Annotated in this window: 93 protein-coding genes and 1 tRNA gene (1 of these 94 cut by a window edge); 46 read left to right on the top strand and 48 right to left on the bottom strand. The window is 72.0% G+C overall.

Annotated elements, in window-relative coordinates:
• Positions 1 to 107: 107 nt before the first annotated feature.
• The 3 genes from ABD944_RS13660 to ABD944_RS13650 all read right to left on the bottom strand — a co-directional run bounded on the left by ABD944_RS13660 (position 108) and on the right by ABD944_RS13650 (position 3,277).
• Positions 108 to 593 carry an Asp23/Gls24 family envelope stress response protein gene (locus ABD944_RS13660; protein WP_378190710.1) on the bottom strand — a complete coding sequence of 162 codons (486 nt, stop codon included), beginning with the start codon at positions 591 to 593 and terminating at the stop codon, positions 108 to 110.
• 144 nt (positions 594 to 737) lie between these two features.
• Positions 738 to 1,913: an FxsB family cyclophane-forming radical SAM/SPASM peptide maturase gene (locus tag ABD944_RS13655; RefSeq protein ID WP_345175959.1), complete on the bottom strand. Its 1,176-nt coding sequence runs from the start codon at positions 1,911 to 1,913 to the stop codon at positions 738 to 740.
• Positions 1,910 to 3,277, bottom strand: a complete 1,368-nt coding sequence (locus ABD944_RS13650; protein WP_345175956.1) for an HEXXH motif domain-containing protein — start codon at positions 3,275 to 3,277, stop codon at positions 1,910 to 1,912. Before ABD944_RS13650 ends, ABD944_RS13655 begins: the two co-directional genes overlap by 4 nt.
• A gap of 197 nt (positions 3,278 to 3,474) precedes the next feature.
• Between ABD944_RS13650 and ABD944_RS13645 the strand changes: the two genes are divergently transcribed.
• From ABD944_RS13645 to ABD944_RS13635, 3 genes are all read left to right on the top strand, one after another.
• The gene (locus ABD944_RS13645; RefSeq protein ID WP_345175955.1) at positions 3,475 to 4,407 is read left to right on the top strand and encodes a hypothetical protein; all 933 of its coding nucleotides are present in this window, start codon (positions 3,475 to 3,477) and stop codon (positions 4,405 to 4,407) included.
• The gene (locus ABD944_RS13640; protein WP_345175954.1) at positions 4,404 to 5,411 is read left to right on the top strand and encodes a P-loop NTPase family protein; all 1,008 of its coding nucleotides are present in this window, start codon (positions 4,404 to 4,406) and stop codon (positions 5,409 to 5,411) included. Before ABD944_RS13645 ends, ABD944_RS13640 begins: the two co-directional genes overlap by 4 nt.
• Positions 5,412 to 5,473: 62 nt before the next feature.
• Positions 5,474 to 7,867, top strand: a complete 2,394-nt coding sequence (locus tag ABD944_RS13635; protein ID WP_345175952.1) for a hypothetical protein — start codon at positions 5,474 to 5,476, stop codon at positions 7,865 to 7,867.
• Between the two features lie 22 nt (positions 7,868 to 7,889).
• Here ABD944_RS13635 and ABD944_RS13630 read toward each other — a convergent pair whose 3' ends face one another.
• The 5 genes from ABD944_RS13630 to ABD944_RS13610 form a co-directional block, all read right to left on the bottom strand.
• Entirely contained in the window at positions 7,890 to 8,828 is a 939-nt protein-coding gene (locus tag ABD944_RS13630) for a hypothetical protein (protein ID WP_345175951.1), read from the bottom strand.
• 28 nt (positions 8,829 to 8,856) lie between these two features.
• Positions 8,857 to 12,774: an FxSxx-COOH system tetratricopeptide repeat protein gene (fxsT, locus tag ABD944_RS13625; RefSeq protein ID WP_345175949.1), complete on the bottom strand. Its 3,918-nt coding sequence runs from the start codon at positions 12,772 to 12,774 to the stop codon at positions 8,857 to 8,859.
• Positions 12,775 to 12,872: 98 nt separating this feature from the next.
• Positions 12,873 to 13,043: a hypothetical protein gene (locus ABD944_RS13620; RefSeq protein ID WP_345175947.1), complete on the bottom strand. Its 171-nt coding sequence runs from the start codon at positions 13,041 to 13,043 to the stop codon at positions 12,873 to 12,875.
• A gap of 199 nt (positions 13,044 to 13,242) precedes the next feature.
• Positions 13,243 to 14,514, bottom strand: coding sequence for a hypothetical protein (locus ABD944_RS13615; RefSeq protein WP_345175944.1), 1,272 nt, complete (start codon positions 14,512 to 14,514; stop codon positions 13,243 to 13,245).
• Positions 14,515 to 14,745: 231 nt separating this feature from the next.
• On the bottom strand, positions 14,746 to 16,746 hold the full coding sequence (locus tag ABD944_RS13610) for an ABC transporter ATP-binding protein (protein WP_345175942.1): 2,001 nt from the start codon (positions 16,744 to 16,746) through the stop codon (positions 14,746 to 14,748).
• Positions 16,747 to 17,012: 266 nt separating this feature from the next.
• On the opposite strand from ABD944_RS13610, the gene ABD944_RS13605 reads away from it, so the two are divergent.
• A complete protein-coding gene (locus ABD944_RS13605; protein ID WP_345175940.1) occupies positions 17,013 to 19,217 on the top strand; it encodes a hypothetical protein in 2,205 nt (734 codons plus the stop codon).
• On the opposite strand, the gene ABD944_RS13600 is transcribed toward ABD944_RS13605, so the two are convergent.
• Positions 19,190 to 19,996: an SAM-dependent methyltransferase gene (locus tag ABD944_RS13600; protein ID WP_345175939.1), complete on the bottom strand. Its 807-nt coding sequence runs from the start codon at positions 19,994 to 19,996 to the stop codon at positions 19,190 to 19,192. The two genes, ABD944_RS13605 and ABD944_RS13600, sit on opposite strands and share 28 nt — an antisense overlap.
• A 142-nt stretch (positions 19,997 to 20,138) precedes the next feature.
• Positions 20,139 to 21,008, bottom strand: a complete 870-nt coding sequence (locus ABD944_RS13595) for a hypothetical protein (protein WP_345175937.1) — start codon at positions 21,006 to 21,008, stop codon at positions 20,139 to 20,141.
• Positions 21,009 to 21,198: 190 nt separating this feature from the next.
• Between ABD944_RS13595 and ABD944_RS13590 the strand changes: the two genes are divergently transcribed.
• Positions 21,199 to 21,564 carry a hypothetical protein gene (locus tag ABD944_RS13590; RefSeq protein ID WP_345175935.1) on the top strand — a complete coding sequence of 122 codons (366 nt, stop codon included), beginning with the start codon at positions 21,199 to 21,201 and terminating at the stop codon, positions 21,562 to 21,564.
• Positions 21,565 to 21,602: 38 nt separating this feature from the next.
• Entirely contained in the window at positions 21,603 to 21,968 is a 366-nt protein-coding gene (locus tag ABD944_RS13585) for a roadblock/LC7 domain-containing protein (RefSeq protein ID WP_345175933.1), read from the top strand.
• A 113-nt stretch (positions 21,969 to 22,081) separates the two neighbouring features.
• Here the strand turns inward: ABD944_RS13585 and ABD944_RS13580 are convergent, their stop codons facing one another.
• Positions 22,082 to 22,759 (bottom strand): DUF4386 domain-containing protein, encoded by a 678-nt coding sequence (locus tag ABD944_RS13580; protein ID WP_345175932.1) that lies wholly within the window; start codon positions 22,757 to 22,759, stop codon positions 22,082 to 22,084.
• A 230-nt stretch (positions 22,760 to 22,989) separates the two neighbouring features.
• On the opposite strand from ABD944_RS13580, the gene ABD944_RS13575 reads away from it, so the two are divergent.
• On the top strand, positions 22,990 to 23,430 hold the full coding sequence (locus ABD944_RS13575) for an SRPBCC family protein (protein WP_345175930.1): 441 nt from the start codon (positions 22,990 to 22,992) through the stop codon (positions 23,428 to 23,430).
• A complete protein-coding gene (locus ABD944_RS13570; protein ID WP_345175927.1) occupies positions 23,427 to 23,939 on the top strand; it encodes an NUDIX hydrolase in 513 nt (170 codons plus the stop codon). Before ABD944_RS13575 ends, ABD944_RS13570 begins: the two co-directional genes overlap by 4 nt.
• 24 nt (positions 23,940 to 23,963) lie before the next feature.
• Here ABD944_RS13570 and ABD944_RS13565 read toward each other — a convergent pair whose 3' ends face one another.
• Both ABD944_RS13565 and ABD944_RS13560 read right to left on the bottom strand, forming a co-directional pair.
• Positions 23,964 to 24,452 carry a hypothetical protein gene (locus tag ABD944_RS13565; protein WP_345175926.1) on the bottom strand — a complete coding sequence of 163 codons (489 nt, stop codon included), beginning with the start codon at positions 24,450 to 24,452 and terminating at the stop codon, positions 23,964 to 23,966.
• Positions 24,449 to 26,260 (bottom strand): glycoside hydrolase family 15 protein, encoded by a 1,812-nt coding sequence (locus ABD944_RS13560; protein ID WP_345175924.1) that lies wholly within the window; start codon positions 26,258 to 26,260, stop codon positions 24,449 to 24,451. Before ABD944_RS13560 ends, ABD944_RS13565 begins: the two co-directional genes overlap by 4 nt.
• 215 nt (positions 26,261 to 26,475) lie before the next feature.
• On the opposite strand from ABD944_RS13560, the gene ABD944_RS13555 reads away from it, so the two are divergent.
• Complete coding sequence (locus ABD944_RS13555; RefSeq protein WP_345175922.1) at positions 26,476 to 27,720, top strand: PAS domain-containing sensor histidine kinase; 1,245 nt, start codon at positions 26,476 to 26,478, stop codon at positions 27,718 to 27,720.
• Positions 27,721 to 27,821: 101 nt separating this feature from the next.
• Here ABD944_RS13555 and ABD944_RS13550 read toward each other — a convergent pair whose 3' ends face one another.
• A complete protein-coding gene (locus ABD944_RS13550) occupies positions 27,822 to 28,445 on the bottom strand; it encodes a VOC family protein (RefSeq protein WP_345175919.1) in 624 nt (207 codons plus the stop codon).
• 49 nt (positions 28,446 to 28,494) lie between these two features.
• Positions 28,495 to 28,851, bottom strand: a complete 357-nt coding sequence (locus ABD944_RS13545; RefSeq protein ID WP_345175917.1) for a VOC family protein — start codon at positions 28,849 to 28,851, stop codon at positions 28,495 to 28,497.
• 207 nt (positions 28,852 to 29,058) lie between these two features.
• Between ABD944_RS13545 and ABD944_RS13540 the strand changes: the two genes are divergently transcribed.
• The gene (locus tag ABD944_RS13540) at positions 29,059 to 31,836 is read left to right on the top strand and encodes an ATP-binding protein (RefSeq protein WP_345175916.1); all 2,778 of its coding nucleotides are present in this window, start codon (positions 29,059 to 29,061) and stop codon (positions 31,834 to 31,836) included.
• Between the two features lie 114 nt (positions 31,837 to 31,950).
• On the opposite strand, the gene hisD (ABD944_RS13535) is transcribed toward ABD944_RS13540, so the two are convergent.
• A complete protein-coding gene (hisD, locus tag ABD944_RS13535; protein WP_345175913.1) occupies positions 31,951 to 33,258 on the bottom strand; it encodes a histidinol dehydrogenase in 1,308 nt (435 codons plus the stop codon).
• 272 nt (positions 33,259 to 33,530) lie between these two features.
• Between hisD (ABD944_RS13535) and ABD944_RS13530 the strand changes: the two genes are divergently transcribed.
• From ABD944_RS13530 to ABD944_RS13505, 6 genes are all read left to right on the top strand, one after another.
• Positions 33,531 to 34,457 (top strand): LysR family transcriptional regulator, encoded by a 927-nt coding sequence (locus tag ABD944_RS13530; protein ID WP_345175910.1) that lies wholly within the window; start codon positions 33,531 to 33,533, stop codon positions 34,455 to 34,457.
• 268 nt (positions 34,458 to 34,725) lie between these two features.
• Complete coding sequence (locus tag ABD944_RS13525; protein ID WP_345175908.1) at positions 34,726 to 35,499, top strand: ATP-binding cassette domain-containing protein; 774 nt, start codon at positions 34,726 to 34,728, stop codon at positions 35,497 to 35,499.
• On the top strand, positions 35,496 to 36,587 hold the full coding sequence (locus ABD944_RS13520; protein ID WP_345175905.1) for an ABC transporter permease: 1,092 nt from the start codon (positions 35,496 to 35,498) through the stop codon (positions 36,585 to 36,587). Before ABD944_RS13525 ends, ABD944_RS13520 begins: the two co-directional genes overlap by 4 nt.
• Positions 36,588 to 36,595: 8 nt before the next feature.
• Positions 36,596 to 37,573, top strand: coding sequence for an ABC transporter substrate-binding protein (locus ABD944_RS13515; protein WP_345175904.1), 978 nt, complete (start codon positions 36,596 to 36,598; stop codon positions 37,571 to 37,573).
• Positions 37,570 to 38,760, top strand: coding sequence for an ester cyclase (locus tag ABD944_RS13510; protein WP_345175903.1), 1,191 nt, complete (start codon positions 37,570 to 37,572; stop codon positions 38,758 to 38,760). Before ABD944_RS13515 ends, ABD944_RS13510 begins: the two co-directional genes overlap by 4 nt.
• 23 nt (positions 38,761 to 38,783) lie before the next feature.
• Positions 38,784 to 39,650 carry a nitrilase-related carbon-nitrogen hydrolase gene (locus ABD944_RS13505; RefSeq protein ID WP_345175901.1) on the top strand — a complete coding sequence of 289 codons (867 nt, stop codon included), beginning with the start codon at positions 38,784 to 38,786 and terminating at the stop codon, positions 39,648 to 39,650.
• Here the strand turns inward: ABD944_RS13505 and ABD944_RS13500 are convergent.
• Positions 39,643 to 40,605: a LysR family transcriptional regulator gene (locus tag ABD944_RS13500; protein WP_345175900.1), complete on the bottom strand. Its 963-nt coding sequence runs from the start codon at positions 40,603 to 40,605 to the stop codon at positions 39,643 to 39,645. The two genes, ABD944_RS13505 and ABD944_RS13500, sit on opposite strands and share 8 nt — an antisense overlap.
• A gap of 143 nt (positions 40,606 to 40,748) precedes the next feature.
• Here ABD944_RS13500 and hisD (ABD944_RS13495) point away from each other — a divergent pair, with 143 nt between their 5' ends.
• Genes hisD (ABD944_RS13495) through ABD944_RS13485 form a run of 3 tightly spaced genes read left to right on the top strand, consistent with a single transcriptional unit; the run spans position 40,749 to position 43,565 of the window.
• The gene (gene hisD / locus ABD944_RS13495) at positions 40,749 to 42,077 is read left to right on the top strand and encodes a histidinol dehydrogenase (RefSeq protein ID WP_345175897.1); all 1,329 of its coding nucleotides are present in this window, start codon (positions 40,749 to 40,751) and stop codon (positions 42,075 to 42,077) included.
• Positions 42,070 to 42,864: an SDR family NAD(P)-dependent oxidoreductase gene (locus ABD944_RS13490; RefSeq protein WP_345175895.1), complete on the top strand. Its 795-nt coding sequence runs from the start codon at positions 42,070 to 42,072 to the stop codon at positions 42,862 to 42,864. The genes hisD (ABD944_RS13495) and ABD944_RS13490 overlap by 8 nt, the downstream gene beginning before the upstream one ends.
• Complete coding sequence (locus ABD944_RS13485) at positions 42,861 to 43,565, top strand: alpha/beta fold hydrolase (RefSeq protein WP_345175893.1); 705 nt, start codon at positions 42,861 to 42,863, stop codon at positions 43,563 to 43,565. The genes ABD944_RS13490 and ABD944_RS13485 overlap by 4 nt, the downstream gene beginning before the upstream one ends.
• Positions 43,566 to 43,582: 17 nt before the next feature.
• On the opposite strand, the gene ABD944_RS13480 is transcribed toward ABD944_RS13485, so the two are convergent.
• Positions 43,583 to 44,572, bottom strand: coding sequence for a LacI family DNA-binding transcriptional regulator (locus tag ABD944_RS13480; protein ID WP_345175891.1), 990 nt, complete (start codon positions 44,570 to 44,572; stop codon positions 43,583 to 43,585).
• A 27-nt stretch (positions 44,573 to 44,599) separates the two neighbouring features.
• Entirely contained in the window at positions 44,600 to 45,391 is a 792-nt protein-coding gene (locus ABD944_RS13475; RefSeq protein WP_345175888.1) for an HpcH/HpaI aldolase family protein, read from the bottom strand.
• Between the two features lie 112 nt (positions 45,392 to 45,503).
• Between ABD944_RS13475 and ABD944_RS13470 the strand changes: the two genes are divergently transcribed.
• From ABD944_RS13470 to ABD944_RS13435, 8 genes are all read left to right on the top strand, one after another.
• A complete protein-coding gene (locus tag ABD944_RS13470; protein WP_345175887.1) occupies positions 45,504 to 46,622 on the top strand; it encodes a cupin domain-containing protein in 1,119 nt (372 codons plus the stop codon).
• Between the two features lie 130 nt (positions 46,623 to 46,752).
• Complete coding sequence (locus ABD944_RS13465) at positions 46,753 to 47,937, top strand: VWA domain-containing protein (protein ID WP_345175886.1); 1,185 nt, start codon at positions 46,753 to 46,755, stop codon at positions 47,935 to 47,937.
• Positions 47,938 to 48,470: 533 nt separating this feature from the next.
• The gene (locus tag ABD944_RS13460; RefSeq protein ID WP_345175884.1) at positions 48,471 to 52,478 is read left to right on the top strand and encodes a LamG-like jellyroll fold domain-containing protein; all 4,008 of its coding nucleotides are present in this window, start codon (positions 48,471 to 48,473) and stop codon (positions 52,476 to 52,478) included.
• Between the two features lie 120 nt (positions 52,479 to 52,598).
• Positions 52,599 to 59,720 (top strand): RHS repeat-associated core domain-containing protein, encoded by a 7,122-nt coding sequence (locus ABD944_RS13455; RefSeq protein WP_345175881.1) that lies wholly within the window; start codon positions 52,599 to 52,601, stop codon positions 59,718 to 59,720.
• Positions 59,721 to 59,752: 32 nt separating this feature from the next.
• Positions 59,753 to 60,220, top strand: a complete 468-nt coding sequence (locus tag ABD944_RS13450; protein WP_345175879.1) for a hypothetical protein — start codon at positions 59,753 to 59,755, stop codon at positions 60,218 to 60,220.
• 17 nt (positions 60,221 to 60,237) lie between these two features.
• Complete coding sequence (locus ABD944_RS13445; RefSeq protein ID WP_345175877.1) at positions 60,238 to 60,519, top strand: hypothetical protein; 282 nt, start codon at positions 60,238 to 60,240, stop codon at positions 60,517 to 60,519.
• 577 nt (positions 60,520 to 61,096) lie between these two features.
• A complete protein-coding gene (trpA, locus tag ABD944_RS13440; protein WP_345175876.1) occupies positions 61,097 to 62,029 on the top strand; it encodes a tryptophan synthase subunit alpha in 933 nt (310 codons plus the stop codon).
• A 102-nt stretch (positions 62,030 to 62,131) separates the two neighbouring features.
• A complete protein-coding gene (locus ABD944_RS13435; RefSeq protein ID WP_345175875.1) occupies positions 62,132 to 62,629 on the top strand; it encodes a beta-class carbonic anhydrase in 498 nt (165 codons plus the stop codon).
• Positions 62,630 to 62,667: 38 nt separating this feature from the next.
• On the opposite strand, the gene ABD944_RS13430 is transcribed toward ABD944_RS13435, so the two are convergent.
• From ABD944_RS13430 to ABD944_RS13370, 13 genes are all read right to left on the bottom strand, one after another.
• Positions 62,668 to 63,771, bottom strand: coding sequence for an LLM class flavin-dependent oxidoreductase (locus ABD944_RS13430; protein WP_345175874.1), 1,104 nt, complete (start codon positions 63,769 to 63,771; stop codon positions 62,668 to 62,670).
• Positions 63,772 to 63,803: 32 nt separating this feature from the next.
• Positions 63,804 to 64,592: an ABC transporter ATP-binding protein gene (locus ABD944_RS13425; protein WP_345175873.1), complete on the bottom strand. Its 789-nt coding sequence runs from the start codon at positions 64,590 to 64,592 to the stop codon at positions 63,804 to 63,806.
• On the bottom strand, positions 64,576 to 65,619 hold the full coding sequence (locus ABD944_RS13420; RefSeq protein ID WP_345175871.1) for a taurine ABC transporter substrate-binding protein: 1,044 nt from the start codon (positions 65,617 to 65,619) through the stop codon (positions 64,576 to 64,578). The genes ABD944_RS13425 and ABD944_RS13420 overlap by 17 nt, the downstream gene beginning before the upstream one ends.
• Before the next feature lie 36 nt (positions 65,620 to 65,655).
• Positions 65,656 to 66,435, bottom strand: a complete 780-nt coding sequence (locus ABD944_RS13415) for an ABC transporter permease (protein WP_345175869.1) — start codon at positions 66,433 to 66,435, stop codon at positions 65,656 to 65,658.
• Positions 66,436 to 66,527: 92 nt separating this feature from the next.
• On the bottom strand, positions 66,528 to 67,955 hold the full coding sequence (gene pdxR / locus ABD944_RS13410) for a MocR-like pyridoxine biosynthesis transcription factor PdxR (protein ID WP_345175867.1): 1,428 nt from the start codon (positions 67,953 to 67,955) through the stop codon (positions 66,528 to 66,530).
• A 178-nt stretch (positions 67,956 to 68,133) separates the two neighbouring features.
• Positions 68,134 to 68,355, bottom strand: coding sequence for a DUF397 domain-containing protein (locus ABD944_RS13405; RefSeq protein WP_345175865.1), 222 nt, complete (start codon positions 68,353 to 68,355; stop codon positions 68,134 to 68,136).
• Positions 68,356 to 68,390: 35 nt separating this feature from the next.
• Positions 68,391 to 69,398 (bottom strand): hypothetical protein, encoded by a 1,008-nt coding sequence (locus tag ABD944_RS13400; protein ID WP_345175862.1) that lies wholly within the window; start codon positions 69,396 to 69,398, stop codon positions 68,391 to 68,393.
• A gap of 1 nt (position 69,399) precedes the next feature.
• Positions 69,400 to 69,963: an RNA polymerase sigma factor gene (locus ABD944_RS13395; RefSeq protein WP_345175860.1), complete on the bottom strand. Its 564-nt coding sequence runs from the start codon at positions 69,961 to 69,963 to the stop codon at positions 69,400 to 69,402.
• A gap of 646 nt (positions 69,964 to 70,609) precedes the next feature.
• The gene (locus ABD944_RS13390; RefSeq protein WP_345175858.1) at positions 70,610 to 71,353 is read right to left on the bottom strand and encodes a sulfotransferase family protein; all 744 of its coding nucleotides are present in this window, start codon (positions 71,351 to 71,353) and stop codon (positions 70,610 to 70,612) included.
• 42 nt (positions 71,354 to 71,395) lie between these two features.
• On the bottom strand, positions 71,396 to 72,169 hold the full coding sequence (locus ABD944_RS13385; RefSeq protein WP_345175856.1) for a class I SAM-dependent methyltransferase: 774 nt from the start codon (positions 72,167 to 72,169) through the stop codon (positions 71,396 to 71,398).
• 5 nt (positions 72,170 to 72,174) lie between these two features.
• Positions 72,175 to 73,251 carry an aspartyl/asparaginyl beta-hydroxylase domain-containing protein gene (locus tag ABD944_RS13380; protein ID WP_345175854.1) on the bottom strand — a complete coding sequence of 359 codons (1,077 nt, stop codon included), beginning with the start codon at positions 73,249 to 73,251 and terminating at the stop codon, positions 72,175 to 72,177.
• Positions 73,248 to 74,741 carry a M28 family peptidase gene (locus ABD944_RS13375; RefSeq protein WP_345175852.1) on the bottom strand — a complete coding sequence of 498 codons (1,494 nt, stop codon included), beginning with the start codon at positions 74,739 to 74,741 and terminating at the stop codon, positions 73,248 to 73,250. Before ABD944_RS13375 ends, ABD944_RS13380 begins: the two co-directional genes overlap by 4 nt.
• 265 nt (positions 74,742 to 75,006) lie before the next feature.
• A complete protein-coding gene (locus ABD944_RS13370) occupies positions 75,007 to 76,173 on the bottom strand; it encodes a cytochrome P450 (protein WP_345175850.1) in 1,167 nt (388 codons plus the stop codon).
• A 255-nt stretch (positions 76,174 to 76,428) separates the two neighbouring features.
• On the opposite strand from ABD944_RS13370, the gene ABD944_RS13365 reads away from it, so the two are divergent.
• Positions 76,429 to 77,688 (top strand): MFS transporter, encoded by a 1,260-nt coding sequence (locus tag ABD944_RS13365; protein WP_345175847.1) that lies wholly within the window; start codon positions 76,429 to 76,431, stop codon positions 77,686 to 77,688.
• A 68-nt stretch (positions 77,689 to 77,756) separates the two neighbouring features.
• On the opposite strand, the gene ABD944_RS13360 is transcribed toward ABD944_RS13365, so the two are convergent.
• Positions 77,757 to 77,833: transfer RNA gene (locus tag ABD944_RS13360), tRNA-Arg, on the bottom strand.
• 105 nt (positions 77,834 to 77,938) lie between these two features.
• Here ABD944_RS13360 and ABD944_RS13355 point away from each other — a divergent pair.
• From ABD944_RS13355 to ABD944_RS13335, 5 genes are read left to right on the top strand one after another with little or no spacing between them, the layout of a single operon-like run.
• A complete protein-coding gene (locus ABD944_RS13355; protein WP_345175846.1) occupies positions 77,939 to 78,727 on the top strand; it encodes a phosphotransferase enzyme family protein in 789 nt (262 codons plus the stop codon).
• Entirely contained in the window at positions 78,702 to 79,607 is a 906-nt protein-coding gene (locus ABD944_RS13350; protein WP_345175844.1) for a cobalamin biosynthesis protein, read from the top strand. The genes ABD944_RS13355 and ABD944_RS13350 overlap by 26 nt, the downstream gene beginning before the upstream one ends.
• Positions 79,604 to 81,115, top strand: a complete 1,512-nt coding sequence (locus ABD944_RS13345) for a cobyric acid synthase (RefSeq protein ID WP_345175841.1) — start codon at positions 79,604 to 79,606, stop codon at positions 81,113 to 81,115. The genes ABD944_RS13350 and ABD944_RS13345 overlap by 4 nt, the downstream gene beginning before the upstream one ends.
• Positions 81,116 to 81,166: 51 nt before the next feature.
• Entirely contained in the window at positions 81,167 to 81,799 is a 633-nt protein-coding gene (locus ABD944_RS13340; protein ID WP_345175839.1) for a DUF1444 domain-containing protein, read from the top strand.
• A 52-nt stretch (positions 81,800 to 81,851) separates the two neighbouring features.
• Positions 81,852 to 82,490, top strand: a complete 639-nt coding sequence (locus ABD944_RS13335) for a LysE family translocator (protein ID WP_345175837.1) — start codon at positions 81,852 to 81,854, stop codon at positions 82,488 to 82,490.
• Position 82,491: 1 nt separating this feature from the next.
• Here the strand turns inward: ABD944_RS13335 and ABD944_RS13330 are convergent, their stop codons facing one another.
• Both ABD944_RS13330 and ABD944_RS13325 read right to left on the bottom strand, forming a co-directional pair.
• A complete protein-coding gene (locus ABD944_RS13330) occupies positions 82,492 to 83,895 on the bottom strand; it encodes an amino acid permease (RefSeq protein WP_345175835.1) in 1,404 nt (467 codons plus the stop codon).
• Positions 83,896 to 83,938: 43 nt separating this feature from the next.
• Positions 83,939 to 85,627, bottom strand: coding sequence for a serine/threonine-protein kinase (locus tag ABD944_RS13325; protein ID WP_345175832.1), 1,689 nt, complete (start codon positions 85,625 to 85,627; stop codon positions 83,939 to 83,941).
• Between the two features lie 112 nt (positions 85,628 to 85,739).
• On the opposite strand from ABD944_RS13325, the gene ABD944_RS13320 reads away from it, so the two are divergent.
• Positions 85,740 to 86,705, top strand: coding sequence for an alpha/beta hydrolase (locus tag ABD944_RS13320; protein ID WP_345175831.1), 966 nt, complete (start codon positions 85,740 to 85,742; stop codon positions 86,703 to 86,705).
• Here ABD944_RS13320 and ABD944_RS13315 read toward each other — a convergent pair.
• The 4 genes from ABD944_RS13315 to ABD944_RS13300 form a co-directional block, all read right to left on the bottom strand.
• Positions 86,702 to 88,399, bottom strand: coding sequence for a serine/threonine-protein kinase (locus tag ABD944_RS13315; protein WP_345175830.1), 1,698 nt, complete (start codon positions 88,397 to 88,399; stop codon positions 86,702 to 86,704). The genes ABD944_RS13320 and ABD944_RS13315 overlap by 4 nt on opposite strands.
• Before the next feature lie 85 nt (positions 88,400 to 88,484).
• Positions 88,485 to 89,798 carry a DUF4389 domain-containing protein gene (locus tag ABD944_RS13310; RefSeq protein WP_345175828.1) on the bottom strand — a complete coding sequence of 438 codons (1,314 nt, stop codon included), beginning with the start codon at positions 89,796 to 89,798 and terminating at the stop codon, positions 88,485 to 88,487.
• Positions 89,799 to 89,871: 73 nt separating this feature from the next.
• Positions 89,872 to 90,834, bottom strand: a complete 963-nt coding sequence (locus ABD944_RS13305) for a quinone oxidoreductase family protein (protein ID WP_345175825.1) — start codon at positions 90,832 to 90,834, stop codon at positions 89,872 to 89,874.
• Positions 90,835 to 90,916: 82 nt separating this feature from the next.
• Positions 90,917 to 91,609, bottom strand: coding sequence for a TetR family transcriptional regulator (locus ABD944_RS13300; RefSeq protein ID WP_345175824.1), 693 nt, complete (start codon positions 91,607 to 91,609; stop codon positions 90,917 to 90,919).
• A gap of 315 nt (positions 91,610 to 91,924) precedes the next feature.
• Between ABD944_RS13300 and ABD944_RS13295 the strand changes: the two genes are divergently transcribed.
• The 3 genes from ABD944_RS13295 (at position 91,925) to ABD944_RS13285 (ending at position 95,948) form a co-directional block, all read left to right on the top strand.
• A complete protein-coding gene (locus ABD944_RS13295) occupies positions 91,925 to 92,197 on the top strand; it encodes a hypothetical protein (RefSeq protein ID WP_345175823.1) in 273 nt (90 codons plus the stop codon).
• Positions 92,198 to 92,308: 111 nt separating this feature from the next.
• The gene (locus ABD944_RS13290) at positions 92,309 to 92,584 is read left to right on the top strand and encodes a DUF6504 family protein (protein ID WP_345175822.1); all 276 of its coding nucleotides are present in this window, start codon (positions 92,309 to 92,311) and stop codon (positions 92,582 to 92,584) included.
• 1 nt (position 92,585) lies between these two features.
• Entirely contained in the window at positions 92,586 to 95,948 is a 3,363-nt protein-coding gene (locus ABD944_RS13285; RefSeq protein ID WP_345175820.1) for a DNA polymerase III subunit alpha, read from the top strand.
• Between the two features lie 24 nt (positions 95,949 to 95,972).
• On the opposite strand, the gene ABD944_RS13280 is transcribed toward ABD944_RS13285, so the two are convergent.
• The 4 genes from ABD944_RS13280 to ABD944_RS13265 form a co-directional block, all read right to left on the bottom strand.
• Positions 95,973 to 96,647, bottom strand: a complete 675-nt coding sequence (locus ABD944_RS13280) for a DUF4328 domain-containing protein (RefSeq protein WP_345175819.1) — start codon at positions 96,645 to 96,647, stop codon at positions 95,973 to 95,975.
• Positions 96,648 to 96,743: 96 nt separating this feature from the next.
• Positions 96,744 to 97,091 (bottom strand): hypothetical protein, encoded by a 348-nt coding sequence (locus tag ABD944_RS13275; RefSeq protein WP_345175818.1) that lies wholly within the window; start codon positions 97,089 to 97,091, stop codon positions 96,744 to 96,746.
• Between the two features lie 72 nt (positions 97,092 to 97,163).
• Entirely contained in the window at positions 97,164 to 97,811 is a 648-nt protein-coding gene (locus ABD944_RS13270) for a response regulator (RefSeq protein ID WP_345175817.1), read from the bottom strand.
• Between the two features lie 26 nt (positions 97,812 to 97,837).
• Positions 97,838 to 99,031: a sensor histidine kinase gene (locus ABD944_RS13265; protein ID WP_345175815.1), complete on the bottom strand. Its 1,194-nt coding sequence runs from the start codon at positions 99,029 to 99,031 to the stop codon at positions 97,838 to 97,840.
• Between the two features lie 119 nt (positions 99,032 to 99,150).
• Here ABD944_RS13265 and ABD944_RS13260 point away from each other — a divergent pair, with 119 nt between their 5' ends.
• From ABD944_RS13260 to ABD944_RS13240, 5 genes are all read left to right on the top strand, one after another.
• Entirely contained in the window at positions 99,151 to 99,342 is a 192-nt protein-coding gene (locus tag ABD944_RS13260; RefSeq protein ID WP_345175814.1) for a hypothetical protein, read from the top strand.
• The gene (locus ABD944_RS13255) at positions 99,339 to 100,022 is read left to right on the top strand and encodes an ABC transporter ATP-binding protein (protein WP_345175812.1); all 684 of its coding nucleotides are present in this window, start codon (positions 99,339 to 99,341) and stop codon (positions 100,020 to 100,022) included. Before ABD944_RS13260 ends, ABD944_RS13255 begins: the two co-directional genes overlap by 4 nt.
• Positions 100,022 to 102,019, top strand: coding sequence for an ABC transporter permease family protein (locus ABD944_RS13250; RefSeq protein WP_345175810.1), 1,998 nt, complete (start codon positions 100,022 to 100,024; stop codon positions 102,017 to 102,019). The genes ABD944_RS13255 and ABD944_RS13250 overlap by 1 nt, the downstream gene beginning before the upstream one ends.
• Before the next feature lie 176 nt (positions 102,020 to 102,195).
• The gene (locus tag ABD944_RS13245; RefSeq protein WP_345175807.1) at positions 102,196 to 102,402 is read left to right on the top strand and encodes a hypothetical protein; all 207 of its coding nucleotides are present in this window, start codon (positions 102,196 to 102,198) and stop codon (positions 102,400 to 102,402) included.
• 145 nt (positions 102,403 to 102,547) lie between these two features.
• Positions 102,548 to 103,348 carry a methyltransferase domain-containing protein gene (locus ABD944_RS13240; RefSeq protein WP_345175805.1) on the top strand — a complete coding sequence of 267 codons (801 nt, stop codon included), beginning with the start codon at positions 102,548 to 102,550 and terminating at the stop codon, positions 103,346 to 103,348.
• 19 nt (positions 103,349 to 103,367) lie between these two features.
• On the opposite strand, the gene ABD944_RS13235 is transcribed toward ABD944_RS13240, so the two are convergent.
• The 4 genes from ABD944_RS13235 to ABD944_RS13220 form a co-directional block, all read right to left on the bottom strand.
• Positions 103,368 to 105,128 carry an acetolactate synthase large subunit gene (locus ABD944_RS13235; protein ID WP_345175803.1) on the bottom strand — a complete coding sequence of 587 codons (1,761 nt, stop codon included), beginning with the start codon at positions 105,126 to 105,128 and terminating at the stop codon, positions 103,368 to 103,370.
• 97 nt (positions 105,129 to 105,225) lie between these two features.
• A complete protein-coding gene (locus ABD944_RS13230; protein ID WP_345175801.1) occupies positions 105,226 to 106,245 on the bottom strand; it encodes an LLM class F420-dependent oxidoreductase in 1,020 nt (339 codons plus the stop codon).
• A 143-nt stretch (positions 106,246 to 106,388) separates the two neighbouring features.
• Positions 106,389 to 106,589 (bottom strand): DUF397 domain-containing protein, encoded by a 201-nt coding sequence (locus tag ABD944_RS13225; protein ID WP_089309643.1) that lies wholly within the window; start codon positions 106,587 to 106,589, stop codon positions 106,389 to 106,391.
• The gene (locus ABD944_RS13220; protein WP_345175797.1) at positions 106,586 to 107,431 is read right to left on the bottom strand and encodes a helix-turn-helix domain-containing protein; all 846 of its coding nucleotides are present in this window, start codon (positions 107,429 to 107,431) and stop codon (positions 106,586 to 106,588) included. The genes ABD944_RS13225 and ABD944_RS13220 overlap by 4 nt, the downstream gene beginning before the upstream one ends.
• 202 nt (positions 107,432 to 107,633) lie before the next feature.
• On the opposite strand from ABD944_RS13220, the gene ABD944_RS13215 reads away from it, so the two are divergent.
• Positions 107,634 to 108,146 carry an ATP-binding protein gene (locus tag ABD944_RS13215; RefSeq protein ID WP_345175795.1) on the top strand — a complete coding sequence of 171 codons (513 nt, stop codon included), beginning with the start codon at positions 107,634 to 107,636 and terminating at the stop codon, positions 108,144 to 108,146.
• Here ABD944_RS13215 and ABD944_RS13210 read toward each other — a convergent pair.
• Positions 108,143 to 108,769 carry a TetR/AcrR family transcriptional regulator gene (locus ABD944_RS13210; RefSeq protein ID WP_345175792.1) on the bottom strand — a complete coding sequence of 209 codons (627 nt, stop codon included), beginning with the start codon at positions 108,767 to 108,769 and terminating at the stop codon, positions 108,143 to 108,145. The two genes, ABD944_RS13215 and ABD944_RS13210, sit on opposite strands and share 4 nt — an antisense overlap.
• A gap of 132 nt (positions 108,770 to 108,901) precedes the next feature.
• Between ABD944_RS13210 and ABD944_RS13205 the strand changes: the two genes are divergently transcribed.
• The 3 genes in view from ABD944_RS13205 to ABD944_RS13195 are tightly spaced (at most 2 nt apart) and all read left to right on the top strand, a layout consistent with a single transcriptional unit that may run on beyond the window.
• The gene (locus tag ABD944_RS13205) at positions 108,902 to 109,381 is read left to right on the top strand and encodes a hypothetical protein (RefSeq protein ID WP_345175790.1); all 480 of its coding nucleotides are present in this window, start codon (positions 108,902 to 108,904) and stop codon (positions 109,379 to 109,381) included.
• Between the two features lie 2 nt (positions 109,382 to 109,383).
• Positions 109,384 to 110,631 carry a precorrin-6y C5,15-methyltransferase (decarboxylating) subunit CbiE gene (gene cbiE, locus ABD944_RS13200; RefSeq protein ID WP_345175788.1) on the top strand — a complete coding sequence of 416 codons (1,248 nt, stop codon included), beginning with the start codon at positions 109,384 to 109,386 and terminating at the stop codon, positions 110,629 to 110,631.
• Positions 110,628 to 110,844 carry the start of a precorrin-8X methylmutase gene (locus ABD944_RS13195; RefSeq protein WP_345175786.1) on the top strand. 380 nt of this gene lie beyond the right edge of the window, so only the first 217 of its 597 coding nucleotides appear in the window; its start codon is at positions 110,628 to 110,630; its stop codon lies off the right edge, out of view. Before cbiE ends, ABD944_RS13195 begins: the two co-directional genes overlap by 4 nt.

Genomic DNA, 110,844 nt, shown 5'->3' with positions numbered 1-110,844 from the left:
GGACGCGAACGCGGGCCCGCCCGGCCCCGTGCCGCCCGGCCCGCCCGGCCGACCGGCGGGGGCGGGTCCGGGCCGGCAGGACGCGCCCGCCACGTCCGTCCAGGAGATCATCGGACCCGGGACTCCTCGCGCCGCGGCTCCGGAGGCTCCTCGTCGGCCACGTGGACGTCGTCCACGGTGATGTTCACCTCGACGACCTCCAGGCCGCACATGTGCTCGATCTCGTTGGCGACGTTGGTGCGCACGGCGGCGGCCAGGTCCGGGATGGACAGGCCGTACTCCACGACGAGATCGATGTCGACGGCCGCCTGGCGCTCGCCGACCTGGACGGCCACGCCCTGCGTGCTGTCGGACGTGACGCCCGGGATGCGCTCCCGGACCGACCCGATCGTCCGGGACATGCCCGCGCCCATCTCGTGCACGCCGCCGACCTGCCGGGCGGCCATCGTGGCGATCTTCGCCACGACGTCGTCGGCGATCCGGGTGCTGCCGCCGGACGTGATCAGTTCGCTCGACCCCCCGTCGGCGCCCCGCTTGCGCCTCGCTCCGACCGCGGCCTGCTCGGCTCCTCGCCTGTCGTCCTGACTCACGATGCCCCCCATGCCATGCGTCGGCTGACCTGCGGATGATGCTCACGCAGCGTTACCCAAAACGGCTATAGGGCCAAAGAGTGGGTCAATGCCGAACTAAGTTCGGTGAACGGGCGAGGCCGGGCCCGCCGGGCGGCGGAGGCTCCCTCAGGCCGCGGGACCGCGCCCGGCGGGCCGGGTCGCGGCCGCCAGGTCCGCGGCGACCCGGCCGCGCACGTGCTCGATGAGACGGATCATGTCCGGGCAGTAGACCGTGGGGTTGTCGAAGCCCGTCCTGTGCCGGTAGCGATGAGCCTGGAGACCCGCTCCGCACACGGCGACGAGCGGGCACGCCCGGCACCGCTCGCACAGGCCCGCCGCGCCGAGCTGCCGCTCGACCGCGGCCGGGAGGGCGCGCGCCGCGTCCAGGGAGTCGCGCAGGACGTTCAGGCCGGTGCCGGCGGAGGCGGCGGTCATGGGCTTGAGCAGGTCGGAGTGCTCGATCGCGCCGTCGGTCTCGATGACGGCGTACCGCACGGGCGCGAGCCCGAGCCCCTCGTTGCCGACGCTCCCGCCGAGCAGCAGCGTGAGCAGGTCGCTGAACGTCCGGACGTCCGCCGGCGGCTCCGCCGCGCCGTACCAGCGGTCGAAGATCTCGATGAGCCAGTCGGCGTACGGGGTGGCGGGCGACCCCTCGGCGCGTCCCGGGGGAGGCGCCGACCAGTTCCCGTGGGGGAGGAGGAAGTCCACGCGGGGCGGACGGTGGCGCAGCAGCGCCTCGTAGGTCGCGACCGGGTCGTTGCGGAGATCGATCGTGCAGAGGATGCCCGAGAACAGGTGCCGGTACGGGCCGGTGGACAGGGCGTCGAGCGCGGCCGCCACCGCGGCGTGGCTTCCCCGGCCGTCCGGCAGGCGGCGGTGCCGGTCCTGCGCGGAGGCGTCGCCGTCCATGCTCACGCCGATCCGGACGCCGAGCCGGTCGAGCTGGGCGAGGCGGGCCCCGGTCAGGCGGGTGCCGTTCGTCTGCACGAAGAACGACGCGGCCACGCCCTCGGCGCGCACGGAACCGACGACCCGCTCGATGAGGGGCGGCGCCGCCAGCAGCGGCTCGCCCCCGTGCAGCACGACCTCGACCGAGGGGAGCGCGTGCTGGCGGACGTGGTCCCCGATGCGCCGGGCGGCCGCGTCGACCACCTCGGCCGGCATCGCGACCGGGCGGTCGCGCCAGCTCTGGTCGCCCATCTCGTAGACGTAGCAGTAGTCGCAGGCCAGGTTGCAGCGGCTGTGGATCTTGAGGATGAACTCCCGGAAGGGCAGCGCCTCCCGCGGCGCGGGCGGGCTCACGCGACCGGATCCGGCAGGTCGCGGACCGCCCGCAGGCAGCCGGGCAGCGGCCCGTTGGCGGCGATCCAGCGCGCGCGGTGCGCGGCGGACCGCTCCGCCGCCAGCGCGGCGGCCGGCCCCGGGACCGGCTCGGCGCTCCACTGGTCCAGCACGTGCCGCATCCCCCGCACGAACCGCACGGTGAGCGCGGGCAGGCGGTCGTGCGAGCAGAGCTGGACGAGCCCGAGCCGCACCGCCTCCCGCCATTGCGCGTACTCCAGATGCGCCGCCAGCGCCTGTTCGCCCCGCTCCAGCCAGCGCTGCCGCCGCCAGAACCGCGCGACGCCGAGGAAGGCGTACGTGCCGTGCAGCAGGCCGGAGAACGGCCTCGGGTCGGGGCGCCAGGGCGCGTAGTAGCGGCGGGCGTCGTCGCCGGGCAGCAGCCTCACCGCGTCCATGATCGCCGCCAGCTTGCCGTGCTGGGCCTCGTGGACGAGCGTGACCGCGAGCTGGGTCGGGTCCACCGGCAGGGACAGCGCGACGCAGCCGAAGTGCTCCCGCGAGGTGGCGCTGCGGAAATCGTCGCCGGAGGACCGCAGGGGCGTGAGCGTGGACACCGTGCCGGAGAGCTCGCGCGCGCTGGAGCGGTGGTGGCGCGACAGCAGGTCCCAGCTCTCGCCGAGCGTGCGCTCCAGCTCGGCCGCGGCCGCCTCGGAGAGGCGCTCGGCTGCGGCGGACGACGCGCGGGGGAAGCGGAACGGGTCCACATCGTCGAGGAGGAGCGCGAACTCGGTTCTCCCGCCGGACCGGGCGCGGAGGGTGCGCAGCCCCCGCCAGCCCGGCGCGTCAGGGGCGCCGTCGATGGGGATCGGTGAGCTCGTCCGCCCGGCGGTGGCGACCGCCTTCCGGCCGTCGTGGACGATCCGCACGGTATCGGCGCCTTCCGGGGCGGTGAGGACGCCCACCGACGGCAGGGTGACCACGCCGCGGGAGACGGGAACGGTGAACGTCCCCGCACAGCGTCCGCGCACCGCCACCGCCGCGGCCAGCCCCGCGAGCTGCGCGGGGCGCACGCCGGGCGGGTCGCCGGGCGGGGCGCCGCCCAGGACGCGCAGCGCGTGCAGGCCCCAGCCGCCGGTCGAGGGGTGCGTGATGACGGCCGCGGCGGCGTCGGGGGCGCGCCGCTTCAGCTCCATCAGCTGCTCGAAGCCGTGCCGGGCCGCCGCGGCCTCCGGGTGGCCGGTCCGCCGGGCGGCGTCCACCACCGAGCGCAGCAGCAGCAGGTTCCGGCTGTGCTGGATCGCTCCCAGCGATTCGATCGCACCGGACGTGGCCATTCCTGCGGCGAGCGAGTCGAAATCGGCGCCGGAAAAGGAGTGATTCATCAATGTCATAAAGCCCGGCCTTCCGCCGAACGTCCAATCACCAGCATTTTAGGCCGCATACCGTGATCGTTAAACGTCGCCGCCGATCTCGCGTCGGCCGGTCGCGGGCCGGGGCCCCTCGTCGTCCGGTGGCCGGTCCGTGACTCGTCCCCCGGCGGGCGGCGGACGCGCGCTATTCTGACCGCGGAGGACGATCCATGAGCGTTCGCAGGCTGTTCTTCTGCATAGTCGGTCTGCTGATCATCGGATGCGTGAGCCGCCCCTTCGGCGCGGCCGCCGAAATTACGGCCTCGTTATCGGACGCTCCGCCTCTTCGGTCCGCGGCGTCTCCCGGCACGGACGACCGGCGGGAGGCCGCCACCGTGTACTGCCTGTCCCGTCCCGGCCGGATGGTCACGGCCCTCCTGGCGCTCGGGCTCCCCGTCCCCGGCGCCGCACCCGCACCGGCGCCCACCGCGTCACCTGCCCCCCGGACCCCGTCCGGGGCGTCCCCGCGGCCGGCTGCGGCCGCTCGCACTCCGGGCCCCGCCGAACTCCAGGCCTGGGCCGTGCACAACAGAAAGGACTTCGACCGCGCCTGCGATGCCCTGATCGGGGCGCAGACCGTTTCGGGGGAGAAGAAGAAACCGTCGGTCTGGGTGTCCGCCGCAAAGGTTTTCGGTCCGCTCCTGCTGGGCGCTCTGCTCACCCTCTTCACCACCGAATGGAGAGCGTCCGTTGACCGCGGCCGGAAAGAGGGCCTCGAACTCCGGAGGCTGGGCAGGACATTCCTCACCGCGGCGAGCGAATACGCCGAAGGGCGCGGGGACGCCAAGCAGCCGTCCGGCCAGCCGGTGCACGATGCCGCGCGGGAACTGGCGCTCCGACTGGAGGAGATCAAGGCCCGCCGCCCCTGGTGGCGAACGCTCTCCCCGGTGCTCGCCGCACTCGACCCGGAAAGGCCGGGCGCCGCCGTCACCGACGGGTGGCAGGGGCTGACCGAGCAGGGCAGAAAGACCAGGCGCGCGGCGGTCATGGAGGTCGTCCACCGGGTCGACACCCAGGTCGGCAGCACCGCGCGCGCCCTGGAGCACCCGTGGCGTCCGCCGGTCCTCCGCTGGTTCGTGTTCTGGCAGAAGGTGCCCTCGTGACCGGCGATCCTCGGCCGGCGAGCGGGCGCCTCTCGCCGGGGAACCCGCTCCGTCTGGTGCGTTACGCCGACAGGCCGCCCCTGGCCCTGGAGCCTCACCGGGTCGGCAAGCATGCGGACCACTACGTGGACACCAGTTCGTTCACCGAGTGTTTCGAAGGCTTCCAAAGCGAGATGGACGATATCGAGGCGATCCGCGACAGGGGCCATCTCGTCTTCGTCCACGGACTGGAGGGCACCGGAAAGACGTCCCTGATCTGCAGGTGCGTCCATTTCCTCAAGGAGATCGCCGGGCAGACCGACCTGCAGGTCGTCGACGCCAGGACGCTGAGCGGACCGGTCGGGACGCCGGAACGGCGGATGCTGGGACTCGTCTTCAAGATCTGCTCGCAGCTGATGGAGAGCGCCTATTTCTCGGGCTCGCCGTCCCGCCTGGCGCGCCTGCGCAGCGTGATCAGGGACGTCGACCGGCTCAAGGCGCGGGAGGGCCTCGCCGCGGACCGCGTGCGGGGCGAGGTCGCCACCATGCTCTGGGAGATCGGGCTGGGCTCCGCCGACGACGGGCCGCTGGTCGTCGTCATCCTCCCGCGCTCCGCGAACCTGCTCGACGTGCGGTTCTACGCCGAGATCGCCCAGCCCTGCATGATGTTCTTCGCGGAGCTCGAGGACGAGGACACCGGTCAGGAGCACCCGCCGTTCGGCGGCACCATCTCCGTCATCCCGCTGCGCCCCCGGCCGCTGGCCGCCGAGGACGGCTGGGCATTCGTCGAGCGGCGCCTCTACCGGGAAACGGACCGCCGCGAATCAATGAATATTCAGGAAGGCCATATCAAGGCGATTATGGCCGCATATGACGGGCGCATGACGATAAGGCTTCTGGTGGACGGCTTGGCGGAGGTCTTCGAACAGATCATTAGGGCTGACAGTCCGCGGGATGTGAGTTACAGTGATCTGGCGTCCCAGTTCATCCTGGCTCCGCCGAGCGAAGAAACGGGCTCCTCATGACTGCTGATCATGAGCCGTCACCGGCGGCACGGCGCAATCCCTTCCCTCCCGGGGCGTCCGCCATGCTGGGCGAACTGCCGGGCGAGGTGGTCAGCCTCGACACCCCCGCCATCCTCACCGTGCGGCGCGTGGTCGACGACTACCTCGCGCGGAGCCTCATCCTCTGGCGCGACGTGCGCTCCCAGCAGGGCTCCGGCCCGCGCGGCGGCGAGGCCGGCGCGGCGGACCCGCGGGAACTGACCGACGACGAGGCGGTGCGGGCCTCCTCCACCGGCGCGAACGGCGAGGTCATCGCCGTCTCCGGGGAGGCGGGCACCGGCAAGACGCACCTGCTCAACACCCTGATCCACCGGTTACGCCATCCCCCGCCCGGCGCCGCGATCCCACGCAAGATCATCTCCCTGTCGGCGCAGGCGTCCGACTTCGGGACGCTGTACCGGGCCTCCTTCATCACCAGGTTCCACCCCGACGAGCTCAAGGACGTCGCCCTCGGCTACTACGCCGACGTGGTCGCCGAGCGGCTCCGGATCGACTTCCCCCACCTGGCCGAACAGGCGGCGGCGCTGGAGCGGCGCGACCCCGGGCTCGACCCCCGCGTCCTCGCGCGGCAGGCCGGGCTGGCGGCCAGGGTGCCGAGGCAGCTCCAGGAGCGGCTCTGGCAGGTCACCGGGAACAAGCAGTTCGGCACCGCCTTCGCCCTGCTGGCCGACGTGCAGCTCGCCCTCGCGGTGATGGACTGGCTGGCGAGCGGCGCGCCTCCCGACGCCCGCCTCCAGGAGCAGGGGATCACCGGAGCCCTGGCGTCCAACGCCCAGATGCTGGACTGCATGGGAGCGCTCACGAGCCTCTACGGACGGCAGGGGCTGCACTTCGCGCTCGTCATCGACGACATCGAGAAGCTGCTCGGCCGCCCCGACCCGCTCCTGCCGGACATGACGAACACGGCCGACACCCTGAAGTCGTTCCACAAGCTGCTGCGCACGTTCGTGGAGAGCGGCGGCCTGCTCGTCCTCGGCGGCCTGCCGGAGTACCTCGACCAGCTCCCCGAGGACGCCAAGTCCCGCATACGCACCCGCATCTCGCCGTCGCCCCTGGACGGCGCGCAGATCGCCGAGTACGTCCGGCTCCGCCAGGGCGGCGTGCTCGAACCGTTCGAGCAGTCGGCCTGCGACGCGATCCACCGGCTCACCGGCGGCAGCCCCCGGCAGGTCGTCCGGCTCTGCTACCGCAGCTTCCAGCTCACCGTGCCGCCCGCGCGGGTGGACGCGCCCGCCGTCCACACGGCGGCGCGGCAGGAGAACCTCGGCTACGTGGTGCCGCTGGACGACCTCCTGTCGAACGTCTCGGAGATCCTCAACGCCCGGGGCTGGATGGCCGAGACCAGCTACCCCCTGCTGCCGGAACGCGAGCGGCCCGACTTCTGGATCCCGATGCCCCCCGGGCAGGACCGCGCGGGCTGCGCGATCGTGGTGAGCTCGCCGCTGGTCCAGGCCGACGAGGCCGAGCCGCTGATCCGCCGCGTCCAGGCCATCCGCCGCGACAGCCCGAAGCGCCGCGTCGTCGTGGTGACGGGCTTCCTGAGCGAGGAGATCCGCCCCTCCCTGACCCAGGCGTGCGGAGCGCCGCCGATCGTGTACCTCGCCGACCGGTTCCACGACGTCCTCACCGCCCGCCTGGACGACCTGAACCGGGAGGTCATCGGCCACCGCGCCGGCCCCGCGGCCTCCGACAACGACATCGCGATGATGCACGACTCGATGGAGCGGATCAGGCGGCAGGTGACCGCCTCGCACGACCACCTGCTCAACCTGCAGAGCCAGGTCGAGCAGATCCGCCAGCAGGCCGACCGGCAGCTCCAGGCGATCAGGAGGGACCTGACGCGCCCGCCCCCGGGGCCCGCCGGAGCCGCCGCCGGGCCGGAGCGCCCCGGCCGCGACCTGCCGGACGCCGTGGCCCGGCCCTTCACCCTCGCGCTCGAATCCCTCGCCGCGATCGACGAGGTCGACGCCTACATCGGGCGCTCCTTCGACCTGTCCCGCGACGACGCGGCCACCGCCGGCGCCATGCTGAGCTACCGGCTGCGCCGCTACGAGGTCTTCGAGGCGATCGGGGTGAGCATCGTGCTGCGCCGGCTCGTGACCTCGTTCGAGGAGTCCGTCGCGGGCTGGCTCGCCGGCGTGCGGTCCCGGCCGGGCCCCACCGCCGAGGACCGGGCCCGGCTGGACCGGCTCTGCGAGGCGTTCGACGCCAGCTACGACGCCGTCCCGCTGTCGGCGCTGAGCCAGCTCGGCAGCCTGTCCGAGGACGCGGTCCCCGGCCTGAGCGGCTCGGTCGCCCAGGTCGCGATCGTCGACAGCCTGGACGGGCTGAGCGGTCACGTCAAGAGCACCGTCCTGCGCGCCGCCGAGGACGCGGACGGCGGTTCCGGCCCGCCGCTCGGACCCGCGCCCGTCTGAGACCTCCGCCGTCGGCCGCCCCTCACGGAGCGGAACCGCCGCCGAGGTAGTCGTCGATGATCGACTCCAGGCGCCGGTCGGCGTCCCACACGTTCTTCTGCCGCAGGGTGACGCCGAAGAGCGCCAGGTCGTCGGGCAGGCACCGGTAGTACAGCGCCCCCTGCTCGACGTCCATGACGAGCCGGGACGGCCGCCCGCGCAGCGCGGGTCCGAGCCGGTACGCCAGGGACCGTACGAGCTGCCGCGAGGCGAGGTAGATCTCCTCGTAGCGCTTCCTGTGCTCGGCGACCGACACCTTGCGGAAGTACGTGCCGAGGCTCTCGTCGGCGAGGACGTCGGTGCTGAAGAGGTGGTCGCCGCCGCGATGGCCCGAGAGGTAGTGCAGGTCGAGCGGGGAGACGCGCCGCCGGCCGAGTTCCACCAGGCGGGGGTCGGCGCCCGGGGCCTCGAACTGGACGGGCGCCGGTTCGGGCACGTCCGGGAGCGCCGGGGCGGACGTGCTGTAGCCGCCGAGGTTCTCGGGGCCCAGCGAGTAGAGCTCGCGCACCCGGTCGGAGATCTTCGCCATCTGCCGGTCGCCGCTCTCGACCGCCGCGCCCTCCCGCGCGATGCCGAACTGGGTCTCCCCGGGACGGAGCGAGATGTAGTAGACGCCGCCGGTGGGGCAGGACAGGACCAGGCGGATGAGCCGCCCGCTGTCCAGCGACGACGTCCACGAGTCGATCTTGGCGAAGGTGGGGCCGAGCCTGCCGCCGACCTGGGCGTGGAGCCTCGCGTCCTCCGGCGTCAGATCCGCGTCCTCCACCGCGAACCGGAACATGCCGTCGATGAAGTTCGCGGTGTGCGCCAGCCCGTCGGCGCCCTCGAAGACCTCCCTGACCGTGTCCTCCAGCAGCAGCGTTCCGGCGTTCGCGTCGATGTGCCCCGCACGCCGCGTGATGGTCATCGGGGTCTGGCTCACTCGGTCTCCTTTCCGGGTCGGGCCGGTCTCAGATCTGCGGCGCGTCCCACTGGAACGCTCGGCGCTCGGTGCCCGGCGCCTCGTTCCGCAGCCGCGCCCGGGTGTGGGCGAGGTTGCCGCGCACGGCGACGGCCCAGGGATGCTCGTCGTCGGGATGGCCGGACGGGAGACGCTCCTCGGCCTGCTCGTCGAGGTCGAGGGCCTCGTCGTAGCGGCCGAGGGCCATCAGCGCGTTGGCGTGGTCGACCAGCGCCCCCACCACGTACGGGTGGTCGTCGTCCAGCCTCTCGCGCAGCAGGTCCAGGGCGGTGGCGCTCTGCTCCCCGGCGAGGTCGGCGTCGCCGAGGGCGAGGGTGTAGACCGACAGGTTGCAGCGGGCGAGCTGGACGAACGGATGCCTGTCGTCGTACAGGGCGAGGTAGCCCATGACGGCCCGCCCCGCCTCGTCGCGCGCGGCCTCGTACGCGCCGCAGGCGTGCTCGGCCGCGGCGACGGCCAGCCGGCAGGCGAGCGTCTCGTAGTTCTCGCCCGGATGGAAGTCCAGGTGGATCTTCAGCAGCCGGCGCAGCTCGTCCCGGTCGTCGGCGCGCGCCCCGGGGTCGCCGGGCCGGTGCCGGCGGGTGATGCGCTGGTGGCGCTGGGCGCACAGCAGATGCAGGTTGGCGGGGTCGTCCCGGTGCAGCTCGCGGAGGATGACGACCGAGTGGGTCAGCTCCCGCGCCGAGTCGTCGTACCGGCCGAGCCGGCGCAGGAGCGCGCCGATCTTGTAGGCGGAGATCGCGAGCGACTGCCGGTCGCCGGGCTCCACCCGCCGCTGCCGCTCCCGGTTGTCCCGTTCGATCGCCAGCGCCTCCCGGACGGAGGCGTCCTGCCCGTCCAGGCTCAGCGACAGCGTGAGGTTCATGGCGGCGCTCCGGGTCAGCTCGTGGTCGCCGCCCAGCTCGCGGCGCAACCCGATGAGCGTCGCGCGGTCGCGGACCAGCGCGGTGCCGAAGTCGCCGGCCTGCCGCAGGTCGGCGGCGTACCCCCGCGCGGCCATCAGCGTCCGGATGTCGGCGTACCCGAGGCGCATCTGCCGGTTCAGCGCGTCCTCGGAGATGCGCGCCGCCTCCTCCAGACGGCCGAGCGCTCTCAGGAGGTTGGCGCGCTGCACCTCGACGCGCAGCAGCAGCGGGTCGTCGGCGCCCAGGCGTGCGCGCCAGTCGGCCGACAGCCGCTCGGCGACGCCGAGGCCGATCGCGCGGTCGCTCTTGTCGCCGGCCAGGTACAGGTGGCGCACGTGGCAGGCCAGCCAGCGGCGGACGGGCCGCTCCCCGCTCGCGAGCGCCTCGCTGACGAACAGGTGCCGCCGCAGCTCGGCGAACGTCGCGGCGTGGTAGGGCCTGTCGACCTCGGCGTCGGCGGGCGCGAACGCGGCGAGGACGCGGTGGACCTCGGCGGTCACCCGCTCCCGCTCGCCGTCCCGCAGCGAATCCCGGATGATCTTCTGGACCATCCGGTGGACGCGCAGTTCCCCGCCGAGCTCGTAGTCCACCTCGGCCAGGCCGTACCGGGTCAGCCGGACGAGCAGCGCCTCCAGGCGCACGGAGTCTTCGGCGAGGTCGGGCCAGTGCGCCTCCAGCGCGGCGAGCATGGCGGGGGAGAACAGCAGCCGGCGCCCCACGCCGTCGGGCGACAGGAAGGCCGCCATCCGCATCAGGTGCACGGCGGCCTCGCCGGAGTCGATCTGGCGCAGGGCGTCGAGGGTCAGCCCGAGGACGATCCGGGCGGTCAGCAGGTCCGCCTCTTCCCGGCGGGCCGCGTCGTCGCGCGCGCCCGCCCCGTCCTCCGGAGCCCCGGGAGCGCGCTGCGCGGCCGCGACGCCCTCGGCGAAGAGGCCGGTGAACGTCTCGACCGCGTCCTCGACCGCCTCCATCTCGCGGAAGGCGCCCGCGGACTCCGCCGCCCCGGCTCCGGGCGCCGCGGGACCGGCGGCGCCGCGCTGCCTCCAGTCGGCGTGGCGTTCCACCCACGCCGCGGCCAGCGCCACGTTCAGGGGGAGGTCGCGCATGTGGCGCGAGAGCCGGTCGACGTGCTCGTCGGAGAGCGCGGGGACCCTCCTGCGGAACAGCTCGCGGCTCTCGTCCCTGGTGAACGGCCCCGCCCGGGTGGACTTCTCGACCCGTCGGACCAGCGTCCCGCTCCTGAGGGCCCCGACGTCCGCGCCCGTGATGACGACGTGGTTCCCGCGGGTGGTCTCGGGCACGAGGTCGGTCAGGTCCTCGGCCCGCTCGACGTTGTCGTAGATCAGCAGCCAGGTTCCGGTGCGGTTCACCTCCTCCCGGACGAACTGCGCGACGGGGTCGCCCGCGGCGGTCGCGGGCCGGTGCCCGCCGCCGCGGGCCTCGACCGCCTCGTGCATGGCGGTGAGGCCGGCCCGCACGCTCCCGGCCGACGCCGCGGTGATCCACCAGATCGCGTCGTAGTCGCCCGAGAACCGGAGGGCGTACTCCAGGGCGAGCCTGCTCTTCCCGGTGCCCGCCGCGCCGTTGATCGAGTAGATGCCGTCGCGGTCCGAGCCGAGCAGCGCGTCGCGCATCCGCTCGATCTCCGCGCCCCGCTCGACGAAGGCGCCCGCGGACGGGGGCAGCCGGCGGAACTCGGGCGTCCGGCCCGGGAAGCGCGGGTCGCCCGGGGCGCTCCTGGGGGCGGGCGCCGTGCGCGAGGGCATCAGCCGCTGGAACAGCTCGTCGCGGGCGGCCTGCTCGTTCATGGCGAACAGGTCGATCCGGGTGGACGGCGGAACGCCCGGGGCCGGGTCCTCGGGGGACAGCCGGAGGTACCAGTGGGCGCCGGGCACGGGCGTCCCGGACGGGGCGGACCTCACCGCCTCGGGGCCGACGACGATGACGACGTCGTCGTCGCGGACCGGGCCCTCCCCGGCGGGACGCAGGTGCGTCGAGCGCAGCTGGACGCCGAGCCAGTCGGCCCACGCGCGCTGGGCGGGCTCGTAGACCACCCGGTAGTGGCGCGTCCGCGGCACGTCGTCCGCGCCGATGCGCATCCGGTACGCGTCGACCGCCTCGGCCGTGGCCCGCGGCGGATCGAACCCCTCGTCGTCGAGGATCGTGCGGAGCACGTCCCGGTAGGCCGTGAGGAGCCCGGAGGCGGCCCGGTCCCCGGCGAACACGGCGATCCTCTCGGCGACGGCCGCGTCGGCGACCTTGGGAATCGCCATCCGCCGCCAGTACGCGTCCCGCGCCGAGGGCGGCGTCGTGCCGGGGAAGAGCCAGGCGAACGCCACGCCCGCCCTGCCGCGCACGCTGAGGGACGACGCGTCCTCCACCTGCATGAGCACCGGCAGGAGCCGGGGGAGCGCCGTCGCCTTCAGCTCCCGGGCGAGCGCCTCCGCGGCCGCGATGCCGCCGGCGTCGGCCCGGACCCCGACGGCCACGGTGTCGGCGAGCCTCGCCAGGGCCTCCGCCGGGAGGCCGGCGGCGTCGACGAGCACATGGTCGTAGGAGGTGCGGCGCAGCGCGTCGCGGAGGGCGGCGGCGAAGCGGTGGAGGTCGGGGGTCTCCAGCTCGGTCCAGTGGCCGCGGGCGCCGCCGGAGCCCTGCGCGGGGAGGAGGTCCACCCGTCCGGAGATCGGCGGGCCGGGGGGCTCCCGGTGCCGCAGGAGGGGCGGCAGGTCGAAGCCGTGGGGAGCGCTCCGGCCTCCGGAGCCGAAGCCGCGCACGAGGTCGAGGAGGCCGGCCTCATCGGAGCCGTCGCCGGCGAACCTCTTCGCGTGGTCCTCCAGGGCGGGCGACGCGAGGTCGCCGTCGATCAGCAGCACGGCGCGGCCCGCGAGGGCCAGCATCCAGGCGAGGTCGGCGAGGGCGGTGGTGCAGCCCGCGCCGCGCTCCGGCGAAGTGAGGGCGATGACGTTCGGCGGGCCGCTGCGCGGCGGAACGTGGGGGACCAACGCGGCTCCTTCGGGACCTCGCGTCCGGCGGCGGGCCGTCGCCGGCGCCGCGGACGCCGCTCACAACTGCAACATTCGCGACCGTTCGCACAACCCTTTCATATTCGCGCATTGAACGTGAGATACAAGGCCGATTCCCGGAGGTTCTCGTAATAGATGCGGTTGACGGCTCTGCGGAGGGCCTCGCTCGGCAGGGCGTCCATTTGATCGAGATCGAAGTCGGTCACGTCGATGATGGTGGTGGGGAGTTCCTCACTCGCATCTTCCATCGATCACTCTATTCGGCTGGTCCGACCGTTTTTGGGGCTGACCGAATTCGGCGCACGGAGCAAGGCCACTTCCGTCATCCCGCATGGGCATGGTCGAGGCTAGCCTCATCCCGCAATGACGACTATGTCCCATGGCGCGTTTTCCGTGTTCGGCCAGAACCGAATCATGGGGCTGCCGCGCGCGGCGTCCCGGCGGGGGTCACTTTTCCGAGTCGGCGGCGCACGCGTCGGTCTCGGGGGACGGCCCGGGAACCGGCGGGCCGGACGGCGCGGCGCCGGACAGCGCACCGGGCCGAAGCGGGACCGTCCCGGACGGGCCCGGCTCGTCGGGATGCGGCGGATCGCCGGCGAACCTGTTCAGCATCCCGTTGGAGGCGTAGTGCAGGACGTTCACGACCAGGATCGCCGGCGCGACGATCCCGACGGTGCCGCGGAAGTCGGGTTCCAGCGCCAGCGCCAGAATGATCGCGGTGATCCCGTTCTGCTGGCCGAGGGCCAGGTGGACGCGGTCGCGACCGCTCAGCCCGCGCTCCAGCACGGGCACCACGAGCAGCGAGATCAGCGCCTGGGCGCCGAACGCCGCGACGCCCAGCACCACCGCGGGAAGCAGGTCGGCGCCGTTCACCAGCAGCAGGCCGAGGGCGAAGGAGGCGATCAAAAAGGCGGTCGCCACGGCGCGGTCGATCACCTTCGCGTACGTCCCGAGTCTGAGGAAGAGACCGATCACCGCCACGGCGAGCATCAGCATCCAGTGGGCCGCGACGAGGAAGACGCCCAGGAGCACCGCCATGGAGAGCAGATCGGCGAACCGCCCGCCCGTCTTCGCTCGCCGCCGCCCGGAGGCGGGGCCCTCGGGCTTCCGCAGGCCCCGCAGCGCGACGAAGACCAGATAGGCCGCGGCCGCCAGCGCGAGGTTCAGCCCCAGGTCGGCCAGATAGGCGCCGAGCCCGTCCCCCGAGGGGCCGGCCTGCGGCGATCCGTCCCGCCCCGACAGCCGGAAAGCGAGGATCGAGAAGTAGAGGGAGAGGAGCACCGTCACGGGGTCGTCGAACGAGGCCCAGGCGAACAGGAGCGCTTTCGCCCGCGACGACATCCGGCTGTTGGCCCGCATCGCGGCCACCGAGAGGGGGTCGATCTGCGCGACGGCGATGCCGAGGACCAGGTAGCGGGCGTCGTGGAACACCAGCAGCATCACGCCGGCGATCAGGACCGCCTTGATGACCACGCCCAGCGTGACGGCGACCAGCACGCCCCGGGCGTCCTGCCGGAGCGCCTTGAGATCGATCTCGTGCGTGCTCCCGTACAGGCCGATGGCCAGCAGGAACCCGGCGAGGAAGGAGTACCAGGCCGACCCCGCGAGATCACCCGGATGGACGAGGGCGCCCACCCCGAGCCCCGCCGCCGTGGCGAGCAGTGCCCCCACGACGATGAGGGGAACGATCCGCGACAGCCGCGATACGCGCGCACCCAAAAGGCGTTCTCCGTTCCATGGGCCGGTCGCGCCTCTCGACGGAGCACCGGCGTCCGATCGACGGACCCCCTCAGCCAAGAACATCATAAAAAAAGATCAGGTGCCGCCGAAAGCCCGACCCGATATCCGCCGACTTACCGCCTGACCGAATCCGGCAACCATGGTAAGGCCGGATATGGTCATGGCGTCGAGACGATGGCCCGCTCGAAGTCAATCGGTGGACTCAAAGCGTCAGAAGGCCGGGCCGTGGGGGGAGGGGGCTGCCGGATTGGCGGCGAAAGCGTCTTCCTCGTCGCCTTGGCGGTAGGCGGATGCCTGTAGTTCGTACAGTTCGGCGTAGAGGCCGTTCAGGGTCATGAGGTCGTGGTGGGTGCCGTGCTCGGTGACGCGGCCGCCGTCGAGGACGTAGATGCGGTCGGCGTGGCGGACGCTCGCGAGGCGGTGGGTGATCAGCAGGACGGTGCGGCCGTGCTGGGCGGCGTGCCGGCGGATCTGGTCGAACAGGTGGTGTTCGGCCCGGGCGTCGAGCGCGGCGGTGGGCTCGTCGCAGATCAGCAGGGGGGCGTCCCGGTAGAAGCCGCGCGCGGCCGCCAGCCGCTGCCACTGGCCGCCCGACAGCTCGCACCCGTTGGCGAAGCGCTTGTCCAGGAGGGTGTCGAGACCGAGGGGGAGGGCGGCGATGACCTGGTCGGCGCCCGCGTGGGCCGCGGCCTCGTCGACGTTCGCCCGGACGCCGGCGGCGGACAGGTCGTCGCCCATGGTGATGTTGTCGGCCGCGGTCATCGGCCAGTGGGTGTGGTCCTGGGCGACCACCGCGATGGCCCGCCGCAGGGCCTCGGGATCCAGGTCGCTCGCGCGGGTGTCGTCCCAGCGGACCACGCCGTCCTGCGGGGCGTAGAGGCCGGCGAGGATCTTGGCGAGGGTCGTCTTTCCCGATCCGTTCTCCCCGACCAGCGCGACGATCTCCCCGCGGCCGAGCCGCACCGACACCTCGCGCAGGGAGGGCTTGTCGCTGTCGGGGTAGGTGAAGGTCACCTTCTCGGCATGAATGTCCTGGAACCCGCGCAGCGCAGCGAGCTGCTTCTCGATGTCGCCCGGTTCGCCGGTGCGAGCCCGCTGGACACGCTGCTCGGCGTCCTGGCAGTAGGCCATGTAGTCGCTGAAGTACAGGCCGTCCTCGTAGCAGCGGTTCAGGGCGTAGACGAGGTTGACGAGGGACGTCTGCCCGGCGCGGATCGCCAGGACGGCCGTCCCCGCCACCGCGAGCGGCATCACGCCCCGCCACAGGAGCAGCCCCAGCGCCGTGTACATCAGCGCGGTCGCGACACCTTTGAGGACGTCGCCCCAGACCTGGGACATCGTCTGCCGGCGCGCCAGGTCGAGCAGGACGCGACGGACGTGGGCGGCCAGTGCGGAGTACTGGCGCAGCAGGAAGGCGCGGACGGTGAAGGAGCGGACCTCGGCGGCGTGGCGCCGCTCGGTCATCAGGTCCGACATGATCCAGCTCCGCCGCCGCACTTCCACCAGGTCCAGCTGGGTCAGGTATCCCAGTCGGGCCGCGCGGACCGCCGCCCACCCCTCGGGCAGGGCCGTCAGCAGCAGCAGCGGCAGCAGCACCGGGTGCAGCACGCCGAGCGCGCCGGCCGCCGCCGCGACGCCGACGGCGGCGGTGAACAGGTCCACCGCGTTGTCGACCATGGACGGGGCCGAGTCCATGCCCCGCATCCGGGCCCGGTGCAGGTCGTCCTGGAACTCGGCGTCGTCGAACGCCGCCAGCTCGATCGCGGTCGTCAGCTCGTACAACCGCTGCTCGACGATCTGCTCGACCTGCGGGCGCAGCCGGGCCTGCGCCCACTGCGCCGCCGCCGCGAACGCCGCGCGGATCGTGACCGCGGCCCCGACCAGCGCCAGCTGCGGCGCGGCGGCCCGCACCCGGTCCGGGGTCGGGCCCACCGAGAACAGCGCGGTCAGCACTCCGGTGGTGGCCAGCAGGCCGAACGCGGTGAACACGCCCGCGGCCACGTTGAACGCGATGGTCGCGGCCAGGTCCCGAGGGTTCGCCCGCCACGCGAGCCGCATCACCTGCCCGATCAGGGTCGGCAGCCGCCGAGCCATGGTGAGGGTCCCGGTGCCCGACAGCTCGGCGGCCTTGCGGTACCACTTGTGCTCGCTCAAAGCCGGTCCCATGGGCGCCTCGACCGGCGCGGCGGCGCGGCGACGACGCAGCCTCATCGGCCCACCTCCGGGGTCGGCGACGTCTCGCGATCACCAGAGCGGGCGACACTGGTCATGGAACCGGCCTCCAGGCAGGGGACGGGCACCACCCTCTGCGCCGCGCCCGGGTGCGAGGAAGGGGTGCGGCGGTCTCTGGCCCCGCGCTCCCACGGCACAGTTCTCCACCCGTCGGGTAAGCCTCCGATGCCGCGCATAATGTGATCGTTCACTGTGGGAGCGTGCCGTGCGGCTCGTGCCGGACGGCGGTCGGGACTCGGGACGGGATGAGCGGGAGACGCGAGGTCGACTCGGCGGCGGCGGACTACGTGCGCGGCGGTTCCGGGCCCTTCTCCGTTTTCCATCTGCTCCTGGGCATCGCCGTGCTGGTGTCCGGGACCTTCGCCTTCAACGCCATGGTGGACGAGATCGGGGCCACCCGGCGTGCCGCCAGAGGTGACGGAGTCCAGGGCGTCTTCACGGCGGAGACGAAGGTGTGCCCGCGAGGCGGATGCCTCTGGTACGGCCCCTTCCGGGACGGTCGCGACGGGCACGTGGTCATCGACCGGGTCGAGCTGCGGGGCGATGACGACCGTGCCGTCTCCGCCGGCGACGCCGTCCCCGCCCTCGACGTCGGTTCGCCGGACTTCGTCCAGGCGGTCGGCGGAGCCCCGAAGTGGGGCGAGGCGTTCGGCGCGGGAGTCCTCGCCGTCATCGCCGCAGGCTTCGGCGCGTGCTCGATCGCCTGGGCGCTGCGGGGCGTGTACTGGTCGCGGCCTCCGCGCGCGTCGCGCAGAGCGGAGGCGCGACGCCGCGGCCGTTCCGTGCTGCGCGACCTCGCCGGCCGGGACCGCTGGGGGTGGACGGCCCGGCCTGGACGGTCCCTGGTCCGGGTGAAGGTGGCCAGGTCATGGGGGAGGACCGTAGCGGCGGCGGTCGTCCTCGTCCCGGCGGGTGCGGCGGCGCCGCTTCTCCTCGCCGGGTGGTTCGCCCGCCAGGAGGGGGCCACGTTGAGCGAGTCGATCGCCGGCCCGTGGGGGCCGGTCCTCACGGCCGTGACGGTGACCGTGGCGATCCAGGCGCTGAGGCTCGTCCTGGTGCGCCCCCGGATGTGGGTGAGCGAAGAAGAGATCGTCATCTGGGACGGGCCGCTGCTGTGGAAGGCGCTGCGGATTCCGCGCTCCGCGATCGTGGCGGTCCGCCAGGGCACCGAGCCGGATCGGCGCCGTGAGAAGGAATCTGCGCTTATGACGCCGTTCAGGGAGGAGGTGAATCTCCTCCTGCGGACGCGGGACGCCATCCGCCTCCCCGCCCGGCGTCTGCGGTGGGGAAACTGGTTGTGGGTCATGCTGACCTCGGACGACGGCCCGTCGCGTCCGACGATCCCTCAGCGAGGACGTCCGGTCCGCTCCCTGTGGCTGCGGGTCGAGGAGCCCCGCAGGGTCGCCACCGACCTCGACCGCTGGCTGGCGACAGAGGAGGCGGACCGGCCGGTACCTCCATCGGCCGATCACGCCTATCAGGGCAGGCATCGGACGCATCGCGGAGCCGGTGCCACACGCCTCAAGATCAACGGACGGCTTCCCCAGCCGCTGCTCGCCGAGTTCGTCAACGAGGGGCCCGGGGCGCTGGAGGCCTCCCTGCGGCGCACCGAGTTCGGCCGGGGGATCCCGGTGGTGTCGTGCGGGCCCGGCGCTCCGCCCGCCACCACCGTCCTGGACGACCTCTGGGTGGCACAGGAAGAGCTCACCCGCCGCTTTCTGCACATCGAGGCGGCAGGGGTCTGGACCGTGACCATCAGCGGACCGGAGCGGTCACGCTCGTTCGCCGGCTCGGCCACGGGGCACGGAGCTGAGGTGCTCACATACGAAGGACCGCCCGGAGTCGCCGTCCTGTCGTGCCCGGACGGGGCGTTCTACGAGGTCCATCTGCGCGGCCCCGACCTGACCGGGCTCTACGGCCGCAGGGCCGTGGCATCCGCGGGCGCGCCCGGGCCGGGGACGGCGGACGGGTTCTCAGGACCGAGCCGGAGCACATTCGCCGTTCCTTCTGGAGCCGTACTCCAAGTGCGAACCGACAGCACCGAATGGCGCATCGACGTGACTCCGCTGGAGCAGGCCGATGTGGATTCCGCGGTGGGAGACAGCGGCGCCGTGCCGCCCACCGGCCATGTCAGGCCGTTCGAAAACCTCATCGCGGGCGATCGAGCCGCAGTCGTGCGCTATCTGGGACCGCCGGGGCGCGTGCTGTTCCGAGGCGAGGGCGACTTCGGCCTCGTGCAGCTCGGTGACACCCTTGCCCCGTTGCGGACGCTCGTGCCCCCGGCCGGCGAACAAGCGCTGGAACTCCGGGCGCACACGCTCCTCCAGGTCACCGGCGGCTCCGGGACCTGGTCCATGGAAGAGGCGGCGCGACCGCAGGCCCCCACGCCTCGACTCCCGCGCCTGCCCCGTCAGGGCCGGCGTCAGCCTATGCGGCCGACGCCCCCGTAAAGCCATTTGCCGACTTCGGCGGCCGGTTCATCCGTCTTGTCGTTTTCTGGATTCCACGCGTCGATGGTGACCAGACCGGGATCGACGAACTCGAAGCCGTCGAAGAAGAGCTCGATGTCCGACTTGTTGCGGAAATAGATGGGGGTGGGAGTGGCCGCGTAGGCCCCCTCGATCTGCTCGACGGCCTCCGCGGAGTGCCCTTCCGTCGTCACATGCGTCGCGGCGAGGTGGCTGCCCGGCGCGAGGGCCTCCCGCAGGGGCGCCATGACGTCCTCCCGCTCCTCCAGGGTGAGGAAGTGCGTCATGGCGATCATCAGGACGCCGACCGGAGCGGAGAAGTCGATCAGCCCGGTGCTCCGGGCGTGGTCGAGGACCTCGGCGGGTCGGCGCATGTCGGCCTGCGCGACGGTGGTGAACTCGTTGGTGGCGAGCAGGGCGCGCCCGTGCACCAGGACCACAGGATCGCTGTCGACGTACACGACGCGGGCGTCCGGGACGATCTCATGGGCTATCTCGTGCGTGTTGCCGACGGTCGGCAGCCCGGAGCCGATGTCGAGGAACTGCCGGATTCCCCGGCGCGCCATGTAACGCACGGAGCGGCGCAGGAACGAGCGGTTCTCCAGGGCGAGCTCGCCGATCTCCGGCATGGCCTGCGCGACCCGGTCCGCCGCGTCCCGGTCCACCTGGAAGTTGTCTTTTCCATGCAGGTAGTAGTCGTACATGCGGGCGACGCTCGGTCGGGTGAGATCGATTTCCGGGGACAGGCCATCCTCGGCCACGTACGACCTCCACCCAAGATCAAGTTATTGCCGGAGTAAGACTAGCCCGACCGGGACACGGTGGCCAAGTTCGGCCGGATGATCGGGTTGACTTCTTTTTCCCGGCATTGCGCGAGGCGGCGTCGCCGGAAAAGGCGCGGAGTCAGGCGGGCGGCTTCCGCTGGAATCGCGGTTCGTGGCCGGTGCTCCGGTGCCTGCGCCGAGGCAGCCCGGCCGGCTCCCCGGAGGGAGCGTTCGGGGGCGGGGGAGGCGCGGCCGTCCGCGATCGGATGCCTTCGCCCGGGGGTTCCGGCGTCCGGGCGACGGGCTCGCTCCGCGGCGCCGGAGGAAGGACGGGCTCGGTCCGTTCGATGAGGGGCGGTTCGAAGGTGGCCAGCCCGTCGGCGATGAGGGTGGCGAGGTCGCTCATGACCGGGAAGAGGCCGCGTCCGAGGGCGAAGGCGATGTCGCGGGGCGTCCGGCGGCCGTTGATCTTGGCGAGCAGTTCCCGCCGCTGGGCGTTGACGGGCACGGACTCCGGGGGCCGGCCGCTCCGCGGCCTCGACCGCACGGTCAGGCCGAGCACGGCCCAGGACTGGGCGAGGTCGAGCCGGCGGCGGATCTCGCGGGTGGCCCGTTCGGCGTCCAGGCCGGGATCGGACGCGAGCAGCGGGACGGCGTCGTCGGGGTCGGCGGTGCAGGTGCGGACCCCGCACAGGGCCATGGCGAACAGCGCGTCGGCGACCGCGGCGCGGGTGATGACCTGCACGCCGGCGTCGCCGAGGAGCCCGCGCACCACCAGTTCGCGCTCCAGCCGGCCCTCGGGGGCGCCGGCGGTGAAGGCGGCGGTCCAGTCGGCTTCGCTGATCCGCCCCGACCGCAGCAGCAGCGGCTCGGGTCCCGGCGCGGCAGGGGTGGAGGCGGCCACCACCAGGCCGTCGCGCATGCTCACCGAGCCTCCCGGGGACCCGTCCATCCGCAGGGTCCCGGTGAACCGCTGCCGGCCGCGCCGGGTCAGTGCCGAGATCAGCACGCCCGCGTGGTCACGCCCACGTTCTGCCGGAAGCTGCGCTTCTGATGCCATCTGTCCCTTCTCGCCTTCTCTGATGCCCCTTTGAGTGTGGCCACGGCGCCGCTTCGGCGTAATCCGAGGGCTTCCCGGTTGTGGAAGCCCGTTCGCGGGATATATTAGCGTCCGAAATAAGCAATTCGTCGGGAGTGGTATGAACATCGAAACGGCGCTCAAGGAAGCCATGGCGATCGAGGGCGCTATGGGCGCGGCCCTGGTCGACTATGACAGCGGCATGTCCCTCGGGTCGCTCGGAGGCGGCCCCGATCTCGACCTGGAGATCGCGGCCGCCGGCAGCACGGAGGTCGTGCGCGCCGAGGTCCGGACCCTGGAATCGCTGGCCATCGACGACTCCGTCGAGGACATCCTGATCACCTTGAACCGGCAGTACAATTTGATCCGCGTCCTCGGGCGAGGTCATGGTCGCCTGTTCCTCTACCTCGCTCTCAACCGGGAACGCGCCAACCTGGCGCTCGCCAGGCACCACCTGCGGCGCATCGAAGCCGAACTCAGCGTCTGACCGCGTCTCCGTCTCGGGGCGAATTGGGGGGAACGGGTATGCGCGAAGCCGTGCTGGCGGAACTGCAGGCACTCCGTGGCCAGGTCGTGGGCGTCACGGACGCCGCCGTGGCGTCGGTCGACGGGATGCTGGTGGCCTCCGACACCGACGAGGTCCGGCCCGACGTCCTGGCGGCGCTCGCCGCCGCCTCGCTGGGCCTCGGCCGAAGCGCGGGGAACGAGGTCGGCATGGGCGAGCTGCGCGAGGTGGTGACCCGCTGCCAGAGCGGTCACATCGTGGTCTACGCCGTCCAGCGCACAGGACTGCTCGTCGTGCTGGGCGACGAGGGACTGGACGTCGCCGACCTGCACCTGCAGTCCCGGGCCACCGTCGACCGCCTCGGCGCCATTCTCGCCCAGAACTGACCGCCGAACGTGCTTCGCGGCGCGGGGACGTCTTCTGCGAGCGGCGAGCGCGAACGCCGCCCGCAATGGCGGGAGAAGGCTCTGACTAATGGCGAATACGAGGATGTCCCACCTCAATTGATGAGGGGGCAGGGGCGGAATCCCTTGGTGACGAGCCAGATCCCCAGTGACGCTTCCCAGACGATCTCCGGCGCCGTGAACAGGAAGTTCACAGGGGACTGCTGCTCGTAGGCGCCGAACAGGACGGCGGTCGCGGTGGCGCAGGCGATGGGGCCCCCGATGAGCCCGATGAGCGCCATGGGGCGCGGCACCAGGCCCGACCGGTACATCAGGTGGCCCAGCAGCAGTCCGTTGCCGAAGCCCGCGCAGAAGGCGGGGCCGAGCAGGAACGTCTGATCCTTCAACGTCACCAGTGACCGGCCGACCAGAGCGGCGTCGGCGCCGCCTCCGCCCGACAGGTCCTGCCGCAACGCCACGACGGCGAGCACGCAGACGACCCCCACCACGATGACGGTCGATTCGAGGATCCGCGAGCCGACGTAGCCGAGGGAGACGCTCTCGCTCTGCCGCTTCAGGATCGGGAACAGCACGACCGCCGTCGCGATGTTCGCGACGGCGGTCAGGATCTCCAGGAGTGCTCCGACCCGCACCTGCGTGTCCGCGCCTGCTCCCACGATGTAGTCCGCGTCGTTGAGGACCGGGTCGTACAGCAGCACCGCCGGGATCGACAGGACGAAGGTGAGGATGAACCAGACACCGGCGATTCTGGCTCTTCGCTGAACGGCGTCCACCGAGGTTTCCGGAGTCCGAGATGTGCTCGTGTCCACGCGACTCTCCAAGACGTGCGCCGGTCCGCGTCCGGTTGCCGGGATAGTCGTAGGGAACCACGGCGAACGGCCCTTGTCCCCACCCTCCGGTGGCCGGATCCGGAGCACCGGGCGGTACCGGGTCGTAGTCTCGGAAGGGGCGTGAAAGCCCGGCGATGCGCTCGTCAGTCCGGTGCGGTGAAAGGATGATCGGCATGGGACAAGTCGTGGTTGACGCGGAGAGCACGTTGCAGGCGAGCCCGGACCAGGTCCTCGGAGCGCTCAGCGACTACACGGGGGTCCGTTCCCGCATGCTGACGGAGCACTTCAGCGAGTACGAGGTGCGGGAAGGCGGCCAGGGCGAGGGCACGGTGGTGCACTGGAAGCTGGCGGCCACCAGCAAGCGGGTGCGCGACTGCCTCTTCACCGTGAGCGCCCCCGCGGGCGACCGGTTGGTGGAGCGGGACGCCAACTCCTCGATGGTCACCACGTGGACGGTCACCCCCGCCGACGGAGGCGCGCGCGTCCACGTCACCACCACCTGGGACGGAGCGGGCGGCATCGGAGGCTTCTTCGAGCGGACGTTCGCTCCCAAGGGCCTGCAGCGCATCTACGACGCCCAGCTGGCCAAGCTGGCCTCCGTGCTGGGCACGTGACCGCCCCGCCCGACGAGGTCTACCGGCGGCGCTCCGCCCGCGTGCTGCTGGTGGACGACACCGACCGCGTCCTGCTGTTCCGCTGGCCGAAGGCCGCCGGCGACCCCGAGGCGGGCCACTGCTGGATCACTCCGGGCGGAGGCGTCGAGCAGGGCGAGACCCTGCGCGTGGCCGCCGCCCGCGAGCTGCGCGAGGAGACCGGCCTGATCGTCTCCCCGGAGGAGCTCGGCCCGCAGGTCGCCCTGGCCTCCGGCTACGCCGATCTCGGCTGGGCCCGAGGCGTGTTCCGGGACGACTTCTTCCTGTTCCGCACGCGGGCCCTCGACATCGACACCACCGGCTTCACCCGGATCGAGCGCGAGCACGTCAGCGCCCACCGCTGGTGGCGGATCGAGGAGCTGGCGAGCGTGGAAGAGCCGGTCTACCCCCTCATGCTCGCGGAACTCCTCACCGACCTCCTGGCGGGCCGCACCCCCACCGAGCCGATCCGCCTCCCCTGGCACCACTGAACAACCCACCGAACGTTGGCGGGGTCATCCGTGGGGGGTGAGGGAGGTGAAGCCTCCGACTATGGCTCCGTAGCCGACGTGGGCGAGGACGGTGACCAGTGGTGTGCTGGGTCCGTAGTTGAGCATCAGGAACCCGGGGGGTTCCAGGAGGGCGACCTTGGGGGCGCTGGTCAACGGGCTGCCCATTCGGGGGTGGACCAGCGGCAGCAGGATGTTGACCAGCGCGGTGCCGGCGAACATCCCGTGCACCAGACCGAAGAGAGCCCCGAGCCCCCAGCCGGCGTGGCCGATGGCGAGGAAGACGGCGTAGTAGACGAACGCGAACACCTCGCCGCTGACGAAGTGCAGGAGGTAGCCGATCGCCTTGGCGCGGGCCCGGTTGGCGGTCAGGGCGGTGCCGAGCAGGAACGGCAGGTCCGCGCGGGTGAGCTTGAACTCGCTGGCGGCCCGCAGGACGGTGGTCAGGACCAGGGTGGCGACGAAGGCGCCCGCGGCGGTTCCCCAGGCGCTCACCCGACCGCCTCCCCGGCGACCGAGCCGATGGCGCACGCGGCGTTGATCAACGCCAGGTGGCTCAGGCCCTGGGGCAGGTTCCCGAGGAAGGCGCCGGTGTCCGGATCGATCTCCTCGCCGTAGAGGCCGACATCGTTGGCCAGGCCGACCAGGTCGTCCATGAGGGCGACGGCCTGGTCGAGGCGCCCGGTTCGGGCGAGGCACTCGGCCAGCCAGAACGAGCACGCGAGGAACGCGCCTTCGGTACCGCTCAACCCGTCCTCGCCGGAGTACCGGTCGACGAACGGTCCGTGCCGCAGCTCGCGGCCCACGGCGTCGACCGTGGCGCGCATGCGCGGATCGTCGGGCGGTGCGTAGCCGTGGAGGAGACCGAGCAGCACGGCGGCGTCCAGCTCCGAACTATCGGCGGAGCGCGTGTAGCAGCGGCGGCGGGGCGAGAAGCAACGCGTCTCGACGAAGTCGCGCACCTGGGTGCGGGCGAGGCGCCAGCGGGCCGAACCGCGGTCCTGGATCAGTCCGCGCTCGCTCAGGTCGACGGCCCGGTCGAGCGCGACCCAGCACATCATCTTCGAGTGCGTGAAGTGCAGGGGCTCGCTGCGGACCTCCCAGATCCCCGAGTCGGGACGCCGCCAGGCGGCGCAGACGAAGTCGGCCAGCTCGGCCAGGCGCCGGGCGAGGTCCGCGTCCAGCCGTCCGGCGGCGCCTGCGTACAGCCAGCCGGTCTGCAGCAGCTCACCGTAGGTGTCCAGCTGGACTTGGGCGCCCGCCGCGTTGCCGATCCGAACCGGCCTGGAGCCCCGGTAGCCCGCCAGGGGGAGCGTCCGTTCCGGGGCGTGGCCGCCCCCGTCCAGGCGGTAGAGCACCCGCAGCCGCGGATGTGTGAGCTGGGTGGCGTGCATGAGCCACCAGAAGTAGGCGTCCGCCTCGGCGGGGCACCCCAGCCGGAGAAGCGCGTCGAGGGTGAACACCGAGTCGCGGACCCAGGAGAAGCGGTAGTCCCAGTTGCGTCCGCCTCCGACCTGCTCCGGCAGCGAGGAGGTGACCGCGGCCGCGATCGCCCCCGAGGGAGCGAAGATCAGGAGCTTGAGCGCCAGCGCGCTGCGCAGCACGGCGTCCCGCCACATGCCTTCGTACGAACGTTCCCGCGTCCAGCCGCGCCAGGCCGCGATGGTGTGCTCCATACGGGCGTCGCATTCGGACCGGGTCGGCAGGACGAGCGGTTCCTGGTGCGCGAACGGCATCGTCACCAGGGCCTGCCGCCCCGCCGCCAGTTCGAGGCGGCCACTGATCGCCCGGTCGGAGCACACCGGCTCGCCCGCGTCCCAGGCGCAGACCGCGAGCGCGTCCCCGCCGGCCACCACCACCGGAACACCGGCGCGCCGTGTGATCCGCGGACGGCGGGCACCGTAACCGAACCGCGGCTGCACGCTCCACCGCAACGGCACGACGCCGGTCACGCCGTCGAGGCGCCGTTGCAACTCCCGCATCGGCCCCAGCGTTTCGCCGCCTTCCAGCGTCATGGAGTCGGTGACCCGCACACTGCCGCGGCCGGTGGTGAACGTGGTCTCCAGCACGTTGGTGCCTGGAAGGTACCGCCGGACGACTGTGAACGGTTCCTCCGGCTCCAGCAGGAAACGGCCGCCTCGCACGGGATCCAGGACGGCGGCGAACACCGAGGGGGAGTCCAGGTACGGCAGCCCCAGCCAGTCCACCGACCCGTCGACGGCGACCAGCGCGGCGCTGCGCCCGTCCCCGATCACCGCGTAGTCGCGCAGCGGGACGTGGCCGTCGCTCCGCCCGATCGCCATGAGTCAGGGCCTCACTCGGTCACGGCCCATCGCTTCCTCCCTATGACTCCAGGAATTCCCGCAGTTCACCGCCCTGAAGCGCTCAGACGGCGAGTCGCTCGGCGCCGCGGCTTTGAGGCGTGTGGGAGGCGACCTGGATTCTCCCCAACCGGTGTTAGAGGCAAATTGACCCTCTATTGAGTGCTAAATACTGGTTTGAGACGTATGTGTGGGAGATGGCCGATGTGGACTTCTCGGCGCTGTTCCAGGCGTTGCCCGTAGCGTGCTCGATCCTGTCGCGGGAGTGGGAGTACGTGACGGTCAACTGCGCGTACGAGCGGGCGTCGGGGCGGTCGCGCGAGCAGTTGATCGGCCGGTACGTGTTCCACGTGTTCCCCGGCGGGCCGGAGGGGGACAGCGCCCGCCGGCTGAAGGACTCGCTGGAACGGGTGGTGAACGAGGGCGAGGCCGACCGGATGGGCCTGCAACGCTACGACGTCGAGGAACCGGCGGGGTCGGGGGTGTTCCAGGAGCGTCACTGGACCATCGTCAACACGCCGCTGCTGGGGCCGGACGGGCGGGTGGCGTGGGTGGTCAACCAGGTGGAGGACGTCACCGGGTTCGTCCAGCGACTGCGTGAGGCCGACGCCAGTGCCGAGCCGGTCCGGCAGGCGCTGGCGGCCGGGACGAAGGCGGTGGAGGCCGAGCTGTTCGCGCGGGCCCGTGAGCTGCAGGAGGTCAACCAGCGGCTGCGGCGCGCCCAGGCGCGAGAGCGCCACGCCGCGGAGGCGGCGCGCCGGGCCCTGGAGATCCAGCAGCAGGCCATCGCCGACACCTCGCATGACCTGCGCGGCCCCGTCTCCGGCCTGCGAACCCGTCTGGAGGTCGCGCTGAGCGACCCCGAGGCAGACTCCCGCCTGGTCCTGGACGCCGCGCTGCACGACGCCGAACGCATCGGCGACATCGTCGCCGACCTGCTGGAGCTGGCCCGGCTGGAGGCCCGCACCCCGCTGGACACCAGGTCGGTCGACCTTGCGCGCCTGGTGCGGGCCGAAGTGGACCGCCGAGACGAAGCACACCGGACGCCGGGCGTGCGGGTCACCGTCGACGCCGAGCCGGGCGTCATCGTGGACGTCTCGCCCGTCCGGCTGACACGCCTGCTGAACAACCTGCTCGACAACGCCGAACGCCACGCCCGAAGCCGCATCGAGGTGACGGTCGCCCGCGAGCGAGGGGAGGCGGTCCTGAACGTCACCGACGACGGGCCCGGCATCCCCGCCGACGAGCGCGAGAGCGTCTTCCGCCGCTTCTTCCGGCGCGCCGACGCCCGCCGGTTCGATCCCGAGGGCAGCGGACTGGGCCTGCCCATAGCCCGCCAGATCGCCCAGGCCCACGACGGCAGCCTGCACATCGCCGACCACTCGCCCGGCACTCGCTTCACGCTGCGACTGCCCCTCCAGGAGCCTCACGACGGCTTCTAGGCTCGCTGTACGGTGCTCCGGCAGCACCGCCACCGAGGCGCCGGGCCTGGCCGGCCTCGGCTCAGCCCGAGCCTGGGCGGAGCGGCGAGGTCCACGCGGCTTCAGGCCAGGGTCCGGGCGGGCGCGGCCTCCCAGGTGAAGCCGTCCGGGTCGGTGAAGGCCTCGTCGCCGCCGGCGAGCACGAGCCGGTGCGAGCCGGTGCCGTCCTGGGGGACTCCGATGTCCTTGGCCAGGGCGCGGAGCGGGTAGAGCGCCAGCGTGACGGCCGAGGACGGGGTGTCGAACTCGGCGTACTTGCCCCCGAAGCTCTTGGCGACGGCCAGACCGCGGTCGACGTAGAACCGCTTGCTCGCCTTGACGTCCGCGACCCCCAGCAGCAACGCGATCTGGTCGAACTCCCGGGCGGGGGGCGCGGAGTCCTTCTTCTTGGAGGACGCGACCTTGCAGATCGTCCCGTCCGGGGCCTGGACGACGCCGCCGTAGCCCCAGAAGGACTTCGTGGCGGGCTTCAGCGTCGTGGCGCCGGCGTCGACGGCGGCGCCGATGAGGGCGTCGACGTTGCCGGGCTGGGACGCGACGAGCGACAGCGCGAAGCCGCGGAATCCCATGGCCGGCTCGTCCGAGGCGCGGACGTTCACGCGGTCGGCGATGCCGAAGGCCTCGTAGAAGGCCTCCGCGGCCGCGGGGTCGGAGACTTCCAGGGTGACGGATGCGAAGGAAATCATGATGCTTCTTTCTCGGTAGGTGGTTCTCGTCCGGTGGCGACGGTCGTGCTCAGCGGTCCTGGATCAGCCCGAGGACGTTGCCGTCCTGGTCGGTGACGGTGGCGACCAGCCGTCCGGCGCCGACGTCGTGCGCGGCCTCCTTCACGGCCGCGCCGGCGGCGGTCAGCTCGGCGAGCTTCGCCTCGATGTCCGGCACGTGCCAGTAGGCCACCGGCGAGGTCATGCCCTGCGGGCCGCCGTCCGGGACCAGCCCGATGTGCTGGCCCCCGACCTCGAATCCGACGTAGTAGGACGAGTCCGTCTGCGGGGCCTGGCCGAGAAGGGCGGTGTACACCGCCTTGGCCTTGGTCAGGTCGCTCACGGGATGCAGCACGGTCCTGATCCCGCGGACGGGGGAGCCGTTCATGGTCACTCCTGGAGTCGGGGGCCGCGTCGGCCCGCTGTTCAACTGCACCCAGCCTCGCGCCGAGGCCGCCCCGGCCACATCCGTGGCGGCTACGGAACCGGCTACGCACCCGCCCCTACGCACCCGCCTACGCACTCGCCCTGACGCAACGCGGGCACGGAACGGGGAGCGGGGCGCTTGCGACAGAATGGGACAGTGGTAGCGACAGTGGATATCTCGCCCCGGGAAGCCGAGGTGCTGGAGCTGGTCGGGGAGCATCTCAGCAACGCCGAGATCGCGGCGCGGCTGTTCATCTCCGTCCGCACCGCCGAGAGCCACGTCTCCGCCCTGCTGCGGAAGCTGGACGTCCCGGACCGGCCGGGGCCCGCCGGGCGGGCCGCCGCGGGCGGCCGCGCCGCCGGCGCGTCGCGGCCGGCGCCCGTCCCGCCGGCCCCGCTCACCTCGTTCGTCGGGCGGGCGAGCGAGCGCGCCGAGCTGGCCGAGGTGATCGGGAAGGATCGGCAGGTGACCGCGGTGGGACCGGGAGGCGTGGGCAAGACCCGGCTCGCACTGGCCGTCGCGGCGGACGCCGCGGGCGCGTTCGCGGACGGGGTCTGGTTCGTCGATCTGGTGCCCGTCACCGACCCGGGCATGGTCGCGGACGCGGTCGCCGGCGCCCTCGGTCTCGGCGAGCAGCCCGGCCGCGGCATGACCGAGTCGGTGGCCGCCGCGCTGGCCGACCGGCGCGCCCTGCTCGTCCTGGACAACTGCGAGCAGGTGCGGGACGGCGTGGCGCTGTTCCTGGAGCGGCTGCTCGCGGCGTGCCCCCAGGTGACGGTGCTGGCGACGAGCCGGGCCCGGCTGATGGTGCCGTTCGAGCGGGTGTACGCCGTCCCGCCGCTGTCGCTGTCCGACGGGGAGTCGGACGCGGTCGCGCTGTTCAAGGAGCGGGCGACGGCGATCGGCTGGCCGCTGGATCCTCCGCTGCACGAGCACATCCGCTCGATCTGCGAGCGGCTCGACGGCATGGCGCTGTCGATCGAGCTGGCCGCCGCCCGGTACCCCACGCTCGGGCTGGACGGTCTCACCGCGGCCCTGTCCCACCCCCTGCGGACGCTCGCCGGCGGCCCCCGCGCCGACGACCGGCACCGCTCGGTGCGGGCGGCGGTGGACTGGAGCCACACCCTGCTCGAACCGGCCGACCGGGAGCTCCTGCGCCGGGTGTCGGTGTTCGTCGCGCCGTTCACCGCCGCGGCGGCGGCGGAAGTGGCCGGGGCCGAGCAGGGGGTGGTGGTCGAAGGGCTGGCCCGCCTGGCGGAACAGAGCCTGCTGCTGGTGCGGGCGTCCGCGGGCGCGACCGAGTACCGGGCGCTGGAGACGATCCGCCAGTACGGGGTCGAGCGGCTCACCGAAGCCGGTGAGCTGGACGGCGTCCGCGCCCGGCACCTCCGCTGGTGCCTGGCGACGGCCGCGAGCCTCACCGGCGCCGCCGGAACGGACTGGCGGCCCCGCTTCGACGCCGCCGCCGACGACCTCCGCTCCGCCCTCGCCTGGGCGGCCGAACAGCCGGACCACCGCGCGGACGCGCACGATCTCGCGCTCCGCCTGGCGGAACTCGCCTTCACCCGCAACCTGGTCGGGGAGTCCCAGCAGCGGTACGAGCAGGCCGCCGCGCTGGCCGGGGAACCGGCCGGGGCCGCGGCGGCGCTCCGGCACGCCGCCGCCGTCGCCGGGTGCCGCATGCACGGAGACGACATGTACCGGCTGCACCGGGCCGCCGCGGACGCCGCCCGCCGGTCCGGAGACACCGCCCGCGCCGCCGCCGACCTGGCGACCGCCGCGACCACCGTGTTCCGCTTCTCGGGCACGTTCGTCCGGACGCCGCCCCCGGAGGAGACGCTCGCGCTGATCGCCGAGGCGCGCGAGCACGCCGGAGACGACCCCGTCGCGCGGGCGGCCGTCGCGCTGGCCGAGGCCGCGTCGGTCGCCGACGCGTTCGGCGCCGACCAGGATCCGCACGACGACGCCGTCGCGCGGACGCTCGCGCGCGCCGAGGACGCGGTCGGGCTCGCCCACCGCACCGGCGTCCCGTCCGCCGAGTCCGCCGCGCTCGACGCGCTCTCCGCCGTCCAGAGCTGGGTCGGCGACGCGTTCGCCGCCGCGGCCACGGCCCGCCGCCGCGTCACCCTCCTGTCGTCCGCGCGGACCACGCCCGCTGTCGCCCACGAGCTCGTCCAGGCCCTCGGCGAGGCCGCCCAGACCGGCATCGGCGTCGGGGACCTGCCCGACGCCCGGCACTGGGCGAGACTCCTCGCGGATCACCCGTCGCTCGCCGAGGTGGGACACCGCGCGACGAGCTGGCAGCTGGTCGCCGACGCGCTGGCGGGCGACGCCGAGGGCGTGCTCACCGGCGCCGTCCGGTTCCTGGACGGGTGGCGGCGGAGCGGCAGCCCCGTGTGGCCGGAACTCGAACCGGCGGTGACCGCCGTCGCGATGATCCACGGCCTCCGCGGAGATCAGGACGCCCGGAACGAGTGGAGCACGATCCTGGGGCGGTTCGGCACGTCACCGAACCGGACCCATGGCCACGGCGCGGTGTTCGACGCGATGCTGCTGCTCCACAACGGGCAGGCGCCGGAGGCGATGGAGCGGCTGGCTCCCGGCCCCGGCGAGGTGTGGAGGTGGGTCACCTGGATCTGGCTCCACTGGTACGTGGCCCTGCGCGCGGAGGCCACGGTCCTCGCGGGAGGACCCGACGCACGCGAACGCCTGGCCGACGCCCGCGAGATCACCGCCGGTGACCCGGTCGCCGGGGCGATCGTGGAACGCGCCGGGGCGCTCCTCGACGGCGCCCGGGAGCGGTTGCTCGCCACGGTGGACGCCTTCGACGCCGCGGGCTGCCGCTACCAGTCGGCCCGCACCCTGCTGCTCGCGGGCGGCGACCACGCCGTCCAGGGAACGCGCGCCCTCACCGCTCTCGGCCTCGCCCCCACGGCCGTCCGCTGACCGGACGGAACACGGGCGCCGCAGCTCTTCCCCGTCCGGCCAGGCGGGGTGGTTCTGCCCGGTGCAGAACCACCCCTCCATGTGGATCCGGCCTCGTCCGGGCCTGCGGCGGCCTCAGTCGCGGGGCAGGCGCTCCAGCCGCTTGGCGGCGGTGGCCTCGTGCGCGGGCATGAGGTCGGCCTGCGAGATGGTGACGACGTGCGGCGCGACCGTGCGGACCCCCTCGTCGGTGTCGATCCGCTGCCAGGTCACCGTCTTCAGGAAGGACGCGACGGACAGGCCGCCCGTGTAGCGGCCCGCGCCGGCGGTGGGGAGCACGTGGTTCGTGCCGATCACCTTGTCGCTGAAGGCGACGGTCGCGCGCTGCCCGACGAACAGCGAACCGTAGTTGCGCAGGTTCTTCAGGTACCAGTCGTCGCGGTCGGTGTGCACCTCCAGATGCTCGGCCGCGAGGAGGTCGCTCAGCCGGACGGCGTCCTCGTGGTCGGCGGCGAGCAGCACGAAGCCGTAGTCGCGCCAGGCCGCGCCCGGAACCTCCGCCCCTCCGGCCTTCTCCAGGTCGACGAGCTGGCGGTCGATCTCGGCGACGACCGCCTCCGCCATGGCGCGGCTGGTCGTGATCAGGGCGGCGGGCGAGGTCGGGCCGTGCTCGGCCTGGCCGAGCAGGTCCGCGGCGACCAGTTCGGGGTCGGCCGAGTCGTCGGCGATCACCGCGACCTCGGACGGTCCGGCGATCATGTCGATGCCGACCTGGCCGTACAGCTGCCGCTTGGCCTCGGCGACGAAGGCGTTGCCGGGGCCGACGAGCTTGTCCACCGGGCCGGCGCCGTCCAGCAGGCCGAACGCCATCGCCGCGACGGCCTGGACCCCGCCGAGGCAGTAGACGGCGTCCGCGCCGGACGCGGTGAGGCTGTACAGCGTCGGCGCGTGCACGCCGCGGCCGGCGCGCGGCGGGGTGCACGCGATGACACGGTCCACTCCGGCGACCTTGGGAACCTTCACCGTCATGAACGGGCTGGCCAGCATCGGGACCCGCCCGGCGGGCGCGTAGGCGCCGACGTGGGCGAGCGGGATCTGCCGCTGCCCGAGAACCACCCCGGGCAGCGTCTCGGCCTCGAAGTCGGTGAGGGTGGCGAGCTGGCGGGCCGCGAACCCGGCGACCTGCTCGATGCCGAAGTCGATGCTCTCCCGCAGCTTCGGGTCGAGGTCGGCCCTCGCCCGGGCCTCGTCGGCGGTGACCTCGAAGGATCCGGGGTCCCAGTCGTCCAGTTCGCGGGAGTACCGGCGGACGGCGTCCATGCCGTCCCTCTCGATCGTCGACAGCATCTCGCTCACCCGGTCGCGGACCTGCGGGTCGACGGCGCTGGAGGCGACCTTCAGCGGCTTCTTGATCAGGGTCACGTCGCCGGCGGGAACACGCACGGTGGAACTCCTTAAACGAGAGGGTCGGAGGGGAAGGCTGGCGGCCCGCCCGTCATGGGCCGGACTTTCACGCGGGGCGGACGGCCCTCGCGCGAAGCCGGGGCGGGTCGAAGGGCGTGGTCGGCCCCGGTGGTCCAGGCGAGGAGCGGGGGGCGGGGACGCCGAGCCGAGCACGGCCGCCGCACGCGACTGCCCGGTTGCCGCGAGGTTAGCCGACCTGCTTTGCGAAGGGGTAGCCTCTCTTTCCTTAGGAAGCGGAAGGCAATTCCTTAATGACGCTGATCCAGTTGCTGTACTTCGTCTCCGCGGTGGAAGCGGGCTCGTTCTCCGCCGCGGCCGAGCGGCTGCGCCTGGCGACGCCGTCGGTCTCGGAGCAGATCCGGCGCCTGGAGCGGCATGTGGGCACGGCCCTGTTCGAGCGCGGGCGCGTGCTGCAGCTCACCGACGCCGGCCGGGCGCTGCTGCCCCAGGCCCGCGCGACCCTGCGGGCGGCCGAGGAGGCGGAGCGGGCGGTGGCCGACGTCCGCGGCCTCAGGGGCGGGCTCGCGAGCTTCGGCCTGTTCCGCAACGCGGACTACTACCTGGTGGGCCCCCTGGTCGAGACCTTCCTGCGGGAGCATCCGCGGGTGCGCCTCCGTCTCCCGGGGCAGAACAGCGCCGAGGTCGCCGACGCCGTCCGGGCCGGACGGCTGGAGGCGGGACTGGTCGTCCTGCCGGTCGACGACGAGAGCCTGACCGTCGAGTCGATCCTGCGGGACGAGGTGCGCTACGTCAGCGCCGACCCGCGGCGGGCGGGCGGTCCGGTGCCGCTGGAACGGCTGGCCCGGGAGCGGTTGATCCTCTACGACGCCGCATGGGCCGCGGTGGACCCGACCCGGCGCCAGCTCGCGACGCGGATGCAGGCGCGCGGGTTGACCATGGCGCCGTACGTCGAGGTCGAGCGGGTGGAGGGCGCGCTGGAGCTCGTCCGGCGGGGGCTCGGGGACACCATCGCGGCGAGCACCGTCCTGCGCACGCTCGATCCCGGCCTCCACAGCGCTTCGCTGGAGGAGCCGCTGCACGACGAGATCGCGGTGATCCAGCGGCGCGGCGCGCGCCTGTCGGCGGCGACCGCCGAGTTCATCCGGCTCGCGCGCGCCCACCTGCACCGTCTCGCGCAGGACGGCCCGCACGCCCGGATCCTCGGCCCGCGGGACTGACCGGGGGCGCGGCAGCCCTTACGCCACAGGGCTTTTCGAGGACGCACAGGATAGTCCTGTGGAAGGTAGAGGATCATTCGGCGTTGTCCTTCGGATCCGGCGGCTCGTAGATTTCGCGCCAAGCCACTCGATGTGGGCCGGCGCACACGCCGGCCCTCCCCGCCGGCTCGGCGACCCGCCGGCGGCGACCGGGTCGGCGCGGCGCGACCGCCGCCCCGCCGAGGGGGAGCGGAGGTCGGTCCGCGGCCCCGGACCGAAGGAAAGGTCGGTGAGATCACAGATGGCGGACCCGCTACTCCAGGCCCGCGGCATCGGCAAGAGCTACGGGCACGTGGAGGTGCTCCGGGGAGTCGACTTCACCGTCGCCCGCGGTGAGGTGACGGCCCTGATCGGGGACAACGGAGCCGGCAAGAGCACCCTGGTCAAGATCCTCTCAGGCGCGCTCGGCCCGGACGCGGGGGAGATCCTGCTGGACGGCGAGCGGGTGACCTTCAGCTCGCCGGAGAGCGCCCACGACATGGGCATCGAGACCGTCTACCAGGACCTCGCCCTCGCTCCGGAACTCGGCTCGGCCGAGAACGTCTTCGCCGGGCGGGAGCTGCTCAGACCCGGCCTCCTCGGACGGCTCGGCGTTCTCGACCGCAGGACCATGCGGGACCGGGCCCGCCAGGCGTTCGTCGACATGGGCACCGACGTCAAGGACATCGAGGCCCCGGTCGCCGCGCTGTCGGGCGGCCAGCGGCAGAGCGTCGCGATCTGCCGGTCGGTGATGTGGGCCGACAAGGTGATCTTCATGGACGAGCCGACCGCGGCCCTCGGCGTCCGGCAGACCGGCAAGGTCCTGGAGCTGATCCGGCGGGTCGCGGACAAGGGGATCGCGGTCGTGCTGATCAGCCACAACATGCCCGAGGTGCTCCAGGTCGCCGACAGCGTCCAGGTGCTGCGGCTCGGCCGGCGCGTCGCCGAGTACCGGGCGGCGGAGACGACCGTGGAACAGCTGGTCGGCGCGATGACCGGCGCTCTGGAAGGGAAGGCCGCATGACCGAGACCCCCGCGCCGGCCACCCCGGCGGAAGCCGCCGACGAGACGGCCCTGGACCCCTCGAACGGCACGGACGCGACCGGCACGGACGACGCGAGCGGCGCTCTGAAGATCGCTCACCGCTCTCCGCTGCGCAGGTTCCTGTCCACCTCCCCGGCCTACATGGGCCTGGTGCTGGCGCTGCTCGTGCTGCTGTTCTCCATGCTGCGACCGGAGGCGTTCCCCACCGCCGCGACGGGCCGCAACGTCTCGCTGGACATCTCGGTGCTGCTGGTCATGGCCGTCGGCATGACGTACGTGATGGTGGCGGGCGGCTTCGACCTGTCGATCGGGTCGGTGCTGGTGTTCTCCGGCGTGGTGATGGCCAAGACGATGTCCGCGATCGGCGGCGACGGCGCCCTCGTCGTGGTCGCCGGGATGGCGGCGGCGGTGCTCGCCGGCATCGCCTGGGGCGTGCTGAACGGCGCGTGCATCGCGCTGCTGAAGGTCCCCGCCCTGATCACCACGCTCGGCACGATGGGCGCCGCGCTCGGCGCGTCCCAGATCATGACGGGCGGCAACGACGTCACCACCGTCCCGGACGCGCTGCTGAAGATCACCACGTCCCGGCCGCTCGGCTTCAGCTGGCTGGTCTACGTCGCCGCGATCACCGCACTGGTCGGCGGCCTGATCCTCGCCTACACCCGGTTCGGCCGCCACACCTACCTCGTCGGCTCCAACGCGGAGTCGGCCCGCCGCGCCGGCATCAACGTGAACCGGCACCTGATCAAGCTGTACGCCGTCAGCGGCGGCCTCGCCGGGGTGGCGGGCGCGATGTCGCTCACCCGCTTCGCCACCACCACGATCTCCGGCCACGCCACCGACGCGCTGCAGGTCATCACCGGGGTCGTGCTCGGCGGGACGAGCCTGTTCGGCGGCATCGGCACCATCCTCGGCACCGTCGTCGGCATCTTCATCCCCGCCGTCCTCCAGAACGGCTTCGTCGTCACCCACGTCCAGCCCTACTGGCAGCAGGTCGTCATCGGCTTCGTGCTGATCGCGGCCGTCTACGTCGACCACCTCAAGCGCGCCCGGCGCGATCGCAGCTAGGAGACCTCATGAGAAACAGCACCGCGTTGCGGCTGTCCGCCGCGGCCGGGGTGGCCGCCCTGGCCCTCACCGCCTGCGGCTCCGGGGCGGACGCGGCCTCGGGCCAGAAGCGGATCGTCTACGTCCCGGCCGTGACCGGCATCCCCTTCTACAACACCGTCGCGTGCGGGGCGCAGGAGAAGGCGAAGGAACTCGGCGCCAAGCTGGACGTGCAGGGCCCGCCCGAGTTCGACCCCGCGAAGCAATCGGCGATCGTCAACGCGCTGGTGGCGGACAAGCCGGACGCGATCATGATCTCGGTGGCCGACTCCAAGGCGCTGATCCCGCCGCTGAAGCTCGCCAAGGCCGCCGGCATCAAGATCATCGGTGTGGACGGCGACGTGGACGACCGCTCGATCATGACGACCAACATCATCTCCAACAACCTCAAGGGCGGCGCGCTCGCCGCGGACGAGATGGCGAAGGCCACCGGCGGCAAGGGCGAGGTCATGGGGTTGAACAACGACCCGGGCAACCCGCTCGGCGAGGCGCGCGCCAAGGGGTTCACCGACCAGCTGAAGAAGTACCCGGGGATGAAGTACCTCGGCACCCAGTACAGCAAGAACGAGACCGCCAAGGCGTCCTCGATCGCCTCCAGCGCCAGTTCGTCCAACCCGAGGCTCACCGGCATCTACGCCATGTCGACCACCAACTCGGAGGGCGCCGTCACCGGCCTGCGTGAATCGGGAAGGACGGGGAAGGTCAAGCTCATCGGCTTCGACATCTCCGGGCCCATCGAGACGGCGCTCAACGGCAAGCAGATGGCCGGGACCATCGTCCAGCACCCCTACCAGGAGGGCCAGATCGGCGTGCAGTCGGCTCTGGACGCGGTGGCGGGCAAGCCGGTGCCGCGCGACCAGAACTCCGATCTCGTCTTCGCGACCCCCGAGAACCTGGCCACGCCGGAAGTGCAGAAGTACGTGTACAAGAAAGAGTGCGGCAAGTGACGGAGACCGGCCGGGACGTGCCCATCGAGTCCGGGGAGCCGCGCGGTGGGGAGAAGTCCCCGCGGCCCGCGCCGGAGATGTCCTCCACCGGACGCGTCATGCCCGCGGACTTCTCGATCGCCCTGTCGGAGGGCCGGGGCGCCACCCTTCCCGACGGCGACTACAGCCGGCGGAAGCAGTCGCTGCGCGGGTTCGAGGACCACTACACCGACATCGTCGACTACATCGTCCGGATCACGCACCGCATCTGGGAAGACCAGGACATCGGCTACATCTACGACACCTACGCGCCGGGCTGCCGCGTGTTCGACGACAGCGGCCCGCGGCACGGCATCGAGGAGATGGTCGCTGGAACGATCCAGGCGATCGCCGCCTTCCCCAACATGCGGCACTACGCCGACGAGGTGATCTGGGCGGGCGACGACGAGCAGGGCTTCGTCACGTCCCACCGCGCGCTGAACATCGGCGACCACACCGGCCACTGGCGGTGGGGCCCGCCGACCCACCGCCGCCTCAACACCTGGGTCATCGCCAACTGCGTCATCAGGGACAACGAGATCTACGAGGAGTGGGTCCTCTACAACACCGCGGCCAAGCTGCAGCAGCTCGGCCTCGACGTGACGGCCTGCGCGCGGGAGTTCGGCAACGCCGGCGCGCTGCGGCCGTACACCGAACGCGAGCAGACCGAGGTGGAACGGCTGCGGGGCGGGCGCAAGCCCGTCGCCGTGGCCGAGCCCGACACCTCCGGCCCGTTCGACGTGGAGGAGTGGGTCCGCGCCCTCTTCCACAACACCTACAACCGCCGCGACCTGAGCACCGTCGACCGGTTCTACGCGCAGAACGTCCGCTGGTACGGCGCCACCAACCGGCAGGGGTACGGCAGGGCGCAGGTGAGGTCGATGGCCCGCGCGCTGCTGGCGACGTTCCCGGACCTCGGCGTCCACGTGGACGAGGTCTACTGGATGGGCAATCCGGACGAGGGCTACAGGGTCAGTGTGCGCTGGGGCGGCGCGGGCACCCACAAGGGCTACTCGCTGTACGGCGCGCCGACGGGCCGCCAGGTGCACATCTGGGGCATGTCGCAGCTGTACGTCCGGAACGGTGAGATCGTTGAGGAGTGGGCGCTGTTCAACGAGTTCGACGTGATGGCGCAACTCCTCCGGGACGAGCCCGCCGCGCTGCTCTGACCCGGCGATCGGGGGACATGGAGATGGCATCGACGGTGACCCGGGTGACGTGCGTGCAGCTCGCGCCCGTCCTCGGCGACCTGGCCGGCAACATCCGGCGCGCCCGTTCGGCGATCCGCGCCGCCGTCGCGAACGGCGCGCGGATCGTCGTGCTTCCCGAGCTGGCGACCTCCGGCTACCTGTTCGCGAGCGCGGAGGAGGCCCGGGCGGCGTCCATCGGCGCGGACGATCCGCGGCTCGCGGCGTGGTCGGACGAAGCGGCCCAGGGCGACGCCGTGGTCGTCGCCGGATTCTGCGAGAGGGGCCCGGACGGCCTCGTCCACAACAGCGCCATGGTGCTGGACGGAACGGGGGTGCGCGCCGTCTACCGAAAGGTCCACCTGTGGGACCGCGAGAAGACGCTGTTCACGCCCGGCCGTGCGGAACCGCCCGTGCTCGACACCGCGTACGGCCGGATCGGCGTGCTGATCTGCTACGACCTGGAGTTCCCCGAGATGCCCCGCGCCCTGGCGCTGCGGGGCGCCGACCTCGTCGCGGTGCCGACGAACTGGCCGGTGGTGCCGCGCCCGGACGGCGAGCGCCCGCCGGAGGTGGTGGCCGCGATGGCCGCCGCCCGGGCCAGCCGCGTCTTCGTCGCCTGCTGCGACCGCTCCGGGCTGGAGCGCGGGGAGCGGTGGACGCGGGGCACCTCCCTCGTCGACCCGGACGGCTGGGTCCGGGCGAGCACCGACGCGCAGGACGGCCACGCGACGGCCGACCTCGACCTCCCCGCGGCACGAGCCAAGCGGCTCACCGACCTGGCCGACGTCATCGCCGACCGGCGGCCCGAGCTGTACGGGGAGATCGTGCGGCCAGGTCACGCGGCGCCAGGCGGCGCCGAGGTCAGCTGACGCCGGGGCGGCGCCTGGCCGTCCCTCCCGTCGCCGGGTAGACGCGCTGGGCCGGGTCGTTGATCCCGGCCAGCAGGGTGCTCCGCGCGCGCCGCGCCAGTTCCCGGGCGCCCGGCGACAGCACCGACGAGGTGCGCTGGATGAAGGCGATGGTGTCGTACAGCGGTTCGGCGAACGGGACGGTCCCGACCTCGGGCGGGCAGAACGGGCTGTCGGCGACGGCCCGGGAGATGAACGTGTCCCCGACGCCCCGGGCGACCAGGGCGAGCGCCGCCTCCACGTGCTCCACCTCGATGATCGGGTCGATCCGCAACCCCTCCAGCTGGGCCCGTTCGGCGATCTGGCGGCGGGTCGGGTCGGACCAGCCGTACCGGGCGTCGTACATGACCAGGTCGGCCTCCGCCATGCGGCGGATCGTCATGGGCGCCGCGAGCCGCTCGGGGTCGGCGCTGGCGTAGAAGACCTCGTCGCGGATGAGCGGCGTCACCCGCAGCCCCGCGTCGTCCACCGGCAGCACGACCAGGCCGGCCTCCAGCTCTCCCTTGGAGACGGCCGCGGCGACCTCGCTGGAGTTCTGCCCGACGAGCCGGAGCCGGACGTTCGGGAACGCCTCGTGGAACTGCTGGGCCAGGTCGGGCAGCAGGTAGAAGGAGGCGTTGCGGAGCAGGCCGAAGGTCACCTCGCCGCCGTCCAGGGAGCCGATGGACCGCAGCGCCGCGCGCCCCTCGTCCACCGAGGAGACGGCCTGCTCGGCGAACGGCAGCAGCTCCGCGCCGGCCGAGGTCAGCACGAGGCGGCGGCCGCCCCGGATGAACAGCGCCAGCCCGGCCTCCTCCTCCATCCGGCGGATGAGCTCCGACACCGACGCCTGCGCCATCTTCAGCTCCGCCGCGGCGGCGGTGAAGGATCCCGTCCGGACGGTGAGCAGGAACGCGCGCAGCTGGTTCAGAGTCACAGGGGAACCCTATGGCAAATGTGGGATAAGTCGGTCTAGTCCTGTTCTGTCGCGCTCCCTAGCCTGTCCATGGGACGCATTCCCCGCCGGGCGCCCGCGGACGAGTCCCTCCCGTCTCCACCCCCCTCCGCCCGAAGGACGAAATGATCACCTTTCTGAAGGAGGCCGTCGCCTCCGAGCAGATCGCCGCCGACAACGGCCGCGTCGCGCAGACCGTCCGCGGCATCCTCGACGACGTCCGCGCCCGCGGGGACGCGGCGGTCCGCGAGTACTCCGCCCGCTTCGACGACTGGACCCCCGCCGCCTTCCGGCTGACCCCGGGCCAGATCGACGAGATCGTCGCGCGGGTGCCCCAGCAGGTCATCGAGGACATCGAGTGGGTCCAGGGGCAGGTCCGCGCCTTCGCCGAGCGGCAGCGCGCCTCCATCACCGACTTCGAGATGGAGACGCTGCCCGGCGTGCGCCTCGGCCAGCGCAACCTGCCGGTCCGCGCGGTCGGCGCCTACGTGCCCGGCGGGCGGTACCCGCTCACCGCGTCCGCGCACATGACGATCGTGACCGCGAAGGTCGCCGGGGTCTCGCGGGTGGCGGCCTGCACACCGCCGATCCGCGGCGAGGTGCCCGCCGCCACCGTCGCCGCGATGCACCTCGCCGGAGCGGACGAGATCCACCTGCTGGGCGGCGTCCAGGCGATGGCGGCGCTGGCGATCGGCACCGAGTCCATGGAGCGGGTCGACATGATCGCCGGACCGGGCAACGCCTATGTCGCCGAGGCCAAGCGGCAGCTGTTCGGCGAGGTCGGCATCGACCTGTTCGCCGGGCCCACCGAGATCCTCGTCATCGCCGATGACGCCGCCGACCCGTTCGTCGTGGCCGTCGACCTGCTGAGCCAGGCCGAGCACGGACCCGACTCGCCGGCGGTGCTCGTCACCACCAGCGAGCAGGTGGCGCGCAGGGCGATGGCGCACGTGGAGCGGCTCCTCGGCGACATGCCCACCCGCGACTTCGCCGCCCCGGCCTGGCGCGACCACGGGCAGGTCCTCGTGGTGGACGACCTGGACGAGGCCTTCGCCGTCGCCGACACCTTCGCCTCCGAGCACGTCCAGGTCCTCACCCGCGAACCGCGCCAGGCCCTGGAGAAGATGCACGACTACGGCGCGCTCTTCCTCGGCGAGGGCACCTGCGTGTCGTACGGGGACAAGGTGATCGGCACCAACCACGTGCTGCCCACCAGGGGCAGCGCCCGGTTCACCGGCGGCCTGTGGGTCGGCAAGTACCTCAAGACCGTCACCTACCAGGAGGTGACCGACACCGAGTCCAGCGCGGCGCTCGGCGAGGTGTGCGGCCGCGCCGCCCGGGTGGAGCTGTTCGAGGGCCACGCCCGCTCCGGTGACGTCCGCACGGCGAAGTACCGGGGCGGAACGCTGCCGTGGAGCGACCACGCCTTCACCGGGGTGCGCGCCGATGCCTGACGTCCCGGGCGACGTGCTCGACGGCGTGCGCGGCCGGACGGCGCTGGTCACCGGCGCCGGCAACGGCCTCGGCCGCGCCATCGCCCTCGCCCTCGGCGACGCCGGGGTCCGCGTGGTCGGCGCCGGGCGCACGCGGGCGAACCTGGAGGAGACGGCCCGGCTGCTGACCGCCCGCGGCGCCGGCGCCCGCGTCGTCGAGGCCGACGTCGCCGACGCCGGCTCGGTGGCGGACCTGGCGTCGGCGGTCGCCGGCGAGGACGTGTCCATCGTGGTCAACTGCGCGGGCGTCGCCGGACCGGTCAGGCCGCTCACCGAGATCGAGCCGGACGAGTGGGACGCGGTGTTCGCCGCCAACGTGCGCGGCACCTACCTCGTCTGCCGCGCGCTGATCCCCGCCCTGCTCGCCCGCGGCTCCGGCGACATCATCAACATCGCGTCGGTCAGCGGCAAGCGCCCGCTGGCGATGCGCACCCCCTACACCGCCTCGAAGATGGCCGTGATCGGCCTCACCACCACCCTCGGCGCGGAGGTGGGCCCGCTCGGCATCCGGGTCAACTCGCTGTCGCCGGGGCCCGTCCGCGGCCCCCGCATGGAGCGCAACTTCCGGCTGGAGGCCGCCCGTCTCGGCATCACCGAGCAGGAGGCCGAGACGGCGTTCGCCTCCCGCGCCGCGCTCGGCCGCCTCCTCGAAGAGGAGGAGGTCGGGCGCGCCGTGGTGGCGATGCTGATGATGTCGGGCCTGCACTGCGCCGACATCGACCTGTCCGCCGGGATGGTCGCGCGGTGAGCGGCGGCGCCGGCCCGCTGGTGCTGCTTCCCGGCATGCTCGGCGACGCCACGGTGTGGGACGGCGTGGTCGCGGCGCTCGGACCGGAGACGAACGTCCTGCGCACGCGCGTCGACCTCGACGACTCGATCGCCGGGCTCGCCTCGCGGGTGCTCGACCGGTCGCCCGCGCGGTTCGCGCTGGCCGGCCATTCGCTCGGCGGCATCGTCGCTCTGGAGGTCGTGCGGCGGGCCCCCGCCCGCGTCACCCGGCTGGCGCTGCTCAACACCAGCGCCGGCGCGGGCTCGCCCGCCCAGCGCGCCGGATGGGCACGGCTCGCCGAGCGCGTCGGGCGAGGCGAGTTCGCGGCGGTCGCCGCCGAGCTGGCGAGGGCCACGCTGCCCGCCGTCCGCCGCGCCGACCCCCGCCTGGTCTCCCGCAACGAGAACATGGCCGGGACCGTGGGGCCGGACGGCCTGCTGCGGCAGCTCCGCGCCCAGGAGTCGCGGATCGACCTCCACCCCTCGCTGGCCGCGATCGACGTCCCGGTGCTGGTGCTGAGCGGTGAGCTGGACGAGGTGAGCCCGCCGGCCCTCCAGCGTGACCTCGCCGAGCCGATCCGCACGGCGCGGCACGAGGTCGTCCCGGGCTGCGGGCACATGTCCCCTCTGGAGTGCCCCGGCGAGGTCGCCGCCCACCTCCGCGGCTGGCTCGCGAGGTGACGCGGCGGCCCGCCAGGTCAGCCGCGCGTGTGCGAGGTGCGCAGGACCGGCTCCACGGGGTGGACGACGCGCCGCGGCCCGCCGTCGTCCCCCGCGATCCTCTCCAGGAGCCGGTCCACCGCGCTGCGCAGCATGTCGTCGAACGGCACGCGCAGCGTGGTCAGCCCGACCAGCGGCCACGCCGCCTGCTCCAGATCGTCGAAGCCCACGAGGGCGAGATCGCCCGGCACCCGCAGCCCGAGCTCGTGCGCGCCGTTCATCGCCCCCAGGGCGATCGTGTCGTTGGCGCAGAACAGCGCCTGCGGGAGCCGCCCCTCCGCGGCCATCGCCGCCACCGCCGAACGCCCGTGCTCGAAGTCGAACCCGCCGTGCCGGACCCACGCCGGGTCGGGGGCGATCCCGGCGTCCGCGAGCGCGGACCGGTAGCCGTCCTCCCGCTCCCGCGCCGTGCTCGCCGTGCGCGGCCCGAGCAGCGCGCCGACCTCGCGGTGACCCGCCTCCAGCAGGATCCGGGTGCCGCGCCGCGCGCCGAGCCGGTCGTCGGCGACGCAGGCGTCGAGCGGAACGTCCTCTGCGTAGCGGTGCAGCAGCACCGCCGGCACCCCGCGCTCGCGCAGCACGCCCGGGAGCCGCGAGTCCCGCGACGCGGTGGAGACGATCACGCCGTCCACCGTGCCGCCGAGCAGCTGCGACTCGATGTCGTCCGGATCGCCGTGCTCGGCGATCAGGGAGAGCCGGTAGTGGCGCCGGTCCAGCTCGTCGCACAGCCGCCCCACCAGGAGCGACCACAGCGGATTGTCGAGATCGACGACCATGGCGATGCGGCGGCTGCTGCGCGTGACCAGGTCGCGGGCCCGGTCGCTCGGGACGTAGCGCAACCGTGCCGCCGCCTCCCGGACGCGCCGTGCGGTCTCGGGTGGAATGCCCGGATGGCCGCGTAGCGCCCGCGAGACCGTGGACTGCGACACCCCGGCGGCGCGCGCCACGTCCAGGCTCGTCACCCGCATCCGTTCCTCCCTCCGCCGCCCTGCGGGTCAGTATCCGCCGGACGGCGCCGTGGTCGCCGCCGTCCCCCGCACGGCCGCGACGGCCTCCGACGCGGCCCGCCGCAGGAGGGCCATGTCGCCGCCCGGCGTCACGAAAGCGTAGCCCCGCTCGGTGAGCCGCAGCGCGGCCTCGGTGCCGGCGGCGAAGGCGCCCGCGATCACACCGGCCGCGTGCGCGGCCTCGGCGATCCGGCCCAGCGCCGCGTCGACCTCGGGCGGCGGAACGGCCAGCCCGGGCTCGACGCCCAGCGCGAGAGCGAGATCGTTCGGACCGACGAAGACCCCGTCCAGTCCGGGCGTGGCCGCGATCGCCTCCACCTGGTCGAGGGCGGCCCGCGACTCGATCATCGCCCAGGTCAGGATCCGCTCGTCGGCCCGCTCGACGTATCCGGGGACCTGGGCGAGGTTCGCGCGGGCCGGCCCGTAACTGCGCACGCCCCTCGGCGGGTACCGGCACATCGCGACGAACCGCGCCGCCTGGTCGGGATCGTCCACGGCCGGGCAGATGATCCCGTACGCGCCCGCGTCCAGCAGCTTGCCGATCACGGCGGCGTCGAGCGCCGGGGTGCGCGCCAGGGGGACGGCGGGCCCCGCGGACACGGCCTGGATCAGGTGGACGGCGGTGTCCAGCCCGAACATGCCGTGCTGGAGGTCCACGGTCACCGAGTCGAACCCCGAGTACGAGAGGGTCTCGGCGAGATAGGCGCTGCCGGCCGACACCCACGCGTTGACCACGGTCTCGCCCGCGCCGAAGAGCTCCTTGAGCCGGTTGTCGCGCATGTGCTCCGCCTCTCTGTAAAAGCTGTGCATACGTTAGCACGCTGTTGACAACGTACTTCCTCGCTGCAATCGTAAAGTTCTACGCATACGTTTGCATGAAAGGATCAAGACCATGCCCCCCGAGGTGTCCGCCGCCGAACTCGCCTCCCGGACGATCCTGCGCAAGGACCTCACCGTCGACACCGCCGCCTTCATCGACACGAAGATCCCCGGCTCCGAAGGCAAGATCAACTATCCGATGGTCGGGCCGGGCGTCTCCGAGAACGCCGAGCAGGCCGTCCCGGTCACCGCGCCGCACGGCTTCAACCTGGGCGCGGCGGCGATGCCGGCCGGCGTCACCAACAACCTGCACCTCCACTTCACCGCCGAGGTCTTCGTCTGCATGGCGGGCGAATGGCGGTTCCGCTGGGGCGTCCACGGCGACGACGGCGAGGTGACCGTCCGTCCCGGCGACGTCATCTCGATCCCGACCTGGGTGTTCCGAGGCTTCACCAGCGTCGGCACCGACGACGCGTTCCTGTTCACCGCCCTCGGACGCGACCGCTCCGGCGGCCTGATCTGGGCGCCGTCCGTCCTGGAGAAGGCCGCCGAGTACGGCCTGCACCTCACCTCGGACAACCGGCTCATCGAGACCGAACCGGGCGAGTACCCGCAAGGGGTGGAGCTGAAGCGCCCCTTGACCGACGCCCAGCTCGCCACGCTCCGCAGGATCGGCGTCGAGGAGATGCGCACGCGCCTGGCCCGCCCGTCCGACCTGCGCTGGTCGACGGCCCCGTTCCTCGACTCCGCCCTGGAGACCGGCGGCGCCGAACTGGCCGCCGTCGTCGGCTACGGGATCACCGAGGACCGCGACCAGCATCCGCGCCTCGCCGACCCCCACGGCTTCAGCCTCGCCCGCCTGCGCGCGGCCCCCGGACGCGGCATGTCGACCCACGCGGTGGACGAGTCCCAGGTGCTGATCGTCACCGGCGGCCGCTGGCGGATCACCCTGAACCGGGAGAACCCGGTCTCCACGGAGCTCGGCCCCTACGACACCCTCTCGATCCCGGTCGGAGCCTGGCGGCGCTTCGAGAGCATCGCCCCCGAAACGGGGGAGATGGTCGTCATCACCGGCGGCGAGGGCCGCACCCGCCTCCGCTGGGATCCCGCCGTTACCTCCCTGGCCGAGCAGCAGGGCACCGTGATCGACCCGAACGGCTACACCGCCGCCGCCGACCTCCTGCACGCCTGAGCCGGCGGACCGGGCCGCGCGCACAGCCGGTGCTTCCCCGGGACTCGGGGACCGGTTGCCAACCCCGCTTCAGTGGCCGGCGTCGGACGTTATGAGGGTTCCGGGCGTAGGGCGGGGGAGGGAGCGGGCGATGCTGCGCAAGGGGGAGAACGCCGCGCTGGACGGCGGCCGTGTCAGGGTCGCCGTGTCCGCCGCCGGAACGCCGATCGACGTTTCGGCGGTGCTCTTGGGCGATGACCGGCGGGTCCGGTCGGACGACGACCTGGTCTTCTTCAACCATCCCGCTCAGGACGGGGTCCGGTTGGAGGGCGCCGAGATCGTCATCGACCCGGACGCGGTCCCCGATGACGTCTCGACCATCGCGCTCGTCGCCAGCGTGGACGGCCCGGGGACGTTCGACGGCGTCACCCTGCGCGCCGGTGTGCACGGAGGCCCCCGGTTCGAGGCTCCGGCGATGTCGGAGGGGGAGACGGTGGCGGTCGTCGTCGAGGTGTACCGGCGCGCGGGCGCGTGGAAGCTCAGGGCGGTCGGGCAGGGATGGGCGAGCGGCCTCGCCGGCTTCGCCACCGACCTCGGCGTGGACGTGACCGGCGAACCGCCGGTCGAGGCCGACCTGCCGGAACGGATCTCGCTGCGCAAGGAGACCGTCCGCGTCTCGCTGGAGAAGAAGGGCATCGGCGGGCTGCGGGCCCGCGTCGCCGTCGCGCTGGACGCCTCCGGTTCCATGCGCAGGCTCTTCAAGGAGGGCGTGGTCGCCGAGATCGTCGAGCGGATGGCGGCGATCGCCCTGCAGGTGGACGACGACGGCGCCCTGGACGCGTGGATCTTCGCGACGGAGTTCGCCCGGCTTCCCCCGCTGCGGGTCGCCGAGATCGGCGCGTGGACGCGGGACAACGTGCGCCTGCACGAGGCCGTCGCCGCCGACGGGAGCCGGGTCAGCCTCGGCGGCCGCAACAACGAGCCCCAGGTGATCGAGGACATCCTCGCGTACTACGAGACCCGTCCGGGCGAACCGGTCCTGGTGCTGTTCTTCTCCGACGGCGGCGTGGCCAAGAGCGCCCAGATCGCCCGCCTCCTGCGCGAGGCGTCGGACCGGCCTGTCTTCTGGCAGTTCATCGGCCTCGGCCACGGCAGGTACGGAATTCTGGAAAAGCTGGACACCCTCGACGGCCGCCTCGTCGACAACGCCGGCTTCTTCGCGGTGGACGACATAGCCACCATCACCGACACAGAGCTCTACCAGCGCATCCTCTCCGAGTTCCCCACCTGGCTGAACGCAGCAAAAACCCAAGGCATCCCCCTAGGCTCAAACTGAGGCCAGGCCCCCGAATCCGGCGTCAGAGAATGCCATATCGAACCCGATCGGATTCCTTTCTCACCGCCAAGTCGTGCCGATCTCCTTGTCTCGGAACGGCGCCATAAGGCTGTAGTGCTCCACCGTTCCAAGCAGAATCAACCATCACTCTCGGTAGTGGCCCGCAAGCGTCAGCGTAAGTCGCCTTGGCGGGGACGCGCAGGTGGTGGGGTCGGGTTACCGAATCGGTCGTGACGTAGATCACAATACCTTGATCGTTCCGCTTCTTCCGAAGCGTGATCGGTCACGTTACGTTAAAGCGACTTTATTGGGACTTTATGTGCGCGGAGGTCTCCGTGAGCTTTTGGGGTCGTTTTCTGCCACAGAAGTCCAGCTCGCATCGCGTGAGGAGTCGGCCGTTCTCCGCGACCAGTGCGGCTACGGCGTTCGCCCTGGTACTGCCGTTGTCGCTGGTAAATATTCCCTGGGGCGCGTCCATGACCGCAGCCCATTCAGATGAGGCGCCCAAGGCGGCACCCTCTCAGCCTGAAGCGGTGGCGGCCGCGCTGAAGTCGAAGCGGCCCGTCACCGTCACCTCGATGACCGGTCCGCAACGCGAGGTGCGTGCGCTTCCGGACGGCCGCCTGGAGGCCACGGTGAGCGCCCGGCCGGTCCGCACCTTGCGTGATGGCAAGTGGGTGCGGATCGACACCAAGCTGCGGCTGCGCGCCGATGGCATGCTCGCACCAGGTGCGACGACCGTCGGTCTGGCGTTCTCCGCCGGGGGTGACGGGCCGTTCGCGACGATGAGCCGGGCCGGGCGCACCATGTCCCTGACCTGGCCGCATGGCAGACTGCCGGCGCCGGTCGTCGATGGCGAATCGGCGACGTACCAGAACGTCCTCCCGGACGTGGATTTGGTGGTGCGGGCCAAGCCCAGTGGATTCAGCCACGTTCTGGTCGTCAAGACCCCGACCGCTGCACAGGACCCGAGGCTGGCCACGGTCCGCATGGGCTTGAAATCCGACCGGATGAAGGTGGAGGCCGACAAGGCCGGTGGTATGCGGGTGGTGGACGAGGCCGCCGGGGGGACGGTCTTCAGAGCCGCCGAGCCGATGATGTGGGACTCCTCCGGGAAGGCCGCCGGCGGCGTCCGGAAGACGACTCTCGCCGAGAGGGCCATGGCCGCCGAGACCCCGGCTGACGGTGTGAAGCGGGGCCGCATCAAGTCGTCAGTGGGAGGGGGAAACCTGACCCTGGTTCCCGATCCGGGTCTGCTGACCGGGGCGGGTACGACGTTTCCGCTGTACATCGACCCGGACTGGCAGGGACCGGGGGAGTCGGCCGCGGTCATGGTGTCGACCAAGTACACCGACTCTTCCTGGGAAGACGAGGGGATGGGTTACTGCTCGGACTCCGACCCCTACATGGGGGGACAGTGCGGCGGCACCATCACCAAGCGGCTGTTCTACAAGTTCGTCCTTCCCTCGGCCGTGATGCGGACCAACGTTCTGTGGGCGGAGTTCAAGCCGTACCAGACCGGCGCCTACAACTGCACTGCGGCCGCGGCACAGGTCTGGAAGACCAAGGGGGTCGGCGGCTCGACGAGTTGGGGGACGCAGGCAGCCTCCGGATTCTGGCAGCGCAAGCTGGTGGAGAAAAGCTTCAACTATGGCAACGAGGGCGTCGGCTGCGCGAACAACACGGTGGTGCTGTCCAGCGAGACCCTCAAGACCGAGGTCGACAACACGGCCAAAGGCAGCGGCACTCTCTGGCTCGGCCTGAAGGCGACCAACGAGGGAAGCACCACTGGCTGGAAGCGATTCAACAACGACGCCGTCCTCCGCGTCCTGTACAACCTCCCGCCCAAGACTCCGTCCGGCGTTCATCTGGAGGGAGAAGGCGGCACTTACCCGTGCGGGCTGAACGACGCGTCCATGCCCCGGCTGCGGGTCTGGCCCACCATGGCCGCCAAGATCACCGACCCGCAGGGCAGTGACCGCGTTCAGGGCGAGTTCATGATCGGCTGGGGTGACGCGAACGGGGCCGGCTTCTCCTGGAGGATCGGGGCGGAACCAGCCCCGGACTCGACGCCCGTCTACTCCGGTGGCGGCAACTCCGGACAGGTGTTCACCAAGGCAATGAGCGCCTTGGCGTCGTCTCGCGGCATCCCCAAGAACGTCCCGCTCGCCTGGACCGTCCGCGGGCACGATTTCAAGGACGGGCTGGAGAACGACGACTGGCACAACTGGCTCGGCGCGGGCCCTTGGGCCGACGCCCCGGCCAGTGCCGGTGGCCTGGGGCACAAGTGCTGGTTCGTCTACGACGACGCCGCTCCACCGCCGCCGACCGTCACCTCCGCCAAGTACCCCGCCAACGCCATCGAGCATGACGGGGTGGGGCAGCCCGGCGACTTCACGGTCACCGCGGCGCCCGGCAGTGAACCGATCGTCAAGTTCGGCTACCAGTTCACGCCTCCCGGCCGCCCGGCCGAACCGATCACCTGGCTCGTGCTCGGGCAGACGCCCGGCTGCACCACGACGGCCTGCACGTTCACCAAGACACCGGATGTTCGCGGCGACTGGAAGCTGAACGTGCACGCCGTCGACCGGGCCGGCCGCTCCGGCACCGCTCCCGACTACGGCTTCCGTGTCCGCCGCGTCGCCAGCGAAGAGGCGCACTGGAAACTCGACGACCCCGCCGGGACGGTCAGGCTCCGAGAAGAGATCGCGGCGAACAACACCTTCACCGCCGTCAACGTCAAGACCGGCAAATGCCTGAACGTCGAAGGCGGCCAGACGACGCCCGGCGCGCACATCATGCAGTGGGACTGCGACGGCGTCGACTGGGAACGCTGGAAGCTCAACGAGGTCGGCACCAACACCTACACCTTTGTCAGCAAGAAGAGCGACAAATGCCTCGACATCGATGGGACACCCGCGTCCACCGCCGACGGCGCCCACAGCATCCAGTCCGACTGCGCGGAGGTGCCGAGCCAGCGGATCCAGCGCGTCGAGCAGGCGGACGGCGTCTTCCAGCTGAAACCCGCACATAGCAATAAATGCCTGACCATCGATGGCGAATCGATGGACAACCGCGCGCATGTCCTTCAGCAGACCTGCACCGGTTCGCAGTGGGAGCAGTGGCGCCTCCTCTCGGTCAACGAGGCCCGCATGGTCGGAACCGACTACGCGCTGGGTACTCCGGCGAGGGTCGGGTCGTCGTCGCTGAAGCTGAACGCCGACGCCGACCCGGCGACCACGGGCTACGCCGAGACCAGGCTGCCCGTGCTGGACCCGACGAAGAACTATGCGATCTCGGCGTGGGCGAAGCTGGCGGCCAAGGGCGGTGTCTCCACCATCGCCTCCCAGGACGCCGACGTCGCAAGCTCGATGTACCTTCAGTACTCGCCCGTCGACGATCGGTGGGCATTCTCCGGGGTGCTCGGAGACAAGACCGATGCGGCCGGCGTCCGAGCCCTGTCGGCGCAGGCCCCGGTAGTCGGGCAGTGGACCCACCTGGTCGGCGTCTACGACGCGGCGGCCAAGACGATCAGCCTGTACGTGGACGGCAGGCTCGAACAGACCACGTCCTACGACGGGGGCCAGTGGGCCGGCGTGAATCGCGGCGCCTTCGCGGTCGGTCGCGCCAAGTACAACGGGGTCAAAACCGATTTCTTCCGGGGCGAGATCGATGACGTTCGGGTGTTCGACCGGGCCGTCACCGCCCAGGATGTCGCCGGGTGGTACCGCTCCACTGTCCAGGCCCGCTGGAGACTCTCGACCGCTCCGGCCAACGGCGTGGTCCCGGACGACTCCGGCGCCGGCCACGATCTCACCCTGTACGGCGGTGCGGAGATCAAGACCGACGGGGGGACCTGCGACCAACTCGACGGCGGCTGTCTGGTGCTCCACGGTGCCAACACCTCCGGCGGCGGCCAATGGGCCAGGACGGCACTGCCCGTAGTCCGCACCGACGGAAGCTTCTCGATCGCCGGCTGGGTGGACGCTGTGAAACCGACCGTTCCGATGACGGTCTTCTCCTTGGCTGGGATCACCCAGAACGCCTTCACCGTGCGCTTCAATCCGAAGGCGGCCAAGAATCCGAACTGGGACCCCGACCGGGACGACCCCGCTGACGAATGGGTCGGCCGCTGGGAGATCGAGGCCTCCGTCTCCGACGCTCTCGGAACCACCCGGGTCACCGCCTACCAGTCGCAGTCCTGCAACATCTGCACCGACTCCGGCCCTGACCATCTCGCGCTGGTCTACGACGCGGAGACCGACACGATGACCCTCTACGTCAACGGCAACACCAGTGCCGAATCGGCGAGGACCGGCGTCATCGGGTTCAACGCACCGGGTCCCGTGCAGATCGGCCGCCGCTTCGCCGATGGCAAGACCGGCGACAACGACCCCACTCGCGAGTACTTCGCCGGGCTGATCCGCGATGTATGGCTGGTCAAGGGCGCCCTCACCCCAAATGAGGTGTTGCCGTTGGCCAACCTTCAGCAGATCGACACTCCTTACGGAAACCCGCCTCTGCCCGAGTCCTACGACTGACGGCGGTGGCCGGGCGAGGAACACCCACTGTGGCCTGCCCGGTCGAATGGCCGACACCCATTTCCTGCTGACCACTTCGTCGGCCCTCGGGGATGAGGGCAGCGTCGCCTGGAGGGCGTTGTGAGCAAGCGCGGTACCCGGATGCTGCTGGGAGGCCACGGCCGGGCGCGGTCGAAGATCGCGCTGGGCATGGCCGCCGTGCTGGCGATCGGACTGGCGTCGCCGCTGCCCGCACGGGCCGAACCGGTGCCGAGTCGTCAGTTCAAGGACGCCAAGCCGGTCAAGGGCCGGGCGCTGAAGGCGCGGCCGCGCAAGGCCGGGAACAAGCACCTGACCACCAAGGCGGCCCCGGCGCCGAGCTGGCCGAAGGCCGGCACGGCGACCAGCAAGGTCCCCGCCAAGGGACGCTGGGCCCGCGCCGGTGATCTCCCCGTCTGGGTAACCGCTCCGAACGATGCGACGCACCTCGGTTCGCGTCCGGGGTCACGAGGTCTACCGGCGGCCGAGCAGGTCCGGGTCCAGGTCGTCGACCGCAATGTAAGTCAACGCGCCGGCGTCCAAGGCGTCATGATCTCGGTTGCCCGCACTGACACGACGGCACCGGGACAGGTCGGGGTCGGGCTGAACTACGCGTCGTTCGCGTCGGCGTTCGGTGGCGCTTACGCCGACCGGCTTCGTCTGGTGCAGTATCCGGCGTGCGTCCTGACCACGCCGGAGCGGGCCGATTGCCGGAGGCCTACTCCGGTGGCGACGACCCACGACAGCAAGAACAAAACGCTGATCGCGCAGGTACGGGCCGCGTCGGAACCGGCCGCCCGGCAGGCGTCACCGCAGCAGCCGACGGCCACGGCGGGGCCGACGGTCCTGGCCACCGCCGCGGGAACCGCCGGTGAGCAGGGCGATTTCAAGGCCACCAAGCTGTCGCCGTCGTCGACCTGGAACGTGAACCTGAACAGCGGGGAGTTCAACTGGTCCTACCCCATGAGGGTGCCTCCAGTACCCGGTGGCTTGACTCCGGAAGTGGGGCTCAGTTACTCCTCAGGCAGCATCGATGGTCTGACCTCGAATACCAATGCCCAATCGTCCTGGGTGGGCAATGGCTTCGATCTGTGGCCGGGATTCATCGAGCGCCGCTACAAGGCATGCGAAGACGATGGAGCGCCGAAGGACGAGGCGGGCACCTCGCCCGGTGACCAGTGCTGGGGCTATGACAACGCCACGATGCAGCTGAACGGGCGTGGCGGTGAACTCATCCCAGACGGTGACGGCAAATGGCGTTTGAAGAACGATGACGGCACTCGCATCGAGAAGCTGACGGGCGACGACGCCAAAACCGGCAACGGGGACGACAACAACGAGTACTGGAAGGTCACCACCACCGACGGCACTGTCTACTTCTTCGGCAAGCATCGTCTAGACGAATGGTCGACGAACAACCCGGTGACCAATTCGACCTGGACCATGCCGGTGTTCGGCAACGACGCGACCGATCCTTGTCATAAGGATACGTTCAAGGACTCCTGGTGCCAGCAGGCATGGCGGTGGAACCTGGACTATGTTGTCGACCCCGAGGGCAACGCGGTCACCTATTACTACGACAAGGAGACCAACTACTACGGCCGCAACCTCAAGCCCGAAGACGAGACCCCTTATGTTCGCAGCGGTGTACTGAACCGCATCGAGTACGGGTTGCGCTCGGACAATCTGTGGGCAAAGGCGCCTGCCCGAGTGATGTTCAACAGCAAGGAACGCTGCCTGGACACCGACGCCAACTGTGACCCGTCCAAGATCGAGACCAATCCGAACCTGTGGCCGGACACGCCCTACGATCTCAACTGCGAGTCCGGGACCGAGTGCAAGGACTTCAAGGGCACCGTCTCGCCGTCCTTCTGGACGCGCAAGCGCCTGGAGTCGGTGAAGACCCAGGTGATCAAGAGCGACGGGACCTGGCGGGACGTCGACTCCTGGACGCTGACGCACAAGTGGGGCACCGCCGACTACGCGCGGGCACTGCTGGCCACGTCCATCCAGCACACCGGCCACGCCGCCAGTACGGCGATCACTCTGCCGAAGGTGACCTTCGACTACGAGGAGCGCTACAACCGCGTCCGGGCCGGTGACACCGGCGGTCTCATGCGCTATCGACTGGACTACGTCGCCGACGAATCCGGTGGCGAGATCTCCGTCGCCTACAGCACGGCACAATGCACTACCGCCAATTTGCCGGACCCAGAAACCAACACCAAACGATGCTTCCCTGTCTACTGGGCACATGACGGCGACATCAAGCCGACACTGGACTGGTTCCACAAGTATGTCGTCACCCACGTGATCGCTCGTGACCGTACCGGTCGCAGCGCAGACATGGTGACCAAGTACGTGTACGACGACGCCGGGGGCGGCGCCTGGCATTTCGATGATGACGACGGCTTGACCAAGGAGAAATACAAGACCTGGAGCCAGTGGCGCGGCTACGGCAAGGTCAGCGTGTTGACCGGTTCCGACCTCGCCGACGGCATGGTCGCTCAGACCGACCATTATTTCCTGCGCGGTATGCACGGCGACCGGAATTCGGCAACCGACCCGGACCAGAAGCGTACGGTAACCGTCGACAACGGCGACGGCGGCACGGTGACCGACTACGACTCCTTCGCCGGCCAGGAACTGCGCTCGGTACAGCTGGACAAACCCGGCGGCCAGACCTTGGAGTGGACGCAGAATCTGCCGGTCCGCTATCAGACCGCCTCCAAGACCAGGTCCTGGGGTACCGTCACCGCCAACATTGTGGGCGTCGAATACGCCCGGACGTTCACCCCGCTAGGGCCCGGCCAGTGGCGCAAGACCGAGGTCCGCACCGACTACGACCACGACACCGGGCGGGTCAACTGGACGTCCGACAACGGGGACCTAGCGGTGAGCAGCGACGACCGCTGCACTCGCTACACCTACGCCGACAACACCACCGCCTGGCTGCGCAGCAACATTGCGGAGAAGGAGGTCACTCAGGGCAGTTGTCTCTGGAGTGGATTGGACCGCCGGGTCCATGTGCTGTCGGACACCCGCACCTACTACGACGGCACCTCGTCGACGCCCAAGAGCACCTTCAAGTCCATCAGCAAGGGGCGGGTCACCTACACCGAGCGGCTGGTGTCTCACGCCGCCGCCGACGGCTCCAGCCCGACCTACCAGAAGCTGTCGGCCGTCACGGGCTTCGACGGGTACGGCAGGCCCACGACGACGTCGGACGTCCAAGGGCGCGTCAGTACCACCAGCTTCACCCAGACCCCCGCGGGCACGGCGCCGGGACTGACGACCAAGGTCACCGCCACGCTTCCGGCCGTAACAAAGGACGACGGCAGCAGCCTGAAGCTGTCCACCACCACGACGCTGGACCCGGCGTGGGGCTTGCCGATCGTCGAACTTGACGAAGCGGGCGCCAAAACCGACGTCTACTACGACGCGCTCGGCCGCACCATCAAGGTGTGGGAGCCTGACCGCAACCGAACCGGCGGCGAGACCGCCAGCGCGGAGTTCACCTACCAGGTCGCCGAGAACGCGCCCGTCGTCGTCGGTACCCGCACCGTCACTAACACCGGCACCCTCAGCCGCCCGACCTATGAGATCTACGACGGGTTCCTGAGGGGCCGCCAGACTCAGGCGCCGGGACAGAACGGCGGCCGGGTCATCACCGACACGCTCTACGACGGCCGCGGTTTGGTCGCCTACACCTACAACGGCTACTACAACGACCAGGCTGGCCCCACCCCGAGCCTGTTCGGCCCTGAGATGCAGGGACTGGTCCACAGCCAGACCCGGTACAGCTATGACGGCGCTGGTCGCAAGACCCGCGAGGCGCTCTTGGGCGGCGCGGGCGACAACCCCGAGGTGTATGCCACCGGCTACAGCTATGGCAGCGACACGGTCGGGGACTGGGTCAAGCAGACCCCGCCTGACGGGGGAACGCCGACCACCGCCTACACCGACGCGCTCGGCCGCACCATCGAGCTGCGGCAGCACAACGCCGCCTCGCCGACCGGCACCGACTACGTCACCACCACCTATCAGTACGACCCCGCCGATCGGATCACCAAGATCCTTGGGCCGGGCGGCAAGACCTGGGAGTACCGCTACGACGTCCGCGGCCGCCAGACGACCGCCATCGACCCCGATCGCGGCACCACCACGACCGCCTACGACGACCTGGACCAGGTCGTCTCCACCACCGACTCCCGTGGCTCCGCGGGCAAGGTGTTCCACGAGTACGACGAACTCGGGCGCAGACTTCGCACCTACGCCGCCAACAGCGACGGCGACAAGGGCGCCCTGATCGCCCTGTGGGGTTATGACACCGTACGCCCAGGCCAGCTCACCTTCGCCTCACGCAAAGCCGCCGGCGCCGACGGCCAGACCTACGAGTACAAGATCCGCAATGACGATTACGACAACCTCAACCGGCCCAAGCGCACAACGATCACCGTTCCTACCGGGGCCGAGGGAACTGGACTGGACAACAGCTACCAGTTCAACACCACCTACAACCCGGACGGGACCGTACAGTCCACCAGCCAGCCCGCCGCCGGCGACCTGCCGGCCGAGGTTCTCACCTACACCTACGACGCCGAGAACCTGAAGCGGCCGCTCACCCTGACCGGGAATTCTCAATACGTCACCGGCACCAGCTACACCAACATCGGCCAACTCCGCGGCTACGTGCTGTCAGCCGGTGGCAAGGACGTCAACGTCGGCTACGACTACGACCTCGCCACCCGCCGCCTGACCCACTCCACCGTCAGCCGAGAGGGCATCGACGGCTACGCCCGCGACGCCACCTACACCTACGACGACGCTGGCAACGTCCGGCAGATCACCGATATCACCGGGCACGCCTCCACCGGCGGCGTCACCACCGACACCCAGTGCTTCCGCTACGACTTCCAGCGGCGCCTCACCGATGCCTGGACGCAGAACACCACCACCTGCGCCGCTACCCCCTCCACCGCCGAAGTCGCAGGTCCCGCTCCGTACCGAAAGAAGTACAGCTACAACCCGGACGGGAATCGCACCAAGGAGGAGAGTTGGGGAGCCGGAACCGCCGGCGGTACCTGGCAAGGAGACCATGACTACCGCTACGCAGGGGACACCGGCGTAGACCCCACTTACAAGGGACACCAACTCGCTGGTTACTCCGAGCGAATCGACGGGCCTGGCGGCACACAGCAAAAGAACCTCACCTATACCTACGACGCAGGCGGTAACACCACCCAACGCACCGACGGCACGAACACTCTCCAGTTCTCCTGGGACCACCAGAACGAAATCTCCAAGGTCACCGACACTGCCCAGGGCAACACCACCTTCGTCTACGACGCCGACGGCAACCGGCTCGTCCGCCGCGACAAGTCGGGCACCGTCTTGTATCTGCCGGGCATGGAACTCCGCCTCAGCGGCGGTAATGTCACCGCCACGCGCTACTACTCCCACGGCGGCCAGACGGTCGCCATGCGCACCGCCGCCGGCACCACTCTCTTGGCGGCCGACCATCAGAACACCGCCCAGCTCGCCGTCCCCGCCGCCAACCCGGCAAACCTCAGCCAGCGCCGCTACACGCCCTTCGGAGACGACCGCGGCGGCTCCACCGGCATCTGGCCCACTGCCATGGACAAGGGTTTTGTTGGCGGCACCAACGACAACACTGGCCTCACTCATCTGGGCGCCCGCGAGTACGACCCGGCAACAGGCCGGTTCATCTCAGTCGACCCCCTCATGGATCCGGCCGAGCCCCAGCAACTGAACGGCTACAGCTACGCCAACAACAACCCCGTCACTAGCGCCGACCCCAGCGGCCTGATGAGCGACCCCAATTCCTCGGAGGACTACTTCCCCCCTTCCGGCGGAAGCGGCACAGGCGGCGGCGCAGGCTATGGCGGCGGAGGAAGTGGGGGAGGCTCCAACTCCAGCGGGGACTACGCACCGACAGGGCAAGCCCACAACAACTTCCGCGCACTTCCCGTCGTCCTCCGTCTGTACGGATGTGACCCGATTAACGCGTACAAGACGAGTATGTGTGGACCGGGCGGCCAGCAGCAGAGACTGGAAGGCCTTGCCGCGCCCGAACCCCGATACATTCCCGGACCGAGCCTGCGAGAATCCCTCAAATTCATGCTCGGGCTGGGCAAGGACGTGGCCGAGGATCTCAGTGGCTACAACGACGCGAAGAAGTGCGTCACAGGAAAAAGCGGAGGATCGTGTGGCTGGTTCGCCGTCGGTTTCGTCCCCTACGTGGGAAAGTTTGCCAAACCCCTCAAGCGAGGGGCCAAGATATTCCGGCGCGGCAAAAAGACCGGTGAGGCTGCAAAACCGATCGGTAAAGGCGTAGAAAAGGCTGCCGAAAAGTGCCACAGCAGCTTCAAACCAGGAACTCGGGTTCTGCTTGCTGACGGTCGCTACCGGAATATCGAAGACGTCAGAGTTGGGGACGAGGTTCTGGCCACCGACCCGCAGACGGGGAAGACCGAAGCCGAGCCGGTCCTGGCGACGATCACGAGCAAGGGCACCAAGAACCTCGTCCAGATCACTGTCGAAGCCACCGACCTCCGCCCCGTCTGGCCGGCAGGCGAGGAACTCAAGAAACCCGCCAGCCCTCTCCGCCTCAAGACCGGCGTCGTCATCGCCACCGACGCCCACCCCTTCTGGGTCGCCGGAAGCCTCAACAAGTGGGTCAAGGCCGCCGACCTCGAACCGGGCATGTGGCTCCGCACCAGCGCCGGCACCTACGTCCAGGTAACCGCCACCAAACACTGGACCGCCCACCACCAACGCGTCCACAACCTCACCGTCGCCAACCTGCACACGTACCATGTGGAGACCGGAAACGCATCAGTTCTGGTCCACAATGCGGGCTGTGGGGTCGGCGGCGCCCTCAAAGGTTGGCAGAGCCAACGTTTCCAGTTTGGAGATAACAGCTTCCTGCTAAGGAGGCGGGACATGGCCCATATCCTCGAGGGTCATCATCCCAACTACCTTCGCGGAGATCCGGGCGGAAATACTCTGTTCGATAGAAAAATGACCGTGGATGATGTACAAAATGCTATTTCCGCTGTAATGAGGCAGAATCAACGTCAACTGAGCGGCCAGGAATATGCGCAGGGTAAGTGGGGCAAGATCTATGGCGAATATCAGGGGCGTCAATATGCTCTGGGCTTTGGGGATGGCGCGGTCGGGCAATTCTATCCGCTCCCCTAGAGTATTGCGGGAGTGAGAGGATGCGGTCGTCGATGACATCGGAAGCGAGGACCTTTGTGGTCGTCGGGGAGAAGATTGTGCCGGTCGAGGGCTGTGGACTTTCCTTCTCTCGGGATGATCGCGTGCAGGGGGCTATCGAACTTCGTGTTAATGAGGTTCCAATTCTCGGGCGCGATGAGGTCGACACCATCGATGCATTGTGGTCTCTTCTTCTGACCTACCTTGAGAACTTCGCGGCGGGCAGGGAAGAAGTGTTCAATTTCCCTGAGCGCAGGTTCATGCTTAATCTTAAGAGGGTCTCCGGTGCGAGAGTCCTGGTGACATTCGAGAATGGACTTGATCGGCGACGGGTAGTGGCCTCGGAGAAGAGTGTTGTCTGCGGCTTGGCGGCGGGCGCGGTGAAGTTCTTTGGGGCGGTGCTGAGCTTTGCTCCAAAAGAGGAGTGGAGCTATCGGCGGGACTTTGACCTGGCGATGAAAATGCGTGCACGGTACTCATAGGTATGGGCGGAGAGAGATTGCTGCCACCCTACGCCCGTCTTGAATGCGAAGATGTGGTGCAGGACGCGCTGCAGAGCCGGGAAGTCGTCCTTGTTCGCTACACCTCACCGGGCTGGGAAATGATGTATCGCTCTCGAGGCTTCCACGGCCGTGCGCTGTATGAGTTGAACGGCCTCTCCGAAGAGCTTCGCGGCCGCTGCATCGGTGGGATCGACCTGAGGCGCTTCGGTTCATCGTTGATGTCGAAGCCGGCAACGATGAGCGGATCATGCCGCTCCTGGAGGCTGCTTTGCGCGTAGTGGCCAGGGAACGGCGCCCCGGCGCCGCTGCGGGGGCGAACGCCGCGACCGACGGCAGCCACAGCGTGAACTCGCCTGCCGCGAACACCTGCACTAAAGGGCAGTAGGAGACGGCATGGACGGCATTGATGCACTGGACGCGTCCACGGTCGAGCGGCGAGAGATCGGCCGTCACCGCCTCGTCCCGTCGCAGCGGCGGGGGTCCCCGCCCTCAGCTCAAGCCGGCGCCTGCGATCCCCGCGGTAGGGGCCAAGCCCGCCGCTCTCTTGGACTCTCCACGCGTACTCTGCTCGATCCGCTTGTGGTCGACTCCGGGGTCATGGTCGTGCAGCCCTCGGTGTGACGACAGACCCTAGGTCGCAGCTGCCGCTACCAACGACGACGGCTCATCGATCATTGGATGCGGCTGGAGGTCTAGGCCCCGGGGCCAGCCCTGGCGGCCACGGGGTGGAGGGGGAAGTTCATCGGACGCAACAATTGTTAATGCGAAACCCCTTCCCGGAAGCGGTTCGGACGGCCACAGTATGTCCAAGATCGACTACTGGTGGGCGCGAGCCTGGTGCCGGAGGGGTTGCGGATGAGCGAGCAGGGCGGTCGCGCGTGGCTGGAGAGCGTTCTCGCCGCGAAGCGGGAGCGGGGCCGGCCGGCGTTGGTCGGCTACCTGCCGATCGGCCATCCCAGCGTGCCGGCCTCGATCGAGGCCATGTTCGCCATGGTCGAGGCCGGTGTCGACATCGTCGAGATCGGCCTTCCCCACGATGACCCGGTCATGGACGGTCCCGTGATCAGGCGGGCCACCGAGAGCGCGCTGCGGGGCGGGACCCGGATCGCCGACCTGTTCACCGCCGTGACGGCCCTCGCCTCGGCGGGGGTGCCTGTGGTCTGCATGACGTACTGGGCGCCCGTGGAGCGGTACGGGGCCGAGCGGTTCGCGCGCGACCTCGCCATCGCGGGAGGCTGCGGGGCGATCGTCCCGGATCTGCCCGACGGCAAGGCGCCGGAATGGACGGCGAGCACCGACGCGCACGGGCTCGCCCGGATCCTGGTCGTCCCCCCGGACGCGTCTGACGAGCGGATCTCCCGTATCGCCTCGGCCTGCACCGGCTTCGTCTACGCGGCGGGCCGTCTCGGTCTCACCGGTTCCGGCGAGGTGGACGTCGCTCAGGCGAAGAGCCTCGTCGACCGGGTGCGCCGGGTCACGACCACCTCTGTCTGCGTGGGCTTCGGCATCTCCACCCCGGCCCACGCCGCCGGAGTCGCGACCTCCGCCGACGGCGTCATCGTCGGCACCGCCCTCGTCGAGTGCCTCGCAGCCCCGTCGCTCGACGCCGGGCTCGAACGCCTGACCACCCTGGTCGGCTCCCTCGCCGCCTCCCTCCACACCCCGTCCCGCATCCCTCGGACCACCGCCTGCGTCCCGGCCGCCCGCGACGGCGGCATGCGCGCCGTCGGCCGGGGCGGATGCCCCGACCCCCTCACCAGCACCGGCGAACTCACTGAGAGTTTCTAGACGAACGGCGGGGTGACGCGCCCATGGCCAGTTGGAAACTATTCCTACTTGTTTAGTTGGTATAGGGTCCTGTTCTAGCCGGAGGCAACCCGTGGAGGACTCATGAGCACGACGGACGAATTGCTCGTCAACGCCGAGCGTTACGCGGCGGGTTTCGGCAAGGGGGAGCTGCCTCTGCCGCCCGCGAAGGGGGTGGCGGTGGTCGCGTGCATGGACGCTCGCCTCAACCCCTACGGGCTGCTCGGCCTGTCGGAGGGGGACGCGCACGTCATCCGGAACGCCGGCGGGGTGGTCACCGCGGACGTGCGCCGCAGCCTGGCCATCAGCCAGCGGCTGCTCGGCACCCGGGAGATCGTCCTGATCCATCACACCGACTGCGGCATGCTCACCTTCACCGACGACGGCTTCAAGGCCACCATCCAGGACGAGGTGGGCCTGAAGCCGGACTGGTCGGCCGAGGCTTTCACTGACCTGGACCAGGACGTCCAGCAGTCCATCGGCAGGATCAAGGCCGACCCGTTCATCCCGCGCACCGGCGCGGTGCGCGGATTCGTGTACGAGGTCGAGACGGGCCGCCTGCGCGAGGTCAAGCCCCGCTGACCCGCAGCGGCCCGCGGGTCAGCGGGGCCGCGCGTCGCTCAGGCCGCTCCGAGCCCGGCCGGGCGGGGCGCCAGCCGGGGGATGAGGTACTCGCCGACGCGGTACGCCTCCTCCAGGTGGGGCCAGCCGGAGAGGATGAACTCCTCGATCCCGAGGTCGGCATACTCCCGGATCCGCTCCGCCACCTCGTCGTACGATCCGACGAGGGCCGTCCCGGCGCCCTCGCGCACCAGTCCGACGCCGGCCCACAGGCCCGGCGCGACCTCAAAGCTCCGCGCGTCCGCTCCCTTCGCCGAACCGCCGTGCAGTGCGGCCATGCGCTGCTGGCCCGTCGAGTCGAAACGGGCGAAGCGCCGCTGCGCGGCCTCGATGCGGGCGGGATCCATGCCGGCGAGCAGGCGTCCGGCCTCCGCCCATGCCTCCGAGGCGGTGTCGCGGGCGATGACGTGCAGGCGGATGCCGAGACGCAGACGCCGGCCCTCGGCGGCGGCGAGCGCTCGCAGGCGGGCGGCGCGGGCGGCGACGGCCGCGGGCGGTTCGCCCCACATCAGGGCGACGTCCGCGTGGCCGGCCGCGACCTGTTCGGCCGCCGGGGACGCGCCGCCGAAGTAGACGTCCGGGACCGGGTCGAGCGGTGCGGTCAGGCCGTCCTCGATCTCGTAGTGCTCGCCGTGGAAGTCGTACCGGCGGCCCGCCCAGGTGCGGCGGAGCACGTCGAGGAACTCGGCGGTACGGGCGTAGCGGGCGTCGTGGTCGAGGAAGTCCCCGTACGACCGCTGCTCGACCGGGTCGCCGCCGGTGACGACGTTCAGCAGCAGGCGGCCGCCGGAGATCTCCTGGAAGGCCCGCGCCTGCTGGGCCAGGAGGGTCGGCAGGGTGAAGCCCGGGCGGAACGCCACGAGCATCTTCAGCCGTTCGGTGTGCTGGGCGACCGCCGCGCAGATGATCCACGGGTCCGGGCAGCCCGCGCCGACCGGGGTGAGGGCCGCCTCGAACCCGGCGTCCTCGGCCGCCCGCGCCACCTGCGTCAGGTAGCGCACGCTGCCCGGCCGCCCCGGCGGGCGGTGCGCGTCGGTGCTCATGATGGCGGTCCGGACCTCGTGGCCGTCGCCGGTCGTGGGCAGGAACCAGTGCAGACGCATGGCGATCCTTCCTGCGGAGAGGGTGGTGGGTTTCAGGCCGCTGCCTCGCGGACGGCGGCGGCGATCTCTTCGCGCAGAGTGAGGAAGTCCTGGTGCGCGTGCGGGTCGTCCTCGCCGGGCAGCGTGGAGGCCTTGTCGAGGACGATCCGTCCAGGGCGCTTGCTGAGGACGATGACGCGGGTGCCGAGGAAAACGGCCTCGTCCACGCTGTGCGTGACGAACAGGACGGTCTTGCCGGTCTGCTGCCAGATGCGGCGCAGTTCCTCCTGCAGCCGTTCCCTGGTGAGGGCGTCCAGCGCGGCGAAGGGCTCGTCCATCAGGAGGATGTCGGGGTCGGGCGCCAGCGCCCGTGCGATGGCCGCGCGTTGCTGCATCCCGCCGGACAGCTCGTACGGCCGCCGCGAGGCCGCGTCGGCGAGGCCGACGAGCCGCAGGAGTTCGTCGGCCCGCTCGGCGCGCCGCGTTCGGGGCGTGCGGGTGGTGCGCAGGCCGAACTCGACGTTGCGGCGCACGCTGAGCCACGGGAACAGGCGCGGCTGCTGGAAGACGATGCCGCGATCCGGGCCGGGCCCGGTGACCGGCGTGCCGGCCGCGGAGACCTCTCCGGCGGTGGGCTCGGCGAACCCCGCGACCAGCCGCAGGAGGGTGCTCTTTCCGCAGCCGGACGGGCCGACGATGGTCACGAACTCTCCGGCGGGGATGTCGGCGTCGACGTCCCGCAACGCCTGCACCGTGGCGCGGTCGCGCAGGAGCCCGCGCCCGCCGCCGAACACCAGCGAGACGTTCCGGAGGGAGACCGCGGGATCAGCTGGGGAAGGCATCGCCGAGTTCCTTGGTGGCCAGGCCCTTCTGGAAGACGCTCAAGGCCGGGATCGAGGGGAGCTGGTTGTGCGCCTTGAGGAACTGGGCGGCGCTGTGGAGGTTCTGCGCGAACGCGCCGGGCTTGGCAGCCGTGCCCAGGTACTCCGGCCCGGCCTGCTGCGCGCCGTCCAGCAGGATGAGCTGGTCGATCTGGCGCGCGGCCTCGGCGGGGGGCAGGTTGAGCTGGCGTCCGACGGAGGCGGCCGCGCCTGCCTTGTCGCCGCGGATCAGCTTGACCGCCCGGTCCTGCTGCCGCAGCCAGGTGGTCAGGGCCTTCGGGTACCTGTCGGCGAACTCGGTGCGCACCACGGCGAGGTCGGCGGTCACCTGGCCCTTGGCGGCCAGCTCCTTGCTGGTGACGAGGACCTTGCCGGTCTTCTCCAGCGTGCCGAGCACCGGCGTCCACACGTACGCGGCGTCGATGTCGCCGCGCTGCCAGGCGGCCTGGACGTCCTGCGGCTCCAGGTCAATGATCTTGACGTCGGACTCGGCGAGCCCGGCGTCGCGCAGCGCGGCCAGCAGGCTGTAGTGGGAGGTCGAGGAGAACGGCGTGGCGATCTTCTTGCCCCGGAGCGCCGCGACTGACGCGGCCTCGCGCGCCACCAGCGCCTCGTTCTCGCCGATCACGTCGAAGATCCACGGCACCTTGTAGCGGATGTTCAGCGGGGCCGACAGGCCCTTGGTCACCGGGCTGGACCCGGCCAGCCCGATGTCGAGCGAACCGGCGATCATCGCGGTGTTCACGTCCCCGCCGGAGTCGAACCTGGACCAGGTGATCTTGGTGTCGGGCAGCGCCTCCTCCAGCCATCTCCGGTCCTTGACGACCAGGTCCCCGTTCGGGATGAGCTGGTAGCCGATCCGCAGCGTCTTCGGGGTGCCGTCGCCGTTGACGCCGCCGGCGGCCGCCTTGCTCGCGCCGGTGCCGGAGGAGCAGGCGGCAAGCCCGAGGCAGAGCGCGGCGAGGACGAGTCCGTAGGTCTTCTTCAAGGTCGTACCTCTTGCTTCTTCAGGTCTCGCAGGGGGTCAGGACTTGCCGCGCCAGGGGACGAGGCGGCGTTCGGCCAGTTGCAGCAGGGCGTCGATGAGCAGGCCGGAGGCGCCGATGGCCAGCAGCCCGAGCACGACGACGTCGGTCTGGTTGTAGCGCTGGGCGTCGCGGATCATGCCGCCGATGCCGGGCACCCCGTTGACCGTCTCGGCGGCGACGACGGTGGTGTAGGCGACGCCGACGGCGACCCGGACGCCGGTGATGATCTCGGGCAGGGCGGAGGGCAGCACGATGTTCAGCGGGATCTGCCACCGGCGCGCCCCGAGGGACCGGGCGGCGAAGACGTAGTCCTCGTGCACCCCCCGCACGGCCTCGGCGGTCGCCACGGCGACCGGTGGCAGGGCGGCGACGAACAGCAGCGTCACCTTGGGCGCCTCGTCGATCCCGAACCAGATGATCAGCAGGCTGAAGTAGGCCAGCGGAGGCAGCGTGCGCACGAACGTCACGAGCGGCCCGAGCAGCGCCCGCACGGTCGGCACCAGGCCGATGACCAGGCCGAGCACGATCCCGCCCGCCACGCCGTACAGGCTTCCCAGCAGGATGCGGCGCAGGCTTACCCCCAGGTGCTCGTACAGCATGTGGCCGCTGTAACCGCGCACCCCGTCGTGCGTGGTGGACGTCTGGACCAGCTGGTGCCAGACCGCGCCGGGCGGCGGGACGAACACCTCCGACCAGAGGTGCGCGGCCGCGACGGCCCACCAGACGGCCAGGAGGGCCAGCACCCCGCCGGCCCTCAGCACCAGGGCTCGCGCCACCTTCCCTGCACCCCACTTTCCAGATCAAATCAGTCGGAAAAGGATGGTATTGGTCGCGTGGTGCCCTGCAAAGAGCCAGTTCCGAGTGATCCTCAGGTACCAGATGCCATGCGGTCCGCCTCCTCGGCGAGCAGCGCGATCCCGGAGTCGATCCGCGCGGGGTCGATCGCGCCGAACCCCAGCTTGATCCAGTGCCTGGGCACCGGCGGGGCGTAGAAGAACGTGTCGCCGGGCTCGATGAGCACGCCGCGCGCCGCGACGCGGGCGGCGAGCTCGCGCGTGTCCAGCCCGTACGGCCCGCCGATCCAGACGCTGACCCCGCCCGCACGCGGACGCATCGCCCAGTCGGGCAGGTGCCGCCGCACGGCGCCGACCGCCTCCTCCCAGCGCAGCCGCAGCGCGTCGCGCAGATGCCGCACACCGCGCCGGTACTCGCCGGAGGCGATCAGCAGGCCCAGGGCGCGCTGCTGGTGCCCGGACGGGTGCCGGACGGTGTAACGGCGCAGGTCCCGCAGGTGCTCGATCAGAGCGGGCGGGCCGTGCACGAACCCCAGCCTCAGGCCCGGAGCCAGGAACTTCGAGAAGCTGCCGAGGTAGACGACCGCGTCGGGGTCGAGCGAGGCGAGCGCCGGGGACGCCCTGCCGACGAAGCGCAGCTCGCTGTCGTAGTCGTCCTCGACCACCACGATGTTCCGCTCGCGGGCGAGCGCGACGAGCCGCTGCCTGCGCCGGCCGCTCATCGTGACGTTCGAGGGGTAGTGATGGGTCGGCGTGGTGACGACCATCCCGACGTCCAGGAGCTGCTCGTCGACGATGAGGCCGCTGTCGTCCACGTCCCCGGCGACCAGCCGCGCCCCGGCGCGGGCGAGGATGTGCCGGGCGTCCGGATAGCCCGGGTTCTCGACCAGGACCCGTGTCCCCGTCTGCACCAGGGCGGTGGCGACCAGGTGCAGCGCCTGCTGGGAACCGATGGTGACCAGGACCCGGTCGGGGGTCGCGGCGACGCCCCGGCCCGCGAGGATCTGCTTGCAGATCATCTCGACCAGCAGCGGATCGTCGGCGTCGATGCCGTCCTGAAGGCTGTGGCGCCGGTGCTCGGGCCGCAGCGCCTCCTTGAGGCAGCGCAGCCACGCGCGCTCGGGGAACGTCTCGGGCGGCAGGTGCCCGGTGACGAACGGATACCGGTAAGCGTCCCAATCCGCCGGCTTGCGGATGTGCGGCAGTTCGGCGCAACCCGGCGGCGGAGCCAGCCGGTCCAGCCAGCGAGGCGCCGCCGGCACCGCCGGACGCGCCGCCGGGCGCACGGCCATCTCGTCGTTGACGACGTGGCCCGACCGCGACCGCGCGATCACGAAGCCGTCGGTGACCAGCTCCTGGTACGCCTGGTTGACGGTATTGCGCGACACGCCCAGCTCGACGGCCAGTTCGCGGGAGGACGGCAGCCGCCCGTCCTCGAACCGCCCGGCGACGATGGCCTCCTCAAGCCCCCGCCGCACCCGCCGATAGAGCGGCTCGTCCACTCCGCCGTCCGCAACCGGAAACAACCCCACACCGCGCCACCCTAAAGCCCCACCCCACCACCCCCGCCGGGGTCCCCGGCGCCCTCCGGCCGTCGCGGGAGCAGCAGGGCATCGCCGCGTCATGGCCGGTGGGGGACCTGAGGGCCTCGCGGGGAGGCGAGGCCCTCAGGGGTTCGGGTCAGGGACGAAGATCCAGGGCTCCCTTCCTGATGCGGTCGCGAAGTTCAGTGAACTGTCCGGCGGTGACGGCCAGCAGGCCGTGGTCCGGGGCCTTGCTGTCGCGGATGGCGATGGTGCCACCGGGGATCGGAGCCAGTTCGACACAGTTGCTCTCGCCGCCGGAACGGCTGCTCTTGCGAAAGGCGGTGTCCGGTGGCGGGCACTCTGCTGCCTTCTCCACGTGGGGGGACGTCCTCTCTGTCAATGGGGGCTCTGTCAGGGTGAGGCGGTGGGCGACACCGGTGCCGGGCTCGGCGTTTCGGTGGTGGGCGGCGCGGACGGCGGAACCACGGATCGCGTGGGCGATGGTGCAGGGGTCGGGGTCCGCGTCGCGGTGACCGCCGACCCCTTGGTGCGGCGCCGGGGGTGATCCGGCTTGCCGCGTGTGCCTGATCTGCCGCCTGGGCGCGATGGCGGGGACGGCGACGGCCGCTCCTTGACGAGGATGTTCGCCATCGTGCAGACCTCCGCCCCGGTGCCCGGGCCGGACGAGTCGTGCCTGACGCCCAATGTGATCTTGTTTGCCGGCGTCGGCACGGCGAAGGTGACGAGGGTGGGTCCGGTCGTCGCCGGTTTCCGCGTGCTGCGCGACGGGCCGGCGGAGACCGTCCATTCACAGGGCTTCCCGGTGTTCAGGGCGCTCACCGTGGCGGTGACCTCCACCGGTCCGGGTTTCGTCATCAGGAGGATTTCGCGGGTGTGGAGAATGGTCTTTCCCATGACGATCCATGTCCCGGCCGCAGGGTCCGCCGCCGTCTGCGGGGAAGGGCTCGCGGGGCGCCTCGTGCCGTCGACGATCGTCCGGCCCGACAGCGACGTCTCGACGGTCCCTTTCCGCGCTCCGGTGGGCCGCATCGAGGGTCTGGACGGCCCCTGTCGCCCCGGCACGGGTTCCCGGGCCGCCATGCCGGGCTTCCCGGCGGGCCCGTCCGCCGGTGAGGCCAGGCCCAGGACGGCGACCGTGCCGATCAGGAGCACGACCACGACGATGACGAGCGCGACCCGCGGACCCACTCCCGAGGGAAGGAGGTGCGGCGGAAGGCCGCGCAGCGCGGCGGCGAGCCGCGTGCGGCGTTCGGCTGCGCGGTGGGCGCGCATCCGGCGCCGGAAGCGCTTCAGAGCCGCGCGCTCTCTGCCGGGGTCGGGCGGGCAGGCCCGCATCTCCTTCGCGGCCATGGCCTTGAGCAGTCGTTCGAAGTCTTGATCCGGTTCTGGATATCCCATCTCATTCCACCTCCGCGTGAGGCCCGTCGCCCTGGATCGCTTCTCTCAATTGCTTGAGCGCCCTCAGATAACGGCTCTTCACGGTTCCATGGGGAACACCGAGCTCCGCGGATATGCCCGACAGGGGCATGTCCTCGTAGAATTTCATTATTACGATCACGAGCAGTTCGCGGGGCAGTCCTCCCATCGCCTGCTGGAGCGTCACCTTGTCGGCGACGCGCGTTGAGGTGTCCGGAACTTTGCCGGCGGCGTCTTTCAGCGCGTTCAAGCTGTGCACGAGGGAGTCGTGGACCCTCCGGTCGTGCTCCTTGCCCTGGAAGTAGTTGACGCACTCGTTGCGGGCCGTCCGCCGGACGTAGGCTTTCGGGTCGCGGCCCTCCTTGACGATCTGCATGAGGGTGCCGCTTCGTTTGCACAACGACTCCGCAACGGTGGACGCGATGTCCTCGGCCTGATGCGCGGTCAGGCCGAGTCCTCTGGCCGCCTTGTCGGCGACGTCCAGGACATGTCGGAAGACGGCATTTTCGTCGACTACCTCCTGTCCACGCCAGTTTCTGCGCAGCATCGCTGGATCTCGTTTCTCCTCAGTGGATGGCAATCACTCGTAAAGAGTGTCGAGGACGGCCGGACGGACGGCGTGCCGCACAAGATCTTTTGCGAAAAGGCACTGCTGCACAGAAATGAGAGCAAAGAGAGGTGAGGCCTCTTTGCCTCGATTAGCCCCTCGGTCCGGGATGGTCCGAGGGCGCAGAGCCGGGCGATCTCTGCTTCCTGTTCAAACCGGACATAACTGTTCGCCAGACGAGGGAAGGGGAGATGTCCGGTTCGGGACTCCGGCGCACGGGCGGGTGGTCACCGCGAATGGACTGGCTTGGGCGGCGCGCCGGCGGGAGGGATCGGCCCGCGGAATCTCCAGCAGAATGGTGCTCGTCGGCGTTGGCGCAGGTCAGCGCGAACGCGAGTACCCCCGCGTCATCCCTCCACGGCGCGGTCTCGCGGCTCAGGGGCCGACGTCGTCCGCACTGGGGTGGCTATAGCAGTACGGCGGGCGCGATGGGAGCGGCCGTCTGGTATCCGATCCAGCCGGAAGATCACACGTCGGATCGAAGGTCCAGCGGATCACCCCCACACGCGGGGGGACCAGGGCTTCGTGAACAAGCTGATCAGTGCGGACCCGGCGTCCCCGGCGCTTGGGGACGGGGCCCTTCGGGTTACCTGTGAAGCTTGCGGTGTACTGCCCAGGTGATCGCGGCGCCGGTCGCGATCGCGGTGGTGGCGAGGATCCGGGGGGCCAGGGTTCTCTTCAGGGCCTGCCGCTGGCGGCGTTTGAACGTGGCCGCGTCGTTCTCCCGGGGGAACGGCTCGTCGGGGACGGGTACGCCGAGGAAGGCGCACAGCGGCGCCCATCCGTCCTTGACCTCGAACACCAGCAGCCGGTCTTCGGGCACGTGCGCCTTCACCTCGGCGACGTGCCGCTCGAATCTTTCGGCCATCTCCGCACGGTCGCCGAACGGCCCGCCGATCTCGCGATGCCACGTCGTCCGCTGGACGCGGTCGAGGACCTCCGCTTCGGGGTCGGGCCGGCGCGGGCCTCGCCAGCTCAGCACCCGCACCAGGAGCGGCGGCTTGGCGAGCACGGCGGCCATGGTCTGCGCGGCGCTGTCGTACCAGCGTTGCGGATCGCGGACGTTGAGCACCACCTTGGCGTCCGGGAACGCGTCGACGATGTCGCGCCAGAACGCGGTGGTCGGCGAGCCGACGGCGCAGCCGTAGCCCGCGAAAACCTTCCCCCAGTCCACCGTCCCGCCGTCCATCGCGGCGGCCCAGTCGGCGGCCCGCTCAGGCTCGGCGTTCAGGACCCGCATGTTGTAGCACGGGCCGTACCCGAGCCGGTCGAGTGCCAAAGCGAGTGAAGTCGTACCAGTTCGGAGCAAACCGACGCCGATGACCTGCACGCGAACTCTCCTCAGGATGAAGTGGATGACGTCTCAGGCCGGTCAGGTCGTACGGCGGGCGACCAGAGTCCCGGGGTCTTCGCCGTTGGCGACGGGGTGGAGGGCGGTTCCGGCCGTCGGGGTCAGCCCGACCGCCGCCAGGTCGGCGATGACGGCGTCCGGCCGGTGCAGGTAGTGGGCGCGCTCCACCACTTCGGTCGCCACCACATCGCCCTGGTAGTACGTGCGGTAGACGAACCGCAGGTGCGCCTGGTCGTCGCCGTCGGGCCGCGCCTCGCAGGACATCTCGTACCGGCAGTCGCCGAGGACGGCCTCGTCGGCGACGTGCTCGGGCCAGTCCGGTACGGGTTCTGACAGCACCATGTCCATGGCCACCTCGCCGTCCTCGGCCAGATGTTCGGCGATCGCATCGAAGAGCGCGGGCCGTTCGGGGTGCGGCACGTGCTCCAGCACGCCCGCCAGGTACACGAAGTCGAAGCGGCGGGCCAGGTCGAAGTGGGGCGCCGCGCGGTCGAGCACGGTGACGCGGGGGCGCAGGTGCGGGCGTTCGGCGAGCTTGGCCAGCAGCACCGCGCGCATGGTGGCGGACCGCTCCAGGCACAGGACGGTGGCGGCCCGCTCGGCCACGGCCAGCGTGATCCGGCCGGTGCCCGCGCCGATCTCCAGCGCGTGGCCGCCCCGGGGTGCGCGGTCGGCGAAGAACCGGGGGTCGGGGAGGGCGCCCTCTCCGCGGGAGGCGCGGAAGAGGTCGTAGTAACCGGGCTGGAAGGCGTACGGGTCGGTGCCGAGCGGAGCGACCCGGGCGGGGGAGGACATGCGAGTCACCTGCCTGTCTGGTCGGAAGGGGGAAGCTCGGAAGGGGGGAGCGTCGTCAGACGGTCGCGCGCGGCCGACGTCGTCCGACCGTCCTGGACGAACTGCGCGGGGCGTGTCCACTCGCGGAGGGCGCGGCCGGCGCGTTCCCTGATCCGCACCTGGCCGGTGGACTCGATGGCGATGGTGCGTTCCTCGCTCCAGCCGCTGAGGCGGAACTCGCCCAGCCCGAGATGCACCAGGCCGAAGGCGGGCTCGCCGTCGACGGCGAGGACGAGCCGGTCCTCGTGCACGAGGACCGCGGCGTCGCTGTCGGGCCTGGCCTCGACCTCCTCCTCCGACCACTGCGCGAAGTCGCCCGGCAGCCGGAACCGGCAGCACAGCCGGTCGCGGTCGGACGCGGTCAGCGGCACAGGTTCGCGGGCGAACATCACCTCGCTGAGCGGCAGCAGCTCCAGGAACTCGTCCGGCAGCAACCCGACGACCTCGCGGCTGACCAGGCAATCGAGCACCATGTGCACCCGAGTGCGGTCCCCGCCGTTCGCCACGTAGTGCCTTCGGCCGAAGTCGCCGAACCACAACCGTCCCGCCGTCCAGTGCTCGGACACGCCGTCGATGACCACGACGGCGTCCGGGTTGGTGTCGATCGGCACATGCAGCCGCAGGAGCCCGCGTTCGAACCCGTACTTGTAGTCGCGGTGCTCGTGCACGGTCGCGCCCGCGCCCAGGGCGATCAGCCGTACGCCCCGGACCGGCGCCGGCAGGGCGTCGATGACCTGGGCGAGGGCCGGGGCTTCGGCCAGCCACGGGGTGTCGGCGAAGTCGGTCAGGCCCGCGCCGCCCGGGTCGGTCCGCACCGGATCGCCGCCGACGCTGCGCAGCGGCAGGATGCGCCAGTCCACGCCGGACTCCGTGGCGGCGCCGTCCTGGCTGTAGGCGCGCTGGGCGCGCCACCGCCGGTGCCGCAGCCGGTCGAGGTCGGCGCGCAGCGCGTCGACGTCGAAGCTGAGCCCCATCGGCGAGGACGGCGGGTAGGCGGCGGGCGGGTCCGTCAGCGATTCGATGGCCTGGTGGTGCGTCGTCATGGTCGCTGCTCCTGGGGGGCGGGCAGGTCGGAGACGTCGAGGGCGAAGCGGCCCACGGCCCACGCGATGGCGGGCACGTTCTCGCCGAGAGCCCGGCGGTCGAGGTTGCCGATCGTGTCGCACGGCTGGTGGTAGCAGGGGTCGTACAGCTGCCCGGCCTCCCCGCCGAACCGCGCCGCCTGCGCGGCGGTCTTGACCCCGAGGACGCCGCCGTTCAGGCCGCCGACCGGGATGCCCGCGGCCACGAACGGCTCGTGGTCGGAGCCGACGGCCCGCAGGTCGTGGCTCTCGTAGGGGAGCCCGGCGTGGTCGAAGTAGTCCTTGAAGACCTTCTCCACGACCTGCGAGCCCGCCGGGCCCGGCGGGGTGCCCGGCGGCTGCTCGCTCGCGTCCCCGTCGAGGACGAACCGCACCCCGTTCGGAGCGGCGATCAGCTCGAAGTTGAGGTAGAGCGCGATCTTGGCGCGTTCGGCCGGTGGCAGGGTGCGCACGTAGTAGTTGGAGCCGATGTCGATGAGCTCCTCGGCCCCCCACAGCGCGAACCGCACCTTGTGGCGCACCTTGTCCTGGTGGGGAGCCAGCCGCAGCGCGGTCGCCATCAGCGCGGCGGCCGCGGCGGCGTTGTCGTTGATGCCGGGCGCCTCGGTCACGCTGTCCAGATGGGCGCCGGCCATGACGGTGCGGTCGTCGCCGCCGCGCGTCTCGGCGAACAGGTTGGTGGTGACTCCCGCGACCGCGTGCCCGCGCAGGTCGAGCCGCAGCCGCACCTGGTGCTGCGCGGTTTCCTGGGCGAGCTGTTCGGCCTGCGCCTGCGTGACGCTGGCCACCGGGATGGTGAACGCCTTCGGGTCGAACGCGTGCAGCCGGTAGATGTTGTTCGGACTCGGCGTGGCCAGGTAGATCAGCATCGCCCGCGCGCCGAGCCCGGCGGCGACGCGTTGCTGTGCCGTGTAGCCGCAGGATCCGCGCCGTACGAGCACGATGGACCCGGCCACGGGCAGCCCGTCGTAGTCGGCGGCGGAGCATCCGGCGGCGTCGCCCGCCGTGGCCCGGGGCACGACGAGGTGGGCGTCGAGACCGCCGGGCGGGGTGACGGGCGACCAGCGCATGACCAGCGCGCGCACCTGCCGGGCGGCGGGAGCGGTCACCGCCGCGCTCTCCGCGTCGACCTGATAGTCGGTGTACGGCACCTGCTGCTGGTGGACGCGGTAGCCGGCGGCGGTGAGCACCTTGGCGGCGTAGCGCGCGGAGGCATCGAACCCCGGCGTGCCGGTGGCGCGCACTCCGCCGTTCCGTGCGGCGATCCGGTCGAGGACACGCAGGTGCCGCCACGCGTCGCTGCCGCGGGTGGACCCCGCCAGCAGCCGCGCCAGCCACGGCTCCCCGGATTCACCGTCCGGACGACCTGCCGCCACGCGGGCGGACGCCGAGGCCGCGGCGGCGTGGGAAACGGCGGACGGTGGAGCGGTCGAAAGGATGGTGGCGGTCATGGTGACGAGGCTGGTCACCAAGGCGGTTTTCGTGCGCACAAACACCCTCATCAGCGCTCCAGAGGAAATCGTGTGATGGCGAGAGACAGAAACCCAGGTTGATATGTGCAGAGCCTCTGAGACCGGCCGCGCAGTGAATTATGAATGCCCGGCATAACGTGGCAGGTTGGAAGCGCGCCCCGCTATGCCGGGCACCCGCCTATGTCACTCAGTGGAGGTAACGCATAGTGCCACCTCCTTTCTGTCACGACGGATCTGAGGTCGGTCAGCCGAGGCGGACTCTGAGCCGAGCCACGCCTCGCAGCGTGAGGTTCCGGTGGTAGACGGGCTCGCCGGCAAGGCGGATTCCCGGGAACTCGGTCGCGAGCAGGCCGAGGACGACCTGTGCCTGGAGGACCGCCAGCGACTGCCCGAGGCACGAGTGGGCGCCCCGGCCGAACCCCAGGTGCGGGTTGGGATGGCGGCCGAAGTCCAGCTCGTTGGGCTCGGCGAACTTGGCCGGATCCCGGTTCGCGGCGGCCAGCAGCAGCGTCACCGCTTCGCCGGGCGCGACGACATGGCCGCCGACGCGCGTCTCCCGTACGCACGCCCGCCCGTCGGCCTGCACCGGCGTCACGTACCGGACCAGTTCCTCCACCGCGAGTGCCGGGTCAGCTCGGGCGAAACGCGCCAAAGTGTCCGGCCCGCTCAGCAGGACGACCAGAGCGTTGCTGAGCAGCCGCCCCGCCGATTCGAACCCGGCGTGCAGGACGGCCCGCAGCGTGTTCAGCAGCACCGGGCGCGCGATCCCGGAGCCGGGCGCCTTGGCCGCCACATGCGCCACCAGCCCGTCCGGCGGTGGATCGTCCAGCCACCGGCCGGTGTATTCGGCCAGCTCAGCGCGGGCTCGCACGGCGGGTTCGGCGGTCTCCGGCCAGATCCCGGCGTCCATGCCGTCCACGACCGTCTGCGACACGGGCAGGAACCACGCGGCGTCGATGGGCGGCACCCCGAGCACCGCGGTGATGGTGTCCAGCGCGAGTGGCGCGGTGAGGTCGGACACGCAGTCGAACTCCCCGGCCGCGCGCAGCCGCTCGGCTCGGGCGCGGACCTGCGCGGCGATGCGCTCGCGCAGCGTGCCCGGGTCGAGACCGCGAACCGCGTCCACCATGAAGTGTCGGATGGCCGTGTGCTCGGGCGGGTCGAGTGACTGGATGCTCAGCAACGGCTCCGGTACGGCCTCGCCGATCCGGCGCCAGTCCGAGGCGAACGACTCCGTGTCGCGCAGCACCGCGGCGCAGTCGTCGTACCTGGTCATCACCCACGAGTCGAGGAAGGTGCTGCGGTAGACGGGCGCGCTCTCGCGCAGGCGGCCGAAGAGGGAGTAGGGATCCAGAAGCGCCGCGGGCTCTGCGAGTCCCGCGGCCGGATCCGCGACCGGCGCCTCCGACATATCGACCTCCTCGCACGGACGGCTACCGGCGAGCGGCCTCATGCCCCGTTCGCCGCATCCCGTAGGGGTGGCCGGGAGGACGACGGCGCTGTCGCTCAGGTGTCCGATTGATCGTCCGACACATGATCTTTACTGATCGTAAATGGGCGCGGCCGAATTGCCGAGCGCCGGATCCGGCCACCGCACGTCCATATCCCCGAACGCGCCGATATGGCATGGTCTTGTAGTTCTGCCTCGCCGCCGAGGAGGTCGCCCGTGAGGGTTCTGCTGACCAATCGTGGGTTCCGGCTCCTGATCATCGGTCAGACCTTGTCGACCCTGGGCGACCGGGCGCTCATCATTGCCTTCGGTATCTGGGTGAAGGAGCTGACCGGCAGCAATGCCGCGGCGGGCGGCGCGTTCTTCTTCGTCGCCCTGCCGTTCCTGTTCGCCCCGTTCGCCGGGGTGCTCATCGACAGGTTCCCGCGGCGCCAGATCTTCATCGTGACCAACCTGGTGATGGCGGGCGTCATGCTGCTCAGCCTGCTGGTGCGCGGCGAGGGCCAGGTCTGGATGCTGTACGCGATCATCCTCTGCTACGGCATCGCCGGCGTGGTCATCACCGCCACCCAGGCCGCCCTCGTCACGGCGATCGTGGACGAGGACGCACTCCCCGACGCCAACGGCCTCCTGCAGACCTCCGCCGACGGCGTGAAGCTGCTGGCCCCCCTCTTCGGCGCGGCGTTGTTCACGGTGGCGGGCGGCCACGTAGTGGCTCTACTGGACGCGGCCACGTTCCTGGCGGCCGCGGTATGCGTGTGGCTCATCCGGGCGCCCGGCGACCAGCGTCACGTCACCGGCGCACTGGAACTGCGCGAAGAGGTGCTCTCGGGCCTGCGCCACATCTACCGGTCCACGCCTCTGCGCACGCTGGTGGGCGCACTGGGCCTGGCCATGCTGGTGACGGGCTTCTCCCAGACTCTCATCTTCTCCATCGTCGACGACGGGCTTCACCGCGCTCCCGCGTTCGTCGGCGTGCTGAGCAGTGTGCAGGGCGCGGGCGCGGTCTGCGCCGGCCTGGCGGCGGGCGCCGCCATCCGCCGCGTCGGCGACCTGCGCACGGTGATGCTGGGCATCGCCCTGGTGACCATCGCGTCCTTGGTCTACCTGGCGCCCGCCATCCCCCCGGTGGCGGTGGGCGCGTTCCTCTTCGGCTTCGGCATGTGCTGGACGACCGTCGGCCTGGTCATGGCGGTGCAGCGGCGAACGCCCGACGCCCTGCGCGGCCGGGCGCTGACCGCGGCGATGGGCGTCATCAGCACCCCGCAGACCGTCTCCATCGCCCTCGGCGCAGCACTGTCGCTCGTCGTCGACTACCGGGTCCTGCTGGTCCTGATGGCCGCGGTCACCGCCGTGTGCGCCGCCTGGCTGATACGCGTCCCAGCCGACCCCAAGCCGCAGCCCCCTCCCCACGAAGACCCCGACCCGGCACCCCCGCAACCCGACCCTTCGGTTCCCTCGCCGGGCACGAAGTAGCGCGGCACCGCGGTCATCTGCCCTATCGCCCGCGTCGCCCGGAGATGGCGTTCGCGCGGGTGAGGGTGTGGCGCGCCCGGCAGGATTCGAACCCGCGACCGTCGGATTAGAAGTCCGATGCTCTGTCCAGCTGAGCTACGGGCGCTCGGCGCCCGGCGGGACGCCGGGACACAGTGTAAGGGTGCACGTCGTCCGGCTCCACATCTATAACGGCCTTACCGCTGGGGCGGGGGTCCTATCTTGGGGTGCTGTGGCGGTGAACATTGAGGTGCCGCTCTCCGGTGGGGCCGTGTCGGAGGGTGTGGTGCGGGTCGGGGAGACGGTGCGGCGGCCGCTGAGGGCGCACAGTCCGGCGGTCCACGGGCTGCTGCGGCACCTGGAGGACGTGGGGTTCGAGGCGCCGCGGGTGCTGGGGGTCGATGAGCTGGGGCGGGAGGTGCTCAGCTGGGTGCCCGGGGAGGTGCCGCAGCGGCCGTTGGCGGCGTCCGTCGTCTCGGAGGACGTGCTGCGGGACGTGGGGCGGCTGCTGAGGCGGTACCACGACGCGGTCGCCTCGTACGAGGCGCCGGCGGGGGCGCCGTGGGACGCGGAGACGTCCAACGTGGACGGGGAGCCCGAGGTCATCGGGCACTGCGATGTGACGCCGGAGAACGTGGTCTTCCGGGGCGGGCGGCCGGTCGCTCTGATCGACTTCGATCTGGCGCGGCCCACCACGCGGGTGTTCGACGTGGTCACGGCGTTGCGGCACTGGGGGCCGATCGAGGATCCGGCCGATCGGGACGCCGTGCTCTACGGGGTGGACGTGGGGCGCAGGCTGCGGATCTTCTGCGATGCCTACGGGTTGGACCGGGAGCGGCGGCGGGAGGTGCTGCCGGCGGCGCGGGTGCGGTTCGAGCGGTCCTATCGGGCGATGCGGGGGAGGGCGGAACGCGGTGGGGGATGGGCGCGGATCTGGCAGGGAGGCGCCGGGCCCCGGATACGGCGGGCGCAGGACTGGCTGGAGCGGCACTGGGATGAGCTCGATGCGCGTCTCTGGTGAGGGGCTGGTTCTCGGGGTCGCGCTGGACGCTCTCTTCGGGGACCCGAAGCGGTGGCATCCCGTGGCAGGTTTCGGTCGGGTGGCGTCCGGGGTCGAGCGCTGGGTCTATGGGGACTCGCGCTGGCGGGGTGCGGTCTATGTCGGGGCCCTGGTGGGGGGCGCCGGGGTCGTGGGGGTTGCGCTTGAGCGGGCGAGCCGGCGGCCCGTAGTGCACTGTCTTGTTACCGCCGGGGTCACCTGGGCCGTGCTCGGCGGGACGTCGCTGGGGCGTGAAGGGCTCTACATGGCGCGGGTGCTGGAGCGGGGCGACGTGGAGGCGGCCAGGGAGCGGCTTTCCCATCTGTGCGCCCGGGATCCGCGGGGGTTGGATGCTCGCGATCTGAGCCGTGCGGTGGTGGAGTCGGTGGCCGAGAACACGTCGGACGCGTCCATCGCGCCTCTGGTGTGGGGAGCGGTGGCGGGCATCCCGGGGCTGCTCATGTACCGGGCCGTGAACACGCTCGACGCCATGGTCGGGTATCGGAGTCCGAAGTACGAGCGGTTCGGGTGGGCGGCGGCGCGGTTGGACGATGTAGCGAACTGGGTTCCGGCGAGGATCACCGGGGGACTGGTCGCCCTGTGCTCGGGGCGGGAGGCCTGGCGGGTTCTGCGCCGGGACGGGGCGAAGCATCCGAGTCCCAACGCGGGACGGTGCGAGGCCGCTTTCGCCGGGGCGCTCGGGGTGAGGCTGGGCGGCGCCAACGCCTATGGCGGACGGGTCGAGCGGCGGCCCGAGATGGGGGACGGGCGGGCGCCCGAGGTCAGGGACATCCGGAGGGCCGTCCGGCTTTCGGCGGCGGTGACGTTCGCGGCGGCGGCCGTGGTCTGGAGTGTGCGGTGAGCGGGCTTCTGGTGGCGGGGACCACCTCGGACGCGGGGAAGAGCGTCGTCACCGCGGGGCTGTGCCGGTGGCTGGCGCGGCAGGGGGTGAAGGTCGCGCCGTTCAAGGCCCAGAACATGTCGCTGAACTCGATGGTGACGAGCGACGGGGCGGAGATCGGGCGGGCGCAGTACATGCAGGCGCAGGCCGCGGGGGTGGAGCCCGCGGCGCTGATGAATCCGGTGCTGCTCAAGCCGGGAAGCGACCGCAGAAGCCAGGTCGTGGTGCTGGGGAAGCCCGTGGCGGAGGTCGACGCGCTTCAGTACGGGGCGCACAAGGAGCGGCTCAAGGGCGTCGTGCTGGAGTGCCTTGAGGAGTTGCGGGCCAGGTACGACGTGGTGGTGTGCGAGGGGGCCGGGAGTCCCGCCGAGATCAATCTGCGGGGCGGCGACATCGTCAACATGGGGCTGGCCCGGGCCGCGAACCTGCCGGTGGTGGTGGTCGGCGACATCGACCGGGGCGGTGTCTTCGCGTCGCTCTACGGCACGGTCGCCTTGCTGGAGCCCGCCGACCAGGCGCTGATCTCCGGATTCGTCATCAACAAGTTCCGGGGGGCGCGGGAGCTTCTCGCGCCGGGGCTGGAGCAGCTCGCGATGCTCACCGGGCGCCCGACGCTGGGGGTGCTGCCCTGGAAACTCGGCCTGTATCTCGATTCTGAAGACACCCTGGCCTTGGACGCGCCGAGGCCCGACGCGAAAGGGCCTTACGGGAAGGAGACGCTGCGCATCGCCGTCGTCCGGTTCCCGCGCATCTCCAACTTCACGGACATGGACGCCCTGGCCTGCGAGCCCGGCGTCGTCGTCCGGTACGCGGCGAGTGCCGGCGACCTGGCCGAGGCCGACCTGGTGGTGCTTCCGGGGACCCGGGCCACGGTCGCCGATCTGGCGTGGCTCCGCGACCGGGGAATGGCCGACGAGATCCGCAGGAGGGCCGAGGAGGGGCGGCCGGTCCTCGGGATCTGCGGTGGCTACCAGATGCTGGCCGAAGAGATCGTCGACGGTGTCGAGTCAAAGGAGGGGAGAGCGCGAGGGCTCGGTCTCCTTCCTGCGAAGGTCGAGTTCAAGAAGGAGAAGACCCTCGGGCGGCCCACCGGAAGCGCCTACGGGGAGACCGTGAACGCCTACGAGATCCATCACGGCATCGTGAGCGCGGAGGGGGAGCCGTTCCTCGACGGGTGCCGGAAAGGCGCCGTGTGGGGGACGACCTGGCATGGCGCGATGGAGAACGACGGCTTCCGCAGGGCGTTCCTCGCGGACGTCGCCCGGACGGCGGAGAGGCGGTTCGTCCCGGCCCCGGACGTGTCCTTCGGGGCGCTGAGGGAGGCGACCCTGGACGCGCTCGGCGACCTCGTCGAGGAGCACATGGACACCGGGGCCCTGTGGCGGATCATCGAGGGCGGCGCGCCGGGGGGCCTGCCCGTCGTCCCGCCCGGCGGAGCCCCGGCGCCGCCCTCGGCGGGGGTAGGGTGATCCACTCGTGAACACAGGCGCACGCAGGCAGAGCACCAGGAGGAGCACCCCGTGACCGACCCGCGGTCCAAGCTGATCGTCCCGCTGATGAAGGCGCGGGTGCCGGCCGAGGTCCAGCTGGAGTTCCCGCTCCCGGCGGACGAGGAGCCGATCCGCGACCCGTTCGCCGCCGACCTGTACGTCACCTACGCGCTGGAGATCGCCGACGAGGGGGCCCCGTCCGGCCGCCGCTACGAGCACGTGGCGCGCCGGCACTGCGCCGACCTCGGGGTGGCGCAGGGCGAGCTGCGCCGCCACGCGGTGATCAACCTGCGCGACCTGCGTCCCGAGCTGAGCCTCAGCTGGTATCCCGACGCGCGCGCCGTGACGGTGTCGCTGGGCGCGTCCCCGCGGGGCGGGGGCCTGGAGTCGGGCCTGCTCTTGGACGAGGGGTTCCTGGAGAAGCTGGCGCAGGACGTGGAGGGCGACCTCGTCGTCGCGGCGCCCGCGCGGGACGTGTTCGTCGCGTCCGGCACCGGGCACCCGGACGGCATCGACAAGCTCCGCTGGGCGGTCTCGCAGGTGTGGGCCGAGGACCGTGGCGACGACGGCGACGACCCGGTGTGGGACGTGCCCGCGGGGAGCCTCCTCACGCACAACCTCCTGGTCCGCCGCGGCGCCGCCTGGGAAGTCCTCACCGGCTGACCCCCGGGAAAACGGGTGGGCCGCCATGCCCGGAATGCGTACTCTCCGGGGCATGGTGTCGACTCATCAGCTTCTGGCGTTCTCCGCGATGGCACTGGCGATCATCCTGATCCCGGGGCCGTCCGTCCTGTTCGTCGTCGGCCGCGCGCTGGCGCACGGCCGGCGCACCGCGCTCGCGGGCGTGGTCGGCGGGGTGCTCGCCGCCCTGGTGCTGACCGCGGCGGTCGCGGTGGGGATCGGATCGGTCGTGGAGCGTTCCGTCGTCGTGTTCACCGCCCTGAAGATCGTGGGCGCGGTCTACATCGTCTACCTCGGGGTGCAGGCCATCCGGCACCGGCGCTCGCTCCAGGAGGCGATCGCCGGGAGCGAGGCGGAGCGCGGCGGGGGCCGGGCGCTGCTGCAGGGCTTCTTCGTCGGCATCACCAACCCGAAGACGACCGTGTTCTTCGCGGCCGTCCTGCCGCAGTTCGTGGTGCGCGAGAACGGCCACGTCGAGCTCCAGATGATGCTGTTCGGCGCGATCTTCGCGGTGATCGCGCTGTGCTGCGACAGCGTGTGGGGGATCGCGGCGGGGACGGCCCGCGACTGGTTCGCCCGCTCGCCGCGCCGCCTCGCGGCGATCGGCGGCACCGGCGGCCTGATGATGATCGGTCTCGGCGTCACGGTCGCGGCGACGGGCCGCAAGGACTGAGCTAGCCCCCGGGTCCGCGCGCCGCGGCGACGGGAGCGGCGACCGGCGGCCGCCTGCCGAAGCGGCGCCGCAGCGGGTAGGCGAGCGCGACGGCGGCGAGGCTGACCAGGGAGGCGGCCAGCTGGGAGCGCTGCCCGGCCATGAACGCCATCGAGACCAGCACGGCGAGCAGGGCGGCGATGACCAGCCAGGTCAGGTACGGGAACAGCCACATCCGGTAGGTGAGGCTCGCCGGGTCCTCGCGCCGCAGCCGGGACCGCAGCCGCAGCTGCGAGAACAGGATCGCCAGGTAGACGAAGGCCAGCACGACCCCGATCGAGTTCATCAGGAATTTGAAGACCTGGTCGGGGGAGACGTAGGACGCGACGACCGCCGCCCACGCCGCGACCGTCCCGAGCAGGATCGCCCGGACGGGGACGCCGCGCCGGTTCAGCCGCACCAGCCCGGCGGGGGCGTCGCCGTCGCGGGTCAGCACGTACAGCATCCGGGACGAGACGTAGATCGCCGAGTTCAGCACCGACAGGACGGCGGTGAGGATGACCGCCTGCATGAGGGTGCCGGCGGCGGGCACGTCCAGCCGGTCCAGGGCGCTGACGAACGGGCTGGTGAGGATCTTCGCGTCGTTCCACGGCAGGATCGACACGACGAGCAGGATCGACAGCACGTAGAACAGCGCGACGCGCCACAGCACGTTGCTCGTGGCCCGGGCGACCGCCCGGCCCGGCTCCTCGCTCTCCGCGGCGGCGATGGTGACGATCTCCGTCCCGCCGAACGCGAACATCACCGCGACGATGGCGGTGAAGACCGACCCGGCGCCGTTCGGGACGAACCCGCCGTGCCCGGTGAGCACGGCGAGGCCGCCGGGCGAGTCCGGCCAGAGGCCGGTGACGTACAGGACGCCGAGGACGACGAACACCAGGATCGCCGCGACCTTGATCGAGGCGAACCAGAACTCGAACTCGCCGAAGGACCGGACGGAGACGAGGTTCACCGCCGTCATCGCGACCAGCAGCCCGGCGGCCAGCGCCCACTGCGGCAGGCCGGTCCAGCCGGCGAGGATGCCGGCGCCCGCGGTCGCCTCGGCGCCGACGAGGATCACGTAGAGGTACCAGTACAGCCAGCCGATGGTGAAACCCGCGAAGGGGCCGAGCGCCATCCGCGCGTACTCGGCGAGGGACCCGGCGACCGGGCGCGCGACGACCATCTCGCCGAGCGCCCGCAGCACGCACAGCACCAGCAGGCCGGCCGCCGCGTACGACAGGACGGCGGCGGGCCCGGCGGTGCTGATCACGGCGCCGCTGCCGACGAACAGCCCGGCGCCGATCGCGCCGCCGATCGCCAGCATCGTCATGTGGCGGCGGCGCAGCCCGGCGCGCAGTCCGGCGCCGCCACTGCTCTCAGACATCACGACAACAGTAGGTGACCTGCGCGGATGTGTCTGACGAGGGTCAGACCTCGCAGAGCGCGAAGTCGTCGAAGACCGCCTGGGGCCATCCGGTCGCACCCTCGTCGCGGACCACGAGCAGGCCGCTGTTGCCGGGGACGCTGCTCGGCGGCGTGGCGGCGGACGAGGCGACCGGCTTGCCGTTGACCCACATCGCCAGGTCGACGTTGCCGTCCTCGCGCTTGACGCAGGCGGCCTGGAGGCGGTTCCTCTCCCGCAGCCTGGGTGCGATGCCGGTCGTCACGGTCTGCGCCTGCCGGGTGGCCAGCCTGGCGATGCGCGCGCGCCCGTCCGAGCCGAGGAGGAACGCGTAGCCCGAGCTTCCCAGGCAGTACACCCCCGCCTCGCCGTAGGCGTCCTTCGGCGTGACCTCGACCTCGACGAGCTGGGAGTCGGGGATCCTGCTCACCGGTGCGTCGACGGTCGTGCGCCCGGCCTTCGGCAGGACGTGGATCTCGTACTTCCGGTCGCGGTAGGACGCGTCGAAGACCGGGGTGGCGGCCGTCTTCCAGCCGGAGCCGGCGTCGTTGAAGCCGTCGTCGAAGATCTTCTCCTTGACGTCCGGCGGTTCGTCGCCGAGGACGGCGGCCCCGGTGGGCCCCGAGGCGTCCGGGGAGTCGTCGCCGCCCGGGATGTTGAGGGCCCCGATCACGGCGGAGACGGCGAGGACCGCGCCGGTCGCGGCGATGAGCAGGCCCCGGTCGCGGTGCCGGGACCGCTTCCTCGCCGGGGCGGCGGGCGCCCGCATGCCGACCGGGCGCGTCGGCGGCACGGAGTCGACGCTCGTCAGAGGCGCAGGCGTCGGCTCCGGCTCCGGCTCCGGCTCCGGCTCCGGCGCCGGTTCCGGTTCGGGCGGCGCGGCGGCGGGCGGAGCCGCGGGCGGCGCGTCCTCGCCGGTCAGCGCCTGGATCAGCTGCTTCACCGTCGGGCGGTCGGCGGGCTCCTTGGCCAGCGCCCGGGCCACCAGATCGCGGACGGCCGGGTCGAGGCCCTCCAGGTCGGGGTCGGCGGACGTCACCCGGCTGATGACCTCCGGGAGCGTCCCGCCGCCGAACGGGGCGCGGCCGGTGCCCGCGTAGGCGACGACGCAGCCCCAGGAGAACACGTCGGCGGCGGGCGTGACCTCCCGCCCGTGCATCAGCTCGGGCGCGATGTAGGCGGGCGTGCCGACGAACTGACCGGTCCGGGTCGGGCCCTCGGTGGCGTCCAGCGCGCGGGCGATGCCGAAGTCGATCACGCGCGGCCCGGTCGGGGACAGCAGCACGTTGGACGGCTTGAGGTCGCGGTGCACGATCCCGGCGCCGTGGATGGCGCCGAGCGCCGTCGCGACGTTGACCGCGAGGGCCTCCAGGTCGCCGCCGCGCAGGGGGCCGTCCGCCTTGACGGCCTCCTCGACGGACGGCCCGTTGACGTACTCGGTCACCACGTACAGCGGGTCGCCGTCGAGCCGGGCGTCCAGGACGGCGGCCGTGCAGAACCGGCTGACCTGCCGCGCGGCCGTCACCTCGCTGCGGAACCGCTCGTGGAACGCCTCGTCGTCGGCCAGTTCCGTGTTGATGACCTTGACCGCGACCCGCCGTCCCGACGCGTCCTCGCCGAGGTAGACGGTGCCCATGCCGCCCCGGCCGAGGCGGGCGGTGAGCACGTACGGGCCGAGCAGCCGCGGGTCTCGGTCACGGAGGGGCGCCTGCATGACTCGACTCCCGGGGTGGAGAGGGGCTGTGATTCAGTCTGTCGTACGGTCGGTCTCTTTGACGCCCGATCATGGGGCATCAGTTCACCGGACAGCGGGAGGAAATGTGGACGTGACGGCGGACGTGCTCGGCCCCGGGTACGAGGCGATCGAGCTGCCGATGGGCCGCGACGCCGAGGGCGAGGTCGTGGCGACGCTCGTGCGGCGCCGGGGCGGCGGCGACCCGTCCCGGCGGGCGGTGCTCTACCTGCACGGGTTCGTCGACTACTTCTTCCAGCGGCACCTCGCCGACTTCTACGTCGAGCTCGGCTTCGACTTCTACGCGCTCGACCTGCGCAAGTACGGGCGCTCGCTGCGGCCGCACCAGACCCCGAACTACGTCGAGAGCCTGTCGGACTACTTCCCGGAGATCGACGAGGCGGTGCGGATCATCCGGGACGTGGACGGGCACGACACGCTCCTGCTGAACGGCCACTCGACCGGCGGCCTGGTCGCGGCCCTGTGGGCCGACAGGGCCAGGGGCAAGGGCCTGATCGACGGCGTGTTCCTCAACAGCCCGTTCCTGGACCTCGCCGAGCCGCTGGTGATGCGCAAGGCCGGCGCGGGCCTGGCGCGTGCGCTGCGTCCCCGGTTCCCGAAGGCGAAGCTGCCCGCGGGGGTGTCCGACCGGTACCCGCGCAGCATCCACCGCGACCACGAGGGCGAGTGGGAGTTCGACCTGGCCTGGAAGCCGCTCGCCGGGTTCCCGGTGCGGGCGGCGTGGCTGGCGGCCGTGCGGCGGGGGCAGCTGCGCCTGCACCGCGGCCTGGACGTCGACGTCCCGGTCCTGGTGATGGCGTCGACGCGCAGCGTCCGCCCGACCCGCGGGGTGCTGGACGTGACGGGCGCCGACGCCGTCCTGGACGTCGAGCACATGGCGAAGTGGGCGCCGCGGATCGGGCGGCACGTCACGCTCGTGCGGATCGAGGGCGGCCTGCACGACCTGGTGCTGTCCGCCGAACCGGCCCGCACGCAGGTCTTCGCGGAGCTGACCCGGTGGACGAACGGCTACCTGCCGGGCCGGCCGGCCCCGGCCTAGCCGAGGATCTCCGACAGGTCGAAGTCGTCGAAGTCGACGATGATCTGCTGCGCGGCGTTGCCGCCCCGCTCGACCTGCAGGCCGGCCTTGCCGTTGCCGAGCGGCTGGTCGGTGTCGGTCGCGTCGATGACCCGGTGGCCGTTCACCCAGAGCCGCAGCCGCACCTGCTTGCCGTCGTCGCCGCTCTCGCAGGCGATCTGGAGCTTGTTCGACTCGCCCTCGGAGAGGCCGGCGACCGAGTCGGGGCTGTCGAGCTCCTTGGTGCCGCGGTCCTTGGTGAGCTTGCGGAGCACCGCGCCCTTGCCGTCGTTGCGGACGAGGAACATGTACTCGCTCGCACCGTCCTCGGTCATGCGGCAGGTGAGGCCGTACATGCCGTCGGGGGAACCCTGGGCGACCCTGGTGGTGACGGTGGCCAGCATCGGGTCGGGGGCGAAGTCGTCCTTGGGCACGTCCCGCCTCACCCCGCCGGTCGAGCCCTGGGACTCCAGCCGGTAGCCGCCGTTCACGTAGCCGTACTGGCCGCTGAAGGTGCCCCAGCCGGAGCCGTCGTCGGAGAAGTCGTCGCTGAACGTCGTGGCGACGTTGCCGGGCGGGCCGTCCGGGCGCAGCACGAGGAACCCGACGACGGCGAGCAGGACGAGGGCGGCAGCGACGGCGCCGCCGATGACCAGCGGACGCCGGGACGCGCCGCCCGACCGGGGGACGGCGGGCCGCGCGTCCTGGCGGGTGGCGCCGGGGGCCGCGGGCGGCGGGGTCGGCTGCTGGAAGGCGGCCGGCGCCGTGCGGGCCTGGGCGGTCGGGTCGCTCGCCGGTCCGTGCCAGCTCGCCTGGACGGTCTCGGCGAGCCTCGCCGGGTCGGCCTGGCCGTTGCCGACGAGCCGTCCGAGCAGGTCCTGGACGGTCGGCCGCCGGCGCGGGTCCTTGTCGAGCGCGGCGGCGACGACGTCGCGCAGGCCGGGGTCGAGCCCGTCGAGCCTCGGCTCCTCGTGGACGACGCGGTAGAAGATCTCCGGAACGGTGGTGCCCGCGAACGGGGGGCGCCCCGTCCCGGCGTAGGCGACGACGCAGCCCCACGAGAACACGTCGGAGGCGGGCGAGACCTGCTCGCCGCGCAGCAGCTCGGGCGGCAGGTAGTTCGGGGTCCCGACGAACTGGCCGGTGCGGGTGGGGCCGTCGGGGGCGTCGAGGGCGCGGGCGATGCCGAAGTCGATGACGCGGGGGCCGGTGGAGGACAGCAGGACGTTGGCGGGCTTGAGGTCGCGGTGCACGATCCCGGCGCCGTGGATGGCGGCGAGCGCGGTGGCGACGCCGACCGCGAGGCCCTCCAGGTCGGAGCCGGGCAGTGGCCCGCGCTCGGCGACGGCGCTCTCCAGGCTCGGGCCCTCGATGTACTCGGTGACGACGTACAGGGGGTCGGTGTCGAGCTCGGCGTCCATCACGGGCGCGGTGCAGAACCGGCGGACCTGCCGCGCCGCGGTCACCTCGCGGCGGAACCGCTCCCGGAACGTGCCCTCACCGGCGAGCTCCCGGTTGATCATTTTTACGGCGACGCGGCGGCCGGCGCGGTCCTCGCCGAGGTAGACCGTCCCCATGCCGCCCCGGCCGAGCCGCCCCACCAGCGTGTAGGGGCCGAGCTCGGCGGGGTCGCCGGGGCGCAGGGTCTCCCCGTTCTCTCCTGCGTGCGTGGTCATCGTGATCCTGAGGGGGATTCGGGAGTCTTTGTCGTAGAACCCTAGCGGTCCACGGTTATTCGGACGCGCGGAGTCGTCGGCACGTTCAGTTCGTGCGGCGGGCGCGGGGAAGCGTGCGGAACGGCGGGAGCTTCTCGCCGGTGAGCCCGAGCGCGTACGCCACGACCCGGCTGGACCAGCGCTGGCAGCCGACGGCCAGCGCGTACAGGGCGCGGGGGTACCGGCCGGTGAACGGGATGACCAGCCAGCTGAGCGGCATGACGACCACGAGGGCCGCGTACATGATCAGCATCACGACCAGGTGCGGGACCACCAGCAGGCCCCTGAGCAGGGTGAGCCAGCGCCGCGGGCCGCGCCAGGCGGCCGGGAACGGCAGGTCGACGAGGACCGTCTCCGCGTCCGGGCCGGGCTCGCGCGCCGCCGCGACCGCGGGGGCGGCGGCCTCCGGCGCGGGCCTCGGAGCCGGGACCTCGACGGCCGCGGGGCGCGCGCCGTCCGGCTCGGAGGCGGGCTCCGCGGCCGGATCCGGCCCCCGCCACGACGCCGAGATCGTCTCCACGGCCTGGGTGAGGTCGGCCTTCTCCTGCCCGACGAGCAGGGTCAGCAGCCGCCGCGCCGTCGGGCGGTCGCGCGGGTCCTTGCCGAGCGCGGCGGCGACGACCTCGCGCAGCCGCGGGTCGAGGCCGGCGAGGTCGGGCTCCTCGTGCTCGATGCGGCGGAACGTCTCGGCGACGGTCCCGCTCTGGAACGGGGGGCGCCCGGTCCCGGCGTAGGCGACGACGCAGCCCCACGCGAACACGTCCGACGCCTGCTCGACCGGTTCTCCCCGCAGCACCTCGGGCGCGATGTAGGACGGCGTCCCGACGAACTGGCCGGTGCGGGTGGGGCCGTCGGGGGCGTCGAGGGCGCGGGCGATGCCGAAGTCGATGACGCGGGGGCCGGTGGAGGACAGCAGGACGTTGGCGGGTTTGAGGTCGCGGTGCACGATCCCGGCGCCGTGGATGGCGGCGAGCGCGGTGGCGACGCCGACCGCGAGTCCCTCCAGGTCGGAGCCGGGCAGGGGGCCCCTGTCCCCGACGGCCTTCTCCAGGCTCGGCCCGTCGATGTACTCGGTGACGATGTACGGCGGGTCCTGGTCGAGCTCGGCGTCGATCACGGGCGCGGTGCAGAACCGGTGGACGCGCCGCGCCGCGGTCACCTCGCGGCGGAACCGGGCGAGGAACGCCGGCTCCCCGGCCAGCTCCCGGTTGACGACCTTCACCGCGACCCGCCGGCCGTCGGGCTCGGCGGCCAGGTAGACCGTCCCCATGCCGCCGCGGCCGAGCCGCCCGAGCAGGCGGTACGGGCCGAGGACGCGGGGTTCGTCGTGCTCCAGCGGTCCGGCGGCGTACGTCGTCATGGGGGGCGGCGCTCCTTGAGAGATCGTTCGTCCGGGGGCCAGCCTAGGGGAGGCCGCGGCGCCGGGCGGGACCTCAGGGGATCAGCAGGAGCTTGCCGGTGCTGCGCCTCGCCTCGAGGTCGGCGTGCGCCGCGGCGGCCTCGGCGAGGTCGTAGCGGCGGCCGACGTGGACCTTCACGGCACCGGACTCCACCCACGCGTAGACGTCGGCGGCACGCTCCAGCAGCTCCGCGCGCTCCTCGACGTAGTGGGCGAGGGACGGCCGGGTCAGGAACACCGATCCGGCCCGGTTGAGGCGCTGGGGGTCGAACGGCGGGACCGGGCCGCCCGCCGCGCCGTACAGGGCCAGGGTGCCGCGCCGCCGGAGGCTCTCCAGGCTCCCGTCGAACGTGGGCGCCCCGACGCCGTCGTACACGACGGCGACGCCCTCGCCTCCGGTGAGCTCCCGCACCCGCTCGGGGAACCCGTCGTAGCCCATCGTGGCGTCCGCGCCCGCGTCCTTCGCCAGGCTCTCCTTCTCCGGGGTGGACGCCGTCGCGATCACCCGGGCGCCGAGGGAGACGGCCGCCTGCGTGAGCAGCAGCCCCATCCCGCCCGCCCCCGCGTGCACGAGGACGGTGTCGCCCTCCCGGACCGGATACGTCGACCTCGTCAGGTAGTGCGCGGTCATGCCCTGCAGCAGCGACGCCGCCGCGTCCTCCAGGCCCACCCCGCCGGGGACGGGGACGACCTTGTCCGCGGGGACCACGGCCTTCTCCGCGTAGCCGCCCTGCACGTTCGCCCACGCGACGCGGTCGCCCGCCGAGAACTCACGGACGCCCTCGCCGACCGCCGCGACCGTCCCGGCCGCCTCGACGCCGGGCGTGTAGGGGGTCTCCTGCGGGTAGGCGCCCGTCCGGTAGTACACGTCGATGAAGTTGACCCCGGCCGCCGCGACGTCGATCAGCACCTCGCCCGGCCCGGGCACCGGGTCGGGGCGCTCGGACGCCTCCAGGACCTCGGGGCCGCCGGTGCGGGTGATGACGATCGCGCGCATGTCGTTCTCCTGACGGGTCGGTTCGCGTGGACGCTCCCGGAGAACCCCGGCGCCCCCGCGGGCTATTCCGCCGGCGGGACGGTCACACCCAGTCGCGCATGGTCCGGCTGACGAGCGTCACGGCCTCCTCCACGCGCGCCGCGACCGTCCCGGCGTCCCAGATGTCCTGGCGGGCGCAGTCCTCGAAGGCGACCTTGGTCGCGGCCAGGTAGAACGACACGACGATCCGCGGCCGCAGGTCCCGCTCCATGTCGACGCCCTCGCGGCGCGCGATCTCGGTGGCGAGCGCCTCCGCCGACGCGGAGTAGCGCGCCATCTGCGCCGCCATCAGCGACGGCGTCGCCTCGATCACCTGCCGGACGCGGCGGAACCGGGCGCCGTCGGCCGGGTCGCTCTCGGCGATCGTCCGCAGGACGACGCGCAGCGACTCGAACAGCGCGGTGAACGGCCGCTCCTCGGGCGGGCGGGCCGCGAGGGCCTCCTCCAGCACCTGGTCGTGCTCGGTGAGGAAGCTCGTGACCACGTCCTCCTTGGTGCCGAAGTAGCGGAAGAAGGTGCGCTGCGACACCTCCACCGCCGCCACGATCTCGTCGATGGTGGTCGCCTCGTAGCCCTGGGCGAGGAACAGGTCCAGGGCCGCGTCGATGAGCGCGAGGCGGGTCCGCTGCTTCTTGCGCTCGCGCAGCCCGGCCAGAGCGCGGCCCTGCTCCGGACCGTGCCCCTGGGCGCGGGGGTGTGTGTGGCCTGACGGGTCGCCGGCGGGGACGGCGCTCATCGGCTCGCTCCTTCTTCTTTGGCTGACGCGGGCGGCGCCCGCCTCACAGAGGCTTCTATCACGGACGGAGCCTCCGTATGCGGGCCAGGTTCCGGGGACCGGAAACCACCTGCGCGGTGATTGGCCCGTATCCGGACGGCGCGTTACACCGCTTCTGCGGACCATCCCCTAGCGGCCGGGGTACACCCGTCCCCACTCTTGGGATTCTCCCCGCACGGCGGCCGGATCGGAGTCATGCTGAGGAGCGGTCACCAACCGTCGCCGGATGGTAGCTCAAGGTCATGCCGGCGGCTCGGACCAGCTGAGGCGGCTGATGTGTCTGTAGTCGGTGGGCGGGAGATCGCCGAGATGCGCCGGCGTCACCTCGCGGCGCTCGCGCGCGAGGTCGAGGCCCGGGGCCTGTCCTGGCGGTTCGCCGGGCCCGGGGAGTCCCTGCTGGCCGTCTACGCGCCGGGCACGGGGCGCCACGTGATCGTCCTCGCCACGCCGTGCGGCGACGGCTGGTACTACCTGTGGCCCTCCGGCGGCATGGCCGAAGCGGCCCGGCCCGGCGAGGTCGCCGACCATGTCCGCGCCCTTCTCGGCTGACCCCGCCTTGCTCCCCGGGCCCGGGGTTCCCTAGACTCCATACCGAACGTCTGTTCGAGAACGAGGTCCGCATGCCCCTTCCCCCGTGCGGCGAGCGCGAGGGGGAGGCAGATGACGCGCGTGTTCGGCGATCCGGTGGACGTCTGGGTGAGCGACGGCCGTCCGGTCCGGTTCGTCTGGCGTGGCCGGCTCTACACCGTCAGGCGGGTGCTGGAGCACTGGGTCACGACCCGCGACTGGTGGCGGGAGCGGCATCCGGACGGCGAGGCCGCCGGCGAGCGGGAGTTCTGGCGGATCGAGGCGACCCCGGACCGGGAGATCGGCGTCTACGAGCTGCGTTATGACGTCGCCGCCGACAGTTGGCTGCTATCCCGGGTATGGGACTGACGTGCATATTCATGTCGCTTCGTCCTATTCGCTCCGGTTCGGCGTCGCGCCGCCCGCGGCGCTGGCGGAGCGCGCGGCGGTCCTCGGCATGGAGACGCTGGCGCTGACCGACCGCGACGGCCTGTACGGCGCCGTCCGGCACGTCCGGGCGTGCGCCGACGCGGGGATCGGCGCCGTCGTCGGCGCCGACCTCAGGGTCGCCTCCACCGGGGAGGAGCGCGTGGTCGTCCTCGCCGAGGGCCGCGCCGGGTGGCGGTCGCTGTGCCGGCTGGTGACGGCGGCGCACGCGGCGGGCGACCGCGGCCGCCCGCTGGTGACCAGGGAGATGGTCGCCGCGCACGCCGAGGGCCTCATCGTCCTGCTCGGCCCGGCCTCGGACGTCGGCCGGGCCCTCACCGGGCGCCGCCCGGACGTGGCGGCGGCCCGGCTCGCGGCGTGGCGCGCCGCGGCCGAGACCATGATCGAGATCGTCGACCACCGCGACAGGGGCGACGGGCCCCGGGCGGCGCGGATGCTCGCGCTCGCCCGCGAGGCCGGGGCGCCCGCCGTCCTGGGCAACGCCGTCCGCTACCTGGACCCGTCCGACCACCCGGTCGCGCAGGTCCTGGACGTGACGCGCCGCCTGGTCCCGCTCGACCGGCGGCACCTGGACGACCGCACCGGCCAGGCGTACCTGAAGTCGATCCCCGAGATGCGCCGGGTCGCGGAGCGGAGCTGTGGCCCGGACGAGGCCGACGCGCTGCTCGCGGCCACCCGGCGGCTGTCGGAGCGCTGCGTCCTCGATCCCGGCCGCGACCTCGGCACGGACGAGGTCCACCTGCCGGCCGTCGAGGGCGACCCGCACGCCCGGCTCGCCGCCCGGTGCGCGGAGGGGATGGCGCGGCGCGGGCTCGCCGGGTCGCGCGAGGCGGCGGCCCGGCTCGACCAGGAACTCGGCGTGATCGGGCGCAAGGGCCTGGCGCCGTACTTCCTCACCGTCGCCGACGCCGCCGCGCTGATCAGGGCGCGCGGCATCCGCTGCGCGATCCGCGGCTCGGGCGCGGGCAGCCTGGTCAACTACCTGGTCGGCATCGGCGACCTGGACCCGCTGCGGCACGACCTGGTGATGGAGCGGTTCCTCGCCGACAGCCGCGAGGGCCTGCCCGACATCGACCTGGACGTGGAGTCGGCCCGCCGGCTGGAGGCCTACCAGGCGCTGTTCGACCGGTTCGGCGCCGACGCCACGGCGTGCGTGTCGATGATGGAGACCTACCGTGCGCGCAGCGCGCTGCGCGACGTCGGCAACGCCGTCGGGCTCCCGCCGCACGAGATCGACGCGATCGCCAAGGCGTTCCCGCGGATCCGGGCGAACCAGATCCGCGCGGCCCTGGACGACCTGCCCGAGCTCCGGCAGAGCAACCTGGCGGCGGGCCGCCTGGAGGTGCTGTTCCGGATCGCCGAGCGCCTGGACGGGCTGCCCCGCCACATCGCCATGCACCCGTGCGGCGTCCTGCTGTCGAACCCTGGCCTGCGGGACCGGGTTCCGGTCGAGCGCGCCGCCGTGGGGTTCCCGATGAGCCAGTTCGACAAGGACGACGTCGAGGCGATGGGGCTGCTCAAGCTCGACGTGATCGGCGTCCGGATGCAGTCGGCGATGGCGCACGCGGTGGCGGAGGTCGCCCGGGTGACGGGGGAGGAGATCGCGCTGGAGGACGTCCCGCGCGACGACCCCGAGACGTACGCGCTGGTGCGCACGTCCCGGACGCTCGGCTGCTTCCAGATCGAGTCGCCCGGCCAGCGGGAGCTGATCGGACGGCTCCAGCCCCGCGACCTGGACGACCTGGTCATCGACATCTCGCTGTTCCGCCCCGGCCCGGTCAACTCCGACATGGTGACGCCGTTCCTGGAGGCCCGCGCCGGGAAGCGGGAGCCCGGCTACCCGCATCCCGACCTCGAACCCGCGCTGCGGGAGAGCCTCGGCGTGGTCGTCTTCCACGAGCAGGTGCTGCGCGTCATCGACGTGATGACCGGCTGCGGCCTGTCCAGGGCGGAGGCGGCGCGGCGGAGCCTGAACCACGAGCGGGGCCAGGCCGTGGTCGGCGCCTGGTTCCGCGAGCGGGCGCTGGCGCGCGGGTACGACGGGGCGACGGTCGAGCGCGTGTGGCGGATGCTGACCGCGTTCGGCGCGTTCGGCTTCTGCAAGGCCCACGCCGCGTCGTTCGCGCTGCCCACCTACCAGTCGGCCTGGCTGAAGCGGCACCACACGGCCGCCTTCTACGCCGGCGTCCTCACCCACGACCCCGGCATGTACCCCAAGCGGGTCATCCTCGACGACGCCCGGCACTTCGGCGTCCCGATCCTTCCGCTGGACGTCAACCGCTCGGAGGCCGACTGGCGCGCCGAACCCGTCCCGGCGGGCGGCCGGGCCGGGATCCGGGTGGCGCTGAGCGAGGTCAGGGGCATCTCCGACGCCGAGATCGGCAGGATCGCCGAGGCCCGGCCGTACCGGTCGCTGACCGACTTCTGGCGCCGCGCCCGGGTGTCGCGCCCGATCGCCGAGCGGCTGGTCCTGGCGGGCGCGTTCGACGCCCTCCACGAGGGCGTCCCGCGCCGCGACCTGCTGTGCCGCGTCGGCGCCCTCGACCGGGTCACCGCCCGTCCCGCGCACGTCCCGGAGGGCCAGCTCCCCCTCGGCCGCGAGGACGGCGACGAGATTCCGGCGGGTGCGGAGACGGGGCCGGAGGAGGAGATCCCGGCGGGCGGGCTGCCGCCGATGACGCCCGCCGAGGTGGTCGAGGCGGAGCTCGACATCCTCGGCATGGACGTGAGCCGGCACGTCATGACCTTCTACGCCGGGCTGCTCGCCGGGCTCGGCGTCGTCAGCGCCGCCGACCTGCCGGGGCGTCCGGACAAGAGCGAGGTCCTGGTCGCCGGGGTCAAGGTGGCGACGCAGACCCCGGCGGTCAGGTCGGGGCAGCGCGTCATCTTCGCCACGCTGGACGACGCGACCGGCCCGGTCGACCTCACGTTCTTCGAGTCGGTGCAGGACAGGTGCGCCGCCACCGTGTTCGGCTCCTGGCTGCTCGTCGCCCGGGGGCGGCTCCGCCGCGCCGGGGAGCGCGCCGTCTCGATCACCGCGAACGCCTGCTGGGACCTGAACGCCCTGCACGAGGAGTGGCGCCGCGGCGGCCCCGACGCCGTCCGCGCGGCCATGGCGGGCCGGTCCGGCCGGAGCCGCCCGGTGGGCCGCCGCGTCGTCCAGCCCACGGGGTTCGCGATGTCGCCCTACTCCGACATCGGGCACGCGGGGCCGGCCATCAAGCGCCCGCCGAGAACACCCCTCTGGCACACCAGCCAGGGAAGCTCCGGCCCCCCGCCCGCCTGACCCGCGCGGCCCGGTCCGGGCGGGTCACCGGGTGATCTGGATCCGGGTGATCTGGAAGACGGTCGCCATGCACAGGGCGGCGGCGAGGGCCTGGAAGGCGGCCGCCGCGACGCCGACGTGCACGTCGAGGCGGGCGTCGGCGAGCGTCTCGACGCTGCCGTGCGTGAACACGCGCCCGAGGACCAGGCCGAGCAGGGCGCAGCCCCACCAGCCCCCGACGACGAGCCCGGCGGCCTGGCGCTCGGCCGTCCGGTACCGGCCGCTGTTCACCCACACCTCGTAGACCATCCGGGGCGGCAGCCACAGGTTGACGACCGGGAGGAACCAGCCGAGCAGCACCCAGGCGCGGTGGTGGCGGTGCGGCCCGGGGGACTGGTGGAACGCCCGCCACAGCCAGGTCAGGTACAGCAGGCCGGTGACCCCGGCCATGATCGCGCCGATCGTGAACACGTCCCCGTAGGGGGCGAGGGCCTTGCCGGTGGCGGCGGCGTCATAGCTGTCGTGGGTCGCGCCGTGCAGCGGCTGCGCCAGCCTGAGCAGGCTGATCCCCGAGCCGAGGGCCACGAACGCGTTGAAGCCGAGCAGCATGAACACCGCCACGCCGACGGCCCGGAAGTCGCGGCGCCGCGCCCACGCGCCGCAGGCCGGGCACCGGTCGACCTCGGTCGGGATGATGTCGCCGCACAGCGCACACGGCATGATCCACCTCCCCAGGGCCTTTGCTGTTGGCTGTTTTGGATACTACGTACGTTTGACCGGCGCGGCCCAACGGGAGTTCGGGCCCTTACAAGATCGTCACATGGGGAGCACGAGCTGGGTGACCGCGCACGTCGCGGCCGCGGTGACGGCCGCCCAGGCGGCGAGGCGCCCGAGGCCACCTGTGGACAGCAGCCGCTCGGGACGGAACCGGGTCACCGCCAGCAGCGCCCACCACTCGGCGGCCAGCGCGATGCTCGCGTACAGCGACCCGAGACCGATCAGCGAGAAGAGCAGGACGGTCCCCGCCGGGGTCACGGTGTGCGCGAACAGGGCGGGCCCCCTCGACGGTCCGCGCATGCCGCGCCGCAGGGCCAGCAGGACGGCGCCCCAGCCCGCGGCGCACAGCACCCACACGACCAGGACCGTCACGGGCAGTCCGTTCATCGACTCCGGTGCCAGTGCCGAGCCTCCCCCGTCTTCCGCGCTTCCCCCGTCTGCGTTCCCCTGCCGGGCCCGTCAGGTCATCAGGCCCGACTCCCAGGCCCACGCCGCCGTCGCGACCCGGTTCCGCGTCTCCAGCTTGCGGTTGACGCTGCCGAGGTGCGTCTTGACCGTGGAGAGCGACACGTACAGCTCCGCGGCGATCTCCTCGTTCGTCCGGCCGCGCGCCACGAGCCGGACCACGTCCAGCTCCCGCTCGGTGAGCGGCTCGCGCGGCTGGACAGGGCGCGCGGGCCGCCTGGCCAGGTGCTCCAGCAGCCGGACGGTGACGGACGGCGACACCAGCGACCCGCCGTTCGCCGCCGCGCGGACGGCCTCCACCAGCAGCGCGGGCCCGCTGTCCTTCAGCAGGAACCCGACCGCGCCGCCGCGCAGCGCCCCGTAGACGTACTCGTCCATGTCGAACGTCGTGACGATCACGATGCGGGGCGGGTCGGGGACGCCCGGGCCGGCGAGGGCGCGGGTCGCCTCCAGCCCGTCCATCCGCGGCATCCGGATGTCGAACAGGCACACCTGCGGGCGCAGGCGGCGGGCCAGCGCGACGGCCTCGGCGCCGTCGGCGGCCTCCCCGACGACCTGCATGTCGGGCTGCGAGTCGACGATCATCCGGAACCCGGTCCGGACCATCTCCTGGTCGTCGGCGATCAGTACGCGGATGGTCACCTTGCCGATTGTGTCAGCATCCCCGGTTATCCGTCCGATACGGGGAGGCGTGCGACGACCTCCCACCCGCCCTCGGGGCGCGGGCCCGCGTGCAGCCGCCCGCCGAGCGCGCCGACCCGCTCGCCCAGCCCGGTGAGCCCGAACCCGCCGGACGGCAGCCGCCGGCCGCCGCGCCCCCGCCCGTCGTCCCGCACGGCGATCTCGACGTCGGCTCCGACCCGCGCCAGCGTGACCCGCACGGACGCGGCGTCGGCGGCGTGCTTGCGGACGTTGGTCAGCGCCTCCTGGACGACGCGGTGCGCCGACGCCGCGACCTCCGGCGGCAGCGTGCCGAGGCCGGGCTCCAGCGTGAGCGCGGCGGGCGGGTGGGCGAACCCCTCGACGAGATCCCTGAGCCGTTCGAGGTCGCCGACGGGACGGGTGCTGGAGCCGCCGTCCGGGAGGGCGTCCCCGTCCGGGGCGTTGACGTTCTGGGCGTCGCGCAGCAGCCCGACCATGCGCCGCATCGACGTGAGCGCCTCGGTGCCGGCCTTCTCGATCTCGCCGAGCATCCGGTCGAGCTGCTCCTGCGTCTGCGCGGCGCCGGACCGGGCCGTGAACCGCGCCGCCTGCGCCTGGACGACGATGCCGGTCACGTGGTGGGCGACGAAGTCGTGCAGGTCGCGGGCCAGCTCCAGCCGCTCGTCCCGGCGTGCCGAGGCCAGCGACCTGGCCCGCCGCGCGTCCAGCGCCCGCAGGTAGAGGCCGACGCCGAGCGCGACCGCCACGGTGATGCCGAGCGGCGCGGTGAACAGGGCCGCCGCGATCAGCGACCAGCGCAGCGGGGTCGCCAGGACCGCCGCGGCGAGCAGCACCGCGACCGGGACGAGCCGGTCGCGGCGGGCCTTCCACACCACCCGCGCGAGGATGATCAGCAGGCCGCCGATCTCCGCGAACAGGCTCGGGGCGCCGGCCGCGGGCCGCACCACCGCGCCGAGGCAGAGGGTGCTGAGCACCGACAGCGCCCCCGCCCCGGCCGCCCACACCAGGAGGCCGCGACCGGAGACCGCCGCGACGTTGGCCACCAGCGCGACGAACACCATCCACAGGGCGGAGGGGTCCCGGAACGCGGCGGCCGTGCACCCCAGCAGGTACAGGGACGCGAACCCGGCGTACGCCGCGCGCACCAGGCAGCCGCCCACCGAATGGATGCGGTCCAGACGTGCCCCAACGTCGCTCACGTTCAAGCAGCGTACGACCCGATGCGGATCCCCGGATCGGCCATTCGGCCGATCCGGCGCCCCCGGTACCGGCTTCGCGTCCGATGCGGCGGGGCGGCGGCGCGGCGCAGGCTGGGGGCATGTACCTGATCTACGTTCCCCTCGCCGCCGTGTTCGCCGCGTTCGTGGTCTACGGCGGCGTCGTGATGCCCGCCATGGAGATCGCCGAGTCCGTCCGCGACCGCCGCCGCACCCGTCCGCCCGACAACGTCCTGGATCTGCGCCCGGCCGGCGGGCCGTCCGCGGCGGGAGAGCGGGAGGAGGCGGCGTGAGCGAGCCCGTCCTGTCCGGCCGCGGGCTGGTGAAGCGGTTCGGGACGGCCGTCGCGCTGGACGGCGTCGACCTGGCCGCGGGCCGCGCCGAGGCCGTCGCGATCATGGGCCCGTCCGGGTCGGGCAAGTCGACGCTGCTGCACTGCCTCGCCGGGATCCTGAAGCCGGACGCGGGGGAGGTGCACCTGCTCGGCCGGCGGATCGACACGCTCGGCGAGCGCCCCCGCAGCGCGCTGCGCCGGAGCCGGTTCGGCTTCGTGTTCCAGTTCGGGCAGCTGCTCCCCGAGCTGCCCGCGGTGGAGAACGTCGCGCTGCCGCTGATGCTGAACGGGACGCCGAGGCGGGAGGCGGTGCGGGCGGCGCGGGACTGGTTCGGGCCGCTCGGGCTGGACGGGCTGGAGCACCGGCGCCCGGGCGAGCTGTCGGGCGGCCAGGCGCAGCGCGTCGCGATCGCCCGCGCGCTCGTGCCCCTCCCGGCCGTCGTGTTCGCCGACGAGCCGACCGGCGCGCTCGACCAGGCGACCGGCCACGAGACCATGCGGCTGCTCGTGGACGCCACCAAGCACAACGGCGCGTCCCTGGTCGTCGTCACCCACGACCCTTCGGTCGCGGCCTGGTGCGACCGCGTCGTGGAGGTCCGCGACGGCCGCGTCCGGCCGCCCCTGGAGAGGACGGCCTGATGCGCACGGCGGTGGAACTCTCCTGGCGCCTGCTGCGGGGCGGCGGCCGGAACGACGTGCTGGGCTCGCTCCTGACCCTCGCCGCCGTGGCCGTCTCGACGGGGCTCCTGCTGTTCGCGGTGGGCGCCGACCACGCGTTCCTCCAGCGCGCGCACGCCGACGCCTGGCGGCATCCGGGGAGGCCGGCCGCGAACCCCTCCATGATCGAGGCGCTGTCGACCGACTACGTCCGAGGCAGGCCGATCACGGTCGTCGACCTGGCCGCGCTGGAGGGCGACCCTCCCGTCCCGCCCGGCATGCCCCGCTTCCCGGAGCCGGGCGAGGTGTGGACGTCGCCCGCTCTGGCCCGCCTGATGCGGGACCTGCCCGCCGACCGGCTCGCCCAGCGGTTCCCGTCCCGGGCGGGGACCCTCGGACGCGACGCGCTCGTCCATCCCGGAGAGCTCGTCGCGGTGGTCGGGCGCGCCCCGGACGATCCCGCCATGACCGCCCGCCGGGGCGCCGCCGACCACCTCGGGACGACCGGCGGCCCGTCGCGCGTCGACCGGTTCGCGACCGGCGCGTCCTGGTCGGCGGGCGTCTACCTGCTGCTGGCGGGCCTGGCGTCGGTGCTGATGGTCGTTCCGCTGCTGGTGTTCGGCGGCGCCGCGGCCCGGCTCACCGTGGCCCGCCGCGACGGCAGGCTCGCGGCGCTGCGGCTGGTCGGCGCCACCCCCGGCCAGGTCATCGCGATCACCGTGACCGAGGCCGTGCTGACGGCCGCCGCGGGCGCGGCGGCCGGGCTCGTGCTCTACGCGGCGGCGGTCCCGCCGCTCACCCGGGTCACGATCGCGGGCGGCGGCTGGTTCGCCGGTGAGCTGTGGCCGAGCCCGCCCGTCCTCGTGGGCCTGCTCCTGGCGGTGCCCGTGCTCGTCGGCGCCAGCGCCGTCGCCGGCCTGCGCCGCGTGGTCGTCAGCCCGCTCGGCGTCGCGCGCCGCGAGACCCCGCCCGGCATGCGGGCCGTCCGGATCGTCGCGCTGCTCGCCGTCGTGACCGCGTTCGGGGCGGTGGGCGGCGGCCTGGTCGACATGGGCCGGGCGGGCGTGATCGTCCTGATGGTCTTCCTCGTCCTGGCCTTCCTCGCGATCAACTTCGCGGGCCCGTGGGTGGTGGCGATCATCGGCCGCGTGGCGGTAGGGACGGCGCGCGGCCCGGCCCGGCTGCTGGCCGGGCGCCGCCTCGTGGACGACCCGCGCTCGGCCTGGCGGACGGTCGCCGGCGTCGCGCTGACCGGCTTCGTCGCCGGGTTCCTCGCCCTGCTGAACGCGCACCCGTCCGCCGGTGAGCCGCGGGACGAGCTGAGACTGGCCGTCCCGTACGAGCGGTCCGCCGCCGTCGCCGAACGGGCGGAGGGCAGGCTCGCCGGTCTCGACGCGGGAGTGTCGGTGCGCCGGATCGAGACCGGGAACGTCCCGCCCGCCCCCGGCGCCCGCGCCGCCGCGACCGGCGTCGTGACGGTCACCGTCCGCGGCGGGCCCGCCGCGGTCGACCGGGCCCGCACGGCGCTGACCGGGCTCGTCCCGGGCAGGGTCGCCACGACGCCGGCCGACGACGAGGTGACCGGCGACTTCCTGGTGGCCGACCTGCGCACCGGCGCGCTGGTCGTCCTCGCCGTCTCGTTCCTGGTGGGGATCACCAGCGCGGGGATCACCGGGGCGTCCGCCGTCCTGGACCGCAGGCGGACGTACGCGATGCTGCGCCTGGCGGGCACGCCCCTGTCCGTCCTGGACCGGGCGCGCCGCCAGGAGACGCTGATCCCGCTCGCCGTGATGGGCGGCGGCTCGCTGCTGACCGGCATCCTCTTCGGGCTGCCGTTCGCCCAGGGGGTCGGGCTCTCCGGCCTGGCCGGGCTCGCGGGGTTCGTCGTCCTCGGCTTCGGCGGCGTCCTCGGCGCGAGCGCGCTGAGCCGTCCGCTGTTGCGCTCCGTGACCGCCGTCCCTTCCCCGCGCCCCGACTAGATCGAATAAGGGTTCGAGAATGTCAGACCCTCCGCGTAGCGTTGACCTTGTGATTCGGAAGACATCGGGAACAGATGTCGAACCAGATCGCTTTCAACGACGTACCTAGGGGTATGTGACAGACGGTGGCGCTCGCACAGGCGCGGCCCCACCGGGCGAAGGAAGGGGCGTTGGCAGTGAGCGCAGCGACCGGCACGTTCCATCTCACCCAGCCGCGGCTTGACGGGCCCGCCGAGCGGACCGTCGTGGAGCCGTGGCTCACCGAGCTCTCCCATGCGACGCTGAACGGCTACGCCGAGACCGCGCCCCCGCTCGCGGCGGTCGAGGCCCTGCCGATGCGTCCGCAGCCCCTGCCCGTCCGCCGCGTCGCCGTGGCGGCGTGACGCACACCCACCCGGAAAGGGATCGGGGCCGATGCCCCGATCCCTTTTCTCATGCCTCCATGTCTCGCATGTTGATACACATTTCTCAAATTCTGAGAAGCGGTCGTACGGTGGAGGGACGCCGGACACAGAGAGGTGATCCCCTATGACCGCGAAGGCGACCTACACCCATGGCCACCACGAGAGCGTCCTGAGCGCGCACCAGTGGCGCACGGTCGAGAACTCCGCCGCCTACCTGATCGAGCACCTGAGCCCCGGGCTGTCGGTCCTGGACGTCGGCTGCGGGCCGGGCACCATCACCGCGGGGATCGCCGAACGCGTCGCGCCGGGCCGCGTGGTCGCCGCCGACTCGGCCGAGACCGTGCTGGACGAGGCCCGCAGGAACACCGCCTCGCTGGACAACGTCGAGTTCGCGGTGGCCGACGTCCACGGCCTGGAGCATCCCGACGGCACGTTCGACGTCGTCCACGCGCACCAGGTCCTGCAGCACGTCGGCGATCCCGTCCAGGCGCTGCGGGAGATGCGCCGGGTGGCGAGGCCCGGGGGGATCGTCGCCGTGCGCGAGGCCGACTTCGGCACCATGGCCTGGTACCCGGACCCGCCGGGCATGGACGCCTGGCTGCCGATCTACTACAAGGTCGCGCGCGGCAACGGCGGCGAGCCCGACGCCGGCCGCCGCCTCGTCTCCTGGGCGCGCGCCGCCGGATTCACCGACGTCACCGCGTCCGCGTCGGCCTGGTGCTACGCCACCCCGCAGGAGCGCGAATGGTGGAGCGAGTCCTGGGGCGGCCGCCTGGTCAGGTCGTCCGTCGCCGAGCACGCCGTCGCCGGAGGCCACGCCACCCGCGCCGAGCTCCAGCGCGTCTACGAGGGCTGGAAGGCGTGGGCGGCGGCCGAGGACGGCTGGTACTCCGTCACCCACGGCGAGATCGTCTGCCGCGCCTGAGCGGCCGCGCCGCGCGGCGTCAGAACGGGCCGGTGAGGTCGCCGAGCTTGTCGGTCAGCGCCAGGTTGTGGGAGTAGTCGACCGGGACGGCGATGACGGAGACCGCGTCCTCGGCGAGGGCCTTGCGCAGCGTGGGCAGCAGCTCGGCGGCCGACTCGACGCGGTAGCCGCGGGCGCCGAAGCTCTCGGCGTACCGGACGAAGTCGGGGTTGCCGAACCTGATGTTGGAGCTGCGCCCGAGGTCGAGGTCCATCTTCCACTCGATCAGCCCGTAGGCGGAGTCGTCCCAGATCAGGACGGTGATGGGGATGTTCTCGCGGACGGCCGTCTCCAGCTCCTGGGAGTTCATCAGGAACGCGCCGTCCCCCGTCGCCGCCAGGACCCTGCGGTCCGGGTGCGCGAGCTTGGCGGCGATCGCGCCGGGGACGGAGAAGCCCATCGAGGACAGGCCGTTGGAGACCAGCAGCGTGTTCGGCTCGTAGGTCGGATACATGCGGGCCATCCACATCTTCACCGCGCCGGTGTCGGCCAGGACGATGTCGCCGCGGCGCATCGCGGCGCGGACGTCGGCGACGATGCGCCGGGGGGAGAGCGGGTAGCCGTCCTCGGTCGCGCCCTCGGCCAGCTCCTCCTGGAGCATCCGGCGGATCTTCTGGCCTGTCGAGCGGAGCTCGTCCGTTGAATGGTGGTGGGCGGGGGCTGGAGGACGGTCTGTCGAGCGGAGCTCGTCCGCTGGATGGTGGTGGGCGGGGGCTGGAGGACGGTCTGTCGCGTTCACGTCGAAGCGGCGGTGGACCGAGTCGGCGAGGGCGCGCAGCGACCGGGACACGTCCCCCTGGATGCCGACCTCGACCGGGTAGTGGTCGTCCACCTCGGCGGGCGACTGGTGGATGTGGATGATCTTCTTGTCCGCGTTCGGGTTGACCTTGACGGGGTCGAACTCCTGCAGCTCGTAGCCGACGGCGATCAGCACGTCCGCCTCGTCGAAGCCGAAGTTGACGTGGTCGTGGCGCATGAATCCGACCGCGCCGAGGGCGTTGCGGTGGTCGTCGGGGAAGACGCCCTTGCCGTTGAAGGTGGTGGCGACCGGCAGGCCGAGGCGCTCGGAGAAGTACACGAGGGCGTCGCTCGCGCGGGCCCGGGTGGCGCCGTGGCCCGCCAGCACGATCGGCTGCCGCGCGAGCGCGATCACGTCGGCGGCGCGGGCGATCTGGGCCGCGGACGGCTCCTGCGGGCGCACGACGTTCACCGGCAGCGGCCCGAGGTCGGCGGAGACCTCGGCCGACTCGACGTCCTCCGGGATCGCCAGGTAGACGGCGCCGGGGCGCTCGGTCTGCGCCGTCTTGAACGCCTTGCGCACCATCTCGGGCAGCGCCTCCGCCCGCGGGGCCAGCTCCGACCACTTGGTGATCGGGCGGAACAGGGACACCAGGTCGACGATCTGGTGCGACTCCTTGTAGATTCGGTCCAGTCCGACCTGGGCGGAGATCGCGACGACGGGCGTGCTGTTGGTGGTGGCGTCCGCGACGCCGAGCTGGAGGTTGATCGCTCCCGGGCCGAGCGTGGCGGAGGCCACGCCCGCCTTCCCGGTGAGGCGGCCGTAGATCTCCGCCATGAACGCGGCGCCCTGCTCGTGCCGGACGAGGACGTAGCGGATCGGCGAGTCGTTCAGCGCGTCGACGAAATGGATGTTCTCCTCACCCGGGATGCCGAAGACGTACTCGACGCCCTCCGCCTCCAGGGTCCTGACGAGAAGCCGGGCGGCGTCCTGCGTGGACATCGTGTGTCCCATCTCCAGTCTGCGTCTTTCCTGGGTGCCTACCGTGCAGCACCCGGGTCCCTACCTCCATTCCGCGCGATGATGTGTCGTCGGTCTCTCAGGAGTCGGCCATCTCCTTGACGGCGCGCAGCGTCGGCTCGTCCCTCACCCCGGCGATCAGCAGGGTGGTGACCGGGCTGTCGCGCCACAGCCGCAGCCTCTCCTTGATCCGCCCGAGCGGGCCGAGGAGCGAGATCGCGTCGGCCAGCGCGTCCGGGACGGCCTTGATCGCCTCGTCCCGGCGGCCGCTCAGGAACAGCTCCTGGACGCGTGCCGCCTCCTCCGCGTAGCCGAGCCGGCCGATCAGGTCGAGGTGGAAGTTGCGGTCCTTGGCGCCCATCCCGCCGATGTAGAAGGCGAGCGGGATCTTGGCGAACTCCAGCGCGGACGCCAGGTCGTCGGTGACGATCGTGGTGACGGTCGCGGCGATCTCGAAGCCCTCCGGGCGCCCGGCCAGCGACCCGCCGAAGACGGGCTCGATCTGCTCGGGGTCGACGAACAGCGGCAGCCAGCCCTGCGCGACCTCGGCCGACAGCGCGACGTTCTTCGGGCCCTCCGCGCCCAGGTAGACGGGGATCTCCGGGCGCACGGGGTGGGCGATCGACTTCAGCGGCTTGCCGAGGCCCGACCCGCCGGGGTACGGCAGCGGGTAGTGCGGGCCCTCGCTGGTCACCGGCTCCTCGCGGCGCCACACCTGCCGGACGATGTCGAGGTACTCGCGGGTGCGGGCGAGCGGCTTCGGGAACGGCTGGCCGTACCAGCCCTCCACGACCTGGGGGCCGGACGCGCCGAGGCCGAGGATCACGCGCCCGCCCGACAGCGCGTCCAGGGTGAGCGCGTGCATCGCGGTGGCCGCGGGGGTCCGCGCCGACATCTGGACGACGGCCGTGCCCAGCTTGATCCGGGACGTGCGGGCGCCGTACCAGGCCAGCGTGGTGAACGCGTCCGAGCCGTACGCCTCGGCCGTGAACACCGAGTCGTAGCCGCAGCGCTCGGCGGCCAGGACCGTCTCGGTCTGGTCGTCGGGGTCGCGCTGCCAGTAGCCGACGTTGATGCCGAGCTTGAGTTCCGCGGTCACGTTGCACCCTCCGGTAGTCGACGCACCGGCGATACTAGAACACGTTCTATTTTCTCGGAAGGGGCGCCGGGGAGGGCGCGGGACCGGGGGAGGTACGGCGACGGGGCCGCGGCGAACCTCGCCGCGGCCCCGTCGACCGGTCGCTAGCTCTCCTTGATCCCGTCCAGCAGGCCCCGCCAGGCGGCCGGCGTCAGCACCAGGGCCGGCCCGGAGGGGTCTTTCGAGTCGCGCACCGCGCGCAGGTCGCTGGACAGGGCCGCCATCTCGACGCACTGGTCTCCGCTTCCGCTGCGGGACGACTTGCGCCAGACGGCCAGGGTGAGTTCGCGCTGGAGGTGGGTCACAGGCTGCTCCTTGCTGCCTTGGCTATGAGGTGCGCGGACTCCTCGGGGGACAGGGCTCGCTTCGCGATGCGTTCGAAGCGATCCCTATGTTTTGCTATTTCCTCGGCGCTCTCGAGGTAAACGTCGCCCATAGTGCCCTCGACGTAGGCGATATCGGGGTCTGCCGGGTCCGGATACGACAATATGGTGAAACGTCCGTCCAAGCCCGCATGCGCCGCTGCTGTGTAGGGGAGTACCTGGATGGTCACGGATGGGCGGATCTCCGCGGCGGTGGCGAGGACGTTCAGCTGGGCCCGCATCACCTCCTCGCCGCCGATCGGGCGGTGCAGCACCGCCTCATCGAAGATCACCTCCAGGCGCGGCGCGTCGGCGCGGTCCAGCAGCGCCTGGCGGATCTTGCGGGCGGCGATGCGGCGCTCGATCTCCTCGTCCGAGGGCAGCAGCCGGCCCGCGGTGATCACCGCGCGGGAGTAGTCCTCGGTCTGCAGCAGGCCGTGCACGAGCTGCGGGTCCCAGGTGCGGATGTGGGAGGCCTCGTCCTCCAGCGCGACATAGCTGCCGGCGAAGACGTCCTGGTAGGCGGTCCACCAGCCGCGCTGCCCGGCCTGCCGGGCCAGGGTGATGAGCGCGTCGCGGTCCGGGCTCGGCACGCCGTAGAGGTCGAGGATGTCGGCGATGTCGCCGGGTTTGGGGCGGGTCTGGCTGGTTTCCAGGCGGGAGACGGTGGCTCTCGACCAGTCGAGCCGGTCCGCCACTTCCTGCAGTGTCAGGCCCTGCTCCTCGCGCAGCTTGCGGAGCTCCCTGGCGAGTCGTCGGCCACGGACGGTGGGGCGGTAGGTCATGGGAGTGGAGTCTTTATCACTCCCGGCGCCCGTCACAACGCGATTGACGAACCCGGCAGGAAGGTCAGAGCAATTCCGGGAAGGGTGTTGCGTTTGTGAGAATCTCAGGAGACTCTTGGATCCGTGATCGGTCGTCAACCGAGAGTGACGACCGGTCGCCCCGCCCGCCCTTCGCATTCGCACCAGTACCGCGGGAGGAACCGTGAAGACCACGCCAGCCGATCTGACGGCGGAGACCATGGCCCACGCCATGGCGGGCCGCGACCCGGCCCGGCGCGACGGCGTGCCCGGCTGGGTGTGGGCCCTGCCGGGCGGCCCCGGAGGCGCCGGGTACGCCCGCCGCGTCCTGCGCGACGCCCTCGCCTCCCTCGGCGTCCCGCCCACCGGGGCGGACGACGCCCGGCTCATGGTGAGCGAGCTGGCCACCAACGCCCACCAGCACGCCGGCGAGCACGGCCCGCACGAGCTGTGGCTCTACATGGGCGACGGGACGGCGGGCGAACTGCGGTGCGCCGTCTTCGACACCTACGGCGACGTCGGCCTGCCCGGGTACTCCTGGACGTCCGGCGACTGCGGGCGCGGGCTCAGCATCGTCCACGAGCTGTCCCTCGGACGCTGGGGCCTGCGGCGGACCCTCTCCCGCCTCGGGCCGCCCGTCCGCGGCAAGGCCGTCTGGTTCGCCGTCCCGGGGACCGTCGAGACGCCTCGCGGCTAGCCCGCGCCGGCCCGCGGCCGGTCCTCCCGGGGCTTCTCCAGGGCGGGGCCGATGTCGCTGACCAGCGCGAGCAGCGACCGGGTGAGCAGCGTGCGCACCTGGTCGCGGTCGAGGGTCTTCTCCTGGAGCCACTGGCGCGTCGCCGCGTCCGCGAGCCCGGAGTAGGCGCGCAGCACGGCCCGCAGCGTCTCGGTCGGCTCGGCCACGCGCAGCACGGCCAACATGTGCTCGACCGTCTCGTCCCGGAACCGGTTGACGATGCGCAGGAGTTCGGGGTCCTGCCCGAACCCCTCGGCGTCGAGCGCGGCGAACCACGTGGTCGCGTTGCGCTCGGCGGTGTCGAGGAACAGGTTGACGAGCAGGTCGACCGCCTCGGGCAGCGCCAGCCGCTCGTCCGGCGGCGGGGCCTGCATCGCGGCCGAGGCCGTCAGCCCCTGGACGACCTTGAGGAACAGCTCCCGCTTCGTCCCGAAGTAGTAGTGGATCAGGCCGCGCTGCACGCCGGTCTCCCGCGCGATCGCGGCCGTGGACACCTCGGCGTACGGCAGCTCGGTGAACATCCGCCGCGCGACGTCCAGGATCTGGGCGCGCCGCTCGTCCGGGGACAGGCGCTGGTAGCTCACCGCGACAGCCTATTCTGTGGGCGGCCGGCGCCGTACGGCCGCGACCGATCCGCCGCTCGTCGGCGTGCCGTGGCGCCGCGCCGGCGGCGCCTCCGGGAGGCTCGTCGCCGACGACCAGGAGGGACGGCACAGGTGACCGCTGCGGAGAAGACGCTCGTGATGTACGGGGACGGCGCGCGGGAGGCCGCGCGCCGGATGCTGCCGAACCTGCCCGACGGGTGCTTCGGCCCGATCGCCGCCGACCGGCTGCGGGAGGCGGTCGAGGACGGGCTCGCACAGGTCGTCCTGGTCGCCCGCATGGAGGACCAGGCCGCCTTCCTCGGCGGCGCCGCGGGCCTGCTGGAATCGATCACGCTGGACATGGACTGCGGTCCCGCCCTGGCGGGCCGGGTGGCGCAGGCCCCGGCCGTCCGGGACGTCTACGGGCTGTGGGACGCCGCGGGCAAGCTCGGCCCCTGCGGGCGCGAGCTGTGCCGCAGGACGGCCGGGGGCCTCGAACGCCTCGCCGCCGAGGCGTCGGGGGCCGCGGCCAGCCCGGTCGCGGCCCAGGTGGTGCTCCTGGACGCGGCGGGGGAGCGCATGGTCGGCATGTACGGGCGGATGGCCCGATAGCGATGCTGACGGTCGTCGGCCGCGACGGAACGCCCCTCTCGGAAGAGGCCAAGGCGGCCCTGGAAAGTGCCACGCTGGTCATAGGAGCCCCAGCTCACCTGGACGGGCTGCCCATGGCGACGGACGCGCGCACGGTCGCCACCACGGAATTCGCCGAGGCACTGGAAGGCGTCGATGTCTCCAAGGAGGACGTCGTCCTCGTCGTGAACGGCGACCCCGGCTACTTCGGAGTCGTCCGCGAACTACTCGAACAGGGCCACGCGCCAGAGACGTTCCCCGCGACGACCCTGGTGGCGCGTGCTTTCGCCCAAGCAGGACTGCCCTGGGACGACGCTCTGGTCGTCTCCGCCAAGGACGGGCACCTGAGACAGGCCGTCAACGCATGCCGCGCCCACCCGAAAGTGGCCGTCCTGACGGAGCCGGGGGCAGGACCGTCCGAACTGGCGCGGGCGCTGTTCCCCGTCACGCCGCGCTCGTTCGTGGTCTGCGAAGACCTGGGCGGGCCCAAGGAGCGGATCGTCTACGTCCGCCCAGCGGAGGCGACCACCCGCCCATGGAACGACCCCGAGGTCGTGCTCGTCCTGGACAACCGCCACGCGCTGGGAGAAGCGAGCTGGGTGTCCGGGCCCGTGCCCGCCCCCGCCGGATGGGCGCTCCCGGCGGAGGCCTTCGGCGACGGACCCGGCCCGCGCCCCGAGGTGCGCGCCTTCGTCCTGGCCAAGCTCGGCCCGAGGGTGGGCGACATGGTGTGGGACGTGGAGTCCGGCGACGGCTCGGTCGGCATCGAGTGCGCCCGCTTCGGCGCCGCCGTCGTCGCCGTCGACCGCGACCACTCCGCGTGCGCCCGGGTGCGGGAGAACGTCCGCCTGCACGGGGTCAAGGTCGCGATGGCGTCGGGCGACGTCCGGTCCAGCGCCGAGCACCTTCCGCGGCCCGACGCCGTCTTCCTCGGCCGCGGCGGGCCGGAGGCCGTACGGGTCTGCGCGGGGCTCCGGCCGTCCCGGATCGTCGTGCTCGCCACGGCCGGCGAGGCTCAGGCCATACTGGACGAACTGGGCGGGCAGGGCTTCGCCGCCGACGCCGTCCGGCTCCAGGCCGCCCCGCTGACCCCGCGGGGCGAGGCCCCGGAGCCAGTGATCGTCGTCTGGGGCGAGCGCGACGCCCGCACCCCCGCGGAGCGGCCGTCCCGGACGGGCCGCCCCGTCGAGACCATCCCCGCGTTGCCCGGAGTTGTGGAGGAGCGCAGTTGACCGTCCGCCGGCCCCACCCGATCGAGGTGCGCTCGTATGAGGTCCTCCGGTCCCGCGTCGACCTGTCCCCGATGCCGCCGCTGTGGCGGGCGGTGGCCGAGCGGGTCATCCACGCCACCGCCGACCTGGAGTACGCGGTGGACCTGGTGACCACCGAGGAGTCCCTCGCCCAGGGCTGGGCCGCGCTGCGCGCCGGGGCGCCGATCGTCACCG

It is taken from the genome of Actinomadura verrucosospora (assembly GCF_039540335.1).
Classification (GTDB): Bacteria; Actinomycetota; Actinomycetes; order Streptosporangiales; family Streptosporangiaceae; genus Spirillospora; species Spirillospora verrucosospora.
This window is presented reverse-complemented; position numbering and strand designations above follow the sequence as displayed.

What these genes read in the sequence shown, in the direction of transcription:
- ABD944_RS13380 (WP_345175854.1), bottom strand. Translation starts at nt 73,251, where the DNA reads ATGACGACGCACCACCAGGCCATCGAATCGCTGACGGACCCGCCCGCC.
- ABD944_RS13515 (WP_345175904.1), top strand. Translation starts at nt 36,596, where the DNA reads ATGAGAAACAGCACCGCGTTGCGGCTGTCCGCCGCGGCCGGGGTGGCC.
- ABD944_RS13375 (WP_345175852.1), bottom strand. Translation starts at nt 74,741, where the DNA reads ATGACCGCCACCATCCTTTCGACCGCTCCACCGTCCGCCGTTTCCCAC.
- ABD944_RS13300 (WP_345175824.1), bottom strand. Translation starts at nt 91,609, where the DNA reads ATGAGCGCCGTCCCCGCCGGCGACCCGTCAGGCCACACACACCCCCGC.
- ABD944_RS13635 (WP_345175952.1), top strand. Translation starts at nt 5,474, where the DNA reads ATGCTGGGCGAACTGCCGGGCGAGGTGGTCAGCCTCGACACCCCCGCC.
- ABD944_RS13620 (WP_345175947.1), bottom strand. Translation starts at nt 13,043, where the DNA reads ATGGAAGATGCGAGTGAGGAACTCCCCACCACCATCATCGACGTGACC.
- ABD944_RS13560 (WP_345175924.1), bottom strand. Translation starts at nt 26,260, where the DNA reads ATGGCGATCGGGCGGAGCGACGGCCACGTCCCGCTGCGCGACTACGCG.
- ABD944_RS13465 (WP_345175886.1), top strand. Translation starts at nt 46,753, where the DNA reads ATGCTGCGCAAGGGGGAGAACGCCGCGCTGGACGGCGGCCGTGTCAGG.
- ABD944_RS13530 (WP_345175910.1), top strand. Translation starts at nt 33,531, where the DNA reads ATGACGCTGATCCAGTTGCTGTACTTCGTCTCCGCGGTGGAAGCGGGC.
- ABD944_RS13240 (WP_345175805.1), top strand. Translation starts at nt 102,548, where the DNA reads ATGACCGCGAAGGCGACCTACACCCATGGCCACCACGAGAGCGTCCTG.
- ABD944_RS13260 (WP_345175814.1), top strand. Translation starts at nt 99,151, where the DNA reads ATGTACCTGATCTACGTTCCCCTCGCCGCCGTGTTCGCCGCGTTCGTG.
- ABD944_RS13550 (WP_345175919.1), bottom strand. Translation starts at nt 28,445, where the DNA reads ATGATTTCCTTCGCATCCGTCACCCTGGAAGTCTCCGACCCCGCGGCC.
- ABD944_RS13395 (WP_345175860.1), bottom strand. Translation starts at nt 69,963, where the DNA reads ATGCTGCGCAGAAACTGGCGTGGACAGGAGGTAGTCGACGAAAATGCC.
- ABD944_RS13590 (WP_345175935.1), top strand. Translation starts at nt 21,199, where the DNA reads ATGAACATCGAAACGGCGCTCAAGGAAGCCATGGCGATCGAGGGCGCT.
- ABD944_RS13605 (WP_345175940.1), top strand. Translation starts at nt 17,013, where the DNA reads ATGAGCGGGAGACGCGAGGTCGACTCGGCGGCGGCGGACTACGTGCGC.
- ABD944_RS13330 (WP_345175835.1), bottom strand. Translation starts at nt 83,895, where the DNA reads ATGTCTGAGAGCAGTGGCGGCGCCGGACTGCGCGCCGGGCTGCGCCGC.
- ABD944_RS13430 (WP_345175874.1), bottom strand. Translation starts at nt 63,771, where the DNA reads ATGCGTCTGCACTGGTTCCTGCCCACGACCGGCGACGGCCACGAGGTC.
- ABD944_RS13545 (WP_345175917.1), bottom strand. Translation starts at nt 28,851, where the DNA reads ATGAACGGCTCCCCCGTCCGCGGGATCAGGACCGTGCTGCATCCCGTG.
- ABD944_RS13610 (WP_345175942.1), bottom strand. Translation starts at nt 16,746, where the DNA reads ATGAGGCTGCGTCGTCGCCGCGCCGCCGCGCCGGTCGAGGCGCCCATG.
- ABD944_RS13650 (WP_345175956.1), bottom strand. Translation starts at nt 3,277, where the DNA reads ATGAATCACTCCTTTTCCGGCGCCGATTTCGACTCGCTCGCCGCAGGA.
- ABD944_RS13505 (WP_345175901.1), top strand. Translation starts at nt 38,784, where the DNA reads ATGGCATCGACGGTGACCCGGGTGACGTGCGTGCAGCTCGCGCCCGTC.
- ABD944_RS13520 (WP_345175905.1), top strand. Translation starts at nt 35,496, where the DNA reads ATGACCGAGACCCCCGCGCCGGCCACCCCGGCGGAAGCCGCCGACGAG.
- ABD944_RS13325 (WP_345175832.1), bottom strand. Translation starts at nt 85,627, where the DNA reads ATGCAGGCGCCCCTCCGTGACCGAGACCCGCGGCTGCTCGGCCCGTAC.
- ABD944_RS13475 (WP_345175888.1), bottom strand. Translation starts at nt 45,391, where the DNA reads ATGCGCGACAACCGGCTCAAGGAGCTCTTCGGCGCGGGCGAGACCGTG.
- ABD944_RS13310 (WP_345175828.1), bottom strand. Translation starts at nt 89,798, where the DNA reads ATGACGACGTACGCCGCCGGACCGCTGGAGCACGACGAACCCCGCGTC.
- ABD944_RS13490 (WP_345175895.1), top strand. Translation starts at nt 42,070, where the DNA reads ATGCCTGACGTCCCGGGCGACGTGCTCGACGGCGTGCGCGGCCGGACG.
- ABD944_RS13575 (WP_345175930.1), top strand. Translation starts at nt 22,990, where the DNA reads ATGGGACAAGTCGTGGTTGACGCGGAGAGCACGTTGCAGGCGAGCCCG.
- ABD944_RS13280 (WP_345175819.1), bottom strand. Translation starts at nt 96,647, where the DNA reads ATGCCGTGTGCGCTGTGCGGCGACATCATCCCGACCGAGGTCGACCGG.
- ABD944_RS13220 (WP_345175797.1), bottom strand. Translation starts at nt 107,431, where the DNA reads ATGACCTACCGCCCCACCGTCCGTGGCCGACGACTCGCCAGGGAGCTC.
- ABD944_RS13480 (WP_345175891.1), bottom strand. Translation starts at nt 44,572, where the DNA reads ATGCGGGTGACGAGCCTGGACGTGGCGCGCGCCGCCGGGGTGTCGCAG.
- ABD944_RS13450 (WP_345175879.1), top strand. Translation starts at nt 59,753, where the DNA reads ATGACATCGGAAGCGAGGACCTTTGTGGTCGTCGGGGAGAAGATTGTG.
- hisD (WP_345175897.1), top strand. Translation starts at nt 40,749, where the DNA reads ATGATCACCTTTCTGAAGGAGGCCGTCGCCTCCGAGCAGATCGCCGCC.
- ABD944_RS13305 (WP_345175825.1), bottom strand. Translation starts at nt 90,834, where the DNA reads ATGCGCGCGATCGTCATCACCCGCACCGGCGGCCCCGAGGTCCTGGAG.
- ABD944_RS13400 (WP_345175862.1), bottom strand. Translation starts at nt 69,398, where the DNA reads ATGGGATATCCAGAACCGGATCAAGACTTCGAACGACTGCTCAAGGCC.
- cbiE (WP_345175788.1), top strand. Translation starts at nt 109,384, where the DNA reads ATGCTGACGGTCGTCGGCCGCGACGGAACGCCCCTCTCGGAAGAGGCC.
- ABD944_RS13470 (WP_345175887.1), top strand. Translation starts at nt 45,504, where the DNA reads ATGCCCCCCGAGGTGTCCGCCGCCGAACTCGCCTCCCGGACGATCCTG.
- trpA (WP_345175876.1), top strand. Translation starts at nt 61,097, where the DNA reads ATGAGCGAGCAGGGCGGTCGCGCGTGGCTGGAGAGCGTTCTCGCCGCG.
- ABD944_RS13290 (WP_345175822.1), top strand. Translation starts at nt 92,309, where the DNA reads ATGACGCGCGTGTTCGGCGATCCGGTGGACGTCTGGGTGAGCGACGGC.
- ABD944_RS13385 (WP_345175856.1), bottom strand. Translation starts at nt 72,169, where the DNA reads ATGTCCTCCCCCGCCCGGGTCGCTCCGCTCGGCACCGACCCGTACGCC.
- ABD944_RS13370 (WP_345175850.1), bottom strand. Translation starts at nt 76,173, where the DNA reads ATGTCGGAGGCGCCGGTCGCGGATCCGGCCGCGGGACTCGCAGAGCCC.
- ABD944_RS13315 (WP_345175830.1), bottom strand. Translation starts at nt 88,399, where the DNA reads ATGACCACGCACGCAGGAGAGAACGGGGAGACCCTGCGCCCCGGCGAC.
- ABD944_RS13645 (WP_345175955.1), top strand. Translation starts at nt 3,475, where the DNA reads ATGAGCGTTCGCAGGCTGTTCTTCTGCATAGTCGGTCTGCTGATCATC.
- ABD944_RS13235 (WP_345175803.1), bottom strand. Translation starts at nt 105,128, where the DNA reads ATGTCCACGCAGGACGCCGCCCGGCTTCTCGTCAGGACCCTGGAGGCG.
- ABD944_RS13435 (WP_345175875.1), top strand. Translation starts at nt 62,132, where the DNA reads ATGAGCACGACGGACGAATTGCTCGTCAACGCCGAGCGTTACGCGGCG.
- ABD944_RS13555 (WP_345175922.1), top strand. Translation starts at nt 26,476, where the DNA reads ATGGCCGATGTGGACTTCTCGGCGCTGTTCCAGGCGTTGCCCGTAGCG.
- ABD944_RS13250 (WP_345175810.1), top strand. Translation starts at nt 100,022, where the DNA reads ATGCGCACGGCGGTGGAACTCTCCTGGCGCCTGCTGCGGGGCGGCGGC.
- ABD944_RS13350 (WP_345175844.1), top strand. Translation starts at nt 78,702, where the DNA reads ATGAGCTCGATGCGCGTCTCTGGTGAGGGGCTGGTTCTCGGGGTCGCG.
- ABD944_RS13585 (WP_345175933.1), top strand. Translation starts at nt 21,603, where the DNA reads ATGCGCGAAGCCGTGCTGGCGGAACTGCAGGCACTCCGTGGCCAGGTC.
- ABD944_RS13275 (WP_345175818.1), bottom strand. Translation starts at nt 97,091, where the DNA reads ATGAACGGACTGCCCGTGACGGTCCTGGTCGTGTGGGTGCTGTGCGCC.
- ABD944_RS13335 (WP_345175837.1), top strand. Translation starts at nt 81,852, where the DNA reads ATGGTGTCGACTCATCAGCTTCTGGCGTTCTCCGCGATGGCACTGGCG.
- ABD944_RS13425 (WP_345175873.1), bottom strand. Translation starts at nt 64,592, where the DNA reads ATGCCTTCCCCAGCTGATCCCGCGGTCTCCCTCCGGAACGTCTCGCTG.